This is a genomic window from Rhizobium sp. 01T437, assembly GCF_056398505.1.
Genome location: NZ_JBFTPM010000003.1, coordinates 170211 through 282181, shown reverse-complemented (window position 1 = coordinate 282181; position 111971 = coordinate 170211). Strand labels below are relative to the sequence as shown.

Annotated in this window: 112 protein-coding genes (2 of these 112 cut by a window edge); 55 read left to right on the top strand and 57 right to left on the bottom strand. The window is 60.1% G+C overall.

The window, feature by feature from the left end; genetic code table 11:
* From AC1DM5_RS07605 to pepT, 7 genes are all read left to right on the top strand, one after another.
* Positions 1-399, top strand: partial view of a PLP-dependent transferase gene (locus tag AC1DM5_RS07605; RefSeq protein ID WP_477818638.1) — the 3' end only. The gene continues 768 nt to the left of window position 1, outside the view; only the last 399 of its 1167 coding nucleotides appear in the window; its start codon lies beyond the left edge, outside the window; the stop codon is at positions 397-399.
* 36 nt (positions 400-435) lie between these two features.
* Positions 436-1695, top strand: a complete 1260-nt coding sequence (locus tag AC1DM5_RS07600) for an ABC transporter substrate-binding protein (protein ID WP_477818637.1) — start codon at positions 436-438, stop codon at positions 1693-1695.
* 93 nt (positions 1696-1788) lie between these two features.
* Positions 1789-2724, top strand: coding sequence for a carbohydrate ABC transporter permease (locus AC1DM5_RS07595; protein ID WP_477818636.1), 936 nt, complete (start codon positions 1789-1791; stop codon positions 2722-2724).
* Positions 2725-2727: 3 nt separating this feature from the next.
* A complete protein-coding gene (locus tag AC1DM5_RS07590) occupies positions 2728-3558 on the top strand; it encodes a carbohydrate ABC transporter permease (RefSeq protein WP_477818635.1) in 831 nt (276 codons plus the stop codon).
* 4 nt (positions 3559-3562) lie between these two features.
* A complete protein-coding gene (locus tag AC1DM5_RS07585; protein WP_477818634.1) occupies positions 3563-4621 on the top strand; it encodes an ABC transporter ATP-binding protein in 1059 nt (352 codons plus the stop codon).
* Between the two features lie 71 nt (positions 4622-4692).
* Positions 4693-5442: a metallophosphoesterase gene (locus tag AC1DM5_RS07580; protein WP_477974812.1), complete on the top strand. Its 750-nt coding sequence runs from the start codon at positions 4693-4695 to the stop codon at positions 5440-5442.
* Positions 5443-5525: 83 nt separating this feature from the next.
* The gene (gene pepT, locus AC1DM5_RS07575; RefSeq protein ID WP_477818632.1) at positions 5526-6758 is read left to right on the top strand and encodes a peptidase T; all 1233 of its coding nucleotides are present in this window, start codon (positions 5526-5528) and stop codon (positions 6756-6758) included.
* Between the two features lie 20 nt (positions 6759-6778).
* Here pepT and AC1DM5_RS07570 read toward each other — a convergent pair whose 3' ends face one another.
* From AC1DM5_RS07570 to AC1DM5_RS07550, 5 genes are all read right to left on the bottom strand, one after another.
* Positions 6779-7588, bottom strand: coding sequence for a cell wall hydrolase (locus AC1DM5_RS07570; protein ID WP_477818631.1), 810 nt, complete (start codon positions 7586-7588; stop codon positions 6779-6781).
* A 160-nt stretch (positions 7589-7748) separates the two neighbouring features.
* Positions 7749-8789 carry a sulfate/molybdate ABC transporter ATP-binding protein gene (locus AC1DM5_RS07565; RefSeq protein ID WP_477974810.1) on the bottom strand — a complete coding sequence of 347 codons (1041 nt, stop codon included), beginning with the start codon at positions 8787-8789 and terminating at the stop codon, positions 7749-7751.
* Positions 8790-8799: 10 nt separating this feature from the next.
* Complete coding sequence (gene cysW, locus AC1DM5_RS07560) at positions 8800-9687, bottom strand: sulfate ABC transporter permease subunit CysW (protein WP_477818629.1); 888 nt, start codon at positions 9685-9687, stop codon at positions 8800-8802.
* Positions 9677-10534 (bottom strand): sulfate ABC transporter permease subunit CysT, encoded by an 858-nt coding sequence (gene cysT, locus AC1DM5_RS07555; RefSeq protein ID WP_477818628.1) that lies wholly within the window; start codon positions 10532-10534, stop codon positions 9677-9679. The genes cysW and cysT overlap by 11 nt, the downstream gene beginning before the upstream one ends.
* 8 nt (positions 10535-10542) lie before the next feature.
* On the bottom strand, positions 10543-11568 hold the full coding sequence (locus tag AC1DM5_RS07550) for a sulfate ABC transporter substrate-binding protein (protein ID WP_477974808.1): 1026 nt from the start codon (positions 11566-11568) through the stop codon (positions 10543-10545).
* A 355-nt stretch (positions 11569-11923) separates the two neighbouring features.
* On the opposite strand from AC1DM5_RS07550, the gene AC1DM5_RS07545 reads away from it, so the two are divergent.
* The gene (locus tag AC1DM5_RS07545; protein ID WP_477818626.1) at positions 11924-12955 is read left to right on the top strand and encodes a porin; all 1032 of its coding nucleotides are present in this window, start codon (positions 11924-11926) and stop codon (positions 12953-12955) included.
* Positions 12956-13037: 82 nt separating this feature from the next.
* On the opposite strand, the gene AC1DM5_RS07540 is transcribed toward AC1DM5_RS07545, so the two are convergent.
* The 10 genes from AC1DM5_RS07540 to AC1DM5_RS07495 form a co-directional block, all read right to left on the bottom strand.
* Positions 13038-13493 carry a PTS sugar transporter subunit IIA gene (locus AC1DM5_RS07540; RefSeq protein WP_477818625.1) on the bottom strand — a complete coding sequence of 152 codons (456 nt, stop codon included), beginning with the start codon at positions 13491-13493 and terminating at the stop codon, positions 13038-13040.
* Positions 13494-13522: 29 nt separating this feature from the next.
* On the bottom strand, positions 13523-14215 hold the full coding sequence (locus tag AC1DM5_RS07535) for a response regulator transcription factor (protein ID WP_007820889.1): 693 nt from the start codon (positions 14213-14215) through the stop codon (positions 13523-13525).
* Positions 14212-16923 carry a DUF4118 domain-containing protein gene (locus AC1DM5_RS07530; protein ID WP_477974806.1) on the bottom strand — a complete coding sequence of 904 codons (2712 nt, stop codon included), beginning with the start codon at positions 16921-16923 and terminating at the stop codon, positions 14212-14214. Before AC1DM5_RS07530 ends, AC1DM5_RS07535 begins: the two co-directional genes overlap by 4 nt.
* 64 nt (positions 16924-16987) lie before the next feature.
* Positions 16988-17557 carry a potassium-transporting ATPase subunit KdpC gene (gene kdpC, locus AC1DM5_RS07525; RefSeq protein WP_477818623.1) on the bottom strand — a complete coding sequence of 190 codons (570 nt, stop codon included), beginning with the start codon at positions 17555-17557 and terminating at the stop codon, positions 16988-16990.
* A 12-nt stretch (positions 17558-17569) separates the two neighbouring features.
* Positions 17570-19630 carry a potassium-transporting ATPase subunit KdpB gene (kdpB, locus tag AC1DM5_RS07520; RefSeq protein WP_439017754.1) on the bottom strand — a complete coding sequence of 687 codons (2061 nt, stop codon included), beginning with the start codon at positions 19628-19630 and terminating at the stop codon, positions 17570-17572.
* Between the two features lie 45 nt (positions 19631-19675).
* On the bottom strand, positions 19676-19831 hold the full coding sequence (locus tag AC1DM5_RS07515; RefSeq protein WP_007825862.1) for a hypothetical protein: 156 nt from the start codon (positions 19829-19831) through the stop codon (positions 19676-19678).
* Positions 19832-19841: 10 nt separating this feature from the next.
* A complete protein-coding gene (kdpA, locus tag AC1DM5_RS07510) occupies positions 19842-21545 on the bottom strand; it encodes a potassium-transporting ATPase subunit KdpA (RefSeq protein WP_477818622.1) in 1704 nt (567 codons plus the stop codon).
* A 52-nt stretch (positions 21546-21597) separates the two neighbouring features.
* On the bottom strand, positions 21598-21687 hold the full coding sequence (locus AC1DM5_RS07505) for a K(+)-transporting ATPase subunit F (protein WP_016556800.1): 90 nt from the start codon (positions 21685-21687) through the stop codon (positions 21598-21600).
* A 384-nt stretch (positions 21688-22071) separates the two neighbouring features.
* Positions 22072-22434 carry a copper resistance CopC family protein gene (locus AC1DM5_RS07500; protein WP_113321486.1) on the bottom strand — a complete coding sequence of 121 codons (363 nt, stop codon included), beginning with the start codon at positions 22432-22434 and terminating at the stop codon, positions 22072-22074.
* Positions 22435-22509: 75 nt separating this feature from the next.
* Positions 22510-22710 (bottom strand): hypothetical protein, encoded by a 201-nt coding sequence (locus AC1DM5_RS07495; protein WP_477818621.1) that lies wholly within the window; start codon positions 22708-22710, stop codon positions 22510-22512.
* Positions 22711-22950: 240 nt separating this feature from the next.
* On the opposite strand from AC1DM5_RS07495, the gene AC1DM5_RS07490 reads away from it, so the two are divergent.
* Positions 22951-23994 (top strand): NAD(P)-dependent alcohol dehydrogenase, encoded by a 1044-nt coding sequence (locus AC1DM5_RS07490; RefSeq protein ID WP_477818620.1) that lies wholly within the window; start codon positions 22951-22953, stop codon positions 23992-23994.
* A gap of 6 nt (positions 23995-24000) precedes the next feature.
* Here AC1DM5_RS07490 and AC1DM5_RS07485 read toward each other — a convergent pair whose 3' ends face one another.
* The 4 genes from AC1DM5_RS07485 to AC1DM5_RS07470 all read right to left on the bottom strand — a co-directional run bounded on the left by AC1DM5_RS07485 (position 24001) and on the right by AC1DM5_RS07470 (position 27707).
* Entirely contained in the window at positions 24001-24570 is a 570-nt protein-coding gene (locus AC1DM5_RS07485) for a DedA family protein (RefSeq protein ID WP_477818619.1), read from the bottom strand.
* 33 nt (positions 24571-24603) lie between these two features.
* Positions 24604-25965 (bottom strand): FAD-containing oxidoreductase, encoded by a 1362-nt coding sequence (locus AC1DM5_RS07480; protein WP_477818618.1) that lies wholly within the window; start codon positions 25963-25965, stop codon positions 24604-24606.
* A complete protein-coding gene (locus AC1DM5_RS07475) occupies positions 25965-26423 on the bottom strand; it encodes a DUF4126 family protein (RefSeq protein ID WP_477818617.1) in 459 nt (152 codons plus the stop codon). Before AC1DM5_RS07475 ends, AC1DM5_RS07480 begins: the two co-directional genes overlap by 1 nt.
* 96 nt (positions 26424-26519) lie before the next feature.
* Positions 26520-27707 (bottom strand): acyl-CoA dehydrogenase, encoded by a 1188-nt coding sequence (locus AC1DM5_RS07470; RefSeq protein WP_477818616.1) that lies wholly within the window; start codon positions 27705-27707, stop codon positions 26520-26522.
* Between the two features lie 183 nt (positions 27708-27890).
* Here AC1DM5_RS07470 and AC1DM5_RS07465 point away from each other — a divergent pair, with 183 nt between their 5' ends.
* On the top strand, positions 27891-28229 hold the full coding sequence (locus AC1DM5_RS07465; RefSeq protein ID WP_112546239.1) for a cupin domain-containing protein: 339 nt from the start codon (positions 27891-27893) through the stop codon (positions 28227-28229).
* Here AC1DM5_RS07465 and AC1DM5_RS07460 read toward each other — a convergent pair whose 3' ends face one another.
* On the bottom strand, positions 28230-29174 hold the full coding sequence (locus tag AC1DM5_RS07460; protein ID WP_477818615.1) for a LysR family transcriptional regulator: 945 nt from the start codon (positions 29172-29174) through the stop codon (positions 28230-28232).
* A gap of 252 nt (positions 29175-29426) precedes the next feature.
* Between AC1DM5_RS07460 and AC1DM5_RS07455 the strand changes: the two genes are divergently transcribed.
* The 7 genes from AC1DM5_RS07455 to mmsB all read left to right on the top strand — a co-directional run bounded on the left by AC1DM5_RS07455 (position 29427) and on the right by mmsB (position 36607).
* Positions 29427-30638 carry an ABC transporter substrate-binding protein gene (locus AC1DM5_RS07455; protein WP_477818614.1) on the top strand — a complete coding sequence of 404 codons (1212 nt, stop codon included), beginning with the start codon at positions 29427-29429 and terminating at the stop codon, positions 30636-30638.
* Positions 30639-30641: 3 nt separating this feature from the next.
* Positions 30642-31427 carry an ABC transporter ATP-binding protein gene (locus AC1DM5_RS07450; RefSeq protein WP_477818613.1) on the top strand — a complete coding sequence of 262 codons (786 nt, stop codon included), beginning with the start codon at positions 30642-30644 and terminating at the stop codon, positions 31425-31427.
* Positions 31427-32128 (top strand): ABC transporter ATP-binding protein, encoded by a 702-nt coding sequence (locus tag AC1DM5_RS07445; RefSeq protein WP_477818612.1) that lies wholly within the window; start codon positions 31427-31429, stop codon positions 32126-32128. Before AC1DM5_RS07450 ends, AC1DM5_RS07445 begins: the two co-directional genes overlap by 1 nt.
* Before the next feature lie 4 nt (positions 32129-32132).
* Positions 32133-33020 carry a branched-chain amino acid ABC transporter permease gene (locus AC1DM5_RS07440; protein WP_477818611.1) on the top strand — a complete coding sequence of 296 codons (888 nt, stop codon included), beginning with the start codon at positions 32133-32135 and terminating at the stop codon, positions 33018-33020.
* Between the two features lies 1 nt (position 33021).
* Complete coding sequence (locus AC1DM5_RS07435; protein WP_477818610.1) at positions 33022-34011, top strand: branched-chain amino acid ABC transporter permease; 990 nt, start codon at positions 33022-33024, stop codon at positions 34009-34011.
* A gap of 109 nt (positions 34012-34120) precedes the next feature.
* Positions 34121-35716, top strand: a complete 1596-nt coding sequence (locus AC1DM5_RS07430) for a GMC family oxidoreductase (protein WP_477818609.1) — start codon at positions 34121-34123, stop codon at positions 35714-35716.
* A gap of 9 nt (positions 35717-35725) precedes the next feature.
* Positions 35726-36607, top strand: coding sequence for a 3-hydroxyisobutyrate dehydrogenase (mmsB, locus tag AC1DM5_RS07425; RefSeq protein WP_477818608.1), 882 nt, complete (start codon positions 35726-35728; stop codon positions 36605-36607).
* 7 nt (positions 36608-36614) lie between these two features.
* Here mmsB and AC1DM5_RS07420 read toward each other — a convergent pair whose 3' ends face one another.
* The 14 genes from AC1DM5_RS07420 to AC1DM5_RS07355 all read right to left on the bottom strand — a co-directional run bounded on the left by AC1DM5_RS07420 (position 36615) and on the right by AC1DM5_RS07355 (position 52730).
* Positions 36615-37664, bottom strand: coding sequence for a DUF2218 domain-containing protein (locus tag AC1DM5_RS07420; RefSeq protein WP_477818607.1), 1050 nt, complete (start codon positions 37662-37664; stop codon positions 36615-36617).
* Positions 37661-39649: a Fe(3+)-hydroxamate ABC transporter permease FhuB gene (fhuB, locus tag AC1DM5_RS07415; RefSeq protein WP_477818890.1), complete on the bottom strand. Its 1989-nt coding sequence runs from the start codon at positions 39647-39649 to the stop codon at positions 37661-37663. The genes AC1DM5_RS07420 and fhuB overlap by 4 nt, the downstream gene beginning before the upstream one ends.
* Complete coding sequence (locus tag AC1DM5_RS07410) at positions 39642-40517, bottom strand: ABC transporter substrate-binding protein (protein ID WP_477818606.1); 876 nt, start codon at positions 40515-40517, stop codon at positions 39642-39644. Before AC1DM5_RS07410 ends, fhuB begins: the two co-directional genes overlap by 8 nt.
* A 3-nt stretch (positions 40518-40520) precedes the next feature.
* Positions 40521-41300, bottom strand: a complete 780-nt coding sequence (locus tag AC1DM5_RS07405) for an ABC transporter ATP-binding protein (RefSeq protein ID WP_477818605.1) — start codon at positions 41298-41300, stop codon at positions 40521-40523.
* 90 nt (positions 41301-41390) lie between these two features.
* Positions 41391-43565, bottom strand: a complete 2175-nt coding sequence (locus AC1DM5_RS07400) for a TonB-dependent siderophore receptor (RefSeq protein WP_477818604.1) — start codon at positions 43563-43565, stop codon at positions 41391-41393.
* A gap of 162 nt (positions 43566-43727) precedes the next feature.
* A complete protein-coding gene (locus AC1DM5_RS07395; protein WP_477818603.1) occupies positions 43728-44612 on the bottom strand; it encodes a helix-turn-helix domain-containing protein in 885 nt (294 codons plus the stop codon).
* 117 nt (positions 44613-44729) lie between these two features.
* Positions 44730-45485, bottom strand: a complete 756-nt coding sequence (locus AC1DM5_RS07390; RefSeq protein WP_477818602.1) for a fumarylacetoacetate hydrolase family protein — start codon at positions 45483-45485, stop codon at positions 44730-44732.
* A 78-nt stretch (positions 45486-45563) separates the two neighbouring features.
* Entirely contained in the window at positions 45564-46931 is a 1368-nt protein-coding gene (locus AC1DM5_RS07385; protein WP_477818601.1) for an FGGY-family carbohydrate kinase, read from the bottom strand.
* Positions 46928-47248 (bottom strand): L-rhamnose mutarotase, encoded by a 321-nt coding sequence (gene rhaM, locus AC1DM5_RS07380; protein ID WP_113321441.1) that lies wholly within the window; start codon positions 47246-47248, stop codon positions 46928-46930. Before rhaM ends, AC1DM5_RS07385 begins: the two co-directional genes overlap by 4 nt.
* Complete coding sequence (locus tag AC1DM5_RS07375) at positions 47245-48270, bottom strand: ABC transporter permease (protein WP_477818600.1); 1026 nt, start codon at positions 48268-48270, stop codon at positions 47245-47247. Before AC1DM5_RS07375 ends, rhaM begins: the two co-directional genes overlap by 4 nt.
* A complete protein-coding gene (locus tag AC1DM5_RS07370) occupies positions 48267-49256 on the bottom strand; it encodes an ABC transporter permease (RefSeq protein ID WP_477818599.1) in 990 nt (329 codons plus the stop codon). Before AC1DM5_RS07370 ends, AC1DM5_RS07375 begins: the two co-directional genes overlap by 4 nt.
* A gap of 10 nt (positions 49257-49266) precedes the next feature.
* Positions 49267-50802 carry a sugar ABC transporter ATP-binding protein gene (locus AC1DM5_RS07365; RefSeq protein ID WP_477818598.1) on the bottom strand — a complete coding sequence of 512 codons (1536 nt, stop codon included), beginning with the start codon at positions 50800-50802 and terminating at the stop codon, positions 49267-49269.
* A 72-nt stretch (positions 50803-50874) separates the two neighbouring features.
* On the bottom strand, positions 50875-51870 hold the full coding sequence (gene rhaS, locus AC1DM5_RS07360) for a rhamnose ABC transporter substrate-binding protein (RefSeq protein ID WP_007825786.1): 996 nt from the start codon (positions 51868-51870) through the stop codon (positions 50875-50877).
* 47 nt (positions 51871-51917) lie between these two features.
* Positions 51918-52730, bottom strand: a complete 813-nt coding sequence (locus tag AC1DM5_RS07355) for a DeoR/GlpR family DNA-binding transcription regulator (protein ID WP_477818597.1) — start codon at positions 52728-52730, stop codon at positions 51918-51920.
* A gap of 209 nt (positions 52731-52939) precedes the next feature.
* On the opposite strand from AC1DM5_RS07355, the gene AC1DM5_RS07350 reads away from it, so the two are divergent.
* Both AC1DM5_RS07350 and rhaI read left to right on the top strand, forming a co-directional pair.
* A complete protein-coding gene (locus AC1DM5_RS07350; protein ID WP_007825783.1) occupies positions 52940-55036 on the top strand; it encodes a bifunctional rhamnulose-1-phosphate aldolase/short-chain dehydrogenase in 2097 nt (698 codons plus the stop codon).
* Between the two features lie 50 nt (positions 55037-55086).
* On the top strand, positions 55087-56379 hold the full coding sequence (gene rhaI / locus AC1DM5_RS07345; RefSeq protein ID WP_007825781.1) for an L-rhamnose catabolism isomerase: 1293 nt from the start codon (positions 55087-55089) through the stop codon (positions 56377-56379).
* A gap of 18 nt (positions 56380-56397) precedes the next feature.
* Here rhaI and AC1DM5_RS07340 read toward each other — a convergent pair whose 3' ends face one another.
* From AC1DM5_RS07340 to AC1DM5_RS07325, 4 genes are all read right to left on the bottom strand, one after another.
* A complete protein-coding gene (locus AC1DM5_RS07340; protein ID WP_477818596.1) occupies positions 56398-56856 on the bottom strand; it encodes a carboxymuconolactone decarboxylase family protein in 459 nt (152 codons plus the stop codon).
* Between the two features lie 130 nt (positions 56857-56986).
* A complete protein-coding gene (locus AC1DM5_RS07335; RefSeq protein WP_477818595.1) occupies positions 56987-58255 on the bottom strand; it encodes a flavin monoamine oxidase family protein in 1269 nt (422 codons plus the stop codon).
* A gap of 46 nt (positions 58256-58301) precedes the next feature.
* A complete protein-coding gene (locus AC1DM5_RS07330; RefSeq protein WP_477818594.1) occupies positions 58302-58991 on the bottom strand; it encodes a RibD family protein in 690 nt (229 codons plus the stop codon).
* Positions 58992-59023: 32 nt separating this feature from the next.
* Positions 59024-59686 (bottom strand): HAD family hydrolase, encoded by a 663-nt coding sequence (locus AC1DM5_RS07325; protein WP_477818593.1) that lies wholly within the window; start codon positions 59684-59686, stop codon positions 59024-59026.
* A 165-nt stretch (positions 59687-59851) separates the two neighbouring features.
* Here AC1DM5_RS07325 and AC1DM5_RS07320 point away from each other — a divergent pair, with 165 nt between their 5' ends.
* From AC1DM5_RS07320 to AC1DM5_RS07290, 7 genes are all read left to right on the top strand, one after another.
* Entirely contained in the window at positions 59852-60721 is an 870-nt protein-coding gene (locus tag AC1DM5_RS07320; protein ID WP_477818592.1) for a sigma-70 family RNA polymerase sigma factor, read from the top strand.
* A gap of 266 nt (positions 60722-60987) precedes the next feature.
* The gene (locus AC1DM5_RS07315; protein WP_477818591.1) at positions 60988-61704 is read left to right on the top strand and encodes a c-type cytochrome; all 717 of its coding nucleotides are present in this window, start codon (positions 60988-60990) and stop codon (positions 61702-61704) included.
* An 8-nt stretch (positions 61705-61712) separates the two neighbouring features.
* Complete coding sequence (locus AC1DM5_RS07310) at positions 61713-62966, top strand: c-type cytochrome (protein WP_477818590.1); 1254 nt, start codon at positions 61713-61715, stop codon at positions 62964-62966.
* A 7-nt stretch (positions 62967-62973) separates the two neighbouring features.
* On the top strand, positions 62974-63141 hold the full coding sequence (locus tag AC1DM5_RS07305; RefSeq protein WP_477818589.1) for a hypothetical protein: 168 nt from the start codon (positions 62974-62976) through the stop codon (positions 63139-63141).
* On the top strand, positions 63141-63698 hold the full coding sequence (locus tag AC1DM5_RS07300) for a cupredoxin domain-containing protein (RefSeq protein ID WP_477818588.1): 558 nt from the start codon (positions 63141-63143) through the stop codon (positions 63696-63698). The genes AC1DM5_RS07305 and AC1DM5_RS07300 overlap by 1 nt, the downstream gene beginning before the upstream one ends.
* Positions 63688-65310 carry a b(o/a)3-type cytochrome-c oxidase subunit 1 gene (locus tag AC1DM5_RS07295; protein ID WP_477974803.1) on the top strand — a complete coding sequence of 541 codons (1623 nt, stop codon included), beginning with the start codon at positions 63688-63690 and terminating at the stop codon, positions 65308-65310. The genes AC1DM5_RS07300 and AC1DM5_RS07295 overlap by 11 nt, the downstream gene beginning before the upstream one ends.
* Positions 65310-66122, top strand: coding sequence for a c-type cytochrome (locus tag AC1DM5_RS07290; RefSeq protein ID WP_477818586.1), 813 nt, complete (start codon positions 65310-65312; stop codon positions 66120-66122). The genes AC1DM5_RS07295 and AC1DM5_RS07290 overlap by 1 nt, the downstream gene beginning before the upstream one ends.
* 39 nt (positions 66123-66161) lie before the next feature.
* Here AC1DM5_RS07290 and AC1DM5_RS07285 read toward each other — a convergent pair whose 3' ends face one another.
* Together AC1DM5_RS07285 and AC1DM5_RS07280 are read right to left on the bottom strand one after the other, a co-directional pair.
* Positions 66162-66995 (bottom strand): IclR family transcriptional regulator, encoded by an 834-nt coding sequence (locus AC1DM5_RS07285; RefSeq protein WP_477818585.1) that lies wholly within the window; start codon positions 66993-66995, stop codon positions 66162-66164.
* Between the two features lie 535 nt (positions 66996-67530).
* A complete protein-coding gene (locus tag AC1DM5_RS07280) occupies positions 67531-67746 on the bottom strand; it encodes a hypothetical protein (RefSeq protein ID WP_113301678.1) in 216 nt (71 codons plus the stop codon).
* 130 nt (positions 67747-67876) lie between these two features.
* On the opposite strand from AC1DM5_RS07280, the gene AC1DM5_RS07275 reads away from it, so the two are divergent.
* The gene (locus tag AC1DM5_RS07275) at positions 67877-68500 is read left to right on the top strand and encodes a TetR/AcrR family transcriptional regulator (protein ID WP_477818584.1); all 624 of its coding nucleotides are present in this window, start codon (positions 67877-67879) and stop codon (positions 68498-68500) included.
* Positions 68501-68573: 73 nt separating this feature from the next.
* Positions 68574-68759, top strand: a complete 186-nt coding sequence (locus AC1DM5_RS07270; RefSeq protein ID WP_477818583.1) for a hypothetical protein — start codon at positions 68574-68576, stop codon at positions 68757-68759.
* On the opposite strand, the gene AC1DM5_RS07265 is transcribed toward AC1DM5_RS07270, so the two are convergent.
* Both AC1DM5_RS07265 and AC1DM5_RS07260 read right to left on the bottom strand, forming a co-directional pair.
* A complete protein-coding gene (locus AC1DM5_RS07265; RefSeq protein WP_477818582.1) occupies positions 68756-69196 on the bottom strand; it encodes a DUF1810 domain-containing protein in 441 nt (146 codons plus the stop codon). The genes AC1DM5_RS07270 and AC1DM5_RS07265 overlap by 4 nt on opposite strands.
* 73 nt (positions 69197-69269) lie before the next feature.
* Complete coding sequence (locus AC1DM5_RS07260; protein ID WP_081493320.1) at positions 69270-69563, bottom strand: hypothetical protein; 294 nt, start codon at positions 69561-69563, stop codon at positions 69270-69272.
* A gap of 272 nt (positions 69564-69835) precedes the next feature.
* Between AC1DM5_RS07260 and AC1DM5_RS07255 the strand changes: the two genes are divergently transcribed.
* Together AC1DM5_RS07255 and AC1DM5_RS07250 are read left to right on the top strand one after the other, a co-directional pair.
* Positions 69836-71206 (top strand): amidase, encoded by a 1371-nt coding sequence (locus AC1DM5_RS07255; RefSeq protein ID WP_477818581.1) that lies wholly within the window; start codon positions 69836-69838, stop codon positions 71204-71206.
* A 70-nt stretch (positions 71207-71276) separates the two neighbouring features.
* Positions 71277-72137, top strand: coding sequence for a sugar phosphate isomerase/epimerase family protein (locus tag AC1DM5_RS07250; protein WP_477974801.1), 861 nt, complete (start codon positions 71277-71279; stop codon positions 72135-72137).
* Here the strand turns inward: AC1DM5_RS07250 and AC1DM5_RS07245 are convergent.
* Complete coding sequence (locus AC1DM5_RS07245) at positions 72134-73024, bottom strand: helix-turn-helix domain-containing protein (protein WP_477818579.1); 891 nt, start codon at positions 73022-73024, stop codon at positions 72134-72136. The two genes, AC1DM5_RS07250 and AC1DM5_RS07245, sit on opposite strands and share 4 nt — an antisense overlap.
* A 116-nt stretch (positions 73025-73140) precedes the next feature.
* Between AC1DM5_RS07245 and pobA the strand changes: the two genes are divergently transcribed.
* From pobA to AC1DM5_RS07220, 5 genes are all read left to right on the top strand, one after another.
* Complete coding sequence (pobA, locus tag AC1DM5_RS07240; protein WP_477818578.1) at positions 73141-74313, top strand: 4-hydroxybenzoate 3-monooxygenase; 1173 nt, start codon at positions 73141-73143, stop codon at positions 74311-74313.
* A 207-nt stretch (positions 74314-74520) separates the two neighbouring features.
* The gene (locus AC1DM5_RS07235) at positions 74521-74652 is read left to right on the top strand and encodes a hypothetical protein (RefSeq protein WP_477818577.1); all 132 of its coding nucleotides are present in this window, start codon (positions 74521-74523) and stop codon (positions 74650-74652) included.
* Between the two features lie 57 nt (positions 74653-74709).
* Entirely contained in the window at positions 74710-75837 is a 1128-nt protein-coding gene (locus AC1DM5_RS07230; RefSeq protein WP_477818576.1) for a tartrate dehydrogenase, read from the top strand.
* Between the two features lie 36 nt (positions 75838-75873).
* The gene (locus AC1DM5_RS07225) at positions 75874-77352 is read left to right on the top strand and encodes an NAD-dependent succinate-semialdehyde dehydrogenase (protein ID WP_477974799.1); all 1479 of its coding nucleotides are present in this window, start codon (positions 75874-75876) and stop codon (positions 77350-77352) included.
* A 10-nt stretch (positions 77353-77362) separates the two neighbouring features.
* Positions 77363-78157, top strand: coding sequence for an HpcH/HpaI aldolase family protein (locus AC1DM5_RS07220; protein ID WP_477818574.1), 795 nt, complete (start codon positions 77363-77365; stop codon positions 78155-78157).
* An 18-nt stretch (positions 78158-78175) separates the two neighbouring features.
* Here the strand turns inward: AC1DM5_RS07220 and AC1DM5_RS07215 are convergent, their stop codons facing one another.
* The 6 genes from AC1DM5_RS07215 to AC1DM5_RS07190 form a co-directional block, all read right to left on the bottom strand.
* Positions 78176-78901: an SDR family oxidoreductase gene (locus AC1DM5_RS07215; RefSeq protein WP_477818573.1), complete on the bottom strand. Its 726-nt coding sequence runs from the start codon at positions 78899-78901 to the stop codon at positions 78176-78178.
* 12 nt (positions 78902-78913) lie between these two features.
* Positions 78914-79975: an ABC transporter ATP-binding protein gene (locus tag AC1DM5_RS07210; protein ID WP_477818572.1), complete on the bottom strand. Its 1062-nt coding sequence runs from the start codon at positions 79973-79975 to the stop codon at positions 78914-78916.
* Between the two features lie 61 nt (positions 79976-80036).
* On the bottom strand, positions 80037-80243 hold the full coding sequence (locus AC1DM5_RS07205) for a DUF2160 family membrane protein (protein ID WP_113182811.1): 207 nt from the start codon (positions 80241-80243) through the stop codon (positions 80037-80039).
* Between the two features lie 4 nt (positions 80244-80247).
* Positions 80248-81084, bottom strand: coding sequence for a carbohydrate ABC transporter permease (locus tag AC1DM5_RS07200; protein ID WP_477818571.1), 837 nt, complete (start codon positions 81082-81084; stop codon positions 80248-80250).
* A gap of 4 nt (positions 81085-81088) precedes the next feature.
* Positions 81089-81964, bottom strand: a complete 876-nt coding sequence (locus tag AC1DM5_RS07195) for a carbohydrate ABC transporter permease (protein WP_477818570.1) — start codon at positions 81962-81964, stop codon at positions 81089-81091.
* Positions 81965-82060: 96 nt separating this feature from the next.
* Positions 82061-83494 carry an extracellular solute-binding protein gene (locus tag AC1DM5_RS07190; protein WP_477818569.1) on the bottom strand — a complete coding sequence of 478 codons (1434 nt, stop codon included), beginning with the start codon at positions 83492-83494 and terminating at the stop codon, positions 82061-82063.
* 295 nt (positions 83495-83789) lie between these two features.
* Between AC1DM5_RS07190 and AC1DM5_RS07185 the strand changes: the two genes are divergently transcribed.
* The 6 genes from AC1DM5_RS07185 (at position 83790) to AC1DM5_RS07160 (ending at position 89766) form a co-directional block, all read left to right on the top strand.
* Positions 83790-84674 carry a sugar phosphate isomerase/epimerase family protein gene (locus tag AC1DM5_RS07185; protein WP_113182807.1) on the top strand — a complete coding sequence of 295 codons (885 nt, stop codon included), beginning with the start codon at positions 83790-83792 and terminating at the stop codon, positions 84672-84674.
* Positions 84675-84738: 64 nt separating this feature from the next.
* On the top strand, positions 84739-85953 hold the full coding sequence (locus AC1DM5_RS07180) for an ROK family protein (protein WP_477818567.1): 1215 nt from the start codon (positions 84739-84741) through the stop codon (positions 85951-85953).
* Between the two features lie 26 nt (positions 85954-85979).
* Positions 85980-86957, top strand: coding sequence for a tagatose kinase (locus AC1DM5_RS07175; protein WP_477818566.1), 978 nt, complete (start codon positions 85980-85982; stop codon positions 86955-86957).
* Positions 86957-88231, top strand: coding sequence for a D-tagatose-bisphosphate aldolase, class II, non-catalytic subunit (locus AC1DM5_RS07170; protein WP_477818565.1), 1275 nt, complete (start codon positions 86957-86959; stop codon positions 88229-88231). Before AC1DM5_RS07175 ends, AC1DM5_RS07170 begins: the two co-directional genes overlap by 1 nt.
* Before the next feature lie 24 nt (positions 88232-88255).
* The gene (locus AC1DM5_RS07165) at positions 88256-88981 is read left to right on the top strand and encodes an SDR family oxidoreductase (protein WP_113182804.1); all 726 of its coding nucleotides are present in this window, start codon (positions 88256-88258) and stop codon (positions 88979-88981) included.
* Between the two features lie 11 nt (positions 88982-88992).
* Positions 88993-89766 carry an SDR family NAD(P)-dependent oxidoreductase gene (locus AC1DM5_RS07160; protein ID WP_477818564.1) on the top strand — a complete coding sequence of 258 codons (774 nt, stop codon included), beginning with the start codon at positions 88993-88995 and terminating at the stop codon, positions 89764-89766.
* 89 nt (positions 89767-89855) lie between these two features.
* Here AC1DM5_RS07160 and AC1DM5_RS07155 read toward each other — a convergent pair whose 3' ends face one another.
* Positions 89856-90341 carry a MarR family winged helix-turn-helix transcriptional regulator gene (locus AC1DM5_RS07155; RefSeq protein WP_477818563.1) on the bottom strand — a complete coding sequence of 162 codons (486 nt, stop codon included), beginning with the start codon at positions 90339-90341 and terminating at the stop codon, positions 89856-89858.
* Positions 90342-90390: 49 nt separating this feature from the next.
* Here AC1DM5_RS07155 and AC1DM5_RS07150 point away from each other — a divergent pair, with 49 nt between their 5' ends.
* The 6 genes from AC1DM5_RS07150 (at position 90391) to AC1DM5_RS07125 (ending at position 97936) form a co-directional block, all read left to right on the top strand.
* Positions 90391-91905, top strand: a complete 1515-nt coding sequence (locus tag AC1DM5_RS07150; protein ID WP_477974796.1) for an FAD-dependent oxidoreductase — start codon at positions 90391-90393, stop codon at positions 91903-91905.
* A gap of 190 nt (positions 91906-92095) precedes the next feature.
* Positions 92096-93649, top strand: coding sequence for an ABC transporter substrate-binding protein (locus tag AC1DM5_RS07145; RefSeq protein ID WP_477818561.1), 1554 nt, complete (start codon positions 92096-92098; stop codon positions 93647-93649).
* Between the two features lie 40 nt (positions 93650-93689).
* Positions 93690-95462, top strand: coding sequence for an ABC transporter ATP-binding protein (locus AC1DM5_RS07140; protein WP_477818560.1), 1773 nt, complete (start codon positions 93690-93692; stop codon positions 95460-95462).
* Positions 95459-96313 (top strand): ABC transporter permease, encoded by an 855-nt coding sequence (locus AC1DM5_RS07135; protein ID WP_477818559.1) that lies wholly within the window; start codon positions 95459-95461, stop codon positions 96311-96313. Before AC1DM5_RS07140 ends, AC1DM5_RS07135 begins: the two co-directional genes overlap by 4 nt.
* Positions 96314-96316: 3 nt before the next feature.
* A complete protein-coding gene (locus tag AC1DM5_RS07130) occupies positions 96317-97306 on the top strand; it encodes an ABC transporter permease (RefSeq protein WP_477818558.1) in 990 nt (329 codons plus the stop codon).
* Positions 97307-97453: 147 nt separating this feature from the next.
* Positions 97454-97936: a helix-turn-helix domain-containing protein gene (locus tag AC1DM5_RS07125; protein WP_477818557.1), complete on the top strand. Its 483-nt coding sequence runs from the start codon at positions 97454-97456 to the stop codon at positions 97934-97936.
* 63 nt (positions 97937-97999) lie between these two features.
* Here AC1DM5_RS07125 and AC1DM5_RS07120 read toward each other — a convergent pair whose 3' ends face one another.
* Both AC1DM5_RS07120 and AC1DM5_RS07115 read right to left on the bottom strand, forming a co-directional pair.
* Positions 98000-100279, bottom strand: coding sequence for a PAS domain-containing protein (locus tag AC1DM5_RS07120; RefSeq protein ID WP_477818556.1), 2280 nt, complete (start codon positions 100277-100279; stop codon positions 98000-98002).
* 60 nt (positions 100280-100339) lie between these two features.
* Positions 100340-100990 carry a response regulator transcription factor gene (locus AC1DM5_RS07115; protein ID WP_477818555.1) on the bottom strand — a complete coding sequence of 217 codons (651 nt, stop codon included), beginning with the start codon at positions 100988-100990 and terminating at the stop codon, positions 100340-100342.
* A gap of 887 nt (positions 100991-101877) precedes the next feature.
* On the opposite strand from AC1DM5_RS07115, the gene AC1DM5_RS07110 reads away from it, so the two are divergent.
* Positions 101878-102525: a response regulator transcription factor gene (locus tag AC1DM5_RS07110; protein WP_477818554.1), complete on the top strand. Its 648-nt coding sequence runs from the start codon at positions 101878-101880 to the stop codon at positions 102523-102525.
* Positions 102526-102576: 51 nt separating this feature from the next.
* Complete coding sequence (locus tag AC1DM5_RS07105; RefSeq protein WP_477818553.1) at positions 102577-102963, top strand: response regulator transcription factor; 387 nt, start codon at positions 102577-102579, stop codon at positions 102961-102963.
* Between the two features lie 6 nt (positions 102964-102969).
* Here AC1DM5_RS07105 and AC1DM5_RS07100 read toward each other — a convergent pair whose 3' ends face one another.
* Positions 102970-104505, bottom strand: a complete 1536-nt coding sequence (locus AC1DM5_RS07100) for a PAS domain-containing sensor histidine kinase (RefSeq protein ID WP_477818552.1) — start codon at positions 104503-104505, stop codon at positions 102970-102972.
* A gap of 90 nt (positions 104506-104595) precedes the next feature.
* Complete coding sequence (locus AC1DM5_RS07095; RefSeq protein ID WP_477818551.1) at positions 104596-104784, bottom strand: hypothetical protein; 189 nt, start codon at positions 104782-104784, stop codon at positions 104596-104598.
* Between the two features lie 36 nt (positions 104785-104820).
* On the opposite strand from AC1DM5_RS07095, the gene AC1DM5_RS07090 reads away from it, so the two are divergent.
* The 3 genes from AC1DM5_RS07090 to AC1DM5_RS07080 all read left to right on the top strand — a co-directional run bounded on the left by AC1DM5_RS07090 (position 104821) and on the right by AC1DM5_RS07080 (position 107601).
* A complete protein-coding gene (locus AC1DM5_RS07090; RefSeq protein ID WP_477818550.1) occupies positions 104821-105567 on the top strand; it encodes an SDR family NAD(P)-dependent oxidoreductase in 747 nt (248 codons plus the stop codon).
* Between the two features lie 455 nt (positions 105568-106022).
* Entirely contained in the window at positions 106023-106802 is a 780-nt protein-coding gene (locus tag AC1DM5_RS07085) for an alpha/beta fold hydrolase (protein WP_477818549.1), read from the top strand.
* A gap of 358 nt (positions 106803-107160) precedes the next feature.
* Positions 107161-107601, top strand: coding sequence for a hypothetical protein (locus tag AC1DM5_RS07080; RefSeq protein ID WP_477818548.1), 441 nt, complete (start codon positions 107161-107163; stop codon positions 107599-107601).
* Between the two features lie 84 nt (positions 107602-107685).
* On the opposite strand, the gene AC1DM5_RS07075 is transcribed toward AC1DM5_RS07080, so the two are convergent.
* Together AC1DM5_RS07075 and AC1DM5_RS07070 are read right to left on the bottom strand one after the other, a co-directional pair.
* Positions 107686-108441, bottom strand: a complete 756-nt coding sequence (locus AC1DM5_RS07075) for an SDR family oxidoreductase (protein WP_477818889.1) — start codon at positions 108439-108441, stop codon at positions 107686-107688.
* 131 nt (positions 108442-108572) lie between these two features.
* Positions 108573-108821: a hypothetical protein gene (locus AC1DM5_RS07070; RefSeq protein ID WP_477818547.1), complete on the bottom strand. Its 249-nt coding sequence runs from the start codon at positions 108819-108821 to the stop codon at positions 108573-108575.
* A 166-nt stretch (positions 108822-108987) separates the two neighbouring features.
* Between AC1DM5_RS07070 and AC1DM5_RS07065 the strand changes: the two genes are divergently transcribed.
* The 3 genes from AC1DM5_RS07065 to AC1DM5_RS07055 all read left to right on the top strand — a co-directional run bounded on the left by AC1DM5_RS07065 (position 108988) and on the right by AC1DM5_RS07055 (position 111196).
* Entirely contained in the window at positions 108988-109113 is a 126-nt protein-coding gene (locus tag AC1DM5_RS07065) for a hypothetical protein (protein ID WP_477818546.1), read from the top strand.
* 246 nt (positions 109114-109359) lie between these two features.
* Positions 109360-109998 (top strand): response regulator transcription factor, encoded by a 639-nt coding sequence (locus AC1DM5_RS07060; protein WP_477974794.1) that lies wholly within the window; start codon positions 109360-109362, stop codon positions 109996-109998.
* Positions 109999-110434: 436 nt separating this feature from the next.
* Complete coding sequence (locus AC1DM5_RS07055) at positions 110435-111196, top strand: SDR family oxidoreductase (protein ID WP_477818544.1); 762 nt, start codon at positions 110435-110437, stop codon at positions 111194-111196.
* Between the two features lie 155 nt (positions 111197-111351).
* On the opposite strand, the gene AC1DM5_RS07050 is transcribed toward AC1DM5_RS07055, so the two are convergent.
* On the bottom strand, positions 111352-111971 hold the 3' portion of the coding sequence (locus tag AC1DM5_RS07050; protein WP_477818888.1) for an alpha/beta fold hydrolase. It continues 217 nt past the right edge of the window; the window shows 620 of its 837 coding nt (coding positions 218-837); its start codon lies off the right edge, out of view; its stop codon occupies positions 111352-111354.

Genomic DNA, 111971 nt, shown 5'->3' with positions numbered 1-111971 from the left:
ACCCTGCCTTTACGCATGCGGGCGCACGAGGCGGCGGCCATGACGATCGCGCAGCGCCTGCAGGCGCTCGACGTGGTCGAGCAGGTCTGTCATCCGGGCCTCGCCAACCGCCTGCCCGCCGGCCTCAACGGCACGTCGGGTCTCTTCTCGTTCATATTCCGCGAAGGCATCGACATCAGGGCCTTCGCAGATCACCTCAAGCTTTTCAAACTGGGCGTAAGCTGGGGTGGGCATGAAAGCCTGATCGTACCGGGCGAAGTTGTGCTGCAGCAGAAGGCACAGCCGAATTCCGCACAAGCCTTCGGCATCAGCTCGCGATCTGTGCGCCTCCATATCGGCCTCGAAGGAACCGAGGCCCTGTGGAGGGACATCGAGGAGGCGATTGCCGTCGCCTCATAACTGAAACCTCACAACAACTACGGAGGGGAACCAAAAATGAAAAAGCTTATTCTCTCAACACTCTTCGCCACGATGATGGCGGGTACGGCTTTCGCGGACACCACGCTGAAGCTCGTGGAAGTCATCACCAGCCCCGAGCGCACCGAAACGCTGAAATCGATCGTCGGCAAGTTCGAAGCCGCCAATCCCGGCACCAAGGTCGACATCATCTCGCTGCCCTGGAACGAAGCCTTCCAGAAGTTCGCCACCATGGTTTCGGCGGGCGATGTGCCCGACGTGATGGAAATGCCCGACACCTGGCTGTCGCTCTATGCCAATAATGGCATGCTCGAAAGCCTCGAGCCCTATCTCGCGAAGTGGGAGCATACCAAGGAGCTGACGCCGCGCGCGCTGGAGCTCGGCCGCGATGTCAACAACACGGCCTATATGCTGCCCTACGGCTTCTATCTGCGCGCCATGTTCTACAACAAGAAGCTGCTCGCTGAAGCCGGCGTCAAGGAACCGCCGAAGACGATGGAGGATTTCACCAAGGCCTCCGAAGCCGTCTCCAAGCTGCCGGGCAAATACGGCTACTGCATGCGCGGTGGGCCGGGCGGCCTGAACGGCTGGATGATCTTCGCAGCCTCCATGGCTGGCGACAACAAGTACTTCAAGGAGGACGGCACCTCGACCATGAACAGCGAAGGCTGGGCAAAGGGTATCGAGTGGATGGTCGATCTCTACAAGAAGGGTTATGCCCCGAAGGACAGCGTCAACTGGGGCTTCAACGAAGTCGTCGCCGGCTTCTATTCCGGCACGTGCGCCTTCCTCGACCAGGATCCTGATGCATTGATCGCGATCGCCGAGCGCATGAAGAAGGAAGACTTTGGCGTCATTCCGCTGCCGAAGGGCCCGGCCGGCAAGTCCTATCCGACCATCGGCTACGGCGGCTGGTCGATGTTCACGACGAGCCAGAACAAGGATCTCTCCTGGAAGCTGATCGCGACCCTCGAAGGGCCTGAAGGCAATATCGAGTGGAATAAGAAGATCGGCGCTCTGCCCGCCTATACTGCCGCAGAGAAGGATCCGTTCTATGCCGGTGACCAGTTCAAGGGCTGGTTCGAGGAGCTCGCCGACAAGGACACCGTTCCGACTGTTATGCCGACCTACCTCGAGGAATTCGCCTTCTTCAAGGACTCCATGGCGATCAAGACCTCGCAGCAGGCGATGCTGGGTGACATCTCGGCCAAGGATCTCGCCGACCAGTGGGCCGATTACCTCACGAAGGCACAGCAGAAGTTCCTCACAAAGAAGTAAGGCCAAAATCGCAAACGGCGGCGGAGATCTTCCGCCGCCGCTCATGCAACGACAGACGGCGCGCCGAAGCGCCGCAAGGGGAAGTATCGGGTAATGACCATCACCGCCGACACGCTCGAGATGCGCCACGACCGCCGACCATGGCTGCGCCGCCTGGCCGATGCCTCGGGGCCCTATCTCTATAGCGCGCCCTCGCTGATCCTGATCATTGCGGTCATGCTGGTGCCGCTGGTTATCGGCGTTTCCTATGCCTTCCGCGATATCCAGCTGCTCAACCCCTTCTCCGGTGGCTTCATTGGGCTGGAGCATTTTCGCGAGCTTTCCCAGGACAAGGCCTTTTATGGCGCGCTCAGGAATACGCTCTGGTGGACCGGCGCTTCCGTCGTTCTGCAGTTCATCTTCGGCCTCATCCTCGCACTTCTACTCGACAAGCCATTCTGGGGCAGGGGCGTCATTCAGGCTCTCGTCTTCCTACCCTGGGCGGTGCCGTCATTCCTTGCCGGCCTCAATTGGGCCTGGCTTTTCAACCCCGTCATCGGACCGATCCCGCACTGGCTTTTTGCACTCGGGCTGATGAACGAGCCGAGCAATATCCTTTCCGATCCGCAATATGCGATGTGGGGGCCGATCATTGCCAATGTCTGGTGGGGGATTCCTTTCTTTGCGATCACACTGCTTGCTGCTCTGCAGGCGATCCCGCGCGATCTCTATGAGGCTGCCTCGATCGATGGCGCCGGCTGGTTCCAGCGCTTCCGGTCGATCACCCTCCCGTTCCTGGCGCCGACGATCGCCATTACCGTCATGCTGCGTACCGTCTGGATTTCGAATTTCGCCGATCTCATCGTCGTCATGACCGGCGGCGGCCCGGCGGACAGGACGCAGATCGTCGCCAGCTACATTTTCACCCAGGCCTTCAAGCGGCTCGATTTCGGCTATGCATCGGCGATCGCGCTGGTGCTGCTGATCCTGCTTCTCGCCTATTCCATGCTGATCATCCTGCTGCGGCAGAGCCTGCTGGCCAAGGATTGAGTCATGAGACGTTCCATTCTCCCCGTTGTCGCACACCGTCTGGCGATCCTCGCCTATGTTGTTTTCGCGCTTTTCCCGCTCTTCTGGCTCCTGAAGGTTTCGGTCACGCCGAATGACCTGCTCTATACCGAGGGTGTGCGCATGTGGCCGTCGCGGACCACGTGGGAACATTACAGCTTCGTGCTGGAGCACAGCGCCTTCCCGACCTTTTTCAAAAACAGCGTCATTGTCTCGGCTTCGACGGCTATCACGGTGACGATCTGTGCCTCGCTGTCGGGCTATGCGCTGTCACGCTTTAACTTCCGGGCGAAATACTGGATCGTGGCGCTGATGCTGCTGACCCAGATGTTCCCGCTCGTCATGCTGGTGGCACCGATCTTCAAGATTCTGTCGCCGCTGCATCTGACGAACAGCCTGACGGGTCTCGTTATCGTCTACACAGCCTTCAACGTGCCGTTTGCGACCTTCCTGATGCAGTCCTTCTTCGACGGTATTCCGAAGGATCTCGAAGAAGCGGCGATGATCGACGGCGCTACCCAGTTCGTGGCCTTTCGGCAGATCATCCTGCCGTTGACGCTGCCCGGCATTGCGGCGACCCTCGGCTTCGTCTTCACGGCTGCCTGGAGCGAACTGCTCTTTGCGCTGATGCTGATCAACGGCAATGATGCGGCGACCTTCCCGGTCGGACTTCTTACCTTCGTTTCGAAATTCTCCGTGGATTTCGGGCAGATGATGGCGGCGGGCATCATGGCGCTTATTCCGGCCGGCCTCTTCTTCCTGCTCATCCAGCGTTATCTCGTGCAGGGTCTGACGGCCGGCGCGGTCAAGGGTTAGTCATATGGCATCGATCGACATCAAGAATATCCAGAAATCCTACGGTCATTTTCCTGTCTTGCAGGGCGTCGACCTGGAGATCAAGGACGGCGAATTCGTCGTGCTGGTCGGCCCGTCCGGTTGCGGCAAGTCGACCTTGCTGCGCATGATCGCTGGCCTCGAAGAGGTAACCGCCGGCGAGATCCGCATTGCCGGCAATCGCGTCAACGAGCTGCATCCGAAAGACCGCGACATCGCCATGGTGTTCCAGTCCTATGCGCTCTATCCGCACATGAATGTCGCCGGCAACATGAGCTACAGCCTGAAGCTCCGGAAGACGGCGAAGGAAAAGATCGCCAGCGCCGTTGCGAGCGCCGCCTCCAAGCTCGGCCTAGATCCGCTGCTCGAACGCCGGCCGAAAGCGCTATCGGGCGGCCAGCGCCAGCGTGTCGCCATGGGCCGCGCCATCGTGCGCCAGCCGAAGGCTTTCCTGTTCGATGAGCCGCTGTCGAACCTCGATGCGCGCCTGCGCGAGCAGATGCGCGCCGAAATCAAGAAATTGCATGGCGACCTCAAGGCGACCTCAATCTATGTGACCCACGACCAGATCGAGGCGATGACGCTGGCGGACCGGATCGTCGCCATGCATGGCGGGGTCGTGCAGCAGGTCGGCAGCCCCTTGGAGCTTTACGATCGCCCTGCCAACCTCTTCGTCGCGGGCTTCATCGGCTCGCCCGGCATGAACTTCCTCGAGGCGAGCTATGAGGCAGGCGGCGTGAAGCTGAAGGATGGCACGATCGTGCCGCTCAACACGTCGCTGCCCTTGTCGAACGGTGAAAGGGTGACGCTTGGCATCCGGCCTGAACATGTCGTCATGACAAATGATGGGGCCGGGATTACCGCCAACGTCGAGCTCGTCGAGCCGACCGGCTTCGGAATCATCCTGCATCTTTCGCTGCATGGCCTGCCGTTCAAGATCTTCACGCTCGATCGTGAGGCGTTGACCGCGGGGCCGAAGGTCAATGTCGCCTTTCCGGCCAAGCATCTGCATGTGTTCAACGGCGAGGGCAATCGCGTCGATTGAACGGAAGGAAGGCGATAGAATGCAACTGTCGCTTTCGGCATACTGCCTTCCTCAGGGATCGAGGGGGCAATATGCTTGTTGCGCAGATATCCGATATCCATGCCAGTCCAGATAGTCCGTCGCTGCTCGCATTCGAAGGAGCAATCGATTGGTTAAAGGCTTTCCGGCCGGATGCGCTTGTGCTGACCGGCGACCTAGTGGACGACGGATGGCAACTGGGCTATCGCCAGATTGCGGAAAGCCTGCATGCGCTGGATTTCCCCACCTATCTCCTGCCGGGTAACGGTGATGATCAATCGGTGATGCGAGCCGAGCTCGCCGAAGTTGGCAACTGGGCAGGCGCGGTGGGGTCGATGCATTTCCAGGCGGCTCTCGATGACGTGACCCTTATTGGCGTCGATGTAACGGTAGCCGGCCAAAGCCATGGCGATATCCGGCCGCATCTGTCGTGGCTGAAGAGCACGCTCGCCGATGTTGCGCCGCCTTTTCTCCTCTTCATGCACCAGCCGCCGTTCGGCATCGGTATAGAAGTGCTCGATCAGGTCCGGTGCAGAAATGACGATGCGCTTCTTGAGCTTTTGAACGCGGGCAGATCTCCGCCGCTTGGAATTCTCTGCGGCCATGTTCACCGGCCAGTTTCCAGCAGCGTGGGCTTGATTACCCTCCAGACATGCGGTTCGCTTTGCCCGCCCAATCCGCTTCTTCTCGGGGATCGGGCTGATCTTGCCGTTCTCGACGTTTCCTCCTTTCTGGTTCACGAGGTCAGGAACGACCGGCTGCTATCGCACGTGGTATCGATGCAGACGCTTGCCGGCGCTTAGTCCGTCGGGAGCGGAAAAGAGCTTTCATCACATGGTCTTCGATGGCTATATGATCAGATGATGATCATGCTGGAATGGATATTATGACAGACACTGTTCTCGACCGTTTTCTCCGCTATGTCGTCATCGACACCCAATCCGATCCTGCTTCATCCACGCAGCCGACCACCGAAAAACAGAAGGATCTCGGCCGGGTTCTGGTTGAGGAACTCTTGGAGATCGGCCTTTCGGATGCGCATCTCGATGAGCACGGCTATGTTTATGCGACCATTCCGGCCAATACCGACAAGCGCGTGCCGGTCATCTGCTTCTGCTCGCATATGGACACTGCGCCTGACTTCACCGGCAAGAACGTCAGGCCGCAGATGGTGAAGGCCTATGCAGGCGGGGATATCCAGCTTCCCGGTGATTCTAGCCGGGTGATCCGTGTTTCAGAACATCCTGAGTTGAAGAACCAGATCGGCAACGATATCGTTACGACTGATGGAACGACCTTACTCGGCGCCGACGACAAGGCGGGCCTGGCGGAAATCATCGCTGCCGCGCAGGTCCTCGTCGATAATCCCAGGATCAAGCATGGGACGATCAAGATCCTATTCACGCCGGACGAAGAGGTCGGCCGTGGCGTCAACAAGGTCGATCTGAAGAAGCTCGGCGCGGAATTTGCCTATACGATGGATGGCGAAACCACTGGCCATATTGAGGATGAGACCTTCTCGGCAGATAGCGTCGATATCGTTATCGCCGGCGTGGCAATCCATCCGGGTTTTGCCAAGGACCGGATGGAAAATGCCATCAAGATCGCCGGCGCGATTATCGACCGGCTGCCGAAGGAGATCGCCCCGGAAACGACCGAGGGGAAGCAGGGCTTTATCCATCCGACAGGGGTGGCGGGCTCGATGGAAAAGGCTGCGATCAGCCTCATCATTCGCGATTTTACCGACGAGGGTCTGACCGAAAAGGAGACCATGCTCGAAGCGATCGTCAAGGATGTGATGAAGGCCTATCCGGGCTCGACCTATCGTTTCGACGTGAAGGAACAGTACCGCAACATGAAGGTGGTGCTCGACCGTCATCCTGAGATCGTCGAGAACGCCGTCGAGGCGGTGCGCCGGGCGGATATGACGCCAGTGCGCGGCAGTATCCGCGGCGGTACCGACGGCTCGCGTCTTTCCTTCATGGGCCTGCCGTGCCCCAACATTTTCGCTGGCGGTCATGCCTTCCACTCGCCGCTCGAATGGGTCAGCCGCCAGGATATGGAAAAGGCCGTCAGGACGATCGTGGAGCTTGCCAAGGTCTGGGAAGAGCGCGCCTAGCGCTCTTCATTCTTCCGCAATCAGCTGCCGTTTGCCGAAATGCCTGGTCGCAACATCACGCTGTCATAGGCAGGGCGCGGTGTCGGGATGGCGATCGGCGTGCCGGGTTCAGGCTCGATCGCAGTCACCGTTGCGGGCATCGGCAACGGGTTGGTACTTGCCGTCGCCGCCGGGTCTGGGGACGGGATCGGTATCGGAACATCTGACGGGATCAGCACCTCGAACTGTGGCGGCAGCATGCTCTCGCCGGGTACATAATTCATCGCGACTTCGTAGGACGGCAGTGGCGGCGGCGTTTCGAGCGTGCCATCTTCGTCGCGCTTTTCGTAGAAGGCGTTGCCGCCAGCGACCGTCACATAGTGCATGTTATTGTAGGGAAATTTCAATCCTGCCGTGTGGAAGAACATCGCGTCCTTCACGGCCGGATGGCGTTCGCCGCTCAGGATCGCGTCAGCCGCTGTTGCAAGTTCGGGTTCTGCCTGCGACTTGACCTCGCGCGTCATGACGCCAGGCGCAAACTGCTTCTTCTGGGCTACGATGCCACAGATGGAGTCGGCATAGGCGCCGGAGGTCAGCCTGTTCATGACCACGCTGCCGACGGCCAGATAGCCATCCTCATCCGAATGCTGCGATTCGAAGTACATCGCCCGCTTCAGGCAGTCGCGATCTTTTGTGGTGTAATTGAAAGTGACTTTTGCCGGTTGAACCTGTTTCGATTTGGCTTTAACCGGCGCTGCCGCCGGTTTCGGTGTCGTCGTGCAGCTCGCGGCTGCCAGTCCTACGAATAAAATCCCGACCAGGGATTTTCCAAAGGAAATCTCCGCCCTCAACGCCAGGTGCCTCCTATCGGAATTAGTCCAGCCCTTTTCGATCTAAGCGAAAACGTTTTTACCCGGCATGTGACAAAAATACAAACAACCGGAGATCACAAAAATAACAAAGGGTTCCCGCCGAAATACGATTCTGGCGGGAACTGATGTTGCAGTTATGTTAATTCCGGAAAAGCTTCCAGCGTGTCGGCTTGAAGGCGACGCGCGACCGGTCGAGCCTGTCGGCCTCGCCCGGCGGAAGCTCGATCTCGATATGCGGGCGGTCCTTGCCGATGTCGAGTTCGATATGGCGGGTGCCGGCGACGCGCCGGCTGGCGACCGGTTGGCCGGCGATGCAGTTCTCGGCAGATTCGCAGAGCCGGACATCGTGCGGGCGGAAATAGAGCTGCGCAGCGCCATCGGCCTCACCCTCGGCGTTTAGACCTAGCGAGCGGCCTTCGAAGCGGATATCGCCGCCGGCAACTTCCACCTGCAGGCAATTGGACTGGCCGACGAAGCCGAAGACGAAGGGCGAGTTGGGGCTGTCATAGACCTGGTCCGGCGTGCCGACCTGCTCGATCGCACCCTGGCTCATGACGACGACTCGGTCGGCAAGCTCCATCGCCTCGTCCTGGTCGTGGGTGACGAAGACGGTGGTATGGCCGGTGCGGTCATGGATTTCGCGCAGCCATTTGCGTAGGTCCTTGCGCACTTGCGCATCGAGAGCGCCGAAAGGCTCGTCGAGCAGCAGGACGTTCGGCTCGACCGCCATGGCGCGGGCGAGGGCCACGCGCTGACGCTGGCCGCCGGAAAGCTGCGCTGGATAGCGCTTTTCAAGACCCGAAAGCTGTACGAGATCGAGCAGTTCCAGCGCCCGCTTGCGGATCTCCGCTTTCGGCGGACGGCGTGACGCATTGCGCACCTTCAGGCCGAAGGAGACGTTGTCGAGCACTGTCATATGGCGGAAAAGCGCATAGTGCTGGAACACGAAGCCGATATTGCGCTGCTGGACTGTTTTCCTCGACGCATCCTCTTCGCCGAAGAAGATCTGGCCTTCGGTCGGGCTTTCAAGGCCGGCGATAAGGCGCAGAAGCGTGGTCTTGCCGGAGCCGGAGGGGCCGAGCAATGCGATCAATTCACCCGAGCGGATATCGAGCGAGACATCGTGCAGCGCCGGAAAGCGATCGAATTCCTYGCGTATGTTTTGGACGCGTACTTCCATTCTAATTCCTTCAGTGCCGCCGGCTGGCGGCGATTTCGGCGCTATAGCGCAACTCCAGCAGCGTCTTCAAAACAAGTGTGACGAGGGCAAGCAAGGCCAGAAGCGAAGCGACCGCAAAGGCCCCGGTGAAATTATACTCGTTGTAGAGGATTTCCACCTGCAACGGCATAGTGTTGGTCTGCCCGCGAATATGGCCAGATACGACCGACACGGCGCCGAACTCACCCATGGCGCGGGCATTGCACAGCAGCACGCCGTAGAGCAGGCCCCATTTGATGTTCGGCAGCGTGACGTGCCAGAAGGCCTGCCAGCCGCTCGCGCCAAGCGAAAGGGCCGCCTCCTCATCCTGCGTTCCCTGTTCCTGCATGAGCGGAATGAGCTCGCGCGCAACGAAGGGGAAAGTGACGAACATGGTGGCGAGGATCAGCCCTGGCGCTGCAAACAGGATCTTGATGTCGTTGGTGCTCAGCCACTGGCCTAGCCAAGTGTTGGCGCCGAAGAGCAGCACGAAGACGAGGCCCGAGATAACAGGCGAAACCGAGAAGGGCAGATCGATCAGTGTGGTCAGGAACGCCTTGCCCTTGAATTCGAACTTGGCGATGGCCCAAGCGGCGGCTAAGCCGAAGGTAAGGTTCAAAGGCACGCTGATGCCGGCGACGATCAGTGTCAGGCGGATGGCCGAGAAGGTTTCAGCATCCTGAAGGGCTGTGAAAAATGAACCGACACCCTTGCGGAAAGCCTCGACGAAGACTGCCGCCAGCGGCAGAAGCAGGATTAACAGCAGGAAGAGCAGCGAGACCACGACCAGTACGATGCGGGCGACCTTGCTTTCTGTGACCGCTGAATGGAGCTTGTGCTGTTCAGCCGATGCGGTGTTTGGGATAGCTTCAGACGCCATAACCGTACCTCCGTCTGCTCCAGCTCTGGATGAGATTGATGACGAGCAGCATCATGAAGGAGATGACCAGCATGATCGCCGCAATGCCGGTCGCTGCTGCATAGTTGTATTCCTCGAGCTTGATGACGATCAGCAGCGGGGCGATTTCCGATTTGAACGGCAGGTTGCCGGCAATGAAGATGACCGAGCCGTATTCGCCGACGGCACGGGCGAAGGCAAGGGCGAAACCCGTCAGTACTGCGGGTGCGAGACCCGGCAGCAGCACGCGCGCGATTGTCTGGAAGCGATTGGCGCCGAGCGTGGCGGCAGCCTCCTCGACTTCCTTGTCGATCTCTTCCATGACCGGCTGGACCGTTCGTACGATGAAGGGCAGGCCGACGAAGATGAGGGCGATGACGATACCGGCCGGCGTGAAGGCGATCTTGATGCCGAGCGGCGTTAGGAACTGCCCGACCCAGCCGTTCGGAGCGTAGAGGGTTGTCAGTGCGATGCCGGCGACGGCCGTCGGCAGGGCGAAGGGCAGGTCCACCATGGCGTCGATAATGCGTTTGCCGGGAAACCGGTAACGTACCAGGACCCAGGCAAGGATGACGCCAAAGACGACATTGAGACAGGCGGCGATGAAGGCGCAGCCGAAGCTGATGCGCAGCGCGCTCAGCGTTCGCTGGTCGAATGCAATGCCGAAGAACTTCTCCCAGCCGAGTGTGCTCGACCGCCAGGCAAGGCCGGACAGGGGGATAAGGACGATGAGGGTGAGCCAGATCAAGGTAAGGCCGAGCGCCAGTCCGAAACCCGGAATGACGCTCGGCCGCTTGAACCGCCACCGTGTGGGGTTATGTGCGCTCATAAGACCTATTATTGGGCAGGCTTGTAGATCTGGTCAAATACGCCGCCGTCGCCGAAGAATTTCGGCTGTGCATCCTTCCAGCCGCCGAAGTCGTCGATCGTGGCGAGCGTCAGCTTCGGGAAGCGGGCAATATCAGCCGGATCGGCTGCTTCCGGCTTGATCGGGCGGTAATAATGCTTTGCCGCGATCTTCTGGCCTTCATCCGAATAAAGGTAGTTCAGATAGGCTTCCGCGACCTTGCGTGTGCCCTTCTTGTCGACGTTGCCATCGACGATTGCGACAGGCGGATCGGCGCGGATCGAGAAGGCGGGGGTCACGATCTCGAACTGGTCGGGGCCGAGTTCCTCGAGCGAGAGATAGGCTTCGTTTTCCCAGGCGAGCAGGACATCGCCGAGGCCGCGCTGGACGAAGGTGGTCGTAGCACCACGAGCGCCGGTATCGAGAACCGGAACGTGCTGCAGCAGTTTCGTCACGTATTCCTGCGCCTTGCCGTCGTCGCCGCCATTGGCCTGTTTGGCCCATGCCCAGGCAGCCAGGAAATTCCAGCGGGCACCGCCGGAGGTCTTCGGGTTAGGCGTGATGACCTGGACGCCTTCCTTGACCAGGTCGCCCCAATCCTTGATACCCTTCGGGTTGCCCTTGCGGACGAGGAAGACGATCGTCGAGGTATAGGGCGTCGAATTATTGGGGAACTTGGTCTTCCAGTCGGCCGGGATCTTGCCGGTCTTCTTGGCGATGGCGTCGATATCGCCTTCGAGCGCGAGGGTCACGACGTCGGCATCAAGGCCGTCGATGACCGAGCGCGCTTGGGCGCCGGAACCACCATGAGAGGCCTGGATCGTTACGGCTTCGCCGGTGTCGGCCTTCCATTTCGCGGCAAAGGCAACGTTGAAATCCTTATACAATTCGCGTGTCGGATCATAGGACACGTTCAGAAGCGTCTGGTCGGCGAAGGCCGGCGCGACGCTTCCGATCGCAAAGCTGCCTACCATGACCGCGGCCGCGATGAGCCGGGTGAGCCTTAAAGTCTGCATGGGAACCCTCCGTGGTTATGCGCTAAACTCTATCAACTAGGTCGTATAATGAAACGAAGATTGTTCCGGTTCCGGGGACCAACCTTAGAAAGCCATCCCATTTTCAGCGGGTGATTGCGAATGGGACGTGCTGTCAGTTGGCCGCGGCCAATTAAGGCACCACGCCACAGTCGTGATTTTTCTGCCACAGTTCGATCCCGAAAGTGACATTGGTGTGTCGATTTTTGGTCATCTTTTGCAGCACTGACGTTTTCGAGTGCCTACATGGACTTCCGGTCGTTGGGATTCGGCGACCGATGGTGGGGGTGTCCTTGAAGCACTGCTCGCCTCTTTCAAACCGTAAAAGGTCTTTCTGATGTCTATTAAAACTATCCTTCTTGGCTCTGTTGCCGCCCTTGCAGCGGTTTCCGGAGCACATGCAGCCGACGCTATCGTCGCAGCCGAGCCCGAGCCCGTAGAATATGTTCGCGTTTGCGACGCCTACGGGACTGGCTACTTCTACATCCCGGGCACCGAAACTTGCCTTCAGATCAGCGGTTACATCCGTTTCCAGGTTAACGCCGGCCAAAACGCTGGCGGCAATCGAGACACCAACGACTCCGACTGGGATGCCGTTACCCGTGGTCAGGTCACCTTCCAGACCAAGAACGACACCGAGTACGGCACGCTCACCGGCGTTATCACGCTGCGTACCAACGCTGACAACGCCACCAACCAGACGACCACGCTCGACGAAGGCTACATTGATATCGCCGGCTTCCGCGTTGGTAAGCAGTACAGCTGGTGGGATGACGATCTGAGCGGCGAGACGGACACGCTCTCGAGCAATGAGACGACCCACAACTCGATCCGTTATCAGTACGAGACCGACAACTTCGCAGCCGGTATCTCGGTCGACGAACTTGAAGAAGCCTATGCCGAGAAGCCGGGCGAAGGCCCGAACAACTTCGGCGTTGCAGCCCAGGTTTCCTTCAAGAGCGGCGCATTCAGCGGCTACCTGCTCGGGGGCTACGATTCCGACAACGAAGAAGGCGCCATCCGCGCAATCCTGTATGCCGACATCGGCCCCGGCACCCTCGGCCTCGCTGGCATCTGGGCTAGCGGCGCTAACTACTACTACGAAGAGTCCGAATGGACGATCGCTGCAGAGTACAAGGTCAAGCTCACCGACAAGTGGGCCGTTACGCCGGCCTTCCAGTACTTCGACAAGATCGATCTCGATGCTGACGGCAAGGGCTTCAGCGGCGGCAGCGCCTACACGACCGGCGTGACCGTCGACTACCAGATCGCTCAAAATCTGCGCAGCAAGCTCAGCCTTCAGTACCACGATGAAGAAGACGGCGACGACGAAACCTTCGGTTTCCTGCGTTTCCAGCGCGACTTCTAATAAAAAGGGGCCGAAGCGGCCCCTTGTTCTCGATTTGCCTTCCCCCCGCTACTGCGGGGAGAAGGTCGAAAGCGGATTTTCCCTACACGCGCGAATCCGCGATGAAATCCGAGTAGAATTCATCGACGCTTCTGGCCTTGCGCATGGCCGCCAAGACGCCTTCCGATTGAAGCCTGCGGGCGATAGCGGCAAGCACGTTCAGATATTCCCCGCGATTGTTTTCCCCGAAGAGCAGTACGAAGGCGATGTCCGTCGGGATATCATCGATCGCATCGAAATCCAGCGGCTGCGCGAAACGGATCAAGAGACCGCGCGGGCTCGTCATGCCGTTGATGGCTGCATGGGGAACGGCAATGCCGTTGCCGATGCCGGTGGAGCCGAGCTTTTCCCGGGATTCGAGCGCTTTCAGCACGGTCTGGCCGTCAATGCCGAAGGCGTTGCCGGCCTTTTCGGAGATCGACTGCAGCGCGCGCCATTTGGTCGTCACCGACAGGCCGATGAAGGTATGCTCCGGYCGGATGATATTGGAGAGGTTCATTTCATTCTCGATGCTGTACGAGGCGGGTATCAGTCAGGCTCGCGGAGCCGATAGCCGACGCCGGTCTCGGTGGTAATATAGTGCGGCTGGTCGGGAATCTGCTCGACCTTTTGCCGCAGCTGGCGCACATAGACGCGAAGATACTGCACGTCCGCCGCCGGCCCCCATACCTGCTTCAGAAGAAATTGATGTGTCAGCACCTTGCCGGCATGCTGAGCGAGTACGCGCAGGATGTCGTATTCCTTCGGCGACAGCTTGATCTCCCTGCCGTCGACCTTGACGATGCGCTTGACGAGATCGATCGACAGCCCGCCCGTCTGAAAGATCGCCTTTTCACCCTGCTGCTGCAGCCGGTGGCGGAGCGCCACGCGGATACGGGCACCGAGTTCGTTGACGCCGAAGGGCTTCGTTACATAGTCGTCGGCACCGCTTTCCAATGCCTTGACGATGCCGGCCTCGTCGGTACGGCTCGACAGGATGACGACTGGCATGGTGAGCCCGTCCTCGCGCCATTCCTGCAAAAGGTCATGGCCCGGCATGTCGGGAAGGCCGAGATCGAGCACGATGAGATCGGGCTGGTCGTCCTTGACGGACTGGCGGGCCGCGCCGGCATTCGGCGCTTCATGCACTTCATAGCCTTGCGCGGTGAGGCCGACACGTAAAAGCTTGCGGATCGGAGGCTCGTCGTCGACGACGAGGATCTTGACGGCTGAACCGGTCATTTGAGTTCATCCAGTTTGGGAATGTCATTCGGTTTGGGAAGGCGGACGGTGAAGACAGCGCCGGACCGGTCCGTCCGGTTGCCGGCGGTGATCGTCCCGCCCATCGCCTCGATGAAGCCCCGGCATATGGAGAGGCCGAGGCCGGTGCCGGCGCGCACCTGATCGCCTTTGCGCACACGGTAGAAGGTGTCGAAGACACGGGTGAGGTCTGCAGGAGGAATGCCCGGGCCCTCGTCGGAGACCTGTACGACGACATTGTCGGCGTCCGCCCAACCCTCGATGCGGATGACGGAACCCTCGGGCGCGTATTTGGCGGCATTGTCGAGCAGATTGAAGAGGACCTGTTCGAAGAGAACAGGATCGACGCGAACCATGGGCAGGTCGGCAGCGATCGTCATCTCCGTCCTGTGATGGTCGAGGATTTTGGCAGCCCTTCGCAGGGCGGTGCCGGCGATGTCGCCGGCATAGTGCAGCGCATAGTTCGGTTCCATGGCACCGGATTCGATCTTCGTCATGTCGAGCAGGTTGGCGATGAAGCGGTTGAGGCGCTCGGATTCGTCGACCACGGTCGAGAGAAGGTCGGTGCGGTCCTCCGCCGGCATGGAATCGAAATAGTCGCGCAGCGTGCCGGACGCGCCGAGGATCGCCGCAAGCGGCGTCTTCAGATCGTGCGAGATCGAGGTCAGCAAGGCAGACCGCAGGCGATCGGCTTCCGCTGCAAGCTTGGCGCGATCGACATCGGCGACGAGCTGGACGCGCTCGATGGCGAGTGCGGCCTGGTCCGCAAGAGCGTCCAGAAGACGCTGCTGCTCGGGCGTCAGCAGCGGGCCGTCGCGGCGGTCGCTGTCTAGACCGATGACGCCGACGGCGGTGCGGCCGGTGCGCAGCGGTACATAGAGGCGCTTGGCACCGGGCAGGGTATCGGCGCCGCGACCGGCGGCATGATTGTGCTCCCAGGCCCAGCGGGCGGCGGCAATATCGGCGTCGTCGAGCGTAYCGTCGGGAGGATAGCCGGCTTTGACCGCGATGGAACTACCCTCCGGCAGAAGCAGAACGACGCGCACCTTGAGCATCGAGGCGATCTGGAAGGCGGTTGCCCAGAGGACGTCATCGAGCGTGCCGGTGCCTGCGAGCTTCTTGGAAAAGAGATAGAGGTCTTCCGTCGTTCGCGCCCTCTGCCGGGCGGCGACCGCCTGCCGCTGCACCGTTGCCGTGAGGTTGGAGGCGATGACGGCAACGCCGAGGAAGAAGAAGAGCGCCAGCACGCTTTCAGGATCGCTGATCGTCAGCGTATAGCGCGGCGGCAGAAAGAAGAAGTTGAAGGAGAGGGCGCTGACGATACAGGTATAGAGCGCCGGCCTCAGGCCATGGATGACCGCTGATGTCAGCACCGCCATCAGAAAGACGAGCGCCAGATTGCGCACGTCGAGAACCTGGTCGAGCACCACACCGACGGCCAGCGCAATGGCGACATAGGCTGTCGAGAGGATATAGGCCCTGAAATTCAGTGTCGGCGCGCTCGGAGCCGCCTTGACGCCGCGCAGCGAAGCCGTGTCTTTCTCGTTACCGGAAATGACATGAACGCTGATATCGCCCGCCCGCCGGATCAGCTCGTCGGTTGTCGAACGGTTCCACCACCCCTCGCGCCAGGTCGGCTTCTTCGGGGCGCCGATGACGATGTGGGTGACGTTGTTGGCAGTGGCGTGGCGCACCAGCTCTTCCGTCACTTCGCGACCGGGGATGGTGATTGCTTCACCGCCGAGCTGTTCAGCAAGCCGCAAAGTCGCTGCGATCGTGTCTCGCTGCGTTTCCGACAGATTGATGGAGCGGTTGGTCTCGATATAGACGGCGGCCCAGGGGCCACGCAGGCGGGAGGCCATGCGTGAGGCATAGCGGACGAGCGAGGCAGAGCGGGGATGCTCGTCGATCGATACCAGCACGCGTTCGCCGGCGGCCCACGGGCCGGAAATCGCATGCGCCTGCATATGGGTCAGCAACTGGTCGTCGACGCGCTGGGCGGTCTTGCGCAGGGCGAGTTCGCGCAGCGCCGTCAGATTGCCGGGCGTGAAGTAATTGGTCAGCGCGCGCTCGGCGGTCTTTGCCACATAGACTTTGCCATCGTGAAGACGCTTGATGAGGTCGTCGGGTGTCAGGTCGATGATCTCGATGTCATCAGCCATGTCGATCACAGAGTCCGGCACTGTTTCGCGCACCCGGATGCGGGTGATCTGCGAAACGACGTCGTTCAGGCTCTCCACATGCTGGATGTTTAGCGTCGAATAGACATCGATGCCGCGGTCGAGCAGTTCCTTGACATCGAGATAGCGCTTCGGATGGCGGCTGCCCTCGGCATTGGTATGGGCGAGCTCGTCGACGAGAACGAGATCGGGCTTGCGGGCGAGAATGGCATCGAGATCCATCTCTTCGAGCGACTGGCCGCGATAGGCGATCTCCACACGCGGAACGATCTCGAAACCGGCAAGCAGCGCCTCGGTCTCTTTGCGGCCATGGGTTTCGACGACGCCGATCACCACGTCGAGGCCATCGGCCATCTTGGCGTGGCCGGAGACCAGCATTTCATAGGTCTTGCCGACGCCAGGTGCAGCGCCCAGGAAGATCTTCAGGCGCCCGCGCGACTCCGCCCGGGCTTTTTCGAGAAGCGCATCGGGAGAGGGCCTGCCGGCCTGGTCGCGGTTGTCGTCTGGCATGCGGTTTGGTCTTTCTTCACGAGCAAGCCCCGGCCCGCTTGTCGCGCTCCGGGGCTCTCAACCTTTACTGAGTCATAGAAGCATCAAGGCTCTGGTTCAACGCCAGAACATTGACGGTAGGCTCGCCAAGCAGGCCGAGTTCGCGGCCCGTGACGGCTGCATCGACCAGCGCCTTGACCTTGGCTTCATCAACACCGCGGGCCTTGGCGACACGCGGCACCTGGAAATAGGCGGCATCCGGCGAGATGTGCGGATCGAGGCCGCTGCCCGAAGCGGTGACGAGGTCGGCGGGAACCTCGGCATTCGGGTTGGTCGCCTTGGCAGCCTCATAGTCGCCTTTCACGCGGTCGATCAGCTTCCGGCTGGTTGGGCCGAGGTTGGAGCCAGAGGATGCAGCGGCATTATAACCGTCGCCCGCGGCGGACGGGCGGCCGTGGAAATACTTGTCGCTGGTAAAGGCCTGGCCGATCAGCGTGGAGCCGATGACCTTTCCGTCTTTTTCAATAAGGCTGCCATTTGCCTGGAAGGGGAAGATGGCCTGAGCGGCACCCGTCATGGCAAGCGGGTAGAGAAGGCCGGTGATGGCAGTGGTGGCAACGATCATGACGATTGCCGGACGAAGTTCTTTCAACATTGTTGTAACTCCTTAGGCGAGGCCGACGGCCGTGATGACGATGTCGATCGCCTTGATGCCGATGAAGGGGACGATGATGCCGCCGAGACCGTAGATCAGCAGGTTGCGGGAGAGCAGCGCGCCGGCGCCGATCGGGCGGTAGCGCACACCCTTCAGTGACAGCGGGATCAGCGCGATGATGATCAGCGCGTTGAAGATGATCGCCGACAGGATGGCGCTCTGCGGCGTGGCGAGGCCCATGACGTTGAGCACGCCAAGCTGCGGGTAGAAGGTCAGGAACATCGCCGGGATGATGGCGAAGTACTTGGCGATGTCGTTGGCGATCGAGAAGGTCGTCAGCGCGCCGCGCGTCATCAGCAGCTGCTTGCCGATTTCGACGATCTCGATGAGCTTCGTCGGGTCGCTGTCGAGGTCGACCATGTTGCCGGCCTCGCGGGCTGCGACCGTGCCGGTGTTCATGGCCACACCGACGTCGGCCTGTGCCAGGGCTGGGGCATCGTTCGTGCCGTCGCCGCACATGGCGACCAGCTTGCCCTTGGCCTGTTCCTCGCGGATGAGCTGCAGCTTGTTCTCAGGCGTTGCCTGGGCGAGGAAATCGTCCACGCCGGCTTCGGCGGCGATGGCGGCTGCCGTCATCGGGTTGTCGCCGGTGATCATGACGGTCCGGATACCCATGCGGCGAAGCTCGTTGAAGCGTTCGCGGATGCCGCCCTTGACGATATCCTTGAGCTGGATGACGCCGAGCAGCTTACCGTCACGAGCAACGGCAAGCGGCGTGCCGCCGGCCTTGGCGATCTCGTCTGATATTGACTGCAGTTCACGCACGATTTCGGCGCCGTTCTTCGAGGAGGCATCGCCATTGACGTAGGTCAGCACTGCATCGACAGCGCCCTTGCGGATCGCGGAGCCTTCGAGATCGACGCCGCTCATGCGTGTCTGGGCGGTGAAGGGCACGAAGGTGGCTTTCAGGCCTGCCATGTCGCGGCCTCGGATCGCATATTTCTCCTTGGCGAGCACGACGATCGAGCGTCCCTCGGGCGTCTCATCGGCAAGCGAGGCAAGCTGGGCCGCATCGGCGAGATCCTGTTCGGAGATGCCGCGGACCGGGCGGAAGCTGGTGGCCTGGCGGTTGCCGAGCGTGATCGTGCCAGTCTTGTCGAGCAGCAGCGTATCGACGTCACCGGCGGCTTCGACGGCGCGGCCGGACATGGCGAGCACGTTGAAGCGGACGAGGCGGTCCATGCCGGCGATRCCGATKGCCGACAGCAGGGCGCCGATGGTGGTCGGGATCAGCGTGACGAAGAGTGCGACGAGCACGATGATCGGGATCGAGCCGCCGGCGTAAGCTGCAAAACTCGGGATCGTCGCCGTGGCGAGCACGAAGATCAGCGTCATGCCGGCGAGCAGGATGTTGAGCGCGATTTCGTTCGGGGTCTTCTGGCGTTCGGCGCCTTCGACGAGCGAGATCATGCGGTCGAGGAAGGTCGAGCCGGCAGCAGCGGTGATGCGTACGCGGATCCAGTCGGAAAGAACCTGCGTGCCACCTGTCACGGCCGAGCGGTCGCCGCCGGATTCACGGATTACAGGGGCGGACTCACCGGTAATGGCTGCCTCGTTGACGGAGGCGACACCTTCGACGACTTCGCCGTCCGAGGGGATGATGTCGCCAGCTTCGACGAGAACGAGATCGCCGACCTTCAGGCTCGTGCCAGGCACCATGCGGTAGCCGCTGCCGTTGTTGGCGGTGAGCAGTTTGGCCTGGGTTTCTGTGCGGGCCTTGCGCAGCGAGTCGGCCTGCGCCTTGCCGCGGCCTTCAGCGACGGCTTCAGCGAAGTTGGCAAAGAGCACGGTGAACCAGAGCCAGAGGTTGATCTGGAAGGAGAAGGCGAGATTGCCGTTGCCTGAAACGAGGTCGCGCAGGAAAAGGACTGTGGTCAGTGCCGAGACCGTGGCCACGACGAACATGACCGGGTTCTTGGCGAGGGTGCGCGGGTTGAGCTTGGTGAAAGCAGCGCCCACGGCCGGAATGAGGATGCGAGAATCCAGGATGCTCGCGGATTTTGCCTGGCTCATAAGAGACTCCAGCTTTGAAACGAGGATGGCGAACCGGATTGCCGGTCAGCCCTGTAAAATTCTGATTGCGCAGACGACGACGAGCAGGCCTGCCATCATCACCAGGATGATGTCGGAGGCGCGCGGCGTGCGCTGGGCTCCACGCCCCGGCAGACCGGGACGTGGATGGAAGGCTTTTCGCAGCCTGTGACGGATGATCATGGCACCCACCTCAGAAGGTCTGGCCGGCAATGGTGACCAGGTGCTCGACGACGGGGCCGAGGGCCAGTGCCGGGAAGAAGGTGAGACCACCGACGATCAGGATCGTGCCGATGAGCAGGCCGACGAAGAGCGGGCCATCCGTCGGGAATGTACCTGCCGAGGCCGGAACCGTCTTCTTCGTGACCAGAGAGCCGGCAATCGCAAGAGCCGGAATGATGACGAGGAAGCGGCCCATCAGCATGCCGATGCCGAGCGTGATGTTGTACCAGGGCGTATTGCCCGTCAGGCCGCCGAAAGCCGAGCCGTTGTTGGCTGCAGCCGACGTATAGGCATAGAGGATTTCGGAGAACCCGTGCGGGCCGGCCGTGCCGATCGAGGCGACTGCCGAGGGCAGCACGCTAGCGATCGCGGTGAAGACCAGCATGGCGAGCGGCAGGCAGAGGATGGCGAGAACGGCCATCTTCATTTCCTTCGCCTCGATCTTCTTGCCGAGATATTCCGGCGTGCGGCCGACCATGAGGCCTGCCACGAAGACGGCGACGATGATGAACATCAGGATGCCGTAGAAGCCAGCGCCGACGCCGCCGACGATGACTTCGCCGAGCTGCATATTGATGAGCGGGATCAGGCCGCCAAGCGCCGTGAATGAGCCGTGCATGGCATTGACCGCGCCGCAGGAAGCAGCGGTGGTGATGACCGCAAACAGCGAGGACATGGCAACGCCGAAGCGGACTTCCTTACCTTCCATATTGCCGCCGCCAAGACCGAAGGCATGCATCAGCGGGTTGCCAGCAGCTTCAGCCCAGTAGGTGATGCCGACACCGACGATGAAGAGCAGGCCCATGGAGGCGAGGATCGCCCAGCCCTGACGCTGGTTGCCGACCATGCGGCCGAAGACGTTGGTAAAGGCTGCGCCGATCGCAAAGATCGACACCATCTGGATCATGTTCGAGATATTGTCGGGGTTCTCGAAAGGATGGGCCGAGTTGGCATTGAAGAAACCGCCGCCATTGGTGCCGAGCATCTTGATCGCAAGCTGCGAGGCGACGGGGCCGACGGCGATCGTCTGCTTGGCGCCTTCGAGCGTCGTGGCATCGACATAGGGGCCGAGCGTCTGCGGCACGCCGAGCCAGACATAGGCGAGCGTCAGCACGATGCAGATCGGCAGCAGAATGTAGAGCGTGGCGCGGATCATATCGACCCAGAAATTGCCGATCGCCTTGCCCGATGCGCGCGAGAAGGCGCGGATGAACGCAACGGCAATCGCCATGCCCGTCGCAGCCGACACGAAGTTCTGGACGGTGAAGCCCATCATCTGTGTCAGGTAGGACATGGTGCTTTCGCCACCGTAATTCTGCCAATTGGTATTGGAGACGAAGCTGACGGCGGTGTTGAAGGAGAGTTCCGGACCGACGGCGGCCATGCCGGCCGGGTTATAGGGCAACGCGCCTTGCAGGCGCATCAGCGCATAAAGCACGATGACGCCCATCAGATTGAACATCAGCATGGCGAAGGCATAGGAGGTCCAGTGCTGGTCTTCGCGTTCGCTGGTGCCGGCAACGGCGTAAAGTCCTCGTTCGATCGGAACGAGGACCGGTGAAAGGAATGTGCGCTCGCCGCTGAAGACACGCGTCATGTAACCGCCAAGCGGTTTGACGAGCACAAGGACGATCCCGCAATAAAGCAGAATCTGAAGCCATCCGTTGAGGGTCATGGGAGGAAACTTTCAGTACCCGGCCGCTTCTGGATGAGAAGCGCCGGCTCTTTCAGAAACGTTCTGGGCGGATGAGAGCGTAGGTGAGGTAGACGGTGAGAAACACGGTCACGGCACCGCTCAAGATATAATCGAGGGTCATCTGTTCTCTCCTGTCAAAGCCTGTCGCAGGCGCGTGTATAGGCAAAGCAAAGTCCGAAGAATACGATTGCAGTGCCGAGTAGAATTATATCCATCATCGATCTTGACTCCGATTTGTTATTCTTGGAGTCAGACAAGATAAAGGGCGCCAGCTCAGTGGAAGCGACACCTTTTATGCTTTCTGGCGTGGAGATGATCTTTGCGATCTCTCGGATATTAATATGCGGCCGAAGTGCATAAAGGTTCGAGATTGCATCGGGGCTATCAATATAAAAATCTTATAAATGCCTTTATGCGGTCAAAACGCACTTCGGCGGACCGATAGACAAAAAACGCCGTGCCCCGACGGTACGGCGCTATCTCGAACAGCTCGATATCGGAAGGTTCAGGGATCAACCCGGAACTGGTAGTGGCCCTCAGCGCTGTGGCCGTCCATCGAGAGGACGCGCCAGTTGAGCGTATAGACGCCAGGCGCCATGGACGGATCGAGCGGGACCTTGAAGACGGAGCCTTCCGGTCCCGAAAGAAACGGCTTGCCGGTCGGCAATGTCAGGCCCTGGGCATCGAGAAGGGTGGCGGTCGAGCGGGCGAGATCGACAGGGCCGGTGAAGGTGAGCTCGAGATTGGCCGGCACCAGCTTTTCTTCCTGCTGCGGCGGCGGAAGCGATGCTTCTTCGATCGCCGCAGACGCCTCGTTTGCGGCAAAGAGAAGAGATGCGAACAGGCAGAATGACACAATCGATTTCATGACGGTCTTCCTTACATTGCCGATCCGCATGGTGTCGGGAGCGTCATGCACCCGCCGCGCCATGCCGGCGCATGCTTAATAACGCTGCGGAGGGCGATTTCGATCCCGCGCCCGTGCAATAACCCGCACCGGCTGCAGCAGTGGCTGCGGCTGGCGGCCTTGCTGGAGTACAGCGACAGCCTCGTCCACCAGGTTGTGCCAGAATTCGCGGAGCTGTCGCGTGATCTGCGAGTTGGAAGACAGGTTTCTGCCGACATTATCGTTGTCGTGCGTCATCGCTTTACTCCTTTCCACTTTGTCGTAGTCCTTGGTGGTAAATGTAGTCCTCGCCGGGCCTTTCCGGAATCATACGGACGTCTAGTGCGAGCTTATCTTTCGGGTGATAAGCATGTGAGCATTTCGTCACATAATGAGCAAAAGCCTGGTGGAGATGATTGAATTGCTAGGCCTTGCGGTCTTATAGTCGCCGCAACGGCGCCCCATGAATCGCGGGAGCCATAGGGAAGGAAACCGATCATGACCAAAGTCCGTGCGCTGGTACTGGAGCGCCAGCATGAGCTTGCGCTTCGCGATATCGATCTGCCTCTGGAGACAGGGCCTGGGCAGGTGAAGATCAAGATCCATACCGTGGGTGTCTGCGGCTCCGACGTGCATTATTACACGCATGGCAAGATCGGCCCCTTCATCGTCAACGAGCCAATGGTGCTCGGCCATGAGGCGGCAGGCACTGTGGTCGAGGTCGGCTCCGGTGTGACGCATCTGAAGGTCGGCGATCGCGTCTGCATGGAACCCGGCATTCCCGATCCCAATTCCAAGGCAAGCCGGCTCGGCATGTACAATGTCGATCCGGCCGTTGCCTTCTGGGCGACGCCGCCGATCCACGGCGTGCTGACGCCTGAGGTCGTGCATCCGGCCAATTATACGTTCAAGCTGCCCGACAATGTCAGCTTCGCTGAAGGCGCGATGGTCGAGCCTTTCGCGGTCGGCATGCAGGCAGCCACCAAGGCGAAGATTGCACCCGGCGACACGGCCGTCATCCTCGGTGCCGGCCCGATCGGCACCATGGTTGCGATTGCTGCTCTTGCCGGCGGCTGCGCCCGCGCGATCGTCGCCGACCTCGCCCAGCCGAAGCTCGATATTGCTGCACAGTACCAGGGCGTTATCCCGGTCAATATCCGCGAAAAAAACCTCGCCGAGGAAGTCAGCCGGCTGACCGATGGCTGGGGTGCGGATGTGGTCTTCGAATGCTCGGGCTCGCCGAAAGCCTGGGAGACGATCATGGCCCTACCGCGCCCCGGCGGCGTCATCGTCGCCGTCGGCCTGCCGGTCAACCCGGTCGGCTTTGACGTCTCGACGGCCTCCACCAAGGAAATCCGCATCGAGACGGTGTTCCGCTACGCCCATCAGTATGAGCGCTCGATCGCCCTTCTCGGATCGGGTCGTGTCGACCTTAAGCCGCTGATATCAGAGGCCTTCGCCTTCGAGGATTCGATCAAGGCCTTTGACCGCGCGGTCGAGGCACGTCCGACGGATGTCAAGCTTCAGATCGTCATGGACTAAGGCCCTTTACGGGTACTTGATGCCAAATTTCGTCCTGCGAAGCACCAGCGCCGCGCCCGCGATGAGGGCCGCGGCGCCGAGTGCGATCAGCAGATGATGATGCAGCGGCAGGTGACCGAATATCTGGTGAATCCCGTGCCCAAAGGCATAGCCGAGTGCCGTGAAAAGCTGGCCCCAGATGAGCGCCGCCAGAAGGTTGAGCACGAGGAACCTCTGCGTCGATATATGCGTCGTGCCGATGACGATCGGGCTGATCGTCCGCAATCCGACCAGAAAGCGGAACGCAAAAATGAAGCCGGTCGGATATTTTTCGAGAAGTTGCGTGACCCGTGCGAGCGCCGGCGTCTCCATCACGCGGCGAACGAAACTCCATTGGGCGGCATAGCGGCCGGCAAAGAACCACATCTGATCTCCGGCGAATGATCCCGCCGAGGCGGCCATTGAGGCGGCCCAATAGGTCAGAAGGTCGCGATGCGCGATGACGCCGCCGAGAAAGGCGGCAGTTTCACCCTCAAAGGCGGTGCCGAGAAAGATCGCCGGGAGGCCGTAATTTTCGATCAGCAGTTCGATATTCAATGACCGGTCTCCGGCTGGTTGCGATCTTCGGGATCAGATCGCCTTCAAATCATCCAGCAGCGTCGGGATCAATTCCGAAACGGTCGGGTGTATCGGCACGGACCATCGTAGCGCCGGATAGGTCGTTCCGGCATTCATGGCATCGATGAAGCCGTGGATCGCCTCGTCGCCCTCGATGCCGAGAATGGCTGCACCCAGGATCTCCTTGGTCTCCGCATCTGCGACCACCTTCATGAAGCCCTTGGTTTCGCCGCGCTCATTGGCGCGGCCGACCCTGCTCATCGGGCGGGTCGAGACCATGATCTTGCGGCCTGAGGCGCGCGCCTGCTTTTCCGTCATGCCGACGCGGCCAAGCGGCGGATCGATATAGAGGGCATAGGCCAGAATGCGGCTCGACACTTTGCGCTCGCCACCGTCGAGCAGATTGGCTGCGGCAATCTCGAAGTCATTGTAGGACGTATGGGTGAAGGCGCCGTGGCCGTTGCAGTCCCCGAGCGCCCATATGCCTTCGATATTGGTGGCCAACCGGTCGTCGACGGTAATGAAGCCGCGCTTGTCGGTGGCCACACCCGCGGCATCGAGGCCGAGGTCGTCGGTATTCGGCGTCCGGCCGGTGGCGACAAGCACATGGCTTGCCTCGATCGTTTCGGAGTCGGCTGTGACGGTCGCACCATCGGCGCCCTTGGCGAAGCGGATGTCCTTGACGTCGGTATGGATCTTTATGCCCTCGGATCTCAGGATATCGGCGATCGCATCGGAAATATCCTCGTCCTCGCGGGAGGCGAGTTTCGGGCCGCGCTCGATCACCGTCACCTCCGTACCGAAACGCCGGTACATCTGTGCGAATTCCAGGCCGATATAACTGCCGCCGATAATGGCGAGATGCTTCGGCAGGCTGTCGAGATGGATGATGCCGGTGCTGGTCAGATAATCGATATCGGCAAGGCCCGGCATATCGGGGATCGTTGGGCGGGCGCCGACATTGAGGAAAATCTTCGGTGCCGTCAGCGTGTCGCCGTTGACGACGACTTCTTTCGAGCCCGTGAAGCGGGCATGGCCGTAGATGACGGTCATGGTTTTCATGCCACCGAACCAGCCGCTCAAACCGTTGCGGGCATCCATGATGATCGTTTCTGCGCGATCGCGCACGGTCTTCATGTCGATTGCGATTTCGCCCGGAATCCGCACACCGTAGTCGGCGCCACGCCGCGCCACATGGGCGGCACGGGCGCTTGCCACCAGTGTTTTCGTCGGCATGCAGCCCGCATTAACGCAGGTGCCGCCGAGGAACTTGCGTTCGATCAGCGCCACCTTCATGCCCGTTTCCGCCATGCGGGCGGCGAGGAATGGGCCGGCCTGGCCGGCGCCGATGAAGATTGCGTCGAAGCTCTTCATCAGACTGCCCACGCGATGATAATGGCGCCGATGACGGCAACGGCATCCTCGATCAGGGCTGCCGGACGATCCTGGCCGAAGGAGGCTGCGAGCTTGCCGCGGGCGGCTGCACCGCCGAGCGTGCCGATGACCGCGCCGATGATGCCGGCGATCAGGCCGCCGGAGAGCAGACTGCTTGCGGCGCCGATGACGGCACCGCACAGCGCGCCGACGATGATGCGGGTGGCGAACTGGATCGGCACCTTGCGCGAGGGGGTGGAGGGTAATTGGTCGGTGATGAGCTCAATGACGGCAAGCGCCGTGAAGATCCACGGCGTCCACCGGTAGCCCATGAAGGCAAGCGGCGTCTGAGAGATATCGAACCAGCCGAGTGCCGCGCCCCAGGCGATAGCGGCAGGTGCGGTCATGGCGCGAAGACCGGCAATGACGCCGATCAGAAGTGCGAGCAGCAGAAACATATGCAAATCCCCCTTGCGCCGCCGGCCTCTCTGCCGCGGCAAGGGGAGGTTTGCACATTGTTGTCAAGGTTGCAATTCGCCTCGCGCGCGAGTGAATTAGTTGGAGAAGGCGGCAATGCCTGTGATCGCACGACCGAGAATAAGCGCATGAATGTCATGCGTTCCCTCGTAGGTGTTGACCACTTCGAGATTGACGAGGTGGCGAGCGACGCCGAACTCGTCGGAAATACCATTACCGCCCAGCATGTCGCGGGCTGCACGGGCAATCTCCAGTGCCTTGCCGCAGGAATTGCGCTTGAGGATCGACGTCAGTTCGACGGGCGGATGGCCCTCTTCCTTCATGCGGCCGAGACGCAAACATCCTTGAAGCCCGAGCGAGATTTCGGTTGCCATATCGGCAAGCTTCTTCTGGATGAGCTGGTTGGCGGCGAGCGGCCGGCCGAACTGTTGGCGGTCCAGCGTATATTGCCGGGCCGTCGCGTAACAGGCTTCAGCTGCACCCAGCGCGCCCCAGGCGATGCCGAAGCGAGCGGAGTTGAGGCAGGTGAAAGGTCCTTTGAGGCCGCTGACGTCGGGTAGCAGATTCTCTTCCGGCACGAAGACATTGTCCATGACGACTTCGCCTGTGATCGAGGCACGAAGCCCAACCTTGCCCTGGATCTTCGGGGCTGAGAGACCCTTCCAGCCCTTTTCCAGGATGAAGCCGCGGATGAGGCCATCCTCGGTCTTTGCCCAGACGACGAAGATATCGGCAATCGGCGCGTTCGAGATCCAGGTCTTGGAACCCGTCAGGCTATAACCGCCGTCAACCTTCTTTGCCCGCGTCGCCATGGAGCCTGGATCGGAGCCGTGATTGGGCTCGGTCAGGCCAAAACATCCGATCCATTCGCCGGTCGCAAGTTTAGGCAGATATTTCTTCTTCTGTTCTTCGGAGCCGAAGGCGTCGATCGGCACCATGACCAGCGAGGACTGAACGCTCATCATTGAACGGTAACCGCTGTCGACCCGTTCCACTTCGCGGGCGATCAGGCCGTAAGCGACGTAGCCGAGGCCAGCGCCGCCATATTCGGGATCGATCGTGGGGCCGAGAAGGCCGAGTTCGCCCATCTCCCGGAATATTTCCGGATCGGTCTTCTCGTTGCGGAAGGCTTCGAGGACACGGGGGCCGAGCTTTTCCTGTGCATAGGCATGGGCGGTCTCCTGCACCATGCGCTCCTCGTCGGTCAGCTGCTCCACGAGCCGGAAGGGATCGGCCCAGTCGAAAACCTCGCGCGTATGCTGCATGTCCAGTCTCCTCACCACTGTTCAGGGCCATTCTAGAGGCATGCCTGATTTAAGGTCGCATAGACCCGCCCGTTTGCGGCGTCAACAAGGCGTTCATCGCGCCAAAGACACAGAACCCATCTTTTCAAATGGCGGCCGGTGCGCCAGTTTGCGCGCGACAGATTCTAGAAGGAGGAGGCAGACATGTCATCGAGCGATCTCTTCGTATCGGCCGAAGGCGCCGAATGGGTAAACCCTGAGCCGGGCGTGACCCGCCGGATCATGACCTATCTGCCTGAGATGATGATGGTGGAAGTGGCTTTCGAGGCAGGCGCCGTGGGTGCTGCCCATTTCCACCCTCACATACAGGCGAGCTATGTCGCCGAAGGCAGCTTCGAAGTGACGATCGACGGCCGCACTGAAGTCTTGAAGCAGGGTGGCAGCTTCATCGTGCCGCCCAATCTGGTTCACGGCGTCAAGGCGCTGGAAAAGGGTCGCTTGATCGATACCTTCACCCCGCATCGCGCCGAATTCCTGAAATAGTCACATCTCTGCCTTCGCCTTTCGTGCTGTGCCGATATAGGGCGGGATGAAACAGGCGTCTTCGCTGCGTGCCGTTTCCCTCAGGAAGTCGATGACGGCGCGCACGCGCGGCGCTTGCCTCAAGTCGCGGTGGCATGTGATCCAGTAGTGTCGCTTGAGATCGATCTCGTCGGGCAGCACGCGCACCAGTTCGGGATAACGGCAGGCGAAGAAATAGGGCAGGATGCCGAGGCCAAGGCCGTTTCTGGTGGCCGTCAACTGCGCGAAGATGCTGGAACTCTGGAATTGCGGCTTGATGCGCGGATGCACGTCGCCAAGATAATCGAGCCCCGGTGCGAAGATCATTTCCTCGATATAGCTGATGAAGGGGTGGTTCAGTAGGTCGTCACGCGTGTTGATGGGTGCAGCGCGGGCGAGATAGTCGCGCGAGGCGTAGACCTGCAGATGATAGTCCGTCAGCTTTTCGGCAAAGTAGGGGCCGCCTTTGGGCTCGTCGAGGACGACGGAAATGTCCGCCTCCTTGCGGGAGAGCGACATGATCTGCTGGATGGTGACGAGTTCCAGCGCCAGATGCGGATGGCGGGCGGCAAATTGCGGCAGGACGGTCGCAAAGAAGAAATTGGCGAAGCCCTCCGGAGCGCTGAGGCGCACGAGGCCGCGCTGGCTAAGCGACCCATCGGCGAGATCGGCCCGCAGCCGTTCAGTTTCCTGTTCCATCTTCTCGGCCGTTTCGACAAAGCGCGTGCCCATGGCGGTCAACACGTAGCCGCGCGGATTTCGCTCGAAAAGCTTGACCTTCAGTGCAAATTCCAGCCGGTCGATGCGCCGCGAGACGGTCGCATGGCTGGAGCGCAACTGCCGCGCGGCTGTCGAAAGCTGGCCGGTGCGGGCAACGGCTAGAAAAAACTGCAGATCGTCCCAAGTAAATTGCGAAGCATGGCTCATCGGCGTCGCCCATCCATCTACGTCTTTGGTCTAATGCCGCCCGCAAAGGAGAGCGCTGCAACTGTCGCTACAGCGGCATTGTGATCGGTGCTGTTCAAAAACGAACAGATACTGTTTGGAATTAGATGTAAACCGCCAGTTGCCTCATGGAGGAAATTCCGTGATCGTAAGGGCGGAGCGGCCGCTTTGAGGAGGGCGGGTCGCCAAATTTGAACAGATTCGCAATCTGGCCAATCTCTGGGAGGAGAGACTATGCGAAAGAATTTCATTGCGTCCGTTGCATTTCTACTGGCAAGCAGCACCGCCGTGTTCGCCCAAAGTGCTGCCATTTCCGATGGCAAGGTCAAGATCGGCATCCTGAACGACCAGTCCGGCGTTTATGCCGACTTCGGCGGTAAGTCCTCGGTCGAGGCTGCCAAGATGGCTGTCGAGGATTTCGGCGGCAAGGTGCTCGACATGCCGGTCGAGATCGTCGATGCCGACCACCAGAACAAGCCTGATATCGCTTCCAACATTGCCCGCCAGTGGTATGACACCGAGCAGGTCGACGCCATCATGGAGCTGACGACCTCGTCTGTGGCGCTCGCCGTGCAGGCCGTCGCCAAGGAAAAGAAGAGGATCGATATCGTCACGGGTGCTGCGACGACGGATCTAACAGGCAAGGCCTGCTCGCCTTATGGCTTCCACTGGGCTTATGACACCCACGCTCTGGCCGTCGGCACCGGCGGCGCGCTGGTCAAGCAGGGTGGCGACAGCTGGTTCTTCCTGACGGCAGACTATGCTTTCGGCTATTCGCTGGAGCAGCAGACCAGCGATTACGTGAAGGCAAGCGGCGGCACGGTCGTCGGTTCCGTACGCCATCCCCTGTCGACGCAGGACTTCTCGTCCTTCCTGCTGCAGGCGCAATCATCAGGCGCGAAGGTCATCGGCCTTGCCAATGCCGGCCTCGATACGTCGAACGCCATCAAGCAGGCGGCGGAATTCGGCATTACCCAGGGCGGCCAGCATCTGGCAGCGCTGCTCTTCACGCTTGCCGAAGTCCACGGCCTCGGCCTCGAAGCAGCGCAAGGCCTGACGCTGACCGAAGGCTATTACTGGAACCGTGACGACGAAAGCCGCGCATTCGCCAAGAAGTTCTTCGCACGCACCGGCAAGATGCCGAACATGATCCACACCGGCACCTATTCGGCTGTTCTGCAATATCTGAAGGCGATCCAGAAGGCGGGCACGGATGAGACGGAAGCCGTCGCCAAGCAGCTGCATGAGATGCCCGTCGATGATGTCTTTGGCCGTGGCGGCACGGTCGGCCCGAACGGCCGCATGATCCACGACATGTATCTGCTGCAGGTCAAGAAGCCCGCGGAAAGCAAGGAGCCGTGGGACTATTTCAACGTTCTCGCCACCATTCCGGGCAAGGAAGCCTATATCGACCCCGCCAAGAGCGGCTGCGATCTGGTGAAGTGAGCGATGGCGGTTTCCGCGATTGAAACTCAGGCCAAGCCGCGGGTGGTGCTTTCCGCCCGCGGCCTGCGCCGTGATTTCGGCGGCTTCACGGCCGTCAAGAATGTCGATCTCGATGTGCATGACGCAAGCGTGCATGCACTGATCGGGCCGAACGGTGCAGGCAAGACGACGGTGTTCAACCTGCTCACCAAGTTCCTGCAGCCGACATCAGGCACGATCACGCTGATGGGCACAGACATCACCAGGACGCCACCGGATCGGGTGGCGCGCTTGGGCCTCGTCCGCTCATTCCAGATCTCTGCCGTCTTCCCGCATCTTTCCGTGCTCGACAATGTGCGGGTCGCCCTGCAGCGGCCGAACAATCTGTCCACTCAGTTCTGGCGTCCGCTTTCAGCACTCGACAGCCTGAACGACCGGGCCGAGCAATTGCTTGCCAGTGTCGGGCTTTCCAAGGAGCGCGATCATATCGCCGCCGATCTTTCCTATGGCCGCAAGCGCGTGCTTGAAATCGCCACCACGCTGGCACTCGATCCGAAGGTGCTGCTGCTCGACGAGCCGATGGCCGGCATGGGGCAGGAGGATGTCGGCGTCGTCTCCGCCATCATCCGCGATGTCGCCCGCGATAGGGCAGTGCTTATGGTCGAGCACAATCTCTCCGTCGTTGCCAATATCTGCCAGCATGTGACCGTGCTGCAGCGTGGCGAGATCCTCGCCGAGGGCGACTATGCGACCGTCAGCCAGGACGAGCGCGTGCGGCAGGCCTATATGGGTACGGAGGAGCACCACTGATGGCGCCGCTTCTCGAAATTCAGGGTCTGAATGCCTGGTATGGCGAAAGCCATATCCTGCACGGGATCGACATGACGGTCGGTGAGGGCGAGATGATCACCATTCTCGGCCGCAATGGCGTTGGCAAGACGACGACCTTGCGTACCATCACCGGTATCGTACGCTCCCGAAAGGGCAGGATAAGCTTTGCCGGCACGGATATGATGCGGGTGCCGCTGCATAAGACCGCACACAAGGGTATCGGTTTCGTGCCGGAGGAGCGCGGCATCTTCGCGACGCTGACGGTTTCGGAAAATCTGATGCTGCCGCCTGTTGTGGCGCCCGGCGGCATGAGCCTCGATGAAATCTACGAGCTTTTTCCGAACCTTTATGAGCGGCGCACGAGTTCCGGCACCAAGCTTTCGGGCGGTGAGCAGCAGATGCTGGCGATCGCCCGCATCCTGCGCACCGGCGTGCGCCTGCTGTTGCTCGACGAGCCGACCGAGGGGTTGGCGCCTGTTATCGTCCAGCGTATCGGCGAGGTTTTGAAGACGCTGAAGGAACGCGGCATGACCATCGTGCTCGTCGAACAGAATTTCCGCTTCGCAAGCCGTATTGCCGATCGCTTCTATCTGATGGATCATGGACAGATGGTCTCGGAATTCCCGGTCGGCGAACTGCCGCAGCGCATGGACACGCTGCACAAGGTTCTGGGAGTGTGACGCGATGACGATGATCTTCGGCATTCCCTTGCAGGCGCTGCTCGGCCAGCTGCTGATCGGCCTGATCAACGGGTCCTTCTATGCGCTGCTGAGCCTTGGTCTTGCGATCATTTTCGGTCTTCTGCGCGTCATCAACTTCGCGCATGGTGCCCAGTACATGCTCGGTGCTTTTGTCGCCTATCTGCTGCTGAATTATCTCGGTATCGGCTACTGGCCGTCGCTGATCCTGGCGCCCGTCATCGTCGGGCTTGCCGGCGCTGTCATCGAGCGTCTCTTTCTGCGCCGGCTCTACGATCTCGATCCGCTCTACGGCCTGCTATTCACCTTCGGTCTGGCGCTCGCCGTCGAAGGCACGTTCCGTTATCTCTACGGCTCTTCGGGCCAGCCCTATGCAACGCCACCGGCGCTGGCCGGCGGCATGAACCTCGGCTTCATGTTCCTGCCGATCTACCGCGGCTGGGTGGTGGTCGTTTCGCTCGTCGTCTGCATTGGCACCTGGCTCTTGATCGAAAAGACCAAGCTCGGCGCCTATCTGCGCTCAGCGACGGAAAATGCCACTCTGGTGCAGGTCTTTGGCGTCAACGTGCCGGTTCTCTTGACCTTCACTTATGCACTCGGCGCCGGTCTTGCCGCCTTTGCCGGTGTGCTCGCCGCACCCATCTACCAGGTTTCGCCGCTGATGGGATCGAACATGATCATCGTTGTCTTTGCCGTGGTCGTCGTCGGCGGCATGGGCTCGATCATGGGCGCCATCATCACCGGCTATGTGCTTGGCATCGCGGAAGGCCTGACCAAGGTCTTCTATCCGGAAGCCTCCAATATCGTCATCTTCGTCATTATGGCGATCGTGCTTCTCATCAGGCCCGCGGGCCTCTTCGGCCGGGATGCGTGACATGGCTGACATCACCGAAACCATCCGAACGGAAAAGAGCCGCACCGCAATTTCGGTGCAGACAGGCTTCCTGATCATAGGGCTGCTGCTTCTGTTGCTGGCGCCCTTCTTCTTCTACCCGATCTTCCTGATGAAGCTGCTCTGCTTCGCGCTCTTTGCCTGCGCCTTCAACCTGCTGCTTGGCTATACCGGCCTGCTTTCCTTCGGCCATGCGACTTTTTTCGGCGGGGCTGCTTATTTCACCGCCTATACGGTCAAATCCTGGGGATTCCCGCCGGAACTCGGCATTCTCGTCGGCGTTGTCGGGGCGGCGTTGCTCGGCCTCGTCATGGGCTTCTTCGCGATCCGCCGGCAGGGCATCTATTTTGCGATGATCACGCTGGCACTATCGCAAATGTTCTTCTTCTTCTGTTTGCAGGCGAAGTTCACCGAGGGCGAGGACGGAATCCAGTCCGTGCCTCGTGGCCACCTCTTCGGCTTCATCGATCTCAACAGCTCCACCAACATGTATTATTTCGTGCTGGCGGTGTTCCTGATCGGGCTGCTGATCATCTGGCGCTTCATCAATTCGCCCTTCGGCATGATCCTGAAATCGATCCGCGAGAATGAGCAGCGGGCAATCTCGCTTGGCTATTCCGTGGCGCGCTACAAGCTCGGCGCCTTCGTGATGTCGGCGGCCCTTGCCGGGCTTGCCGGCTCGGTGAAGGCGCTGGTCTTCCAGTTTGCGACGCTGACGGATGTCGCCTGGCAGATGTCGGGCGAGGTGATCCTGATGACGCTGCTCGGTGGCATCGGCACGCTGATCGGCCCGGTCTTCGGTGCCGGCCTCGTCGTGACGCTGCAGAATTATCTCGCGACTTCGGAGTTTCCGGTGACCATCATTACGGGCGTGGTCTTCATGATCTGCGTGCTGATCTTCCGCCGCGGCATTATCGGTGAATTCTATGCTTCTCGGCTCGGGCGTAAACTGGGCTTTGTCTATCGCCGCTGAACGGGCGGACCTCTTTCCTGCAACGGGAAAGGATGTGCGGCGGCGCCGCGAAATCCCGCCTCCTCAGGCCCGGGGAGGCGGGACGCAGCCATTTCGGAGTGCATGATCCATGGATCGCTATGACTATATCATCATCGGCGCAGGCAGCGCCGGCTGCGTGCTCGCAAACCGGCTGTCAGCCGACCGCGACACACGGGTCTTGCTGCTGGAGGCGGGTGGCAACGACAATTACCACTGGATCCACATTCCCGTCGGCTATCTCTATTGCATCAACAATCCGCGCACCGATTGGTGTTTTACCACCGCACCGGAGGACGGGCTGAACGGACGGGCGCTGAACTACCCGCGCGGCAAGGTGCTCGGCGGCTGCTCCTCGATCAACGGCATGATCTATATGCGCGGCCAGGCCCGCGACTACGATCTCTGGCGGCAGATGGGCTGCGCCGGCTGGGGCTGGGACGACGTGCTGCCTTATTTCCGCAAATCGGAGGATCATTATCAGGGCGAGGACGAGATGCATGGCGCCGGCGGCGAATGGCGCGTGGAAAAGGCGCGGGTGCGCTGGGCCGTGCTCGATGCTTTCCAGCAGGCCGCCAGGGAAGCCGGTATCCCTGAAACAGCGGATTTCAACCGCGGCAGCAACGAAGGCTCCGGCTATTTCGACGTCAACCAGCGCTCCGGTGTCCGCTGGAATACGACGAAGGCCTTTCTGCGCCCGGCGATGAAACGCGGCAACCTGACTGTGATGACCAAGGCGCAGGTGCGGCAGCTGCTGGTCGAGGAAGGCGCCGTTGTCGGCGTCGAGTTCCAGCATGGCGGTACGGCCAAGCGGGCTTATGCCGCGAAGGAAACCGTGCTGTCGGCGGGCTCCATTGGCTCGCCGCATATTCTGGAACTTTCCGGCATCGGCCGTGGAGAGGTTCTGCATCAAGCCGGCATTGATGTGCTGACCGAGGTCAAGGGCGTCGGCGAAAACCTGCAGGATCATCTGCAGCTTCGGCTGGCCTATAAGGTTACTGGGGTGCCGACGCTCAACGAAAAGGCGTCGAAGCTGATCGGCAAGGCGGCGATCGGGCTCGAATATCTCATGCATCGGTCCGGTCCGATGGCTATGGCGCCGAGCCAGCTCGGCATCTTCACCCGTTCCGGCCCGGACAAAGAAACGCCGGATCTTCAGTACCACGTGCAGCCGGTGTCGCTCGATAAGTTCGGCGATCCCGTCCACGCCTTCCCGGCGATTACGGCGAGCGTCTGCAACCTCAGGCCGGAAAGCCGGGGATCTGTGCATGTTTCCAGCCCGGATTTTGCCGCGCAACCGACCATTGCGCCAAGATACCTCTCGACGCAGCGCGATCGAGATATAGCTGTTCGTTCGATAAAGCTGACGCGCAGGATCGTCGCACAGCCCTCCTTCGCCCGCTTCCAGCCGGAAGAATTCAAGCCGGGGCCGAGCTATCAGAGCGAGGCGGAACTGGAAAAGGCGGCAGGCGATATCGGCACGACGATTTTCCACCCGGTCGGCACCTGCCGCATGGGTATCGACAGGGAAAGTGTCGTTGATCCGCGGCTGAGAGTGCGGGCGCTCGGCAAGCTCAGGATCGCGGATGCCTCGGTGATGCCGGCCATCACGTCCGGCAACACCAATTCGCCGACGATCATGATCGCCGAAAAGGCGGCCACCATGATCATCGAGGACAACAGATAGGAGATAAGCATGGCACGGATCGGATTTATCGGACTTGGCAATATGGGCGGGCCGATGGCCGCCAATCTCGTCAAGGCCGGCCACGAGGTTCTCGGCTTCGATCTGGCTGCCCCGGTGCTGAAGGCGGCCGAGGAAAGCGGCGTGAAGCCCGCCAGCCACGCCAGCCAGGCGGTGAAGGAGGCTGAGATCGTCATCACCATGCTGCCGCAGGGCAAGCACGTGCTGACGGCTTGGACCGATATCCTGCAATCGGCCAATCAGGGGGCGCTGGTCATAGACTGCTCGACCATCGACGTCGAAAGCAGCCGCAAGGCGCATGAGATGGCCAAGGCCGCAAGTTGCCTGTCGCTAGACGCGCCTGTCTCCGGCGGTACGGGCGGAGCGAGCGCCGGCACGCTGACCTTCATGGCCGGCGGCTCGGAAGAGGCCTTTGCCAAGGCAAAACCGATCCTCGAGGCCATGGGCAAGAAGATCGTCCATTGCGGCGAGGCCGGAGCAGGGCAGGCTGCGAAGATCTGCAACAACATGATCCTCGGTATCTCCATGGTCGGCGTCTGCGAGGCTTTTGTACTCGCCGAAAAGCTCGGCCTCTCGCATCAGGCGCTCTTCGATGTCGCCTCCACCTCGTCCGGCCAGTGCTGGTCGATCAATACCTATTGCCCAGTGCCGGGACCGGTGCCGACTTCGCCTGCCAACAATGATTACAAGCCGGGTTTTGCCGCAGCACTGATGCTGAAGGATCTCAGGCTTTCGCAGGAGGCCGCACTCGCGAGCGGTGCCTCCACGCCTCTTGGTGCGGAGGCCGCACAGCTCTACGCACTCTTCGAGAAGCTCGGCAATGGCGGCAGGGATTTCTCCGCCATCATCGAAATGTTCCGCGAAAAGACGTGAGGCGGATCTACCGCTCCCAGTAAGCGCCGATGCTCATCTTGTGGCGGTCATGGCAGCGCTCGGTCTTGAGGAAATCGCGGATGCGCTTGGCCTCGGACCGTTCGCAGCCGGCCCAGACGAAGGTGTCGGCATCGGCGTCGGCCAGCGCGTTTTTGACGGCGCTCTCGACCAGACCCATCGTGCCGGCGGGCGCGCCGTTGCGATGCATCCAGGTAAGGTCGACTTTACCGGCCGACGGCAGCGGAAGCTCTTCCGAACGACCATCGACTTCGAGGAAAATCCGTAACTGCGTTCCAGTGGGAACTTCCGCGGCAATGCGCGAGATGGCGGGCAAGGCCGTCTCGTCGCCGGCGAGGATCATTGACGTGGCTTCCGGCACGCCTCCGCCACCGGGGCCGAGCGCACCGGCAATGTCACCGGGCTTGGCATTCACCGCCCATTCGGCGCCGGGCATGTTTTCCCCTTCATGTAGCACGAAATCGATATCGATTTCGCCGCGCTCCAGATCGATGCTGCGAAACGTGTAGATGCGCACGGTCAGCTCATCCTCGTCCTTTGCCCATTCGATGCGGCCGTCCGAGCGCAGTTTCGGCCAGACGGGCGTGCGACCCTTCGGCGGAATGAGCAGACGGAAGTGCAACCCGCCGTGAGCGAAATGCCTGGCATCGTCGCAGGCCACTGTCACGCGGCGCATATGCGGGCTGATGTTGCGGGCGCTGACCACGCGGATCTCGCGCAGGTCCGGCAGGCGATCCGCCTTCGGCGCGTCCGACCAGGTAAGCTCCAGGGTTTCTTCGCCCGCAAACTGGAAAAGGTGGTCGGCGATCACCGAGCGGACATTCTGCAGCGCTCGCGCACTCTTGCAGGAAAGCTCGATCGCAAGCTCCGGGCCGTCGTGGCGGATGTCCGCCTTGCCGATCGTCATCTCCAGCGTCACCAGATCGCCGTCGCGTTTGACGGTGCTGTGTTCGACGAAATGCGAGCAAAGCTCGTCGAGCATTCGGCCGGGATCGACGGCGATTGCGACGCCGGATGCGGTGAAACGTTCAGCCATCATTGTTTGATGTCCTTTCGCGAAAGCAGCCAGATGAGGTAGGGGCCACCGATCAAGGCCGCGAAAAGGCCGACCGGTACCTGATAGGGGTAGATGACGGTGCGCGAGAGCCAGTCCGCCGTCATCAGCACGCCGGCGCCGAAGAGCGCGCTTGCGGCAAGCTGATGTGTGGGCCGATGGAAGCCGGCAAGCCGCGCAAGATGCGGCGCGATAAGCCCGGTGAGGCTGAGTGGCCCGACGAGGAAGGAGGCGATTGCTGTCATCAATGCGGCGAGGATCGCCAGCGCCAGCCGGCTTGCACCGACGCGAAGGCCGAGCGCGCGGCTGGAATTGCCGCCGAGCGGCAGCATCGCCAGCCAGCGGCCGAGAAAGGGTAATGGCACCACCAGCACAATGAGCGAGATCAGCGCCGTCCAGGCTTCGAAGGCTCCGGCTCGATTGGTCGAGCCGGAGAGCCAAGTGAGCAGGATATAGCCGCGCATGTCCCCCTGCGCGAGTACCATGGTGACGATCGCCATAGCGAAGGCACCGATGCCGACGCCGGCAAGTAGCATGCGCTCCGGCGAGAACTGCGCGCGGGCCGAAATGGCGATCGTCGCCCCGAAGGCTGCGAGAGCGCCGAGCGCCATGGCAAGCAGCATGATGACGGGCGAGGGGAAGCCGAAGAGGAAAAGCGCGATGGTCAGCCCCGCACCGGCGCCACTGCTGATCCCGAGCACTTCCGGGCTTGCAATCGGATTGCCGGTCACCCGCTGCATGATGAACCCGGCTGCCGCGAGCATGCCGCCGGCGCCGGCCGCAACGATGGTGCGCGGCAGGCGGAAGGGCAGCAGATCGGTGAAGAGCATACCGGTGGCGAAATGCCAGCCGTCATCGGCTGGACCGAGGGTGAGGAAGACGACAAAGAGCAAAATGATCGCAGCAGAGAGCCCAGCGAGAGTGACCAGAGGCTTGGACAGCCTCTTGAGGGCCGCAGCCGACTGCGCGGCGCCGGCCGAGACGGAATGGACGCGCGGCAACAGGAAAAGCAGCAGCGGTCCACCAAGCAGGGCCGTTGCGGCGCCGGTTGGCGCGAGATCGGTGAAGCCGGGGCCGAGGAGCTGGGTCAGGCAATCGGTAAGGAACAACAGACCGGCACCCGTCAGCGGTGCTGCGATCATCAGTCTCCCGGTGCTGCGCGCGCCGAAAAGCCGGGCAATTGCAGGGGCGGCGAGGCCGAGGAAGCCGATGATGCCTACTTCGGCGGTGACTGAGGCTGCGAGCCAGACGGCGAGAGCGAGGATGGAAAAGCGCGCGAAATGCAGGGCGAGGCCGAGGCTCCTGGCGCTGTTATCATCGAGCGTTAGAATGCGAAGTGGTCGTACGAGTAGCATGGTGGCAGCGAAACCGAGGATGAGGCGCGGCCCGAGTGAAAGCACGCCAGTCCAGTCCTGCTGGCTGAGCGATCCGGCGCCCCAGATATAAATCGACATGGCATATTCGCCGCGCGCCAGGATGAGCGTAACGCTCAAGGCGGCGGCGATCATACTGACGATCATGCCTGAAAGCGCGACAGTGACCGGATCGAGCCCGCGTCGCCAGCTGAGCGCCAACACGATTGCGACGGCGCTAAGCCCGCCGCCGAAGGCGACAATCTCACGCGAAAACCCGATCAGCAGCGGCGAGAAGCTGAGGGCGGCCGTCATCGCCAGTTCCGCGCCAGAGGTAATGCCGAGTGTGGAGGCATCGGCGATCGGATTGCGCAGCACGCGCTGCAGCAGCGTACCGGAAAGGCCGAGTGCTGCACCGGCGATCAGCGCCAGCACGGCGCGGGGCAGGATACTGTTCCAGAGCAGCACGCCATCGAGCATGGTGGCTTGAGCGGTGTCGCCGGGTACCTGCGGGCGCGTTGCGATCAGAAGCGTGAAGGCAGCGATGCAAAGAGCCGGTAGCACGATTGCGGCAAACGGAATGCTGTGACCGCGGGCAGGTCGGGCGAGACTAACCATTCCATGCATGGCCAAGCGCCTCCTGCAAAAGATCGGCAAAGCGCATGGCTGCCGGCAAAGCGCCGTAGGGATTGATGGAGCCGAGCATCAGCACGCGCTTCTCGCGCACCGCCGGCAGCGCATTCCAAAAGGCACTGGTCGAAAGGGTCTCGATCGCATCGGCCGGGTGCGGTGGGATCATCACGATCCAGGCATCCGGCATGGAGGCCAGCGTCTCGATGCCGACGGGGGCGGTAGCCGAATAGCTGGTATCGCCCTGCCAGGCATTGGCGAGGCCTACGCGCTTCAGCACCTCGCCGAACATGCTATCCGAGCCGAAGACACGGAAATGCCTGGCGTCACCGAGATTGATCGGGATCAGGGGCCGGCCGTCGCCTGCCGCAAAATCCGTCTTGTAACGGTCGAGCTTGGCAGAAAGCTCCTCAGTGAATTGCCTTGCGGTGGCAAGCTGCAGACTTTCGCCGATCGCGATTGTTGCCTGTTCGGCAAGTGCGTAAGGGCTTTCGCCCGGCTTGTAGATCGCGTGACTTTCAACAGGCGCGATCGGCTGCATTTGGGCATCCGCCCAGGCATAGAAATTCGAATTGAAGATCAGCTCCGGGCGGGCAAACCGCAGCACTTCGAAATTCGGCGTGCCACGCAAGCCGAGATCGGCGACACCATCGGGAATAGCAGGTGTCACCGCCACCTCGTGGAACTGCCGCAACTCCGTTCCTGCAACGACATTGGCGCCGATCGTCAGCAAGGTTTCGAGCAGAGCCCAATCAAGGGTCGCGACGCGCAGGCTGTCACCCGCCCGCAGGAGCGCGGGGGCCGACAGCGTAGCCGCCGCACCGGCCAGAAACTGCCTGCGGGAGAACAATGCCATGGGCTACAACAGATAGCTGACCGGCTCGTTGCGAACCGGATGCGGGAAGACGCCCATGCCGACACCGAAGATCGACTGCAGTTTGTCGGCCTGCATGATCTCGGCCGGCGTGCCTTCGGCGGTGATCTTGCCGTGGTTGAGCGCAATGATTGTGTCGCAATAGCGCGCAGCAAGATTGATGTCGTGCAGCACGATGATGACTGTGAGCCCACGTTCGTGGCTGAGTTCCTGCACCAGCGAAAGCACGCTTGCCTGATGGGCGAGGTCTAGCGCTGACGTGGGTTCGTCGAGCAGCAGGCAGCGGGCGTTCTGGGCAAGCATCATCGCGATCCAGGCGCGCTGGCGCTCGCCGCCGGACATGCTGGCGACGAGGCGGTCGGCAAAATCCTCGAGCTCGGTGCGGACGATCGCTTCCTCGACCATCTCGCGATCGACAGCACTGAAGCGGCCGAGCGTGCCGTGCCAGGGAAAACGGCCGAGCGCCACGAGTTCACGCACGGTCATGCCGTCGGTTGCCGGGGTGAATTGCGGCATATAAGCGACATGGCGGGCAAAGGCGCGGTTACCCCAGTCGGCGGCCGCCTTGCCGTCGAAGGAGATCGAACCGTTCTTCGGGTCAATCTGCCGGGCGATGGTCTTGAGGAGTGTGCTTTTGCCGGAACCGTTGGGGCCGACGAGGCCGTAGATGCGGCCGGCCTCGAGCGTCAGATCGATGCCGTTGAGGATAGTTCTGGCGCCGATGGCATAGTCTATTCCGGAAAGGCTCAGGAAGGACGTGGACACGAGGAAACTCCGGCTTTGCTGCAAACGTTCGGGAGGGCTGAGCCCTCCCTTTATCGCAGCTTCCTGAAAAACTAAACTCTATTTGTCAACTTACCATTTCTTGCTGAGCTTGAAAGTGACCGTGCGCGCATCGCCGTAACCGCAGACAGTCAGGCCGCCGCAGCTTTCGACATATTCCTTGTCGAAGAGATTGGCGACGTTGAGAGAGGCGCCCCAGTTTTCCTTCTCATAGCGGATCGCAGCGTCGACGAGAGTGGCAGCCGGCACTTTTTCGGTATTGGCTTCATCAGCCCAGGACTTTCCCTGATGGCGCACGCCTGCACCGAAGCTCAGGCCTTCCATGGCGCCTGTCGTGACCGTGTAGTCGACCCAGAGCGAGGCCGTCACCTTCGGCACGATATAGGGCGACTTCCCGACAAGAGCGGGATTGGCGTCGTTTTCGGTCACTTCCATGTCCGTATAGGCAAGCGAAGCGAGGACCTTCCAGTTGTTGGTGAGGTTGACCTTGCCTTCCAGTTCGGCACCGCGCGAAACGACTTCGCCAAGCTGGCTCTGGGCGAAGGTCGCCGGGTTGGTCACCGTATTGTTGCGCTTGGTGATGTGGAAGACCGAGGCCGTGAGCGTACCGTCGATGAAGGTCGGATCGTATTTGATGCCGCCTTCGAATTGCTGCCCTTCCTCCGGCTTCAGCGCACCGGATACGCCTGTGCCGATCAATGGATTGAAGAAGGTCGCAGCGCTGACATAGGGCGTCAGGCCGTTGTCGAATTCGTAGGCTAGGCCGACACGTCCGCTGACGGCACTGTCGTCGGAATTGTAGGTCGTTCCGACGATCGCATCGGAATCGGTGTCGACATAGTCGTAGCGGCCGTTGAGCGTCAGCAGCCAGCCGTCGCCGAAGTGGATCTGGTCCTGCCCATAAATACCGAGCTGCCTTTGCGTGACGACTTGGTCGATCTGTGTGCTGTTGGCGGGCTGCGGCAGGCCGTAGATCGGATCGGTGGCGCTGATCGGTGTTGCAGAGATCGGCCATGTCGGCCATTTCTGCAGATTATCGAGGTTGTAATATTTGTAATCGAGGCCGATGAGCATGCTGTGCGTGGCGCCACCAAATTCGGCTTCGCCTTCCAGCCGGTTGTCTATGCCGAAGGAATCGACGCCGGAACGGCCTTCGAAACCGATGCGGCCAAGCAGATAGTCTGGGCCAGTCGGCACGCCGCCAACCCAGCCGTTGAGGTATGGACCGATCTCATGCTTGTCGAGGCGGCCGTAACGCAGGTTCTGGGAGAACTTGATGCCGTTGTCGAACTCGTGCTCGAACTCGTAGCCGATCATCTTCTGGACATAGCTGCCGTCGTCGATGTCGGGTTCGCCATAGAAGGCATCGCGCGGGATCTTGCCGAAAGGTGCGTCCTTGACCGTGCCGACATAGGGGAAGAACCCGTTGCCGGTATGGACCTGATCGAGGCCGCCGAGATAGCCCCAGACCGTGAAGCGTGTCGCATCATCAGGCGCGATTTCCAGCTGCGGCATGATGAAACCACGGAAATCATGGGAGAAATCCGAATAATTATCACCGCCTGCAACCTTGCCCGTGATGCGGTAGGTCATGGTATCGCTGGAGCCGACCTTGTCGGAGATATCAAATCCCGTAAAGGCGTTGCCATTACTGTTGATGCCGATATCGGTGTAATAGAGTGGCTCATCGAGCGGGCGCTTGCGCACGAGATTGATGATGCCGCCCGGATTGGCGCCGCCATAGAGAACCGAGGCCGGGCCTTTCAGAACATCGACACGCTCCAGCATGAAGGGATCGATCTGGAAGCCGCCGAAGCCGTAGCTGAAGAGGGTGAGGTTGTCGAAGAAGACGCCGGTCTGCGTGGCGTTGAAGCCGCGGATGTAGAACCAGTCCGTATCGGGGTCGTTGCCATAGGGCTGGGCGATGACGCCAGGCGTATAGAGAAGTGCTTCATCGACCTTGTTGGTGATGCCGCGATCATCCATTTCCTGCTTGCCGATGACGGAGACCGACTGCGGGATTTCGTTGATCGGCGTATCGCTCTTGGAGCCGGCAGACGAATTCTTCGCGACATAACCTTTGACCGGAGCAGTGGCGCTATCGACGCCGCCCTGGATGACGATCGGCGCCAGTTGTGTCGGGCTGGCGTCCTGAGCAAGAGCGGAGGATGCCGCCATGATGCCGGTGACAGCCGTTCCTGCCAGTAGATATGCCCTGAAGGTGAGCCCCTTGGTCTGCGCTCGCATAGATTACCCCACTCGTGCCGCGGCTTTTCCTGCCGCGGTTTGGCCTTGAATAAGTCGAGTGTTTAACTCAAATTTAATCGGGCGGATTGTCGCGATCGGGTGGAAATTGAACGTTCTTGGGCAATTTTCCGCGCTGCACGTAAAAGCCCAGGCGTGTTGCAATTACGCAATCTGCGCCTTTTTCCAGTTCGCCGGCGTGGTTCCCAAATTCTTGCGGAAGACGCGGGTGAAATGGGCCTGATCGGCAAAGCCGGTTTCCACGGCTATGGTTGTCAAGGGGTATTCGCTGCGCACCAGCAGGTGTTTTGCACGGTCGAGGCGGACATTGGTCTGATATTGATGTGGCGCAACGCCAGTCGATGCCTTGAAGGCATGGCTGAAATGCGATTGTGACAGGCCGGTGACGGATGCCAATTCTTCCAGCCGGATATTGCGCAGGCAATTTTCCTCGATGAAATCGGTGGCGCGGCGCAATTGCCAGCCTGCAAGCTTGCTGCGTTTGCGCGGCTGCACCTTGGTGAGCTTCATCACATCGATGATGAGGGAGAGCGACAGGCCGTCGCCATAGAGATCATGTAGCGGCTGCGGATTGACGCATTCGGCGGCAATCAACTGGGCGAGCGACAACAGGCGCTCGTCGGAAAACAGCAGCTGGGCATTGGCGAGGCGCTGGGGATCGAGATCGTCGCCAAGCCTTCGGCTGATGGTCTCGACATCGAAATGGATGTCGAGATGGCGCAGGGAATGCACATCCACCAGATCGGCCCAGACCTCCATATCAGCCGGCACATAGGAGATCGGCCGCTTTTCGGTGTCCTGCACCGTGCCGTGGGCGCGCGGCGAGAGCTTTACCCGCGAATTGCCCGGCCCGCGCTTTTCAAGGAGGATGAAAAGCCGCGGGTCGCGCGATACGTAATATCCACCGGAATGGGGAGCGCAGTCCACATCCCAGACATCGGCCACGATGCCATTCCAAACCCGGCGATTGACGCCCTTGGTGACGGAAAAGCCGTGAATTCTGTTTTGCATGCGCGGTTGAAACGTCATTTCCACTTCCGCCTCCGGCCTGACGGCCGAAATAAACCTTCGTAATAAACTCAAGTTTAATACAGGAGGCGAAGTGGGATGACAATCACCCAGTTTATGTGGGCAGAAATGCCGGTATCAGGCGACGGAGAAGGTCAATCTTGCGCTGTCGCCGAAGCGGATGTCGATCTCGCCGGGTTCGGTGAGTTCGACGGCGCCACTGAGCGTGCCAGTCGTGATGAGCGCGCCGGATTTCAGGGAATCTTCCGGGCGCAGCGGGTCGTTGGTATAGTCGACCAGCCAGGTCACGACGTCGCCCTTCGGATGCTTGGCAAGACCATCATAGATCGTCTTGCTGCCCTGGGTGACCTTCAGCGGCGTGCTTGCGGCCGTATCGATGAAGCTCTTTGCAATGGAGGGGCCGAGCACATAGCCGCTATTGCCGAGACGATCCGCGAGGAAGAGGAGGAAGGAGACAGCACCGCTTTCCTTGACCGCGCTGACCAGCAGTTCGGCGCCGAGATAGGCGGTGGAAATCGCCTCCAGCACTTCAGCGCGGCTGTAGGGCGCGCCGTTGCGGTAGGGAAGATCCTTGCCAAGGCGTACGGCAATTTCGGTTTCGAATTTCAGACCCGGATACCAGGCAATAGTCGCGCCAGACACCGCTTCGGCATAGGGATGGAGAGGTGCGGTGACCGGCTGGCCCTCGGGCGAGGCTGTGACCTTCCAGGCGTTGCTGCTGACCCCTTCTTCAGCCTTCAGGGCATTTTGGGTTTCCATCGCCTGGTTCAGATCAGCCGGCAGCGAAAAGGCGCTCGTCGGCTCCTGCTTTGCGGCCTGGCGCAGGCCGTGGAGTTTGGCGGCCAGTGCGCGCGGGTCGAATGATTCAGTCATGCTGTTTCCTCCATCAAATCGAGAGGTGCCACACTAGCGGCGCAGCCGACATGAACAAGGCCAGTCTTGGAAACACTGTTATTCCATCGCGGCGTACCAGCGCTCCCGATAGGCTGAGAGGCCCGGAATTGCCTGGGGTGAGAAGTGTTTTTCCACGCCGGATACCGGCTTGATGCCGGTAAGCAGAGCCGCCCCTTGGCTGGTGCCGGTCGATCCAGGCAGCGCCATCGTATCGCGGCCGGTGATTGCAGCGATCAGCGACAGATAGGTCTCGTTCAATGCGAAAGGGCCTTCGACGATGATTGGACCCTTGGCGCCAATCAGCCCCAGGCAGGCCTCCGTCATTAATGCGAGATAGAGGCAGACGGCGGCACAGCGCTCCTGCCGGCTCGCTCCGTCCGCGTTGATCCAACGGCTGACCTTGCCCGGAAAGGGACCGGAGCCCGGTGCCACATTCGGCAGCAGCATGATGCCTTTCGCCGCGACATCGGCGATGGCGGCTTTTGCCTCGGCATCGCCGACCTGACCGATCTCGGCCGAGAGAACTTCGAATTCTCGACCGCCCATGAAGCGGGAGGAGGGTACGGCGCGGCCATAGGCATCGACATTGGCGAGCGCATCGCGCTTGGCGTCGAGATGGTCCAGATCACCGCCGACACCGAAATTGATGACCCAGGTGCCGGTCGAGACCACGGCAAAAGGCGCCTCGCGGCCGACGAGATGCGGCAGGAGCGACGCATTTGAATCATGAATGCCGCAATAGACGGGCACGGAAAGACCTATTTCAGCGGCGATATCGGGCAGAACGGGGCCAAGTGCGTCGAAGGCCGAATGGATCGGCGCCATCCGGTCGCGAATGGCAAGCCTATCGACCAGCGAGGAGTATGCGCCTGTCTTCGGGTTCCAGAGGTCCGTATGACAGCCGAGCGAGGTTGCCTCGTTCGCAGCGACACCAGTCAGCCGCGCCGACCAATATTGTGCATAGGTGAGGATGGTGGCGACCTTGGCGAATTCTTCGGCAAAAGCCGTCTTCTGGTAGTGAAGCTGCGCGCCGATATTCAGGCCCGTCGAGAGACGGGGCGAGAAGGTCTCGGTAAAAGATGGCCGCAGCGCATCATAGGCGTTACGGATCTCCGGCGGATATTCATGCTCATAGTCGATGACGGGCATCGCCAGCTTGCCATCCGCGCCGAGCAAGGCAGCGGCCGCGCCGTGCGTGGTGATCGAGATCGCGTCGAAACTCGGCTCGCTGGCAAAGGCTTTCAGTGAAGCAAGCGCGAAGCTCCAGAGCGCTTCGATATCATAATGCGGATAGAGGCCGTCGCGGATGATCGTATTCGGCTGTTTGCGGACGGCGATTTCGGCGCCCGTCGCGCTGTCGAGAACGACGACCTTGGCGTTTGTCTTGCCGATATCGAGAACGGCGATGCGGCGATAAGAGCTCATGGCATATGGAAGACGGTCACGAGGTCGCTCTGGACGGGCGAATTGTCCGGATTGGATGCCATGATATCGGCCATATGCGCCCACCATTTCTTCATGACGGGATGGTCCGGCAGGCTTGCCATGGTGTGATCCTTCGGCCGGGTCAGCACGCCGAAAAGCGTATTGGTCTCGCGGTCGAGATGGATGGAATAATCGCTGGCGCCGGACTGGTGCAGCAGGTCGACCAGTTCCGGCCAGATCTCGTCATGCCGCTTCCTGTATTCGGCCTCCATGCCGGGATTGAGCTTCATCTTGAAGGCGTGTTTTTCCAGGGTCATTTGGCGCTCATGGCTTTGATGCGGCGGGCGATGATCGGGATCGCGATCGTGATGATCAGGAGCAGGCCGATGAAGATCGACATGACGATGCCGGGCACGTTCAACAGGCCAAGACCGAAAGTCACGAGACCCATGACGAAGGCGGCGATGACGACGCCGCCGATCGTACCGGAGCCGCCGAGAATCGAGATGCCGCCGAGCACGACCATGGTGACGACTTCGAGTTCCCACCCTTGCGCGATCGACGGGCGGGTCGAGCCGAGGCGCGAGGTCAGGCAGACCGCAGCGACACCGCTCATCACGCCGGTCAGCAGGAAGAGGATGAATTTCACGCGCTCGACCGGAATGCCGGAGAAGCGAGCCGCGAAATCATTGTTGCCGATCGTATAGACCTGCCGGCCGAAATTCGTGGCATGCAGCAGGATCGCGAAAAGGATCGCCAGCACGATGAACAGCACGAATTCGAAAGAAAAGACCCAGACGACGTAACCCTGGCCGAAATAGGCGAAATCCGCCGGGTATTTGCCATAGGCCTGATCGCCTAGCACGATGTAGGAAATGCCGCGGAACAGGCTCATCGTGCCGATGGTGACGACGATCGACGGCAGCTTCAGCACCGAGACCAGCACACCGTTGAAGATGCCGCAGAGAAGGCCAGTGCCGATGCCGATCAGCACGAGGCCCGGCGTGCCGACGCCAACCTGCGCCGCTGCACCCATGGCCGTGGAGGCAAGCGCGATGATGGCGGCAACCGACAGGTCGATTTCGCCTGCGATGACGAGCAGCGCCATGGCAAAGGCAATCATTGCCTTTTCGGTGAAGTTGAAAGTTGCGTCCGAGAGGTTCCAGGCATCGAGGAAATAGGGTGAGGCCACGGAATTGAAGATGAAGATCAAGACGGCGACGCCGAAGAGCAGCACTTCCCAGCTCGACATGACACGTTTGAAGGGCGTGCCGAGGCGGTCGGGGATGACGCGCTTTTCATGCTTTTGCGTTTCGAGGGGGGCGGAAACCATGCTCATGCTGCGACCTCCGCTGCTGCGCGATCACGCAGGATGATGCGGCCGCGATTACGCTCGCGCCTTGCATTGAAGACGACGGCGAGGATGATGACGGTTCCCGAGATCGCCATCTGGGTGAAGGGCGAAATGCCGATGACGGGCAGGGCGTTCTTGATGACGCCGAGGAACAGCGCACCGAGCACCGTACCGGCGACCGAGCCGACACCGCCGGCAATGGAAATGCCGCCGATCACGCAGGCCGCGACGCTGTCGAGTTCGAAACCGTTGGCGATATCGACATAGGCGACCGCATAGCGCGAGACCCAGAGATAGCTGGAAAGGCCGGCGAGCGCGCCCGAGAGTACGAAGGCGAGGAATTTCGTCTTGCCCGTGTCGATACCGGCGTAGACGGCAGCCGTCGGATTGCCGCCTGTCGCGTAGGCCGAGCGGCCAAATTGGCTATAGCGCAGCAGCATATACATGAGCGCCACGATGATGATCGCAACCCAGCTCAAGACCGGTAGGCCGAGGATCGGCGTGCGGGGAACGGAGAGGAAGATCGGCGTCATCTGATGCGCATTCACCCAGGCGCCACCCGAGAGCACGAAGGCCATGCCGCGATAGATGGTGAGCGTACCGAGGGTAACGACGATCGGCGGGATTTCGAGACGCCAGACGAGGAAACCGTTGATCGAACCGAGCGCTGCACCGATCACGATCGCTGCAAGAATGAGCACGATGAGCGGCAGGCCCGGAAAGGCGGCATTCATCATCGCGATCGCCATGCCGGTAAAGGCGAGGTTGGCTGCAACGGAAAGATCGATCGATTTCGTCAGGATGACGGTCATCTGGGCAAGCGCCAGGATGATGAGGATTGCCGTATCGTTGAAGATGCCGGCGAGGTTATCCGGTGTCGCGAAATCGGCTGCGCGCGTCGAGAAGACGGCGATCATCACCACGATGATGGCAAAGAGCAGGGTTTCGCGTTTTCTGATTAGTCTCATCATGCCCGTCACCTCATGCATTTCCGGTCGCCGCGCGCACCAGCGCTTCCGGCGAAAGCTGATCGCGTTCGAAGAGCCCGGCCAACAGCCCTTCTTTCATGACGAGCACGTGGTCCGACATGCCGATGATCTCAGGCAGTTCGGAGGAGATCATGATGATGGAAAGGCCTTCGGCCGCAAGCTCGCTGATGAAGCCGTGGACGGCAGCCTTCGAACCGATATCGATGCCCTTGGTCGGCTCGTCGAGAATGATGACCTTGGGCATGGTGGCCAGCCACTTGCCGATGACGACCTTCTGTTGGTTGCCGCCTGAGAGCGTACCAACAGGCACGGAAAGGGCTGCAGCACGCAGATCCAGGCGTTCGGCATATTTGCGGGCGAGCGCGAATTCTTCGGCCGCCTGCAGGAAGCCCTTGCGCGAGGTGCGCGTCAGCGACGGCAGCGTCATGTTCTGATAGATCGGCATCGGCAGCGCCAGGCCGTGACGGCCGCGCTCTTCTGGTACGTAGACGATGCCGGCGCGAATGGCGTCATGCGGGGAATTGATGGAAATCTCCCGGCCTTCGAGCGTCAATTTGCCGGAGAGCGGTTTGGTGATGCCGAAAAGCGATTGCGCCAGTTCCGAGCGGCCGGCGCCGATCAGTCCGTAGATGCCAAGGATCTCGCCCTTGCGCAGCGTCAGTGAAATATCGCGGAATTCGGTGCGGTGGCTGTATTTTTCGACTTCGAGCACTGCGCCGCCGATTGCGACATCGATCTTCGGGAACGCGTTTTCGACATCGCGGCCGACCATCATGCGAACGATTTCGTCCTGCGGCGTTTCCTTCAGCTTCCCGTGGCCGACGGCGCGGCCGTCGCGGAAGACGACGTAATTGTCGGCGATCTCGTAGAGCTCATCGAATTTGTGACTGATGAAGAGGATGGCCTTGCCGCTTGCCTTGAGACCCTCGACGATACGGAAAAGATCGTCGATCTCCTTGCGTGAAAGCGCAGCCGTCGGTTCGTCCATGATGACGATGCGGGCCTCGATCGACAAAGCGCGGGCGATCGCCACCAGGTGGCGCTGCGCAATCGAGAGGTCTTTCAGGCGGATCGTCGGATCAATATTGCTTTCGAGCGAGGTCAGCAGCGTTCTTGCGCGGCTGTTCATCTCGCTCCAGTCGATGGTGCGCCAGCGCGTGCGCGGCGCATGACCGAGGAAGATATTTTCGGCGACCGAAAGCTCGTCGAAAAGCACGGTTTCCTGGTGAATGGCGGTCACACCCGCATCGATAGCTGCCTGTGCTGTCGCAAAATGCACCGGCTTGCCGTCAACGATGATTTCGCCCTCATTCGGACGATAGATTCCGGTCAGGATCTTGACGAGTGTCGACTTGCCGGCGCCGTTTTCGCCGATCAGTGCCGTCACCTTGCCGGGATAGAGCGCGATGCTGACATTGTCGAGCGCCTTCACGCCCGGAAAGATTTGCGAGATGCCGCGCATTTCCAGAATGGCGGTTGCGTCATCGGGTTTTGGGTCCGAGACGGGGTGTTGAAGGGCAGGGGTCATCAGCAAGCTTACCACCATCGAAAGAGAAGCCCGGCGGCAGAGCCGCCGGGTGTCCGTTCATGATCTCTGAAATCAGAAGACCTTGGAGAACTGGTCGATGTTCGAGGCATTGTAAACAAAGGGGTCTGCCATAGCAGCTTCGCCATTGTCGCCAATCTTGATCTTGCCCATGCGGCCGGCTTCGATTTCGCTGCCCGGCTTGCCGTCGGCATCACCCTTTGCCAGGTGATAGGCGATCTGCGTTGCGGAGTAGCCAAGGTCGATCGGGTTCCAGATGGCGAATTCCTTGGTCGCGCCGGACTTGATCGCGCCAGCCATTTCAGACGGCAGGCCGAGGCCAGTCACGTAGACCTTGCCGACCAGACCCTTGTCTTCGACAACCTTGGAGGCTGCGAGAACGCCGACCGTCGTCGGAGCGACGATGACCTTGACGTTCGGGTTGGACTTCAGCAGGCCTTCGGCTTCACGATAGGACTTGTCCGAGAGGTCGTCGCCGTAGACGGTGGTGACGAGGTTGAGGCCCGGGAAGTCCTTGAGCTGCTTCTTCATCTGGTCGATCCAGATGTTCTGGTTCGTCGAGGTCGTCGTTGCCGACAGGATGGCGAAGTCACCCTTGCCGCCATCAAGATGATCCTTGGCGAGCGTCAGGCACATCTTGCCGATCAGTTCGTTCGACGACGGGTTGAGCTGCAGGATGCGGCCTTCAGGGGCAACGCCGGAGTCCCAGGAAATAACCTTGATACCGCGCTGGGTAGCCTTCTTCAGCGCAGGAACGACGGCATCCGGGTCATTTGCCGAGATCGCGATGGCGTCAACGCCCTGAGCAATCAGCGAGTTGATCACTTCGATCTGGCCTTCGGCCGTCGTGCTCGTCGGACCGGTGTAGATGACTTCCACGCCGCCGAGTTCCTTGGCCGCTTCCTGGGCGCCCTTGTTGGCGGCGTCGAAGAAGCCGTTACCGAGCGACTTTACGACCAGGCCTATCTTGATGTCCTTGGCGCTTGCGGCGCCAGCCATCATGGCGACGGCAAAAGCCACACCGATTGCAAGTGTCTTTGCAAGTTTCATGTCATGTCCTCCCACTAAGATTTAGACTTCCACACCTCGCCGACGCCTCATGCGACCGACGAGGAATCCTCCTTCACTGCCTGGGCCACCGGGCTCGCCACCACGAGCCGGATTCCGGCATTCTCGATCATGCGAGCCGCTTCCTCCGAGATGCCGTCATCGGTGATGACCACAGATACGCGGTCGAGCGGGCAAAGAATGAGGCTCGACCGGCGATTGAATTTGCTTGAATCGACCATGACGATGAGTTCATCGGCCTGGTGCATAAGTTTCTGCTCGCTCTGAATGATGAGGGCATCCGCTTCCATGATGCCGAGCGGGCCGACGCCCTGGGCGCCGATGAACATGCGCCGCGCATAGAAATTGCGGATCGCGTCATTGTCGAAGGGCGACAGGATCAGGCTCTGTTCGCGATAAATCGCGCCGCCCGGCACCGTCACCGTGTTCTTGGAGTGCTTCACCAGATGTTCGGCAATAGCGAAGGAATTGGTCATGACCTGCATGCGATGGCCGGCCATGTAATGCACCATCTGGAAGGTGGTCGTGCCGCCGTTGATGATAATCGCATCGCCCGCTTCACAGAGATCGACGGCCGCGCGTGCGATTGAGCGCTTTTTATCGATATTGACCGATTCTGATACTCGGAAGGGACGGCCCGCAAGATTTCCGAGCTGCGGGGGGTGCACGGCTTCCGCGCCGCCACGAACGCGCCGGATCTTGCCCTGCACGTGAAGAGCCGCAATGTCGCGCCTGATCGTCGCTTCAGAAGCGTCCGTCAGCTCGGAAATGTCCTGAATCGTAACGACGGACTTTTCCTGAACGGCGCTTAAGATAATGCGATGGCGTTCGCGTTCGTGCATTGGGCTCCTCCTCTTGTCATATTTATTTCGTATCCGTTAAAGCCTGTCAATCAGAAACGATCATAAATTTTCATACTGCGATGCAACATAATCGAATTTGATCGTTTTCGATTGACAAGCGCCATTTTGATGCGCGATACCGTGAGCGAAAGGGCGTCCTGATCGCGGCGCCCCACAGGCCTATACACAAGCCTATATGGGAGGATGACATGGCGGCAAAGGTTCGACTTCTCGAGAACCGGTGGGATGATGCTTATGCGGCGGGCCTCGATGAACCCGGCAAGCTTCTCTATCGCTCGAATCTCCTCGGCGCCGACAAGCGCATCACCAATTATGGTGGCGGCAATACCTCGGCCAAGGTCATGGAGACCGACCCGCTTGATGGTAGCAAGGTCAAGGTGCTCTGGGTCAAGGGCTCGGGCGGCGACGTCGGGACGATCAAGCTCGACGGGTTCGCGACCCTCTATCAGGATAAGCTGGAATCGCTGAAGGGCATCTACAAGGGTGTCGAGGACGAGGACCGCATGGTCGGCTTCCTGCCGCATTGCACCTTCAACCTGAATGCCCGCGCCGCCTCGATCGATACGCCGCTGCACGGCTTCGTGCCCTATACGCATGTCGACCACATGCATCCGGACGCCATCATCGCGATCGCCGCCTCCAAGAACTCCAGGGAATTGACCAAGCAGGTCTTCGGTGACGCGATCGGCTGGCTGCCCTGGCGCCGTCCGGGCTTCCAGCTCGGCCTCGATCTCGAAGCCTTCGTCAAGGCGAACCCTGACGCAAAGGGCGTCGTGCTCGAAAGCCACGGCCTCTTCACCTGGGACAACGATGCCAAGGCCTGCTACGAGCTGACGCTCGATATCATCAACAAGGCGATCGAATGGTTTGCCGGCCAGACTGAAGGCAAGACGATCTTCGGTGGCGCTGTCGTTGAAAGCCTGCCGGCGGCCGAACGCCGTGCCATCGCCGCCCGGCTGATGCCCGAAATTCGCGGCCGTATCGGCAAGCAGGAGCGCAAGCTCGGCCATTTCGACGATCAGGATGCGGTTCTGGAATTCGTCAATTCGAAAAATCTGCGCCCGCTCGGTGCGCTCGGCACCAGCTGCCCTGACCACTTCCTGCGCACCAAGATCCGCCCGCTGATCGTCGATCTCGATCCGGCAAAGCCCGATGTCGATGCGATCATCGCCGGCCTCGACAAGGCGCTTGAAGACTACCGCGCCGACTACGCCCGCTATTATAACGCCTGCAAGCATGACAACTCGCCTGCCATGCGTGACGCCAATCCGGTCATCTTCCTGGTGCCGGGCGTCGGCATGCTCTCCTTCGCCCGTGACAAGGCGACGGCGCGTATTGCCAGCGAATTCTACGTCAACGCCATCAACGTGATGCGCGGTTCCTCGACGGTCTCGGAATATCAGGGCCTGCCTGAGCAGGAAGCCTTCGACATCGAATATTGGCTGCTCGAAGAAGCCAAGCTGCAGCGCATGCCGAAGCCGAAGAGCCTGGCAGGCAAAGTTGCCTTCGTTACCGGTGGCGCCGGCGGCATCGGCCGCGCAACGGCCGCCCGTCTCGTCGGCGAGGGTGCCTGTGTGGTGCTTGCCGATATCGACCAGGAAGCACTTGAAAAAACCGAAGCCGAATTCGTGAAGAAGTACGGCGCCGATGCAGTGCGTACTTTGAAGCTCGACGTTACCAAGGAAGACGGCGTCATCGCCTCCTTCGCCGAATCCTGCATCGAATTCGGCGGCATCGATATCCTCGTTTCGAATGCCGGCATCGCTTCTTCGGCGCCGATCGAAACGACCGAATTGTCGACGTGGAACCGCAACATCGACATTCTGGCGACCGGCTATTTCCTCGTTTCGCGTGAGGCCTTCCGTCTGTTCCGCCGTCAGGCGCTGGGTGGCAATGTCGTCTTCATTGCATCGAAGAATGGTCTTGCCGCTTCGCCGAATGCGGCAGCCTATTGCACGGCAAAAGCTGCCGAAATCCATCTTGCCCGTTGCCTGGCGCTCGAAGGCGCAGAGGCGGGCATCCGCGTCAACACGGTCAATCCGGATGCCGTCCTTCGCGGCTCGAAGATCTGGAGCGGCGAGTGGCGTGAACAGCGCGCGGCCTCTTCGAAGATCGAAGTGGATGATCTGGAAGAACATTACCGCAAGCGTTCCATGTTGAAGCTCAACGTGTTCCCGGAAGACATCGCCGAAGCCGTCTACTTCCTGGCGTCGGATCTGTCGGCCAAGTCGACCGGCAATATCATCAATGTCGATGCCGGCAACGTTCAAAGCTTCACGCGCTGATAGCGAGCGGCGGGCACTGCCCGCCGCCGCAAAATCTCTGGGAGGAAGACATGGCTGAATTCAGGATTGCGCCGGATCTGGTCGCAACGGAAAATGACAAGCGCGCTGCTGCGCTGAAGGCTGACTACGAAGCGCTCGGCGCCACACTCGCCCGCCGCGGTGTCGAGATCGAGGCGATTACACGTAAGGTGTCCGAATTCACCGTCGCGGTCCCCTCCTGGGGTGTCGGCACCGGCGGTACGCGCTTTGCCCGCTTCCCGGGCACCGGCGAGCCGCGCGGTATCTTCGACAAGCTCGATGATTGCGCCGTGATCAACCAGCTGACGCAGGCAACGCCGACCGTTTCCCTGCATATTCCCTGGGACAAGACCGATGTGAAGGAGCTGAAGGCGAGGGGTAATGCGCTCGGCCTTAGCTTTGACGCAATGAACTCCAACACCTTCTCTGACGCGCCCGGCCAGAAGCTGACCTATAAATACGGTTCGCTCAGCCACACGGACGCGGCGACCCGTCAGCAGGCGATCGAGCATAATCTGGAATGCATCGAGATCGGCAAGGCGATCGGCTCCAAGGCGCTGACCGTCTGGATCGGTGACGGCTCCAACTTCCCCGGCCAGAGCAATTTCACCAAGGCCTTCGAGCGTTACCTTGCCTCGATGGCGGATATCTACAAGGCGCTGCCTGACGATTGGCGGCTCTTTTCCGAGCACAAGATGTACGAGCCGGCCTTCTATTCGACGGTCGTACAGGACTGGGGCAGCAACTATATGATCGCCCAGACGCTCGGTCCCAAGGCCTACTGCCTTGTCGACCTCGGCCACCATGCGCCGAACACTAATATCGAGATGATCGTCGCCCGGCTGATCCAGTTCGGCAAGCTCGGCGGCTTCCATTTCAACGATTCGAAGTATGGCGACGATGACCTTGACGCCGGTTCGATCGAGCCCTACCGCCTGTTCCTCGTCTTCAACGAGCTCGTGGATGCCGAAGCCCGTGGCGTCAACGATTTCCATCCGGCCCATATGATCGACCAGTCGCACAATGTGACAGATCCGATCGAAAGCCTGATCAACAGCGCCAACGAAATCCGTCGCGCCTACGCGCAGGCGCTGATCGTCGACCGCAAGGCGCTCGATGGCTACCAGCATGACAATGACGCGTTGATGGCGTCCGAAACGCTGAAGCGCGCCTATCGCGCCGATGTCGAGCCGATCCTGGCCGAAGCCCGTCGCCGCGCCGGCGGTGCGATCGACCCGATCGCCGCCTACCGCGCCAGCGGCTACCGCAAAAAAGTAGCCGCCGAGCGCCCCGCCTCCGTCTCCGGCGGCGGGGGTATCATCTGAATGAATGGAAGCCGTTGATCACGGCTTCCATTGGCCTGCAACTTGCCGGGTGGCGACGTTCAGCCGGTTCCAGACATTGATATTGGCAATTGCGATGACGAGGGCCGCAAGGCTCTTGCCGTCGTAGTGACGGGTGCATTCCTCCCAGACCTCATCCGGCACCGGATCGGCGCGGTCGCTGAGGCGGGTAACGTCCTCCGTCAGCGCCAGTGCTGCGCGTTCGGCATCGCTGTAGTAAGGGGCTTCGCGCCAGCCGGCGACGGCAAAGAGCCGCTCGTCGGTCTCACCGTGTTTGCGGGCAATGCGCCAATGGCCGTCGATGCAAACGCTGCAGCCGTTGATCTGGCTGGCGCGCAGATAGATGATCTCCAGGAATCCTGGCGCAAGCCCGGCCGTGGCCGGCAGTTTGCCAAGAGCATTCAGTGCCTGCATGGCTTCCGGGATGACGAGGGCTGGGTTTCCCATTCTCTCTTGCATGTTCAATCTCCTGATGACGTGTTCCGTTTGACGCAGCGCCGGCTGGTTGCCGGTTTTCGTTCGTCATAGGCTTGACGGATCAGGATCGGGGAGTGTGACCGAACGGCAAGAAAAATGCTTGCGGCCGGATCTAGCGGCGGTCGGCGCCCGAGGCTTTGACGCGAACCACTCGTGATACCATCGCCTCGTCGGCCGCGCGTTGCCCGCTCTGATAGGCGCCATGAGCCGTCGAAAAATCGGTCGTATGCGTTGCTTCACCAGCGAAGAAAACCCTGCCGTCAAAGGATTGGGCGAGTTGCAGGCGTGCGTTTGCGTGGCCGGGCAGGGCATGGCTGTAGCCGCCGCCGATGGAAAGCGTGCCCGCCCAGTTCGAAGCCGCAAGCGGCTTGAGATATTTCCGCGTGTCCGAGCCGAAGAGACCGGCAAGCTGGTTGATCGCTTGGTCGAAGGCGGCTTCGCGGCCCATCGTGAAAGCAGCCCGGGCGCCGGCTCCCCCGAGGAAACATTCGAGCACCGGCTGGCCGAAGGGTCGGATATAATAGGCGCCGGTCATACTGTCATGCGGATCGCCGAGCACATGGGTCTCGTCCTCGAAAGGACCGCCGTCAAGGACCTCGAAATAGAATTTTTCATTGTTGCCGAGCGGCAGAAGCGACGCTGCCTGCCGCCATGGATCGAGCGCGGACGGAAGCTTGATCGCACCACCCGCCAGAACATTCGAAGAGACGGTGAAGATGACAGCGCTCGTCCTAATCGTTCCGGCAGAGGTCTGCAGGACGATCTTGCGTTCGCCCAGGTCAAGGCCTTCCAGAGGCGTGCCGAGCCGCAACTCCACATGGCCTGGAAGCGCTGACGTAATCAGATGCCCGTAACCGTCAGCGACACGCCAGTTATTCTCGGTGGAGGCATCGTCATAGGCGACGTAATCCGTCACCGAAATGTGCTCGAGCTCGTCTCCCGAGATATAGCCGCTCAGCGCCTGCAAATAGGGCGTCCAGGGAGAGTTCGGGTTGAGCGCATCGGATGCCCGGTCGGACGCGGGAGGATTTTTGCGGATGTCTTCGTTCCAGAGCGCAAAGGCGTTTCGTGCTGCGACGCGATCCTTGCTGGAGAAGCCGAGCTCCTTGAATTGCTCGCCCCAGGCCGTGACGCGGCGGTCGACGACAAAACCCAGCTCAGCGGCGATCCTGGTCCAGGGATTGCGATCTGCCGAATGCAGCCATCCGCAGCCGAGATCGACCGGCCCGGCGCTCGTAGCACAGGTCCAGGCCCTTCCGCCGGCGCGCGGCAGTTGCTCGATGATCACGGTGGAATAACCGTGGCCGCCGAGGCGGCGTGCAGCTCCGATCCCGGCAGCTCCTGCGCCGACGATAACGATATCCGGATCAGAGGTGGTCATGGACGTGGATATAGCGCCTCGTATCTGCGGCTGTCCATCATCCCTGTCAGGCGTGGACCTTATATCGCAGGGCGACAGCGCCGTTGTCTTTCGTCTCGGCGGAGATCAGCGATAACTGCGTCTTGCCCGCCAGTCCGCCTTCGAAGGTGACAACAGGCTGGCCGCCGCTGGCGTCCAGGGCCGGCGCGACCAGCAGATAGAACTCATCGATCAGCCCGGCCGCAAAGAAGGCGCCGTTGATCGCAGCACCGCCTTCGAGCAGCAGTTTGCGGATGCCGAGTTCCTTGTTCAACGCGTCGAGCGCTGCGGGCAGATCGATCTCAACTGACGGCGAGACGATGTAGGAGATGCCATCGGCGGCGAGTTCCGCCAGATGCGCGTCCGGCACATTATTGCCGAGGATGACGACGATATGATCGCCATCGATGTCGGACTGCGTGAAATGCAGCTTGCCCGATGTGTCGAGGGCGATCGCATAGTTGTTTCCCTTGCGATCGGCAAAATGGTTTGGCCGTTCGACAGAGCTGGCAGATTGCGGTGGATGCGGCTCTCCCTTGGCCATTTCGGCCATGGTCACGCGCCCGACGATCCAGGCGTCGCCCTGCAGATCTTCATGTGCCTTCTGATAGAGAGCCGTCCATTCCCTGCGGCCGCCATCGGGGCTTTCCGTCCACTTGCTCGGATGAAGACCGCCGTCGAGCGACGACATCATCAGGCAGACGATTTCCGGTTTCATGGCAATTCCTTTCCGGCGGGTGCGGCCGGCAATCAGAACTTGATCGAAAGGTGGCCGCTGTCAGCAATGACAACGGTCGCGTCGGCATAATGTTCGATTTCGGGATAGCCCTGCAGCGAGTGCTTGTGGCCGGCCGCGGTGATGACCATGACGTCGGCTCCAGCTGCCAATCCCGCCTTCACGCCGGCTTCGACATCTTCAAAGACCAGGCATTCATGTGTCGCAAAGCCGAGCTTTTCGGCGCCGAGGATATAGCATTGCGGGTCGGGCTTGCCGATGGTCACGTCTTCCGCCGTCACGATAGCCTGCGGCATCGGCAGCCCGGCTGCCTCGAGCCGCCGCTCCGCAAGGCGACGCGGCGAAGAGGTGACGATGGTCCACCGGTTTGGAGGAAGCGACGCCAGGAAATCGGCGGCACCCGGCAGTGCGACGACGCCTTCGACATCTTGGATTTCCTCTTCGGTGATCTGTGCAGCTTCTGCTTCTGCATCGACGCCAGGAAGGTTCAGCCGCCGGATCGTGTCGATACCGCGCGATCCGTGCATGATCGGCAGGAATTTTTCCACATCCAGCCCGTGCCGCTCGGCCCAGCGTCCCCAGACGCGCTCTGCTGACGCTGTCGAGCTCAGGATCGTGCCATCCATGTCGAACAGGAAGGCGGCATATTGTTTTGAATTGTCAGATCGGAAGGACATTGGGAAACACCATAGGGAGGGACTTGCGCGCCATCAGCCAACGAAAAATGCGGCAGGTCAAGTCGCCAGTAAAATTTCGGGGGGCTTGATGCGATGCCGCTCCTGTCACATCGTCTCGCTTCCGTTCGTCATGGTCTTTGACGCAACAGGATGAGGAATAGACCGATGGACGAGAAAAAATGGCTGGCCGATGAATTCGAGGCGAACCGTGGGCATCTGCGGGCCATCGCCTTCCGCATGCTCGGCTCCCGCGTGGAGGCAGAGGATGCGGTACAGGAGGCGTGGCTGCGTCTGACAAGGTCGGACAGAGGCAGCGTCGATAATCTCAGCGGCTGGCTGACGACGGTCGTGGCACGCATCTGCCTGGACATGCTGCGTTCGCGCAAGACGCGCCGCGAAGAGCCGCTTGACCTGCCGGCGCATGGAGCGATTGTCGATATCGCCAGCAATCCGGAACGGGAAGCGGCCTTCGCCGATTCCGTCGGCATCGCGCTGCTCGTCGTCCTGCAAACCCTTACGCCGGCGGAACGCGTCGCTTTCGTGCTGCATGACATGTTCGATCTACCCTTCGAAGAGATCGCCGCGGTCATCGGGCGAAGTGCAGCCGCCGCCCGGCAGCTTGCCAGCCGTGCCCGGCGTAGGGTGCAGGGGCAACCGGAAACGCCTGATATCGATCTCGCGCGCAAGCGGAGCATAGCCGAAGCCTTCCTCATCGCCTCCCGCAACGGCGATCTGGAAGGGTTGATCGCGGTCCTTGCGCCGGATGCCGTCTTCCTGCCGGATGCAGCCGCGACCCGTCTCGGCAATGTTGTTCCGCTTCGTGGCGCCAACGCCGTTGCCGAAAGCTTCAAGGGAAGGGCGACGTCGGCAAAGGTCGCGCTTGTCGACGGCGAAATCGGTCTCGTTGTCTTCATCGAGGGGCAATTGCGCGTAGTGCTGGCGCTGAGTTTCGACGGCGACAGGATCTCGACGGTCGACGCGATCGCCGATCCGGATCATCTGCACGACATCGGCTATTCGATCCTCGAAGGCTGAGCAATCACAATCAGAAACAGGCGGCCTCCGCGGGTCGCCTGGCCCCGAAATTAGATCAAAAGGGGCAATTCCGTACTTATCAAAAATCGCTAATATCAAGCGGTTCGCGCGGTTTCTTGACTTCTGTCAAGGCGAGGGCTGTCGAATACGGTTACTTATTCGGCGCGGGCCGGATAGAATCTCAGCCCTGTCGATATCGTGCCTTTCCGGGTTTCCGCCCATCGAGATTTTTCACTGTCCTGTGATTGTGCTTCGGAGGAAACGTAGTGCTCATACGAGAGGCCTTCCTGGCATGCTGTCTTTTCTTCCTGAGCGCAGGCGTGACGTCTGCCCAGGACGCCAAGGCCTACCCAGCCGATATGGGAGAGCGTGTTCAAGCCTGCACTCCATGCCACGGTGTGGAAGGGAAGGGCACGAACGATCCCTATTTCCCACGGCTTGCAGGCAAGCCGGCCGGATATCTCTACAACCAGTTGGAAGCCTTCAAATCGGGCAGGCGCAAATATCCGCCGATGAACTATCTGCTCGCTTATTTGACGGATGACTATCTACGGCAGTTTGCAGAATATTTCGCCGATCAGCGACCGGCTCTGCCGGAACAGTCTCCACCTGACGTCAGTCAGGCAGTGCTCGATCACGGGCATGTGCTTGTCACGCAGGGCGACCTCAACCGGTTGATCCCGGCTTGCGTCAGCTGTCACGGCGGCGCGCTGACGGGGCAGTCGCCCGGAATCCCCGGACTTCTCGGACTGCGGGCGAGCTACATCAGTGCGCAGCTTGGCGGATGGCGCTATGGCACGCGCACGGCGATCGCGCCTGACTGCATGCAGCTTGTGGCCGGCCACCTCACGGAAGACGACGTGCGTGCCGTCGCAGCCTATCTCGCCAATCAGCGGCAGCCTGCCGACCCTGCTCCGTCTCCTGCCGGATCGTATTCTCTGCCTTTTGCCTGTGGCAGCCAGCCGGAGGGCAACAAGCCATGAGCGCGCATATGAAAATTTTGTCGGCCCTTGCCCTGTCGTCGATGGTGGCGCTTGTGGCGGCCCTTTCGCCTGTTGCGGCGCAAGCTCCACAGCCGGACAACTCCGCCGACGTAATCAAAAAGGGAGAATATCTCGCGCGCGCCGGAGACTGCGTGGCCTGCCACACGGCTTCCGAAGGAAAGCTCTTCTCAGGCGGGCGCGCCATGCCGACGCCGTTCGGTACGCTTTATACATCGAACATTACGCCGGATGAGACCGGTATCGGCAAATTGTCCGCCGACGATTTCTATAACACGATGCATCACGGTCGTTACCCGGATGGGGGCCTGCTCTATCCCGCCATGCCGTTTGCGTCCTACACCAAGGTCACCCGCGAGGACAGCGATGCGATCTTCGCTTACCTGAAGACGATCGCGCCGGTGCATCAGCCGAACCGTCCGCACGAGCTCGACTTTCCCTACAATAACCGATCGCTAATTCTCGGATGGAGGACGCTCTTCTTCACCGAAGGCGAGTTCAAGCCGGATCCCAAGCAATCCGACGAATGGAATCGGGGCGCCTATCTGGTCGAGGGCCTCGGACATTGTGGCATGTGCCATACGCCAATCAATGCACTCGGCGGAAGCCGTGAATCGGAAGCCTTCCAGGGCGGGCTGATACCGATGCAGGACTGGTATGCACCGTCGCTGACCTCCAACAAGGAGGCGGGGCTGGGCGACTGGTCGATCGAGGAGATTTCCGACCTTCTGCAGAAGGGCATTTCGACGCGCGGTGCGGTCTACGGCCCGATGGCGGAGGTGGTCTTCAACAGCCTTCAGTACATGACGGATGAGGACATCCGGGCGATGGCCGTCTACCTGAAAAGCATTGCGCAGGACGAACCGACGCCGCCTCGCTCATCCGTCAGAACCGAAGAGGCAAGTCTTCTCATCAGTCTCGGCAAGTCGGTCTATGACAAGCAGTGCGCGAGCTGTCATGGCGCGCAGGGGGAAGGCCGGCCGCCGCATTATCCCCTCCTCGCCGGAAACCAGTCGATCCAGATGGAGTCGGCCGTGAACGGCATACGCATGGTGCTCAACGGCGGTTATCCGCCCGCGACCGAAAAGAACCCCATGCCGCACGGCATGCCGCCCTTTGCCGTGACACTTTCGGATGACGAGGTGGCCGCCGTGGTGTCCTACATCCGGACTGCATGGGGCAATCGCGGCACCCCGGTCACCGCGGCCGAGGCGAACAAACTTCGTTCTGCTCCACTTCAGTGAGGACGCCATGATCAATTCGGAAGATCCTGCAGATGCGCCTGACGACGCCCTCGTCCAGCAGATTGTCGCAGAGGGGCCACGCGGTGCGATCGTCGTCGCGGGGGTAGCGACCGCGGTCGTCATTCTCATGTGGATTCTTTTCTATCTGCTCGTGTTCGTGCCCAGGAGCGGCTGATGACCGATATGCATAACCAGGCAGCGGCAGTGTCTGAACGCGTCGAGCGACGCTGGGCGGCAGTTGCAGTCCTCATTATCGTCTTTCTGGCGGGGATGGCGGCTTTCGCAGGCATTCACAATGCCACGATGCCGCAGACGAGTGTCGAGACGATTGATCCCACGACCATTCACCTGGCGGGGGAGTTCATCGAGGCCAATCTCGGGAGCGCGATCGAAGCCGACGGCTCGGTGACGGTGCGGGCGATCGGCCAGCAATATTCCTTCTCGCCGCCCTGCATCGTCGTGCCAGCCGCGACGCCGATCACCTTTCGGGCTACCAGTGCTGACGTCGTGCACGGCTTCCTCATTCAGGGCACCAATATCAATACGATGCTCGTGCCGGGCTACATATCGGTCCAGAAGGCGAGCTTTGCAGCGCCCGGCGACCACCTGATGCCCTGCCAGGAGTTCTGCAGCGTCGGCCATGAAGGCATGTGGGCGAGGGTCAAGGTCGTGGACAAGCAACAGTTCCTCTCGGAAATGGCGGACAAGAGGAGGCTTTCCTGTGCTCCATAATCGCAGATTGATCCTTGCGCATTTCTGGCTCGCCTTTGCGGTTTTCGGACTGGCTCTGTTGCTCGGCGCCTGGCAGATGTATGTCCGCAGCCCGTTGTCTCCCTGGGTCAACAATCCGGAATGGTATTACCGTTCGCTGACGGCGCATGGCACTGTTATGGGCTATGTGTTCCCGACCCTTGTGGCGATGGCCTTCGGTTATGCGATCAGCGAGTCCTCCCTGAAGCAGAATCTGGTCGGTGTGCGCTGGGCGTGGGCCRGGTTCTGGCTGATCGCCGTCGGCTCCGTCGTCGCGATGGTCCCGGTGGCCTTGGGCATGGCCTCCGTCCTCTACACTTTCTACCCACCGCTGATCGGCAGTCCGTTCTACTACATCGGCGTCGTGATGGTCGTCGTCGGTTCCTGGATCTGGGTGGCCTTGATGTCCGTCAACCTGGGCATCTGGAAAAAGGCCAATCCGGGCGTTCCGGTCCCGCTGCCGATGTTTGCCAACGTCGCAGGCTCCTATCTTTGGGGCTGGACTGCGGTCGGTGCGGCGCTCGAGCTTCTGCTGCAGATCATCCCCGTGGCGCTGGGCTTCAAGTCGACGATCGATGCAGGCCTTGCCCGCGTGTTCTTCTCGTGGACATTGCACGCCATCGTCTACTTCTGGCTGATGCCGACCTATATCGCCTATTACACGATCGTGCCGCGGTCGATCGGCGGGCGGATCTATAGCGATACTATGGCACGGATTTCCTTTATTCTGTTCCTGGTCGTCGCAATGCCGATCGGCATACATCACGCCTTTGCCGATCCGCAGGTCGGCGCCGGCTTCAAGTTCATCCACTCCGCCTTCACCGCGCTCGTGGCACTTCCGACCCTGCTCACCGTCTTTACCATCTGTGCTTCGGTGGAGATTGCCGCCCGCGCACGCGGCGGCCGGGGCATGTTCGGCTGGCTGAAGGTCCTGCCGTGGCGAAATCCGATGATGCTGGCGGTGACATTCTCCTTCATCATGCTCGGCTTCGGCGGTGCGGGCGGCCTCATCAATATGAGTTATCAGCTCGATGCGTCGATCCACAACACGCAGTGGATAACCGGGCACTTCCATCTCATCTTCGGCGGCGCCATCGTCATCATGTATTTTGCGATCGCCTACGATCTTTGGCCCCATTTGACCGGTCGCCCGATCGTCAGCCTCGGGCTCGTCAGGCTGCAGCTCTGGCTCTGGTTCATCGGAATGATCGTGACGACATTCCCCTGGCATTATGTCGGTATCCTCGGCATGCCGCGCCGAATGTCATTCTTCGACTATACGGATCCGGCGCTCGCGAACGAGGCTCTATCGGTCGTGTTCTCCGTCTTCGGCGGCTTCATTCTCGTCGCGGCGGGAATTCTCTTCATTGCCATCCTGGTCCGCACCCAGTTTGCGGAACCGAGGCAGCCTGAGGAATATCGCTTCGCAATCGCCGTCCATCCGCCGACCAGGGTGCCTGCGGCGCTCAACAGCTATAGTCTCTGGATCGCCCTGATGATCGGGCTGACCATCACGAATTACGGATATCCAATCCTTCAGCTCGCCGTGCGCGACGATACATCTGTGCCTGCAGTCTATGTGGGAGAACGATGATGCCTCGTGAAAAGATGATCAGCTTCCTCAATCGCTGGACAGTCACGAGCGTTACCGTCACCGCGGGCATCTTCGTCGTAGCGGCAGGTTTGGGCTTCGTGCTGCTGCCGCGCCTGGAGGCAGGAGAGCAGGTGGCGAGCATCTGGGATTCCATCTGCCGGGCCGCCGGATTGCCGCGGCCGGGAACGCCTTCAGAAACAATCAAACCCGATTACAAGACATCTCTGGTCAAGGTCGCGACGGCGGTGCCGAGAAAGCGAGACGAGGAGGCGATCGGGCGGGGCGCGACGCTGGCCCAGCAATGTGCGATTTGTCATGGCCCGACGGGCATCAGCCGTGCCGACTCTCCCAATCTCGCGGGGCAGTATGCGAGCGTCATCTACAAGCAGCTTCGAGACTTCAAGGACGGTGTGCGTGTCAACGCCGTCATGAGCCCGTTTGCCGTAAAGCTGACCGAGCAGGACATGCAGGATCTGGCTGCCTACTATTCCTACCTGCCGCGACTTCCTGGTTTCCATCCGCCAGGCAGCAATCCGGTGCCGAGGATCGTCGCCAGCGGCGCGCCAACACGCGGCATCGCGCCTTGCGGTTCGTGTCACGGCAGTATCGAGAACAAGCTTGGCAGCCCGTGGCTCGAAGGCCAGTCGGAATTGTACTTGAAGACTCAGCTTCTGGCCTTCGTATCCGGGTCGCGGCAGAACGACATCAGCAGCCAAATGCGCAATGTCGCCCGTGCGATGACGCCGGAAGAGATCGATGAGGCAGCGAAATACTATGCGAACAAGGAGCTGCCCTTCCTCGCGAGCCAATGAGGGTCCGGACGGCGTTTGCCGTGAGACGGAGGCTGGCGCTCAATGGCTACGCCAGCCCATTAGCTTCTCGATGTGCTCAGCCGAGTTGCGCACCTGTGCTGTATAGTGGCCTTCGTCCGAAAAGGCCTTTTGCTCCGGCAGAACGATGGAAATGGTGGCGACACACTGGCCCTCACGATCGCAGATCGGCGAGGCGATGCAGGCGACCGCATAATCGGATTCGCCAGCCTGGATCGACAGGCGCGATTCAAAGGCCTTTCCGGCGGATTCCGATAGCGTGGCGGGATCGATTTCCGCACGTCCCGTCGGCGAGGAGCGGGCGCATCGCTTGAAGAGCTCGACACGCTCGTCTTCTTGCAGGTGTCCGACCAGCAAGCGGCCAGACGCTGTCCAGTTGAGCGGCACACGGGTGCCGACGCGGGAGGCGACCTGGAAATGGCTGGGGCCATCGGCCATGGCGAGAACCAGCATGAAATCGCCGTCACGGCCGCAGACCTGAACGGTCTCGCCAGCCTGTCGGCAGAGGTCGTGCATTTCATGCGTCGCGACGCTCATGAAATCGAGCGATCGCGCATAGGCAAGGCCATAGTGATAGAGCCGCGAGCCGAGCCAGATCGAACCGTCGGATTGGCGCGTCAGCATGTTCTTTTCAACCAGATCGTCAACAATGACATAGACGGTGGAAAGCGGTGCCTTCACGGCCTTGGCGATGGCATAGACGCCAGCCGGCGATCCCGTCTCGTAAAGATGGTCGATCACCTGCAGCGCGCGGTCGATACCGCTGACGCGTGCGCGGCGCGCGCCCTTGGCGCCGGTCTCTTCGGCCGGACCTTCATCTTCGGAGTAGATTGCGGGTGATGTCTTTCCGTTCAATTCAACATACCTCTGATATCATGCGAACCTGTTACATTACTATGGCATAGCCGTTTAGGAAGCAAATCGCAAAATCTTTGGATATAAAACCTTTGGTAGCTGCCGCAGTTAATTCGTGACGGCGGCAAGTGTTGTCACCGGACATGCTGCGATTGCAGGCGACAAATCTATTTGCGGGCGCGCCTCATCGTGCATCGTCGATGCTGGAATCGGAACAACAAGCTGCAGCCCGAGTTTTTATCCTATCGGCGATACCGGCTGATCGGATGTGGGCCAAGTCTCCTGCCAGACATTGCGGTCAGCGGTGGCAAGCCCCTTTTGCGGCTTGCCGAAGCCACCGCCGGTGCGGGTCGTCGTGAAKACGGCGTCGCCGGCGGCGAGCGTCTCTTGGTCGCAAGAATATATATTCGGGAAATTAATGTGGATGTGCGCACTCGTCGCATCGCAAGGGCTGCCGCCTGTTGACGGCGGCAGCCCGTCTGGGAACAGGGCTTATCCCCAGTGCCGATCGGGCCTTGTAGGGCCAGCGGTCAGATCAGCCGAAGCAGGGCATCGCCGGCAGATTGGCGCGGCTGGCAAAGGACCCGATCATATCGCTCGCCGTGGAGGGACGCGGCTCGCGTTTACGGGCAGCCACCTCAAGGAGTTGCTTGAAATCTTCAAGCTTCACGCCATCGGCGCGGAGCACCATGGCGATCAGCGGGTCGTGAAGGGCTTCGGAAATGGTCAAATCTTCTCTGGTCTTTCTCATGGTACGGTCCTCCTTTCGTGGGCGGTCGCCCGTGTTCCACTCCTGCTGCCAAGCGCTCCTGGCATTGACTTCTGCAGAGAGTGGTGTTACCGGTAAGTAACAATGCATTTGTTACCGATCGGTCACATCGATGTCAAGGACTTCGTCCGCGAAAAAATCAGAATCATTGAACGAAATCTCCGCAGCTGCTTCAGACGATCGAATCCCCCCGCGGGAGCGTATTGTCACGACCGCTTCGGAGCTTTTCCGTGAGCGCGGCATTCGCGGCATCGGCGTCGATGCCATTGCGGATGCGGCTGCTACCAACAAGATGACCCTCTATCGGCATTTCGGCTCCAAGGACGAGCTAGTCTGCGAGACGCTACGCCGCGCCTCCGAAAAAGCCGAGAAGATCTGGCGCGATCTCGAAGCCGCCCATCCCGGCGACGCGCGCGGCCAGTTGCTTGCCTGGGTCGAGGACCGGGCTCACTGTCTGAACGGCGAGCCCGCAGGTTGCGATCTCGCCAATGCCGCCATCGAATTGAAGGGCGAAGGCCATCCGGCGCACGAGTTGATCGAGCGCCACAAGGCGATGCAGCGCAATCGTCTTGCGGCACTTTGCGTGGCTGCCGGCGCGCGCGAGCCGGAACTTCTTGCCGATACGCTGACGCTGCTGCTCGAAGGGGCGCGCGTTACTCGCCAGGCCATGACGGACGGTGGCTGTTCCTGCCATTTCGAAAAAGCGTGCAACGTGGCGATTTCCGCCTTCGGCTGATATTGACGCGGCCAGGGAACCTTGGGGTTGCGTGGCCGTTTTCTGCTGATCTGGGAGCAATCTGGAGGCAGAGATGAATTACGCTTATCTCCGGCGCCTGTATGCCAGACGTGCCGAGCTTGAAGCCAAGCTTGAATTGCACGACGCACGTTATTGCTTTGGCGAAGAGGAAGTAGACGACGGTACGCAAAGCGATCTGAAACAGCGTATCCAAGAAATCTCTGAGGAGATTGCTGCGCTGGAGTATTCTCCCGGCTAGTCGTTGCCGGCGCTCAGGATGGAAATTGTCCGTTCGTCGAATTTCCCGTCGTAAAAAAGATCGATCGCCTTGTGAAAGGGCGAGCCGTGATCGCTGACCGCGGCAAACAGCGTCATGGACGAACGCAGCTTCAGATCATCCGGGGAACCCATGATATCGTGAGCGCTGCGGTCATTGACGGAGAGGATTGCCTCGACACAGCGCAAAAGGCGGCTGCCTAGGATCGGGTCTGCGAGATAGGCTGAGGCTTCCTCCGCGGAGCGAATGGCATATTTCTCCGCCATGGAAGACGTTCCGAGACCGGCGATTTGGGGGAAGATGAACCACATCCAGTGAGAGCGCTTGCGACCGGCTTCCAGCTCCGCAAGAGCCTGTTTGTATATGCCGTTCTGCGCTTCGATGAAGCGGTGGAGGTCGTAATCTACGTCACCGGTCATGGTTCTTTCCCTTTTCTATGCTTTTATGCACGTCAGACGAAAGAATTCCATGCCCGGCGAAAATCGCTGGCTCTTAGCAGACCTTGTCTGCGTAGGGGCTCGTTTCGCGGCAATGGCCGTAGCGCTGGTGGTGTGGCACCAGACTATCACCCGGAGGTGCCTGCTCTTCAATAGCCGAGGTCGTCATCGGATCGGTCGCTGATGTCTGTGCCGACGGTGCTGTGAAGCCTACAAAGCTTAGCAGTACGAGGGCGCCTACGACCACGATCCGCTCCAGGACCGACAGCTTCTGTGCGCTGACGTGGTCGGCGTAGTCGCGTTCAGCTTCGCCGTAGCTCACGTCCTCCTTCACATGCTGGTGCACCATATCCTGGTGACCGGAGGTCCAAGTTTCAGATTGTGTCATTTCAAGTCTCCTGCAATGCACCGGGATGCGGCTTGGGAAGGCAAGCTAATGGCGTGCCTATCCGCCTCACGCGTGCAGCACCGCATGTGTGTCTTAACTGCGGTAAATTGAAGAGGGCTAAAGCAAACTCAGTGTTCACAAAATCGTACCAATCATCGTGAAAAGCCGTGCAAGGGCTGGTCCTGCGAAATGATAGGCGGTAAATCCTGTGTGATATCCACAGGACTCTCCTCATGGCCCTTACTTTCGGTGCGATGTCTATCGCTCAGCTTTCCCTCCTCATCCAGAGCGGCAAGGCCGATCCGGTTGATGTCGCAGAGGCGATCTTCGACGGCATCGAGCAATATGCCGACAAGGCAGTCTTCACCCTATTGTTGCGCGAGCGGGCGATGCGGGAGGCTCATGCTTCCTGGAAGCGCATCCGCGACGGCCGTTCGCTCGGTGCGCTCGACGGCATTCCGATCGCCTGGAAAGATCTTTTCGACATCGAGGGCGTGGCAACTACGGCCGGTTCGGTGGTTCTGGCGGGCGATGCGCCTGCTAAACAGGACGCTGCGATCGTGACAACGCTCAAGAGTGCCGGCATGCTGGCTATCGGCCGTACAAATATGAGCGAATTTGCTTTCTCCGGTCTCGGCATCAATCCGCATTATGGTACGCCGGAAAACCCTCACAGCAAGGACGAGCCGCGTATTCCCGGTGGGTCGTCGTCCGGCGCCGGCGTGGCCGTTGCCGCAGGCCTTATACCGGTCGCGATGGGCACGGATACCGGCGGTTCGGTGCGTATTCCCGCCGCCCTGAACGGCATCGTCGGCTACAAGGCGACGCGCGGGCGCTATGCCATGGAAGGTGTCTATCCACTGGCTGCGAGCCTCGACTCGCTTGGCCCCCTCTGCCGTTCCGTGCAAGACGCCGTCTGGGTCGATGCTGCCATGCGCGGGTTGACGGCGCCGACAGTCACCCGGCAGTCGCTGAAGGGCGTGGAAATCGTCGTCCCCCGCAATATCGTGTTCGATGGCCTGGGTTCGGGCGTCGCCGAAGCCTTCGAGGGCGGAGTGGAGCGGTTGCGTAGCGCTGGCGCGCATATCAGTCCGATCAACATTCCGGCCTTTGAGGAAATCCTAGCACTGATGGCAAAACATGGTGCTCTCGTCACTGCCGAAGCCTTCGCTCTCCACCGGGAACGGCTTGCAGGGCCGGAGGCTGCGCGGATGGATCATCGTGTCGTCCTTCGCACGCGGCTCGGCGAGAAGACCAGCATGGCCGATTATATTGCTATTCTTGCCGGGCGTTCGCGGCTGATCGCCGAAGTCGATCGGCTTGTCGGCAACCGCTTCCTCGCCTTTCCTTCGGTGGCCCATGTGGCGCCGCCGATCGCGGCGCTTGAGCGCGATGACGAGCTTTTCTTCGCCGCGAACGTAAAGACGCTGCGCAATACAGCGCTCGGCAATTTCCTGGACTGGTGCGGTGTTTCCATTCCCTGCGGCAAGGGCGAGGCGGATATGCCGGTCGGCTTCCTGCTGTCGGCGCCGGCAAACCGTGACGAAGCATTGCTTGCCGTTTCGCTGACGGCAGAAGCAGTCATTCGCGGCGACAGGAACTAGGCGATTGCGGGCTTGATGCGGCGCGTCATTCTTGCCAAAGTCCTCGCGAGGAAACGGGAGGAGATGAAAGATGCAGGCTTTGCAGAACGGCCGGTTTGCGGTTTCCACATGGTCGCTTCACCGGATGCTGGGTGCAACCTATCCCTATAGTCCCGATTCGCAGAAAAGCGCGGCACGCCAGGAGCCCTATGGGGCAGGCACCGTGAGCATGCTCGAAGTGCCGGGCATGCTCGCCGAACGCGGACTTGGCCGGCTGGAGGTCTGCTCGTTCCATCTGCCGAGCCTGGACGCCTCCTATCTCGCCGAATTTCGCGATGCGCTGGAGGCCTCCAACATCCTTTTCCAGACGCTGCTCGTCGAGGATGGCGATCCCAGCAATGCCGAGACGGCGGACCGTGACATAGGCTGGATCGCCGGTTGGATCGATATCGCAAAGAAGCTCGGTGCCGAGCGCATCCGCGTCATCGCCGGCAAGCAGGCGCCGAATGAGGAGAACCTTACGCGTTCCGCGCGGCATCTGAAATGGCTCGCCGGGCAGGCGGAGGGAAGCGGCGTGCGTGTCGTCACCGAAAACTGGTTCGCCCTTCTGCCCTCACCGAAGGAAATGAACTGGCTGCTTGATGAACTCGACGGCAAGATCGGCCTCAACGGCGACCTCGGAAACTGGGCGGCACCGGCGAAATATGAAGGGCTGGCGAATATCATGCGTAGGGCCGAAATCTGCCATGCCAAGGCCGATTACAATGCCTCCGGGCTTGATGCCGCAGATTACCGTCATTGCCTGGAAATGTGCGAAAAGGCCGGTTACGCCGGACCCTACACACTGATCTACGACTCGCCGTTCTTTGCGGATGAGTGGGATGGCATCCTGCTGCAGAAACGCTTCATCGAGGACTTCCTTGAGGACGCCCCGGCGCGCCGCACAGCCTAGCCTCGTTCCAGCCTGTTCTTCTCCCGCTTGCGCCAATCCTTGGGCGTCTCGCCCGCGTGCTTGAGGAAGAAGCGGGAGAAATAGGCCGGGTCGGCAAAGCCAAGCCGATGGCTGACCTCCTGAACGCTCGCGAGCGTGAAGATGAGCTCGCGCTTGGCCGCGTCGACGAGTTTGCCGGCGATCAGGTCGTGAGCCGTCTTTCCGGTCATCGAGCGGACGATGCGATTGAGATGGGTCGGCGAAATGCCGATTTCCCTGGCATAGAATGAAGCGGGTCTGTGCGAACGGAAATGCTGCTCGATGAGCCCAGTCAGTTGCTCCATCCGCCGTTCGTTTTTATCGCTGGGGAACTGGCTGATATCCTCCTGATAGGAAATTCTCGCCGTCAACTGCAGCGCCAATGCGGCATAGGAGGCGAGAAGCTCGCTGCGGCCGCTGCGGTTGTTCCGATATTCATCGCCGAGCCGCCTCAGGCTCTGCATGAGATAGGCTGCGTCGGGATCTTGCGGATCGAGTGCGGTGAGACGCGGGGCTGCAAGCCACTCACCGAGACGGCTGCGGTCGCCGGGAAGGTGGCTAAGATTGGCGCTCAGCATGGTGATGACGAGGCCGTCGATATCCCGCGAAAAACGGAAGCCGTGCTCGAACCCGGGAGGAATCGTGACGACCGCTGGCGGCTGGATGGCGTGGCTCCGCTCGCCGAAAATGGCATCGCCTGCGCCGGCATCGATGTACAATATCTGAAAGAAGCTCGCGTGCCGATGCAGTTTGATCTCCCAATGGTGCAGGCTGCTGCGCGAGGGAATTGTTTCGCAGTGCAGCCAGAAATCGGGTTCTTTGCCCGATGTCTCGCCGTAGAGCTCATAGGTCGGCACATGTCTCGTCATGGGCTTCCTTCCGTTCCCATGTTCGTTTTGTGCAATTTTTCGGTGGGAAAGTCCATTGCCGCTCGAAGGGCTAAAGGTCAGAATTTGGCAGAAAGCAAATTGCAGGGAGGAAGCAATTGCGTACCCAAATCGCCATTATCGGCTCAGGCCCGTCGGGCCTGCTGCTCGGCCAACTTCTTACGGGAGCCGGCATCGGCAACGTCATTCTCGATCGGGTGGGCAAGGACTACATTCTCGGCCGCGTTCGCGCTGGCGTCCTGGAAGAGGGTACCGTTCATCTTTTGGATGAGGCACGGTCGGCGGCCCGGCTGCATGCTGAAGGCTTGCCGCATAACGGCTTTTCACTGGCTTTCGATGGGCGCGATCACCGTATCGATCTCTACGGCCTGACCGGCGGCAAGCGCGTCACGGTTTACGGCCAGACCGAGATGACGCGTGATCTGATGGAACAGCGCGAGGCAAGCGGTGCCTTGACCATCTATGATGCCGCCGATGTGACGCCCCATGATTTTGATGGCCGCACTCCCTTCGTGAGCTACGAGAAGGATGGCGTTACCCACCGTATCGACTGCGATTTCATTGCCGGCTGCGACGGCTTCCATGGAGCAAGCCGCAAGACGGTTCCGGAAAAGGCGATCAGAACCTTCGAGAAGATCTATCCCTTCGGCTGGCTCGGCCTCCTGGCCAATGTCGCTCCGGTCAATCATGAGCTCATCTATGCCAATCATCCGCGCGGCTTTGCGCTCTGTTCCATGCGCTCTGCGACCCGTAGCCGCTATTACATCCAGTGTTCACTCGATGAGAAGGTCGAAGCCTGGAGCGATGACCGCTTCTGGGACGAGTTGCGCCGCCGCTTGCCGACCCATCATGCCGAGGCGCTGAAGACCGCGCCATCCTTCGAAAAGTCGATCGCGCCGCTGCGTTCCTTCGTGGCCGAGCCGATGCGCTTCGGCCGCCTGTTCCTGGTCGGCGATGCCGCCCATATCGTGCCGCCGACCGGCGCCAAAGGGCTGAACCTTGCTGCGAGCGACGTGCACTACCTGTTCGAGGGCTTGAGGGAATTCTACGGTGATCGCTCGAGCGCCGGCATCGACGCCTATTCGCAAAAGGCGCTTGCCCGCGTCTGGAAGGCCGTGCGCTTTTCCTGGTGGATGACGACGATGATGCATCGTTTTCCGGATACCGGCGATTTCGACCAGAAGATCCAGGAAGCGGAACTCGACTATCTGACCCATTCGCGCGCCGCCTCGACGGCGCTTGCGGAAAACTACGTCGGATTGCCGTTCTGACGGATGCCAGCTGACTTCGCAGGGAGGCGCTCACCCGATGTCAGCGGAACGGATGCGTCCACTGTGTGCTCGCATGGGGCTCCAGTTGAAGCGCTATCCCGCGTCTCGATTTGATCCGCGCTGCCTCTTGTTGCATATTTTCGCCGTGTCTTGCCGCGCCCGACATGCGCGTAGAAAATATCGCAACAATATCGTCGAGAATCTTGGTTGCCTGTGCAAGAACTCAACAGCCATGAAAGCAGGATCGCCGACGGGGTGAAGCTGCAATGCATTCCCGAGGAGATCAAGGTCGAGGACGTGGCCAATGCCTGTTGCTCGCCCCCGACGACAGCCGCATGATTACCAAGCAGATGCTGCTGATCAATGGCGGCCTCATCTGACTATTAAGGAGGTCCCATGAACGCCAATACCAATACGTCGCTCCGTCGCTACCGCATCGCCTCCGTTCCCGGCGACGGCATCGGGCCCGAAGTCATTGCCGCCGGCCTCGAAGTGCTCGAAGTGCTAGCCGCCCGCAGCGGCGCTTTCGCACTCGACATTGACCATTATGACTGGGGCAGCGAGCGCTACCGCAAGACCGGTGCCTTCATGCCGGAGAATGCCCTGTCTCTGCTGAAGCAAGCCGACGCCATCTATTTCGGCGCCGTCGGCGCGCCTGACGTGCCCGATCACGTGACACTCTGGGGCCTGCGCCTGCCGATCTGCCAGCGTCTCGACCAGTACGCCAATATCCGCCCGACCCGCATCTTCCCCGGTGTGAAAAGCCCGCTCAGGGGGGTCGAGGAAGGCGATCTCGACTGGCTGATCGTGCGCGAGAACTCCGAAGGCGAATATTCCGGCCATGGCGGCCGCGCCCATATCGGCCTGCCAGAGGAGGTGGCGACCGAAACTTCGATCTTCACGCGCCGCGGCGTCGAGCGCATCATGCGCTTTGCCTTCCGCGAGGCGCAGAAGCGCCCTCGTAAGCTGCTGACGGTCGTGACCAAGTCCAACGCCCAGCGCCACGGCCTCGTGCTGTGGGACGAGATTGCCGCCGAGGTCGCCAAGGACTTCCCCGATGTAACTTGGGACAAGGAACTGGTCGATGCCATGACCTTCCGCATGGTCGCAAAACCAAAGAGCATCGACACGGTCGTTGCGACCAACCTGCATGCTGATATCCTCTCTGACCTCGCGGCTGCGCTCGCCGGCTCGCTCGGCATCGCGCCGACGGGCAATGTCGATCCCGAACGCCGTTTCCCCTCGATGTTCGAGCCGATCCATGGTTCGGCTTTCGATATTACCGGCAAGGGCATCGCCAACCCCGTCGCAAGCTTCTGGACGGCATCGTTGATGCTGGAACATCTCGGCGAGGCGGTTGCGGCAAAGATACTGATTTCAGCGGTGGAACAGGTCTGCGCTGCCGGCATTCTCACTCCAGATCTTGGCGGCAAGGCAACCACGGCCGATGTGACGCTCGCCGTTTGCGAAGCATTGCGGGGATCGAACTTCGCCCCCGATGACGAGAATATTCTGGCCGTCTGATCCCCAGCAACCGCGTTTCATGGAAGGTATCCAGTCATGAGCAACAAACTTTCGGGCTACAAGCTCCGCCGTCCGGAGCTTTTTCGCGAAGCGAATTATATTGGCGGCCAATGGGTGCAGGCCGATAGTGGCCGCACCTACGACGTCACCAATCCTGCGACCGGCGAGGTAATCGGAACCGTGCCTGCCATGAGTGCTGTCGAGACGAACCGCGCGATCGATGCCGCCTACAGGGCGCAGAAGGCATGGGCGGCACTGACTGCCGAGCAGCGCGCCAATCATCTCTGGAAGCTGGCAGAGCTGATGCACGAGAACCTCGAGGATCTCGCGGCGATCATGACGATCGAGCAGGGCAAGCCACTCTCTGAAAGCCGTGGCGAGGTCGTCTATTCCGCAAGCTTCATCGAGTGGTTCGCCGAAGAGGCGAGGCGCGTCTATGGTGACACGATCCCTTCGCCGGTTCCGGGCCGACGCCTGATCGTGCAGAAGCAGCCGATCGGCGTCTTTGCGGCAATCACGCCGTGGAACTTCCCCTCAGCGATGATCACCCGCAAGGCCGGTCCCGGCTGGGCGGCAGGCTGCACCGGCGTCATCCGTCCGGCAAGCCAGACGCCCTATTCGGCGGTGGCGCTCGCCGTGATGGCTGAAGAGGCGGGCTTTCCGCCCGGCGTCTGCAACGTCATCACCGGCCCTTCGTCGGAAACCGGTCCTGCGATCACCGCCAGTCCGAAGGTGCGCAAGCTCACCTTCACCGGCAGCACGGCGGTCGGCGCCAAGCTGCTCGCCGAATGCGCGCCGACCGTCAAGAAGACCAGCATGGAGCTTGGAGGCAATGCGCCTTTCATCGTCTTCGACGACGCCGATCTCGACGAGGCGGTCAAGGGCGCCATGGGCTCGAAGTTCCGCAATACCGGGCAGACATGCGTCTGCGCCAACCGCATTCTCGTACAGGATAATGTGCATGACGCCTTTGCCGAAAAGCTCGCAGCCGCCGTTGCCAAACTGAGGCTCGGCAACGGCATGGAGGAGGGAGTCACGCTGGGCCCATTGATCGACGAAGCTGCGCTCAAGAAGGTCGAGACGCATGTCGAGGATGCCGTCAGGCATGGCGCGAAGATCGTCTCCGGTGGCAGGCGCGATCAGCGTGGCGGCAACTTCTACCTGCCCACCATTCTCTCGGATGTCTCTCGCGAGGCGGAGATCTTCTCGGATGAAACTTTCGGTCCGGTTGCCCCGCTTTTCCGCTTCAAGACGGAGGAAGAGGCGATCGAAATGGCCAATGACACGCCCTTCGGTCTCGCCGCCTATTTCTACGCCCGCGACGTCGGCCGCATCTTCCGGGTTGCCGAGGCTCTCGAATTCGGCATTGTCGGTATCAACGAGGGACTCATCTCGACGGCGGTCGCTCCTTTTGGCGGCATGAAGCAGTCCGGCATCGGCCGGGAAGGTTCGAAATACGGCATCGAAGAGTTCCTCGAGGTCAAATACATGGCCATTGGTGGCCTGGCGAACTGAGGAGAATGCCATGAGTGCAGATGACATCAACGGCTTTGCAGCCCGGATCAGAACCCCCGAAAGCCAGATGATTTCTGCCTGGGTGGGTATTCCCGATCCGCTGCTGGTCAATCATCTGGCTCAGGAAGCCTTCGATGCCGTCGTGCTCGACATGCAGCATGGCATGTGGGATCTGCCGTCGGCAGCTGCCGCCGTCAGCCATGTGCGTGTTGCCGGCAAGCCGGCGCTCGCCCGCATTCCCGTCGGTGATTTCGCCTCTGCCTCGCGCCTGCTCGATGCCGGTGCGTCGGGCATCATCGCGCCGATGATCAATTCGGCCGAGGATGCGAAGGCCTTCGTGAAGACCACAAAATATCCGCCGGTCGGCGAGCGCAGCTGGGGGCCGTCTTTGGCACTCAACCACACCGGCCTTTCAGCTGACGACTATCTCAGGACCGCCAATGATTTGACGGTCGCAATCGCCATGATCGAGACGCGCGCGGCGCTCGAAGCGATCGACGATATCCTTGGCGTGCCCGGCATCGATGGCATCTTCATCGGCCCGTCGGATCTCTCCATCGCCCTGTCGAACGGGGATCAGGTGGCGCCGAATGCCGCCGAGATCGATAGCGCTATGCAGCATGCCGTCGCGCGTTGCAGCGCGCACGGAAAATTCGCCTGCGCCTTTGCCGGTGACGGCGAGCGCGCCGGCGAGCTTCTGAAATTCGGCTTCGCTTTCGTCATTGCCGGAGCGGAAACCGCGCAATTACGATCCGGTGCCCGCAAACAGATCAACGCCGCCAGGAAGATTGCTTCTGGGGGCTGATCCATAGGCATTAGGGTCTCACGCGATCATGTAGCCGCCATCGATAGGCATGGAAATGCCGTTGACCATCGCGGCTTCGTCCGAGAGCAGGAAGAGGATCACCTCTGCTATGTCCTCGGGCTCTGCGAACCGGCCGACCGGGATGCGCTTTTGCATTCCGGCGGCCTTCTCCGGATCGCTCCAGGCCTTGATCGCCATCGGCGTCAGCGTCACCGTCGGATGCACGCCATTTACCCGGATGCCCTGCGGCGCCAGTTCCTTGGCCATGACGCGGGTCAGGCCGTCCAGGCCGCCCTTCGATGCACAATAGGCTGCATGATCCGGGATGCCGACAAAAGCGGCAACGGAGGATACATTGACGATGGCGCCGTGGCGGCCGTCTTCGATCAGGGACCGTGCATATTCCTGCGCAACGATCATCGGGGCGCGCGTGTTGACCGCAATCAGGTGGTCAAAGGCTTCGACCGTGGTTTCGAGAAAGGGCTGCAGCTCGGTCGTTCCGGCGCAGTTGATAAGGAAATCTGCCGGAAGTGCGGCGCGCGCGGCCTCTCGCGTCGCCTTTGCATTGGCAAGGTCGACCTGAATGGCTTCGCAACCAAGATCCTCGCGTAGCGAAACAACATCGGCAGCACTTCTGGTGAGTGCCGTAACCTTGGCACCACGCTTCACCAGTATCTCTGCGACAACGCGGCCGATGCCCTTGCCGGCACCGGTGACGATCACTTTTTTGCCTCCGAAATTCATTTGTTCCTCACCTTACAGTCGCTGACCCGTTGCCTGATCAAAGATGTGAACACGGCGCGGATCAATATGAAAATGCAGCGTCCGGCCGGGTTCGACCTCGATGCGCTCACGGATCAGGGCATCGATCGGCACTCCGCCGACACGGCCGAAGATCAATGTTTCTGAGCCGGTCGGCTCGTATACCGACACTTCCACCGGAATACCGTCATCGCTGATGGTTATGTGTTCCGGGCGAATGCCGTAGGTTACGGCCTTGCCCTCCTCTGCGTTCACGCGGTCTACGGGGAGGGGAACGCCCTGATCGGTGATGACAACCTGCTTTCCGTCGCGAGTTGTGATCTTGCCCTGTAGAAAGTTCATCGACGGGCTGCCGATGAAACCTGCAACGAAGAGGTTTGCCGGAAAGTCATAGAGATCGAGCGGCTTGCCGACCTGTTCCACCCTTCCGTCGCGCATGACGACGATCTTGTTGGCCATTGTCATGGCCTCGATCTGGTCGTGCGTGACATAGACGGTGGTGGTCTTCAGCCGCTGGTGCAGTTCCTTGATTTCGACGCGCATGGTGACGCGAAGCTTGGCATCGAGGTTCGACAGCGGCTCGTCGAACAGGAAGACCTGCGGGTCGCGGACGATGGCTCGGCCCATGGCAACGCGCTGCCGCTGTCCGCCTGACAATTGCTTCGGATAGCGGTCGAGATAACGCGTCAGGTCGAGGATTGCGGCTGCCTTGCCGACCTTTTCATCGATCTCCGATTTCGGGCGTTTCGCCATCTTCAGCGGAAAGCCCATGTTCTCGGCGACCGTCTTATGGGGATAGAGCGCGTAGCTCTGAAAGACCATGGCGATGTCGCGCTCCTTCGGCGGGGCGTTGGTGACCACGCGGCCGCCGATGCGGATATCGCCGCTGCTGACGGTCTCGAGACCAGCGATCATGCGCAGCAGCGTTGACTTGCCGCATCCCGAAGGGCCGACCAGCACGACGAACTCGCCATCCTCGATATCGACGCTGACGCCGTGCATGACCTGAAGAGCGCCATATCTCTTGGTGACGTCGCTGACCTGTACGTTTGCCAATGTCTTTTCTCCCTAATCGAGCACGGCTTGCGTCTTGATAGTGTTGATGGAATTCACCGGCTCACCCCTTCCAGACGATATAGGCGCCAAGCACGGCAGAGATTGCCACGGCGAACCATACCGAAAGCCCGAACGGTTCGATGAAGCGCATCCAGAACAGGGAGAGCGCGACCCAGATCACGACGGAGATGAATAGCCGATCGAACCAGTTCGTCTCGATCGGCAGGAAGCCGGGCTGTTTTTCGTTGTTTCGAGAATCCGAAGCCATCTCGCTATCCTTTCACTGCGCCGAAGGTCAGGCCTGCAACGATGTGACGCTGCACCACCGAGAAGACGATGAGCGCCGGGATCAATGTCAGCATCGAGATCGCCGCCATGATGCCCCAGGCGGTCCCCGTCGTCGTCACGTATTCCGACAGACCGGTGGTGAGTGTGCGGGCGTTGAAGTTGGTGAGTGTCGCGGCAAGCAGATATTCGTTCCACGCGAAGACCCAGGTGAGGATGAGCGTCACCGCGAGTCCCGGTCGCGCTAAAGGAAAGACGATGTCGTAGAGGACCATCCAGGGGCTTGCGCCATCCATATAGGCAGCCTCATCCAGCTCCTTCGGTATGCTCTCCACCGTCGGACGCAGGGTCCAGATGGCGAAGGGAAGGTTGAAGGAGCAGTAGACCAGGATCATGCCGAGCCTGGTATCAGCCAGCGAAAAGTCGCCGATCCTGTAGACTTGCGTCAGCAGCAGGAAGAGCGGCAGCAGGAAGACCGCCGGGGGCGCCATGCGGTTGGTGATCGTCCAGAAAAAAATGCTTTCCTTGCCTGCGAGATCGAAGCGCGTCAGCGCGTAGCAGGCAAGAAAGCCGAGGGTCGTCACCAGGATCGCGTTCCCCGACGAGATGACCAGTGAGTTGATCATATATCGCCGCAAGGTCTCGTTCGTAAGAACGTCCTGATAGTTCTTCCAGAAGAAGCTCCGAAGGACGACATCCGGCGTCGAGAACAGGTCGAAGGGCTGCTTTACCGATATGACGAAGAGCCAGTAGATCGGGAAGAGGGTTGCGAAGCTTATCAGCGTCCACAAGATGACTGAAAGCCAGGGATTCTGTCTCTTCATCGCATCAGCCTCTCTTCGCGCGGGGAGCAATCAGGCCAACGTAGAGTAGCCAGCAGACAACGATGGTGAGATACAGCACGACGACCGAGATCGCCGAGCCATAGCCGTAGTTCGTCTTGGGGAAGACTTCCTTGAAGATGTGGACGCCGAGGTAGCGCGTCGCCGACCCCGGACCGCCGCCGGTCAGCATCAGGACTTCGTCGACCGTGCGCAGCGCGTCCATGAGCCTGATGAACACCGTGGCCAGCAGGGCAGGGCGAATCAACGGGAGCGTGATGTGCCAGAAGATCTGGCTCTTGCCGGCGCCATCGATCTGCGCCTGCTCGAAGGGGTCAGGCGGAAGCGAGACCAATGCGGCGATCAGAGAGAGGGTGACCAGCGGCGTCCAGTGCCAGACGTCCATGATAACAGTGATGAGGAAGGCCGCGGTGGCGCTCTGGCCGATGTTCAGGTCGTATCCGAACCAGCTTCGCAGGAGATAGGGGATGATGCCGATCGACGGCGTCGTCATCAGCTTCCACACCGACCCAACGATGATGGGTGCCATGATCAGCGGAAGAGTATGAATGGTGCGGAAGAAGGCTTTTCCCGGAAAGTCCTTCATCAGCGCCTGCGCAAGCACGTATCCGAGGACGAGTTCGGACACGACTGCGAAGAAGACGAACGCAATGGTGATGCCCAGCGAGGCCAGGAACTGTTTGTCGAAAACGAGGGTTCGATAATTCGATGCCCAGTTGAAGACCATCAGCGGATTTGCGGCGAAAGGGTTCCACTGGTGAAACGAAACCCAGACGACGTAGATGAACGGAAAGATGCCGAAGAGCCCGAGGATCAGGATCGTCGGTGACAGCAACAGCCATCCGAGCTTTTGTGAATGCATTGCCTCATCCTCTTTGGCACCCCTTGGGCGGCCTATCGAGCCGGGAAAGAGACGGGTCGCCAAGCGAAGGCGACCCGCCAAGGTGGGGAGGATGATTTATTTGCGATAGCCGAGCGACGTGAGCTCTTCTTCCGTCTTGGCGGCCATCTGGTCGAGACCTTCGTCAGGCGCGATCTTGCCGGTCAGGATGTCGAAGAAGATCGGCGTGGTCGCTTCACGCACCTGAGCGTGGAACGGGTACGGGGGGGCGCCGGCGAACAGCTTGCCCTCGTCCTTCAGCATCGTGTAGAAGCCGCCAAGCTTGACATCCATCGCCTTGACCTTCGGATCGTCGAAGGTTGCCTTGTTGGTGATGCGCGGCGCGGCGATCGCCCAGTCGGGCTGCACGTCGTTCTGACCCATGAATTCGAGGAACAGCAGAGCTGCTTCCTTATTCTTGGATGTAATCGGCAGGCCGAAGGCGCCGCCGTCATAATAGCCGATGTAGCCCTTTCCAGACTTCGCGTCCTCCAGGACACCCGGCTCGAGCGGCGGCAGGGCAAAGCCTACTTTGTCGACCACCTTCGACTGTGCAGGATCGCTCGCGATCCATGCGGCGTTCTCGCCGTAGATCAATCCTTGAGCGACACGGCCGGCAGCGAAGGTCGTAGCAGTCTCCGTCCAGGTCGATTGGGTCGATTCCGGCGGGGCGATATCGCGCAGATGCAGCCAGTATTTCAGCGCGGCCTTCGCCTTGTCGCTGTTCATTGCGCCGCCATGCTCGACCGTCGCTGCGTAGTTGTTGCTGGCGTCAATGCCCCAGTTATAGACGCCGAAAGTCGGCGCGATGGATTCGAAATATTCGTACCAGGACGCGGCGTGACCTGTATGGGCCTGAGCGGTGGTGCCCCAAAGCTCAATGCCGTTATCCTTGCCATATTTGGTGAAGAATTCGGCGATCTGCGTGTAGTCCTCATGCGTGGTCGCCGGCTTCAGGTCCTTGCCAGTTTCCTTCTTGAAGGCTTCCTTGATCTTCGGATCGTCGAAAAGGTCCTTGCGATAGAGGTAGGTCTTCAGGAAGGCTTCCATCGGAACGCCAAAGAGATCGCCCTTCTTGTCCTTGAAATAGTCTGCGAAGCTGGTGAAGTTTGCGTCGTCGTAGGTCGGCGCCTTCAGATCCGCTTGATCCTTCAGCGTCTGGGTGATGTTGACGAGGAAATTCCGGGACAGATACGAGTAGATGATGTCCTGCTCGATGTAGACCATGTCATAGATGCCGGTCTTGGCCTCCATGTCCTTGATGGCCTTGTCGTACATCTGATCCCAGGACGTCGTCTCGATCTCGACTTTAATGCCGGTCTTCTTCTCGAATTCCGGGGCGAGCACGTTCTTGATGTAGTTCGATGGCGGCGTGCTTTCGGTCACGCCGTGCAAGGTCACGCCTTTGAACTTGGCGCCGGCGTCGGACCAGAAGTCTGCCCATGCCGGCGAAGCGGCGGTGGCGAGGCTGAGCGTCAGCGCAAGCGCGCTGGCCTTCAGAGCGTAATTCATTTCAATCCTCCCAGATAGCAGCGAGATCATTTCGCCGGGCCATTGTGTAGACGAAAAATGCTGTTCACGCAATATTTGTTGTCTAAACCTGCAAATATGTCAGCTATGTGTTTGATTTTGGTGAGAACTAATTCTGACAAAAGTAACAGATGCGTGGTCTCTTCAATAAAATGCTGCAATGCAACGAATTTTCTCGCAACGGCAAAATTATAATATGCGAATTTATTTGTTGCTTTACCATACTAAATGGCATAGCTGTGGCGCAACGAAAGGCTTTCAGCGGAGGAAAAAAGCCATGCGCCGATTGGGTATCCATTCATTTGTATGGACAGGCGGCCAAACGCAGGAGGGCCTCGAAATGGCTCTCAACAAAACGGCTGAGCACGGATATCGCACAATCGAATTCGCTTATCTGCGCCCCGAGAAGTTCAATCTCGACCGTCTGGCGAAGCTCGCGCAATCGCTCGATGTCGAGATCGGCGTGACGATGGGCCTGCCGATCGACAAGGATATTTCGAGCGAGGATGCCGCTGCGGTATCCGCCGGCAAGCGGACGCTGGCCGATGCCGTGCGTGCGGTCCGTGACATCGGTGGAAACAAGCTCGGCGGTATCCTCTATTCCGCCCACACCAAGTACAACCGCCAGCCGACGAAGAAGGGCTGGGACAACAGCGTCGCCACTATCGCTGCCACTGCTGATGTCGCGAAGGATGCGAGGGTCGATCTCGTCCTGGAGATCGTGAACCGCTTCGAAACGAACCTTCTGAACACGGCGGCCCAGGGATTGAAGTTCATCTCCGAAACGGGATCGGACCATGTCCGACTGCATCTCGACACCTTTCACATGAATATCGAGGAAGCAAATCCGGCTGCCGCGATCCGGCTCGCTGGCGACAAGATCGGCTATTTCCACATCGGCGAGAGCAACCGCGGCTATCTTGGCGACGGCGTCATCAACTTCGATCTCATCTTCGATGCCTTGCTCGATATCGACTACAAGCGCGACGTCGTGTTCGAAAGCTTTTCGACCACTGTTGTCGATGAAGGCCTGTCACTCGCCTGCGCAATCTGGCGCGACACTTGGACCGATAACGACCCGTTGGCGGCCCATGCCAAACGCTATATCGAACTGAAATACGAAGAAGCCAAACGGCGCCGCGTCACGAACGCACGCCCCTGATAATCCTTCTGCCGATCTGCTTCGTAAGTGTAGGCTGGAGCAGTCGATTTGAAGAGAAATGAACATGAACGACACCGTCTCCATCGGAAGCTCGCCGCGCAGGATCAGGCAGAACAACATCGTCGCAGCCCTGCAGACGATCTACAGCCATCATCGCCTGAGCAGGGCCGACCTGGCGCGGAAGCTCGGGATGAACCGTTCGTCATCAGGGGAGATCGTTGCCGAACTGACGGAAAGCGGCTTTGTCCAGGAGTCGGAAGAGAGCAGCAAACAGCGCTCGGAGCAATCCCGTGCCGGCCGTCCGGGGATCATGCTCGAACTGGTTCCGGACGCCGCATTCTTCGTCGGGATCGAACTTGGCGTCGAGCATATATCTGCTGTTGTTGTGGACTTTTCCGCCGATGTCCGGGCCTGCCGCAGGCTGGCCTTCCACGCGCAGTCCTCGACAGTGGAGGAGGCCGTGGCATGCGGCGTCGAGCTCATCATCGGTGCCATGGCGAAAGACATGATCCAGCGCTGCAAGGGGCTTGGCATATCTGCGCCGGCGCATATCCGGCCGGAAGGAATTGTCACGCTTGCGCCGATCATTGGCTGGCGGGAGGTGCCGTTGAAAGAGATCGGCCGCAGTGCCTTTCCGGCCGAGGTGCCGATCGCGGTGGAAAACGACGCCAATGCTTTCGCGATCGGTGACAGCTATCGTCATGGCGTTTCCGGCGTAACGCTCTTCCTGCTCATGGAAACCGGCGTCGGCGGCGGGATCATGATTGATGGAAAGCTGTTTCGCGGCGGTCATGGCCTTGCCGGCGAAATTGGCCATACCCTCGTGCCGGGAAGCGGCGGACAGAAATTCGAGCAACTGATCGGCCGCGAGGTACTGATCCGGCAGTACCGGGATGCGACCGGCCGCACCGACGCCGATCTGCAGGATTTCCTCACCGATGTTCGCGATCGTGTTCCTGATGCTGTGAATATAGCGGAGATCTGGTCGCGGCATCTTGCCTACGCGCTGCTGCAGGCCTGTCGTTTGCTCGATCCCGATAGGATTGTGCTCGGCGGTTCGGTCGCGTCGCTCTATCCGATGGTCGCGGCCCGTGTGGCTGTCCACATGTCGGAAGGCCAGAACATTCCTTTTCCGACCCCCGAGATCGTCGTCGATGGCGACGCGGAGTTCGGTTCCGCCTTCGGGGCGGCATGCATGCTGCACCAACGCTTCCTCTCTCTCGAAAACGAGGAATTCGGTGGCGAAGACGGTGCACTACAACGATCAACAGCGATTTAGCGACACCTATCGAAAGCAGGATTGCAATGGTTTCAGTGCTGGCTCCGGACCATCTCGGTCCCACGGTTTGTGTCGGCGAGATTCTCGTGGAGATCGTTGCGACGACGGTCGGAGACGGCTTCCGTGAGGCTCAGCCGCTCGTCGGTCCGTTTGCCAGCGGGGCGCCGGCGATCTTCATCTCGCAATGCGGCCGGCTCGGCGGAGCAGCGGCGATGGTGGGGGCAGTCGGCAGCGATGATTTCGGTCGCGTCAATATTGATCGCCTCAAGCGTGATGGCGTTGATGTGTCGACCATTTCCATCGACCCTGACTATCCGACCGGAAGCGCCTTTGTCCGCTACCGCAAGGACGGCTCTCGCGACTTCGTCTACAATATCGCAAAGTCCGCGGCCGCCCGCTTCGGCTGGTCTCAAGGCGTCAGCGATCTCATCAACCGCAGCGGACATCTCCATGTGATGGGTTCGGCTCTCTCCGTTCCGAGCGCGCGTGAAGTAATCGACAAAGCGGTCGACATCGTGAAGGCGCGAGGCGGAACGCTCTCGGTCGATCCGAACGTCCGCAAGGAATTGCAGGTCGACGAGGATACCGAGCGCCGATTTGCCAGGCTTGTCGCCGCCGCCGATCTTCTATTGCCGTCAGGGGAAGAGCTTGAGCGGGCGGCTGGCATCTCGGGCGAAGCCGAGGCGATCCACCGTCTTTTCGAAATAGGCGTGAAGGAGATCGTCCTGAAGCGCGGCGCGGAGGGCGCGACCTATTTCGGCAGGGACGGAGACCGGATCGACGCTCCGGCCTTCCTCGTCGAGGAGGTCGATCCTACCGGCGCCGGCGACTGCTTCGGCGGGGCCTACCTCACTTGCCGGCGGCTCGGAATGTCTCCAGGCGAAGCTCTTACCTATGGTTCTGCCGCAGGCGCCCACAATGTGACGATCCGCGGTCCGATGGAAGGTGCCGGCACGCGCCAGGAGCTCGACGCGTTCATCGCCGCAACGGAAAGGCGCTCCTGATGCCGATAAAGCTGAACGAACTGGCTGCACTCAGGGCTCAGGGCCGCCCCGCGGGGATCACCTCGGTCTGCTCGGCCCATCCGATCGTATTGCGGGCGGCGCTACGTCATGGGCGTGATCATTCGAGCACTGTTCTGATCGAAGCCACCTGCAACCAGGTCAACCATCTGGGTGGCTATACCGGGATGACCCCTGCGGACTTTGCTGCTCTCGTGTTGCGCATCGCCAAAGAGGAGGGCTGCCCGGAAAACCTCATCGTGCTTGGCGGCGACCATCTCGGACCGAATCCCTGGCGGGACCGTGCGGCCGAAGAAGCCATGGCGGAGGCTGAGAGGATGGTTGCGGCCTATGTCGATGCCGGGTTCCGCAAGATCCATCTGGATGCATCGATGGGCTGCATGGGTGAGCCCGCCGCATTGGACGACGAGACGACCGCCCATCGCGCTGCCCGCCTTGCCGCTGTCGCAGAGACCTCGGCAAGGCGGGCAGGGGGCGCCATGCCGGTTTATGTGATCGGCACGGAGGTTCCTCCTCCCGGTGGCGCGGATCACGCGCTGACCGCGATCGAGCCGACTGCGGCTTCGGCCGCCAGGCGGACGATCGATGTCCATCGCCGTATCTTTGCCGAGGCCGGCCTTACGGAGGCGTTTGCTCGTGCCATCGGCTTGGTGGTGCAGCCGGGCGTCGAGTTCGGCAACCACAACGTCATCAGGTACGACCGCAGCAAGATCGATGCGTTGAAGCAGGTGCTCGAGGATGAGCCGCAGTTCGTGTTCGAAGCGCATTCCACCGATTATCAGGGCACCGGTCCGCTGACCGCGCTCGTTGAAGACGGTTTTCCGATCCTCAAGGTCGGACCGGAATTAACTTTCGTCCTGCGCGGGGCCCTCTATGGGCTGGACCTGATCGCATCCGACCTCGTGCCTGATTATGGCGAGCGTCCCCTGTACGCTGCGATGGAGGCTTTGATGCTGGCGCATCGGGAGCATTGGAGCCGTCACTATCCCGGCACGGAGGGCGAGCAGCGCTGGCTTCGGCATTATTCGCTGTCCGACCGCATCCGGTACTATTGGACGGCTGAACAGGCTCAATCCGCCGTCGCGCGTCTTTGCGACGCGCTTGCCGGAAAGTCCGTACCGTTCCCCCTGTTCTGGCAGCACATGCCGACCGCCGAGCGGTTTTCTGACACGCCGCTCGATCCTGAGGAGGTTTTGGTCTGGCGGGTGACGAAAAGCCTTGCGGAATATCATGCAGCATGCGGCGGAGCGAGATGAGGCCGCCTAACCGAGGAGGAAAGAATGAACGAGTTGAAAGGGAAGATCGCTGCGATCACGGGCGCGGCGTCGGGTATCGGAATGGCGTCGACGGAGGCGATGATCGCGGCAGGCGCCACGGTCGTTCTCGTTGACCGCGACGAGAAGGCGTTAAAAGCAGCCTGCGAGCGTCTCGGGGAGCAGGCGATACCTCTCGCTCTGGACCTGCTGGATCCGGAGGCATGCGCCAAGCTTCTTGACCGCGTGCTGTCGAAGGTAGGGCAGCTCGACATTTTGCATGCCAATGCCGGCACCTATATCGGCGGCGACCTAGCGGATGCCAATCTCGACGCCATCGACCGGATGCTCAACCTCAACGTCAATGTGGTGATCAAGAACGTGAGGACCGTCATTCCGCACATGATCGAACGCGGCACAGGCGACATCGTCGTCACGAGCTCGGTCGCTGGCCATTCGCCCGTTCCATGGGAGCCGGTCTATTCGCCGTCGAAATGGGCGATGACCTGCTTTGTCCAGACGATGCGCCGCCAGCTTCTGAAAAGCGGCATTCGTGTCGGCTCGGTTTCGCCGGGTCCGGTCATCAGTGCGCTGCTTGCCGACTGGCCCGAGGAGAACCTGCGCAAGGCGAAGGAGGCCGGCGCCCTGATCGAACCCAAGGAGGTGGCCGACGCGATAATGTTCATGCTGACGCGTCCGCGCAACGTGACGATCCGCGACATCGTCGTTCTTCCAAGCGCATTCGACATCTGAGGGGCCGAACCATGAGTTATCAGGAAAAATTCCGTCTCGATGGCGAGCGCGCGGTGGTTACCGGCGGCGGGCGCGCCATTGGACTTTGCTGCGCCCACGCGCTTGCCGAGGCTGGTGCCGCCGTCGTCGTGATAGAGCGTAGTGAGTCCGACGCAGAGCAGGCTCTGGCTCTCAAAGACAAGGGATATGACGTCGAGCTACGTCAGGGTGACGTGACTGACTCTGCCAGCATGGAGGCGATCGCCAATGAACTCGCCGACGGCGGACGACCGGCGACGATCCTGGTGAACAATGCCGGGATCGGTCAGAACGGGATTGCAGCAGAAGATGTCACGGACGCCGATTGGCTGCGGATGATGGATGTCAACGTCAATGGCGTCTTTTGGTGCTCTCGCTCCTTCGGCCGCCATATGGTGGCGATGAAACGCGGGGCGATTGTCAATCTCGGCTCGATGTCCGGCATCATTTGCAATCGGCCGCAGCCGCAGACGGCTTACAACGTTTCCAAGGCTGCCGTTCACCACCTCACCCGTTCCATGGCCGCCGAATGGGCTCAGCACGGTGTCAGGATCAATGCTGTCGCGCCAACCTATATCGAGACGCCGATGGTGGCTGCCGTCGAAGCCAATCGCGAGCGGATCCCGATCTGGCTTGCCGATACGCCGATGGGGCGGATGGGTACGCCGGAAGAGGTCGCAAGCGCAGTTCTCTTCCTCGCATCCGGTGCGGCAAGCCTGATGACCGGGGCAATCGTCAACGTCGATGCAGGATTCACCTGCTGGTAGGCCGGCTTCGGTTGAGAGTTTCGAGGCGCCTGCGATCCCGCTGGCGCCTCATTTCCGTCCGTTGGCCTGCCCATCTGTACCGTGGCTCGTCAGCTTTTTGCCGGATGATCCATCACGGCATCGGCAAACTTCCGCATCAGGCGGACCAGATTGTCCAGATCATCGGGATCCCATGTCTTGAATATCTCGAGCCCTATCCTCTCACGCGCTGCATCGACGCGATCTGTCATCGATTTGCCCTTCGCGGTGACGACCGCTTCGCTGACGCGTCGGTCCGTCGCGCTCGGCTGACGTTGAATGAGGCCGAGGCTCTCCAGCTTGGCGACCTGACGGCTGACCGTCGTGTAGTCCCGGCCGGCGCGGTCAGCCAGATCGACCACGCCAATTGGCCCCAATCTTTCAATGCCCACCAGCAAGGGGAAGAGGGCGCGGTCGAGCGAAATCCCTGCCTCCTTGACCATTGCCTCATCCCGTTGCGGCCGGTTCATCACGCTGACGATCTCAAGCAGCGATCCATGAAGTTCATGGATGCGTTTTGAGATATGTGTATTTTGCACATTTTTTGTTGACGACATTCCTGCTCTCCTGTTATGTGCATAATACACATAAATAGGAGCGGCAGCAATGACAGAAGATGACGCAATCGATGTATTGATTTGTGGTGCCGGCGCGGCTGGCCTGACCCTGGCAATCGATCTCGCCCGGCGAGGTGTATCTTTCCGACTGATCGAGAAGATGGATGATCCGTTCCAAGGTTCGCGCGGCAAAGGGATACAACCTCGAACCCTGGAAGTGTTCGAGGACCTCGGCATTGTCGACAAGATTGCTGCGTCCGGCGGTTACTATCCGCATCAGCGCGAATATCACGACGACGGCAGCGTGAAAGATGTCGCGCTCGTCGAGGCTTGTGAGCCGATTCCATCGGAACCCTACGGAATGCCTCTGCTTGTGCCTCAATTCCTGACGGAGAGGGCGATGCGGGAGCGCCTTGCCGAACTCGGCCATGCTCCGGAGTTCGGCTGCGCGTTGGTCGCCTTCGAACAGGATGGGCAGGGTGTAACAGCAAGGTTTTTCAATGGTGGTGAAGAACAGACTATCCACGCACGCTATCTCGTCGGCACCGACGGCGGCCGAAGCTTTGTGCGCCAAGCGCTCGCCGTCGGCTTTCCCGGAAAGACGCTCGGCGTTCGCGCCATTGTTGCCGACGTGACACTGACAGGCCTCAGCCGCGATGTCTGGCATCGCTTCAACGAGGGGTCGATGGAGACGCAGATATCCTTTTGTCCCTTGACGGAAAAAGGGTCTTTCCAGCTGCAGGGACCAGTGCCTCTCGAAGGCGACATCGACCTGTCGGCCGAAGGGCTTACGGCGCTGACTGCCGAACGCACCGGCCGCACTGATGTCCTCATCCAGTCCGTCGCCTGGGCATCGGCATTCAACATGAATGCCCGGCTCGCCGACAGCTATCGTGTCGGCCGCGTCTTTCTCGCCGGAGACGCCGCCCATACCCATCCGCCGACGGGCGGCCAGGGTCTGAACACCAGCGTTCAGGACGCCTACAATCTCGGCTGGAAGCTGGCAGCCGTCCTATCAGGCGCCCCGGAAACGCTTCTCGATAGCTATGAGGAAGAGCGCCGCCCGATCGCGGCGAACATGCTGGGGCTTGCCACCAGATTGCTCGAAGACATGAAGCGCGGCGAAATTCGGCGTGGCCGTGAGGTCCGGCAACTGGACATCGGCTATCTCGGTTCGAGCCTGTCGCTCGAAAAACCCCTGCGTCAGGCTCGCATCCTTGCCGGCAACCGCGCTCCCGACGCGCTGTTGAAGGGCGCCGCAGGACAGCCCGTGCGGCTGTTTGACCTCCTTAAAGGCCCTCATTGGACGCTGCTGGAATTTGAAGTGCAGACGGTAGCCGTCAATCCACGCAAAGGACTGCATATCCACAGCATCGGGCAAGGCGGCGACCTTATCGACAACGAGAACCGGTTCCGCGACACTTACGAAGTTGCGTCAGGTGACCGGATTCTTGTCCGTCCGGATGGTTATGTCGGCGCGATCGTCTCGCAGGGCGACGTGGCGGCATTGGAAGCCTATCTTCATGATGTCGGGTTTAAAACGAGGATGACCGCCGAGCGATGAAAACGCCTCCGCGGCATCGCCTCGCCAGCGAAAGCAGAAATATTTATGGCGCGGAATCTTCAAAGCTTTTCAGTAACACGCCGCTATGATTGTGATGATGATGGGCGTTCGATGACGGTTGCGCGCTGGACAATAGCTGCCTTGCGCTTCCGCCATCCGCGGCCGGTATGACGCAATCACGGATCACTCAATGCCGATAATCTTGTTCGCTTCGATATTCTCACGTTTCAACCGGGTTATCAGTCTTCGCCTGCTTGCATTTTTGCTTGGATCGCTGATCTGCGTCGCGGCCGGTCATGCAGAAAATATCCTGCGGATTCCCTATTCGTCTGATATCGGCACCCTGGATCCGGATAATGGTTTCGAAGTCGCCGGATTGACTGCGCTGGACAACATCTATGAGGGCCTTGTCAAATACGAGGCAGGCTCGACCAGGATTGTCGGATCACTGGCAAAGAGCTGGGAGATCTCCGGCGATGGCTTGACCTACACCTTCCACCTCGTTGAGGGCGTCAAGTTCCACGACGGCACGGCCTTGAATGCCGATGCCGTCGTCACCTCGTTCAAGCGCCGCCGCGACGGCGGTTTTGTGCAGAATTACACGCTCGCCAACATGGCGGATATCGCAGCGTCAGACAGTTCCACTGTCGTCATCACGCTCCGGCACGCGCAGCCCTCTTTCCTGGATGGCCTTGCAAGCCCGTGGGGGCCGAAAATCATCAGCCCGGCCGCAATATCTGATCATGCCAAGGGCGATCTTGCGACGGGATGGCTGACTGACCATACAGCTGGGACCGGGCCGTTCAAATTGGCCGAGTTCAAGCGTGGCGAACGCTATGTACTCGCACGCAACGAAGACTATTGGGGCGCCAAACCCTATTTCAGCAAGGTGGAACTGCCCGTTATCCCCGACATCGGCCAGCAAATTCTCAAATTGAAGGCTGGCGAAATCGATGGCGTACCGACCAATTACCCCTTCGCACAGCTCGGCAGCCTGCCGGCCGATCTGGAAATAACATCCGCCCCCAGCATGACGCAGTTCGAGGCTTTCGTTAAGCCGGGATCGCCGCTTGAAGATGCCGAGGTGCGAAAGGCGGTTCTGACCGCAATCAATCCGAATTTGTGGGCAAGCGATGCCTTCGGGCAATATGCCCATGTCTCGAAATCGCTCTTTCCGAACATTATGCTGGAGCCGGCGCAACCGGTGCAGTTTCCGACCGATTTCGATGCTGCGAAGTCCGCTATCGCCAAGCATGGCCCTGTCACGCTCAACATCGGGCTTTATAGCGCCAATCCGAGCTATGGGCGTATCGCCGACCTGATGATCGCGCAGCTATCGATGATCGGAGTTAAGGCGACTTCCCATATCATGCCGCCGGGGGCAGCCTATGCCATGAAGGGCGATCCGACGGCTCCGGATATGCTGTTGATCATCGCCTCTCCGGATGCGGCTCATCCTGATAATCAGGCAAAGGCATTCTTCACGAAGGAAGCGCCGCTGAACCTTTATGGTATTGTCCTTCCCGAAGCGGATGCAGTTGTTGCGGAGGCCGCTTCCGTGACGGATGTGTCCAAGCGAAATGCGCTTTATGAAAAGGCCGGGCAGATGTATTTCGATGCCGGCCATTTCATCCCGCTCGTGGATGTCGATGATGTGGTGGTCCATCTCATGGGACTGAAAGATCTGGGCCTTCGTTCGGTCTTTCCGCGAGGCAGCATCGACTTTTCAAGCGCGAGGCGTTGATGGCGGAACGCAATCGAATCTGCGGGGAGTTGCGAACGTTGTGACCGAGGCTGTGCTGTCCGTCACCAACGTCAGCGTCGTCCTGCGGCGAAATAGTAGCGATCATCTGGTGCTCGATGGCATCAGTTTTGAGGCAATGCCGGGTGAGATCATTGCGATCGTCGGAGAAAGCGGCTCCGGCAAATCCACGCTCGGAGCGGCGATCCAGGGTTTGCTGCCGGTCTCCAGCGAGCCTAAGGTCCACGGCTCCATTCGTGTTGCCGGCATCGAGATCGTGGGAGCAAAGCCGCGGGTTCTGCGTATGGTGCGTCATTCGCTCGTGCGGGCAATTCCCCAGGATCCGATGAGTGCCCTCAATCCGACGATGACAATCCGACATCAGCTCAAGGAGTCGGCCGGTGGAGACGGCAGCTTCATCAGGGATTGGTTGGGTCGGGTCGGACTGGTGGATGCGGATGCCATACTCGACGAATTTCCGGATCGCCTGTCAGGTGGACAGCGTCAGCGTGTTCTGATCGCAATGGCGTTGATGGCCCAGCCAGAGGTGCTGATTGCCGATGAATCGATCACCTCGCTCGACGTCGCTTTACGAGGCCAGGTCCTCGAACTGCTGCGCGAGATTGCACACGGGCAGCGGACCGCAGTTCTTTTTATAACCCATAATCTTACGGTTGCGGCATCGCTCGCGGACCGCGTGCTTGTGCTTTACAACGGACGCATTCTGGAATTGGGCAGAACTGGCAATGTTTTGGCAAATCCAGGCCATCCCTATCTGGCTGGTCTGCTCGCCACCCGGTTGGATTTCGACACGGATCGCCTGCACTCCCTGCCCACCCTGCCGGTCGAGCGCATGCGTTTGGCCGATCCAGAAAACGCTTGCTGCTATGCCTCCCGTTGCCTCATCGTTCGGGACGAGTGTTTGAACGGGCGGCCCGAACTCGTGCCTTTTTCGGCCAATGATCATGTTGCCGCGTGCTTCTTCCCCGGCTCGGTCCAATCCAGCACGGCTCACTATCACCCCACGCAAGCCTGGCCAACCACGACAACCGTGAAGCCTGTGGAAGTGCTGCGATTGTCCGATGTCAGCAAGAGCTTCACGTCCACCGGCCACTTTGGTCGTCGCTGGTCGAGGCAGGTGCTGGAATCGGTCGACCTTTCGGTTGCGTTCGGCGAATGTGTTGCCCTGCTTGGGGAAAGCGGTGCCGGTAAATCGACAATCGTCAGGCTTGCGGCCGGCCTGCTCGCACCTGACGGGGGAGAGATTTCCCGTGCGGATGAGGCGCCACAGGTCGTTTTTCAGGATGCAGTTGCCTCCCTGACGCCTTGGCTCTCGATCGGCGAGCAGATCGGCGATCGGCTGCGGCATCTCGGCCTCGGGAAGGTTGAGCGTCGTCACAGGGTAGGCGAGGCACTTGAGATGGTTGGCCTGGATGAGAGCCTGATGTCTTCGCTGCCCGCCAGCCTCTCTGTTGGTCAATGCCAGCGCGCAGTGATTGCCCGCGCGATCATCGTGCCGCCGAAATTGTTGCTTTGCGACGAGCCGATCAGCGCGCTTGATGTGTCTCTTGCTGCTACGACCCTGAACCTTCTCGGTGATATCAGGCGACGTCTTGGCATGGCGGTGCTGTTCGTCACCCATGACCTGGCAGCCGCAAGAATAGTCGCAGACCGCATTGCTGTATTGGATAAGGGGCGGGTGGTGCAGCAGGGAGATCCCGACACGATAACTGCCGGCTTTAATCCCGTATCGGTGTGCACCATTCTGGCGGCGACGCCGGGTACGCATCCAGAAACAGGCGGATGGGACGCATGAACGTTCCAGAGTTCCTTCCCGAGGAGCGCTTCGTGCGCTGGTCCGTCGTTATCGGCCGAACCGGCTGGATCGATCGTATCGGGCTATTCGGGGTCGTCGCCACAACAATCGTTGCCTTGTTCGCTACATGGCTAACGCCGTTCGATCCGCAGCTCCGCGTCGCGGCAGCCTATCTGCCACCTTCCCTTGAACACTGGTTCGGGACGGACGAGATCGGGCGCGATCTCTTTTCGCGTATCATCCTCGGTATCCAATATACATGGTTGCCCGCACTTGCCCTTGTCATCATCAGCCTCGTTGTCGGCACATGCATTGGTATGATACCCGGACTTATCAACCGCAGGCTCGACATGCTCGCGCAATGGGTGGCCGAATTCTTCCTGGTCCTGCCTTCGACGCTTGTGGCGCTGGCGGTGATCGCGACGTTGGGCGGGGGCCTTGCCAATACGATGATTGCGATGGGCATCGCGTGGTGGCCCTGGTATGCGCGCATATCCCGTGATGAACTTCGCCGGCTGAACGCCCGTCCGCATGTTGCGGCTGCCAGGGTTGCCGGCATCAGCGGCCCGCGCCTGCTGCTGCGTTACCTTCTTCCCGGTGCCATTCCGGCCCTGCTGGTGGCGGCGACATTGGATGTGGCAACCGCCATCATGACGATGTCGCTTATGTCTTTCATCGGGCTCGGCCAACCGGCCCCCGCGCCCGAACTTGGAGCGATGACATCAAGGGCGCTTGATAGCCTGTCCGTCTATTGGTGGCTTCCAATGTTGCCGGCGGCTATGATTTTTCTCATTTGCCTCTTTGCCAATCTTGCGGGAGACGGCCTTCGCATGGCGTTGCGAGGAGCCTAGGAGATGCTGGCCTTCCTCATACGACGTGTAGCAGGTCTTGTCTTCGTTCTCCTGGCTATGAGCTTCGCAGTATTCTGCCTGCAAAGCGTTATTCCCGCCGATCCCGCGCGCGCCATCGCAGGACCGCTCACGCCGCTTTCGGAGGTGAACGCGCTTCACCAGCAGCTTGGTCTCGATGATCCCATTATCGTCCAGTACGGCCGATTTCTGTCGCGAGTTGTGAAGGGCGATCTCGGAACGTCGGCAAGAACCCGTCAGCCGGTGGCCGCCGATATAAGCCACTATCTGCCGGCATCGTTCGAACTGTCGCTGGCAGCTCTCTTCATCGGTCTTGCGCTGGCAGGTGTTATCGCCGTGGTGCCCCGTATCGCAGGCGGTTCCGGCGGGTTGAGGCTCGTCCTCATTGCGGCTGGCTCGGTTCCGATTTTTATGTCGTCCTTGCTTCTGGTTTATTTCTTCTGGTTCAGCCTCGGATGGCTGCCCGGTTCGGGGAGGATGAGCGAGGATAATGTCGGCGGCCCGACCGGCTTTAATCTGATCGATGCGCTTGTTGGGGGCAGGGTCGATCTCAGTCTCGATGCGATCAGCCATCTGCTTTTGCCGGCCCTCGCTTTGGCGCTGCCGATTGCCGTCGCGGTGGGTCGAAGTCTCGATAGCGCGCTGCGCGAGGTAATGCAGCAGGCCTACATCGGAACCGCGCGAGGAAAGGGCCTTCGGGAGACTGCGGTCGTCCTGCGTCATGGCCTTCGCAATGCCGCGTCGCCGGCTTTGGGAATGGTCGGTCTGCAGATCCGGCTTCTGTTTGGCAATCTGTTGATCGTCGAGCTTGTGTTCGGATGGCCTGGCCTCGGTCTCTATATGGTTCAGTCGCTGACCAGCGCTGACCTTCCGGCTGTTCTTGGCGTCACCATCGTTCTCGGAACCTTTTACATCCTCGTGAATATCGTCGTCGAAATCCTGCAGTCGTTGGCCGATGCGCGTATCGCGCTATAGTCGGCGCAAGGGCATCAGAAGCGCTGGGGCTTTTCTTCGGAACCTATCCTTCCGGCATAGTCTGCTAAACCTCTTCCATATAGATTTCATTGACATTCGGAGTTCATCTGATCAGTGGCGATCCCGGCTGGTGCATAAGGCGGTCCGATGAACCACGACATAAGGTTGAAGGAAGAAATTTCGGCGGTATCATCGTACCGCCAGTTGGCCCATGCCCAAGATTGTATCCAGTTCGGTGAGGTGGGCAATGCGAGTGGAGGCCGCCGCAGGACCGGGCTTAGCAACTGGCAGGTCAAGCGCGTCGTGGAATATGTCGATGAGAGGCTGGAGGGGCCGGTTCGCGTCGACGACTTGGCGGCCGCGGTAAGACTTAGTCCCGGCCATTTCCGCCGTGCTTTTTCGATCAGCTTCGGCATGTCGCCCTATACGTTTGTCATGCAGCAGCGCATCGAGCGCGCCAGAACATTGTTGAGCGCCTGCGAGCATGAAATGGGGGACATCGCCTTTGCCTGCGGTTTGTCGGATCATGCCCATTTTAGCCGCTTGTTCCGGCGTTTCGTCGGAACGACACCCAGTCAATGGCGCCATAAATTCATGATGCAGAGCGCTTCTCACGACGGCGTCCGATAGTCCGCACGGTCCTGCCGAAATCAGGCATCCACAAGAACAATCACGTTGCCGGATCGCCGTCGGTTATGCTGACAAGGCTTCGAGCTCCCTGACCGCCGGCCGGGTATGGTGCTCGCGCTGTGTCGGCTTGGCCTGAACCTCTCGTACCGGCAAGCTGAACGTAATGGATGCGCCATCGCGAGTGCCGTTTTCCGCCCACAGGCGTCCTCCATGGGACTCGACGATAGACCGGCAGATCGCAAGGCCCATGCCCATTCCGTCATGCTTTGTCGTATAAAAAGCCTCGAAAATCCTCTCCGGATCGCTGATTCCGACACCCCGGTCGCTGACTTCCACCTCGACCGTATCGTCGTCCCGTAGCCTGGAGGTGATCTTCAGTATGCGAGCCCCAGGCTCAATATCGTGCATGGCTTCAATACCGTTGCGGATGAGATTGAGCATGACCTGCTCAAGCTGCACCTGGTCTGCACTGGTCGTGGGCAGGAGCGGGTCGAGTTCGATGTCGAGCTTTACCTTGTTGGAGGACAATTTGTCAGCAATCAGCTCGCAGGCATCGCCGATGAGACTGTTCAGATTAACTGCAGTGCGCGGATAGGCTGTCTTGCCGAACAGCGCCCTGATGCGGCTGACCACTTCGGCGGCCGCATCGGCATCGCGCACGATCCAGTCGGCGGAACGTAGGGCGCGTTCTAGGTTCGGCGGTTCCGCACTAAGCCATCGGCGGAACGCGTTCGCATTGGCGACCACCGCCTGCAGAGGTTGATTGAGCTCATGCGCAATCGAGACGGAAAGTTCGGACATGCTGGCGGCGCGCAGTGCCCTTGCCAGTCTCTCGTCGGACTGGCGCAGCGCCTCCTGCGCACGAACCTCATCATCGATGTCGAGATTGACGCCATACCAGCGGATGATCTTGCCGTTTTCGTCGCGCAAGGGTTCAACGCGCGAATCCATCCAGCGGTATTGACCATCCCTATGGCGAAGCCGGCCTTTGTGGTTGAGAGGCTGACCCGTCGCAATGGCATTCCTGAATGCCTCTGTGACCGCGGCGCGGTCTTCGGGGTGGACCAGCTCCTCCCGGGCGGCGACGTGTTTCGGAGTCTTCGAGTGAATAGCGCCTTCATCGAGGCCAGCCCATTCGGAGAAGCGTTTGTTGAAGTAGCAGGGGAGCCCCTCGGGGGTCATGAGCCAGATCAGCGACGGCACCGTATCGACGATCAGGCGCAGTTCCGCTTCACGCTCACGCGCTGCTTCGTGCGCTTCCATCTCGTCATGGATGTCGAGGCAGACGCCGTACCACTGAATGATCTGACCGTCAGCGTCGCGCAGTGGCTCGGCTTTGCCGTCGATCCAGCGATAGACGCCATCGAAGCGCCGCTGCCGATATTTCAGCGCGAAGCGCTCGCCGGTTTCAAAGGCCTGCGACAGGCTCCTCTGGAATAGCGCTCGGTCTTCGGGGTGAATGGCCTCGATGATCGCCGTCGCGAACCTCTTTGTGTCCGCGGGATCGTTGCTCGCAAGCGAAATCCCGGTCCAGCGCATAAGCGGCTTGTTGATATAAGAGGTCTCGCCGGCGGAGTTTGCGCACCAGATGAGGGCCGGCACCGTATCGATCATCTGCTGCAATTGCTGCTGGCTCTCCCTGAGGGCAGCTTCCGCCTTTCGTTGATCATCGATGTCGACCGAGGTCGCGAACCAGGCGGTGATGCGGCCTTGTTCGTCACGCGACGCGATGGCGGAATCGCGCAGCCATCGGTAGGTTCCATCGGCGCGCCGGACCCGCTGTTCTTCGAAGATCGGCTCTCCGGTCCTGAGACTGTGCTCCCATCTTGCCATGCATCCTTCGACCTCGTCGGGATGGACGAACAGGCTCCACCATGAATGGTTGTCGAGCTTGGCGATCTTGCTCATTTCCTCGGCACTCACGCCGACAAAGTCGAGCGCTTTCGGGTTCAGGAAGCGCAGTCGGCCGTCGGGATAGGCCGACCAGCCGAAGCCGGGAATGTCTTCGATATTGGGCTGGATATTCTTGTAAACGCGGTCGAAGAGGCTCTGCGGTTTGAAGACGTTGATGAAAAACCAGAGCGCGGTGGCGCAGCAGGCGAACATGACGACCCGGGTGGGTTCGTCGTTGCCGAAATTGGCGGGAGAGAGAACGACAGCCGCTGTCAGCAAACAGCCGATGAGCAGGACGGCCAGACCTGTGCGCCAGCTTGTATAGAGCCAGATAGCGACCATAGCGACGAGAATGCCGGAGGGATCCGCGAAAAGCCCCGCCAGCAGGATGCCGCTGCCGCCAATAGCCATGGCCGTGACGATCCGTTCTTTTGACGATGTCAACTGCATGGAAGTCCTCTTTGCTTTTGCTGTCGTTACTTTTCCGTGATCTAGCGCTGGTGCGTAATTTCAGCCATCGCTCATTCGAACATGCGAAGGCAGCGCCTGCCAGACATTGAAAAGCTGCGCCACCGAACTGACCTGCATTTTCTTCATCATATTGCTGCGGTGAAGCTTCACCGTAAATTCGCTGATCCCGAGGGAGAAGGCTATCTGTTTGTTGACCTCGCCGGAGACGACCAGTTTCAGAACCTGGCGCTCGCGTACGGTGAGGGTTTCAAACAGGGAAACATATCGATCGGCCGCAGACAGTGCGTTCCTGCGGCTGACATCGGTGGCAATGGCTTTGGACACGGCATCGAGAAAGGTCTGGTCCCGCACAGGTTTGGTCAGGAAATCCTGCGCCCCGGCCTTCATCGCCTGGACGCTCATTGCGATATCCCCGTGCGCCGTTAGAAACAGGACGGGTGTCGTGACGCCATTTCGGGTTAGATGATGCTGCAGGTCCAGACCGCTGATGCCGGGCATGCGGACATCCAGCACGACGCAACTCGGGCGGTCGGGCAGCTTTGCTTCAAGAAATTCCCGGCCCGATAAAAATGTCATTGCGTCGATGCCGACCGAATTCAGTAAGTTCTCCAGAGCCGCGCAAACGGTCGCATCGTCATCAACCAAAATCGCGATCGGACTTTTCGACACCTTGGAGGTGGTCACCCCCATGCATGATCCTCCACTGCCAGCAGACATACCGCTTCCCTGAACTGCATGAGGATACAGTTACAGGCGAGGAAATTGAAGGAGGGGGTGACTAAACCAAATATATATGTCGGAGTGCATTTTTATACTTCTGGTTTCTTGTGGCTTCGCTTTCTACCCTTGAGGGAGCGATACCTTGCTGAAATGCGCCTCAGTTCAGCTAGCGGGATGCAACCCTGAATGCCGTCGGCCGATGCTGGAGTGATACGGCGAGCGTTTCACCATTCACGACAAAATATGCGACCTTCGGTTCGGCTTGCGATGAGGAGGATGTCGCGAGCGGCACGAAGATTTTCGCGGACGCCTTGGGCGCCGATGTCGCTCCATAGCCGAGATACACCAGTATCCCGATGATCAGGCCGCCGATGACCAAAAGCGGAAACCTCGGCATCTCGAGGGGCCTGTATTGAGAGCTTGGGTCATGCCTCATGATCATTGCCTTTGATCGATCTTCGACATGATCAGCTTACAGGCGGTTTGCGGGCCGGGGAGTTATACGAAGGTGCGCGCAGGGGGCAACGAAGGTGTGTCTTGCGATAGTTCTGCACGGGTGTATCGAGCTTGGGTCGCCTGACGCAGCTGGCGGAACTACCTGTTTGCAATTACGAGAGAATTTGACAGACCTGTGGATCGATCTTTCCGCCCAACCTAGACCCTTGGCGTATTTTTGTGATGGGCCCCGCGTGGTAGTATGGCAGGCAGGTTACCGCGTCGCCAAATGCAAGTCCGACGTGGGCCTTTGGCGGACGGGAATCCCTTCATGAATGCTGCGGAACGAGGCAGTGTCAAATTGGCCGCGATGCGGCAGTAGGGGAGATATGCAAAGCCGTCGTTTGGAGGCGCAGAAAGCCATGACGATCGATCAAGTCAGCACGAGGGACGAACCGGTTGTCTGTATCGTTGACGACGAAGGCCCCGTCAGGGCCTCGCTGGTGGACCTTTTCGAGTCGGTAGCGATGAAGGCCATCGCATTCGAGAGTGCTTCGGATTTTCTGGAGCGCTGCGATATCGGGCAGGCAGGCTGCATTCTTTTGGACGTGCGGATGCCCGGCATCAGTGGCCTGGACTTCCAGGACCAACTCGCTGCAGCTGGCAACACCATGCCCATTATCTTCATGTCGGGTCACGGAAGTATCCCCCTGACCGTAAAGGCGATGAAGGCGGGAGCAACGGACTTCCTGATCAAGCCATTTGCCGGCAGCGCCGTGATCGCCGCAGTTGGCGAAGCGATCAGGCGGGATGCAGAGAACCGGAAAGAGGCCGCTATCCGCGCCCAGGTGCAAAACTGTGAAGCCAGGCTTACTCCGCGCGAGCGGGAAGTCTTGCATTATGTCGCAGCCGGATTGATGAACAAGCAGATTGCACATGAGATGCAGATCAGCGAAATCATGGTGAAACTGCATCGGGGACGAATGATGAAAAAGATGCAGGCAGGCTCCCTTGCGGAGCTTGTCCGCAAATTTGACATGTTGAAACCGGATCTCAAACTGTATCAGTAACCTGCGCGGCGCCTAGCTCATTGCCCGAAAAAGAAGAATTGTACTGACGCAATGGCAAGTTCCCCCAATCAGACTGTCGCTGTCATTGATGACCATCGCTATCTCAGGGAATCCCTCAAGGACCTGCTCGAGGCGGCCGGTTATGAATGCGAGCTCTACGAGTCGGCCGAGAGATTCCTGAACGAAAAAGGTTATTCGCTCGTTGATTGCATTCTTGCCGACGTCAGAATGCCGGGAATGTCTGGCGTCGAGATGCTCCAGGCATTGAGCAGGATGCCATCCCACCCGCCTGTCATCATCATGACTGCGCACGGGGACAAGGACGTCGAGGCCGCCGTCTTTCAGGCGGGCGCGATCGCCTTTCTAAAGAAACCCGTCAATGCCGACTTGCTCATGTCGTGGCTGGAGCGCGCGATCAGCGACTATCGCGCAGGCTAGTCGTCATCATGCGTGAGCGGCCTGTTCCACTTCAACCGGCAGGGTAAAGACGAACTTCGCTCCGTGTGGGTCGGCTTGCTCAACGCTTAACCGCCCGCCGTGAGATTCGACGATGGAGCGGCTGATTGCCAGCCCCATTCCCATCCCTTGGCCTTTTGTCGTGAAGAAGGGCTCGAATATTCTATCGGGGAATTCGACGCCCGGGCCGCGATCGCTGATCTCTATCCGCACGGCATCAGTCGCACGGCGGGCGCGAATGTGCAGAACGCGGTCATCACCAGCAGAATCCATGGCCTCCAGGCCATTGCGGATAAGATTGATCAGGACCTGTTGGACCTGAACCCGATCGAAGGCGATCGGCGGAAGGTCGCGCTCGAGCTCGATATCCATGCGCACACGCCGCCGCATCGCTTCCTCGGCCATGAGGTCGCGGGCTTCTCTGACCACGCTGTCGAGTGCGGCGTAATCTCTCGACGTTTCGGAGCGTTTGAACAAAGCGCGGATGCGGCCGACGACTTCGACGGCCGAATGTGCGCTTGCCGATATGCGCTCAACTGCTTTCTGCGCCCGTTCGATATTGGGCGGTTCGGCCGAAAGCCAGCGCTGGCTGACATCCGAGCTTGATATAACGGCCGCGAGCGGCTGACTGATCTCGTGGGCGATCGAGGCGGAAAGCTCGGCAAGGCTCGCCGCCTGGCTTGCCCGCGCGAGGTTCTGCTGGGCGAGGCTCAGGGCCTCCTGAACGCGAACCTGATCCTCGACATCGATGGACAGGCCGTACCATTCCACGACCGCACCGTTTCTATCGCGAAGGGGCTCGAACCGGCCTTCCGTCCAGTGGAACATACCGTCCGGTCCGCGCCGTCTGTATCGCATCATGAAAGGTTCGCCCGCCCGGATGCAATGCGCAGCCCTGCGCTGCACCTCAGGGCTATCCTCGGGATGGACAAGTTCCTGCGCTGCCCGTGCAAATTCCTCGAAATTCGCTTTGGAAAGGCCCAGTTCCTGCATATAGCGCCTGCTGACGTAGGAGAGCTCGCCCGCCGGTGTCCAGCTGCAGATGTGGACCGGCAAGGCATCGATGAGCCGCTGAAGGTGCCGTTCGCTGCGTTGCAACGCCTCTTCGGCGTGGACCTGATCGTCGATATCGTGGCAGAGGCCATACCACTGGCTGATGCGTCCATGCCGGTCGTGTATCGAATCTGCGCGGCTCGACATCCAGCGATAGATGCCGTCGTAGCGGCGCAGCCGATATCGTGTGGAAAAGCTTTCGCCTGTGGCGAAGCAATGGTGGAGCGCGTCCCTGAAGCCCGAGGCGTCATCCGGATGGATCGCCATCTCGATCATTGCATCCAGCCGGCTCATGCCCGGTAATTGTAAATCGGCAATATCCCGACCGAGGTAATCGATCATCTGTTCGTTGAAGAAGATCGGCTCGCCGTCTGCCGTCAGCCGCCAGATGTGAGACGGCACCCTATCGACGAGTTCGGCGAGCGCCCGTTCCCGTTTGCGCAATGCCTTGACGCTCCGGCTGACGATCATCCCCTGCTCCTGGCGACACATTCGCGTCTCAACAGGCTGAAATGCCTGCAGCGGGATTTATCCTACGATACGGCGGAAAACGAAAGCAATTCATACGGGAAGACGCGTCTTGGCTGCCAGTCGCTGCCGATCTGCCTGGATGTCGTCGCGCCGGATGACGAACTGGATGCGTTCATCCCCAAAGCGGGTTTCGCAATAGACGATCGGCCGCGCCCGCTCATTTGTCTGTTCCAGGCAAAGTTCCTTGTCCTCGGACCCGGCTAATAGAGGCCGATGCAACTCGCTATCTCCTGCGCGTCAACAAGGAGAATTCAGATGCCAAGTCTAAAGGATAAAGTGGCCATCATCACGGGTGGCAATAGCGGGATAGGAAAAGCGACGGCGCGGCTTTTCGCCGAGGAGGGGGCGAAGGTCGTCATCACCGGACGCCGCCAGGATGTCGTCGACGAAGCGGTTCGGGAGATCGGCAATGGGGCAATCGGAATTTGCGGCGACGTCGCCAGCATCGATTACCATCGCCGGCTCGCGGCTGAGGTAACGGAGCGCTTTGGCGCCATTGATGTCTATATGGCCAATGCCGGCATCATCAATCTCGCAGCGTCAGAGACGGTCAGTGAGGCCGAATACGACCAGCATTTTGCGGTGAATACGCGCGGTGTCTTCTTCGGTGTTCAGACCATAGCTCCGCATATGCGCGATGGCGGAAACATCATCGTCACGAGTTCTCTGGCCGGGACGAAGGTTTTGCCGAACCATACTGTTTATGCCGGTACCAAGGCTGCGCTCGCGGCATTTGCCCGCAATTGGGCGATCGAATTCAAATCGCGCCGGATCCGCGTCAATATTCTCAGCCCCGGTCCTGTCGAGACCGAGATCCTGGGAAAACTCGGCGTCAGCGAAAGCAACCGCCCGCAGTTCGAGCAGCAGATGGCGGATCTGATACCGGCGGGACGTCTCGGGCGCCCCGAAGAACTGGCTCAGGCCGCGCTCTTCCTTGCATCGGCGGGCACTTTCGTGAACGGAATCGAACTCCACGTCGACGGTGGCATGTGCGTGGCCTGACGCAAGGGGCGTGGGATTTTTGCGCGGCCGGCTCGTATGCCAGCCGCAGCAATCCCTTGTCAGTCGCTCTCGGAGCCATGCCAACCGTGGCGGGGAACAGTGCGCGCGAAGAAGCAAAATCAAACATGCGGTTGGATTTATCGAACGGTGACGTTTGCCTGACGGCGTCAGGGTAAAGCTTCACAATGCGGGACGATCGGCAAGGCAGCCCCTGAGGTGGCCGATGGGCGGTGTTTGTGTCGTACTCATCGGAAAACCGTAGAACGGAGGTTTAGATTGCCGCAGAGCGCTCGCCGATACAACGATATGGCTGCTCACGTTGTCGATCGCGGCACCTGGCCTGACGTGCGAAGCGTCCTTCATCCAGTTGCTCGTCACCAGTTGAACAAAAAGTGACTCGACATATAAATCGCGTCATATTAAATTGTGCGCAATGTAACAAAGGAGACCAACCGATGCATAGAATCTTGAAATCCGTATTCGCACTCGGCGCACTGGCAGTTCTTGCCGCCCCTGTAGCCGCTGAATCCGCAAAGCCGACGGTAGTACTCGTGCACGGCGCCTTTGCCGATGCATCGAGCTGGAATGATGTCATCGCTCGTCTGGAAAAGGATGGTTATCCGGTTGTCGCCGTTGCCAATCCACTGCGCAGCGTAAAGTCGGATGGTGATTATGTTGGCCGTATCGTCGCCGGCATAAAGACGCCGGTCGTTCTCGTGGGCCATTCCTATGGCGGCTCGGTCATCAGCGAGGCTGCCGCGGAGACGAAGAATGTCGAAGCGCTGGTCTATGTTGCTGCCTTTGCCCCGGACAAGGGCGAGTCCGCCGCCGACCTCTCCGGCAAGTTCCCCGGCAGCACCCTAGCGCCGACGCTTGCAGAGCCGGTGGCATTGGAAAATGGCGGAAAGGATCTGTACATCCAGCAGGACAAGTTTCATGAGCAATTTGCTGCTGATGTGCCGGCAAAGACCGCAAAGCTGATGGCAGCAACCCAGCGTCCGATCACCGAAGCGGCCTTGACCGAAGGAGCGCCCGGTGCGGCGTGGCAGACCATTCCTTCCTGGTTCATCTACGGTGATGCAGACAAGAACATCCCTGCCAAAGCTCTTGGCTGGATGGCAGAGCGCGCTCACTCCAAGGAGACCGTCGTGGTCAAGGGTGCCTCCCACGTCGTAATGGTTTCTCATCCCGACAAGGTTGCGAAGATCATCGAAGACGCGGCTTCCGCCAAGTAGCTCTAAAACTTCATCTTGTTGTTGAATGGGCTCCGTCCTCGTTGGAGGAGCCCAAAAGCTGTTATCGGTGCGGCCGAAGTGGTAAACAATTTGAAATTGTTTAGTTTGATGCCGCTGCAGCGTTTCTGTGCAGATACATAGAAAGTGTCGGCCGTATTGCGAATGTACCGGCGGTCGTTCTCGGCACGCCGATTGATAGCGCGCTTCGGTCCTGCCTCGAGGACGCCGGCTGCCGACTTCCAGCCGTTTTCCTCTGCGTTCCAGCGGCCTATCACATTCGGCTCCCTAACCTTGGTTTGGGAAGTAAGCCATAGCCTTGGATGTTAATTTTGAGGCCCGCTTATCCAAGGAGGTTGCGATGCAGGTCACGAAATTCATTGTCTACGTCATGGTCGGTTTCAACATATTGCTTGCCGGCTGGCTGGCCCTTTACATGCTCTACGATCCCGAAAGCTGGTATTATTTTGTCCCGGGCGTCACCGATACGGGGATGTACAACCAGCATTTCATTCGCGATATCGGCATCATCCAGGGCTTCATCGCACTTGCATTTGCCTTTGGTGCCTGGAAGCCGAGCCGGCGGGTCGAGCTGTGGGCCGGCGCGACGCTCTGGCTGATCGCGCATGCCACCTTCCATCTTTGGGAGGTCGCTGTCGGCATTTGCTCTTCGTCGGTGATCCTGCGGGACTTCCCGGCGGTGAGCCTGCCCGCGATCTTCGGGATACTCGCGACGCTCTGGGCAATTCAACAGGCCATTGCCTCCCCGAGCCGGCAGGGAGTTGCAGGAATTCGCGTGTGAGACGGATGCTTCAGCCAAAGGAGAAAGGAGGCGCTTCTGCGCCTCCTTTTTGTTCCAGCCGCAAGGTATGCAGAAGCATTGCCGCTAGGCGGCCATCATCGATCGGGAAAGCCATTCGTGGAATGTCACGGTTCCGACAAGTGCATCAGCTCCGGGAAGGAGCGTAGTTTTCGCCAGCTTCACACCGAAGAATGGTGCTTCCGGATCGATCGCAATCGAGCGCGGATCTTCGCTCGCCGTCAGAACCTCTCGCGCCAACTGGTCCAGCAGGACGGATTCAGGGCCAGCGATTTCAACGATGTCATTGCGGGGTGCATCGACGATAATCCTGGATATCAAAGTTGACGCTTCATCCGCTGCAATCGGTCTCACCAGGGAGGGCGACAGCCGGAAGCCATTGCCGTCGGCTGCCAAATCGATGATGCCGTTAAAAAATTCGAAGAATTGGGCGGACCTGATAATGGTATAGGGCAGCCCTGAGGCCCGTATGAGATTTTCCTGCACCATCTTTGCGCGGAAGTAGTCGTTTTCCACCAGCCTGTCCGTCGCGACGACGGACAGGGCAAGGTAGTGCCCGACGCCGGCATCCTTCGCTGCTGCCAGCAGGTTCTTTCCCGCCTGCTTGAAGAAGCCAAGCGCGTTTGAATCGCCGAATGAGCCGGAATTGGTGACATCGATCACCACGTCCGCATTGGCAAGCGCCGCCGGCAGTCCTTCGCCGGTATAGGCATCGACGCCGGTGCTGGTCGACACTCCAGTGACGGTTTGACCCGCCCGTTCCAGTTCGCGAACGATCTTGGATCCCATCATACCGCTCGCACCAACAACCGTAATTTTCATCTCGCGCCTCCGGGGAGATTGTCTGCCATGCCGAAAGGATAGCTGTTTCCGGGGACGGATCGATAAAACGAAGTTTTGGGTTGACCCGAAGCAGGGCAGAGTGCGTTCGCTCACGCCTCCTCTCCCAGGGATTAATGCCCGTGGGAGTTCTCGAGCTCGACGACCCGGATTTCGTTGGCGCGTGCAATCGCAGCGTCAAGCTGCTCGCGCTCTCTCTTCAGGAAGCGAAGCCAGTCCTCAATGGCCTCAAATCGCGTCGGAAAACCGCCGGACACCGCCTCGCCCTTGGCAAATTTCTCCAGGGTAAAATCCCAGTTCGCTTCACGAACGATCGCATATTCTGCGCCATCGTTCTGCTCGACAGGTCTCATGTCCGCCACGGGCTTCTTCCTCGATATTTGCTCGGGTGAAAAGGCTGGACTTTCAGCGGGATAGGGTCAACGCAAACCAAGGTTTGGCAAACCAATGTTAGGGATGTCAGGCGCTGCATCGGCCAGTATCTGAGCATCCGTGAGCCGTGTTAACCGGGCACGATGGAGATGATGAATGCAGGGCTTTTTCCGGTTTCTTCCTGCGGCCAACGAAATGGCAGTCGAGCGTCCAACCCATCCGGCTTACGTCGTCGAGCAGGCAGGGCCGGCAGCCTTTGCTGCCGGTCTTGTTCGGTTTTGACGACCATGGAGACCTCGGAATGGATGGTCGGGCGATGGTAAACCAAGGTGTACCGTCCGCCGGCGCGTATCCTATGGTACCGAATGGCGTCTCATTGAGCAGGCAGGCACCATCCAGGCTGACGCTGCGGTCTTTCTTGATCTAGCTGCTGGCATGGTTTGGTGACCGAGTGCCGACAAAGGGTAGAACAGAGGGATACAGGCGCGTTCAAGGCCGGGATCTCTCAGATACCAAAGAGGTAATTCGATGCAACACGTCCATGTAAAGACGGACAAGAGCGCCGAGCCGGTCGTTTACGTCATCGATGATGATGCGGAGATGCGCAGCGCGTTAGTGGATCTCTTCACGGTCACGAATAAGCGCGCATCAGCCTTTCCAAACGGCTCCGAGTTTCTCAAATGGGCTGATGTAAACGCGCCCGGCTGCATCGTCGTCGACATGCGAATGCCAGGGGGGTCGGGCCTCGACCTTCAAAGCCAGCTCCTGGCACTAGGCAGCAAGCTGCCGCTCATTTTCCTCACAGCCCACGCGGATGTTCCAACGAGCGTCAGAGCAATGAAGGCAGGCGCGACCGATTTCATCACAAAACCCTTCATCAACCAGGTTCTCCTGGACGCTGTCGATCACGCCATCAGGATAGACGACGAACGCCGCAAGTCGAATGAAGAATTGAAACGCGTCCAAGCGCTTGCCGATAGCCTGACACCGAGGGAGCAGGAAGTCATGCATGCGGTGGCGAGCGGTTTGATGAACAAGCAGGTCGCCTATCAGCTCGGTATCAGCGAAATGACGGTCAAGCTTCACCGTATGAGCCTCATGCGCAAGATGCAGTGCCGCTCCCTGGCGGATCTGGTGCGCAAGGTCGAGCAGCTTCAGCGGGGCTGAGGCCTCTATTGTTCCGCACTAGAAGCAATCGGTCATTCGAGTGAAGGCTCGATCCTTTGCGGGAGCCCAGAAAGGCCGCATAGCCGGTGCCCGTTTGGCCAGGCATTTCCTGCTGAATTTCCGGTCAATCGCATGGGTTTCAGGCAGATCCCCAACGTATGTTTGGGTATTCGTCAGGCCACAATCGCTTAGGTTTAGATCCTGGTCGCTGATCCAAGGCAGCCATCTATCCCACAAGAATCCAGGACCGGGGCGATGACGCAACCTATTCATTCTACGGAGAAATCGCCTGAGCTTCTCAAGGTGCTCATGGGTTTTGTGGTTGCTGACACAGCGCCCGGTACGGACAAAGTGGGTCTGAACTAACAGCCGCCCCGCCTCGCTTGCGCGGCGGAGCGTTCTTTCAACTCTTTGGTACAGCAAAAAGGAGCAGATTATGAAAATCGTCGTTATCGGCGGAACCGGATTGATCGGTTCGAAGCTCGTCAAGCGCCTCCAGGCCAAGGGCCACGAGACTATTGCCGCCTCTCCGGCATCCGGCGTCAATACGATTACCGGCGAGGGGCTTGCGGATGTTCTGAAGGGAGCGCAGGTCGTGGTCGACCTCTCCAACTCTCCGTCTTTCGAAGACAAGGCAGTGATGGAATTCTTCCAGACTGCGGGTCACAACATCGCGTCCGCTGAAGCGGCTGCCGGTGTGAAGCACCACGTCGCTCTGTCCGTTGTCGGCACTGAACGCCTGCCGGAGAGCGGATACATGCGCGCTAAGCTTGCCCAGGAGAAGATCATCAAGGAATCGGGGATTCCTTATTCCCTGGTTCACTCGACGCAGTTTTTCGAATTCATGTTCGGTATCGCTCAATCCGGCGTGCAGGGCGACAAGGTCCACCTTTCGCCGGCCATGATGCAGCCGATTTTCTCGGACGATGTTGCCGACGCGCTCGTCGATGTCGTTCTCGGCAATCCGCTGAACGCCACTGTCGAAATTGCCGGTCCGGAACCGATCAAGATTGCCGATGCCGTCACCCGTTATATGCGGCAGATCGGCGACAAGCGTGAGGTCATCGCCGATGATCAGACCCGCTATTTCGGCGCTTTGCTGAAGCAGGACTCCCTTATGCCCGGTAGCCAGGTGCGGATCGGCAAGACGAGGTACTCCGAGTGGGTCAAGACGGCTACGCCGCCTCCGGGGCACTGATCGGGCATCAAAATCGCATAAAAATAGTCAAAGCCCCGAAAGGGGCTTTGATCGTTTTGGTGAGTGCATTGCCGGCCAACAGTTTTCGGACGAGCAGAATTGAAGCGCATCGCCATCCCGTCTGATTTGGGGCGCCTCGACGGCGCCCCAAATCACTAGGCCTTGAGGAAGCTCAGCAGATCCGCATTGACGACATCGGCATGCGTCGTCGCCATGCCGTGCGGCAAACCCTTGTAGATCTTCAGCATGGCATTCTTCAGCAGTTTCGCGGAAAGCGGCGCGGAATCGGCAATCGGGACAATCTGGTCATCGTCGCCGTGCATAACGAGGGTCGGGACTTCGATCGACTTGAGGTCTTCGGTAAAGTCCGTTTCCGAAAATGCCTTGATACCGTCGTAATGGGCCTTGGCACCGCCGGCCATGCCCTGACGCCACCAATTCTGGACAATTGCCTGCGAGACCTGGGCGCCCGGGCGATTGAAGCTATAGAACGGACCGCTGGCCAGATCGATGTAGAACTGCGACCTGTTTGCCGCGAGCGCTGTGCGCAGGCCGTCGAAGACTTCGATCGGCAGGCCGCCCGGATTGGCCGGCGTCTTGACCATGATCGGTGGGACGGCGCCGATGAGGACGAGCTTGGCGACCCGACCCTTGCCGTGACGCGCGACATAATGGGTTGCCTCGCCGCCTCCGGTCGAATGGCCGACATGGATCGCATTGCGGAGGTCGAGGTGCTGGACGACGGCTGCGGCGTCGGCGGCATAATGGTCCATGT

What these genes read in the sequence shown, in the direction of transcription:
- AC1DM5_RS07600 (WP_477818637.1), top strand. Translation starts at nt 436, where the DNA reads ATGAAAAAGCTTATTCTCTCAACACTCTTCGCCACGATGATGGCGGGT.
- AC1DM5_RS07595 (WP_477818636.1), top strand. Translation starts at nt 1,789, where the DNA reads ATGACCATCACCGCCGACACGCTCGAGATGCGCCACGACCGCCGACCA.
- AC1DM5_RS07590 (WP_477818635.1), top strand. Translation starts at nt 2,728, where the DNA reads ATGAGACGTTCCATTCTCCCCGTTGTCGCACACCGTCTGGCGATCCTC.
- AC1DM5_RS07585 (WP_477818634.1), top strand. Translation starts at nt 3,563, where the DNA reads ATGGCATCGATCGACATCAAGAATATCCAGAAATCCTACGGTCATTTT.
- AC1DM5_RS07580 (WP_477974812.1), top strand. Translation starts at nt 4,693, where the DNA reads ATGCTTGTTGCGCAGATATCCGATATCCATGCCAGTCCAGATAGTCCG.
- pepT (WP_477818632.1), top strand. Translation starts at nt 5,526, where the DNA reads ATGACAGACACTGTTCTCGACCGTTTTCTCCGCTATGTCGTCATCGAC.
- cysW (WP_477818629.1), bottom strand. Translation starts at nt 9,687, where the DNA reads ATGGCGTCTGAAGCTATCCCAAACACCGCATCGGCTGAACAGCACAAG.
- cysT (WP_477818628.1), bottom strand. Translation starts at nt 10,534, where the DNA reads ATGAGCGCACATAACCCCACACGGTGGCGGTTCAAGCGGCCGAGCGTC.
- AC1DM5_RS07550 (WP_477974808.1), bottom strand. Translation starts at nt 11,568, where the DNA reads ATGCAGACTTTAAGGCTCACCCGGCTCATCGCGGCCGCGGTCATGGTA.
- AC1DM5_RS07545 (WP_477818626.1), top strand. Translation starts at nt 11,924, where the DNA reads ATGTCTATTAAAACTATCCTTCTTGGCTCTGTTGCCGCCCTTGCAGCG.
- AC1DM5_RS07535 (WP_007820889.1), bottom strand. Translation starts at nt 14,215, where the DNA reads ATGACCGGTTCAGCCGTCAAGATCCTCGTCGTCGACGACGAGCCTCCG.
- kdpC (WP_477818623.1), bottom strand. Translation starts at nt 17,557, where the DNA reads ATGTTGAAAGAACTTCGTCCGGCAATCGTCATGATCGTTGCCACCACT.
- AC1DM5_RS07515 (WP_007825862.1), bottom strand. Translation starts at nt 19,831, where the DNA reads ATGATCATCCGTCACAGGCTGCGAAAAGCCTTCCATCCACGTCCCGGT.
- kdpA (WP_477818622.1), bottom strand. Translation starts at nt 21,545, where the DNA reads ATGACCCTCAACGGATGGCTTCAGATTCTGCTTTATTGCGGGATCGTC.
- AC1DM5_RS07505 (WP_016556800.1), bottom strand. Translation starts at nt 21,687, where the DNA reads ATGACCCTCGATTATATCTTGAGCGGTGCCGTGACCGTGTTTCTCACC.
- AC1DM5_RS07500 (WP_113321486.1), bottom strand. Translation starts at nt 22,434, where the DNA reads ATGAAATCGATTGTGTCATTCTGCCTGTTCGCATCTCTTCTCTTTGCC.
- AC1DM5_RS07495 (WP_477818621.1), bottom strand. Translation starts at nt 22,710, where the DNA reads ATGACGCACGACAACGATAATGTCGGCAGAAACCTGTCTTCCAACTCG.
- AC1DM5_RS07490 (WP_477818620.1), top strand. Translation starts at nt 22,951, where the DNA reads ATGACCAAAGTCCGTGCGCTGGTACTGGAGCGCCAGCATGAGCTTGCG.
- AC1DM5_RS07480 (WP_477818618.1), bottom strand. Translation starts at nt 25,965, where the DNA reads ATGAAGAGCTTCGACGCAATCTTCATCGGCGCCGGCCAGGCCGGCCCA.
- AC1DM5_RS07475 (WP_477818617.1), bottom strand. Translation starts at nt 26,423, where the DNA reads ATGTTTCTGCTGCTCGCACTTCTGATCGGCGTCATTGCCGGTCTTCGC.
- AC1DM5_RS07470 (WP_477818616.1), bottom strand. Translation starts at nt 27,707, where the DNA reads ATGCAGCATACGCGCGAGGTTTTCGACTGGGCCGATCCCTTCCGGCTC.
- AC1DM5_RS07465 (WP_112546239.1), top strand. Translation starts at nt 27,891, where the DNA reads ATGTCATCGAGCGATCTCTTCGTATCGGCCGAAGGCGCCGAATGGGTA.
- AC1DM5_RS07460 (WP_477818615.1), bottom strand. Translation starts at nt 29,174, where the DNA reads ATGAGCCATGCTTCGCAATTTACTTGGGACGATCTGCAGTTTTTTCTA.
- AC1DM5_RS07455 (WP_477818614.1), top strand. Translation starts at nt 29,427, where the DNA reads ATGCGAAAGAATTTCATTGCGTCCGTTGCATTTCTACTGGCAAGCAGC.
- AC1DM5_RS07450 (WP_477818613.1), top strand. Translation starts at nt 30,642, where the DNA reads ATGGCGGTTTCCGCGATTGAAACTCAGGCCAAGCCGCGGGTGGTGCTT.
- AC1DM5_RS07445 (WP_477818612.1), top strand. Translation starts at nt 31,427, where the DNA reads ATGGCGCCGCTTCTCGAAATTCAGGGTCTGAATGCCTGGTATGGCGAA.
- AC1DM5_RS07440 (WP_477818611.1), top strand. Translation starts at nt 32,133, where the DNA reads ATGACGATGATCTTCGGCATTCCCTTGCAGGCGCTGCTCGGCCAGCTG.
- AC1DM5_RS07435 (WP_477818610.1), top strand. Translation starts at nt 33,022, where the DNA reads ATGGCTGACATCACCGAAACCATCCGAACGGAAAAGAGCCGCACCGCA.
- AC1DM5_RS07430 (WP_477818609.1), top strand. Translation starts at nt 34,121, where the DNA reads ATGGATCGCTATGACTATATCATCATCGGCGCAGGCAGCGCCGGCTGC.
- mmsB (WP_477818608.1), top strand. Translation starts at nt 35,726, where the DNA reads ATGGCACGGATCGGATTTATCGGACTTGGCAATATGGGCGGGCCGATG.
- AC1DM5_RS07420 (WP_477818607.1), bottom strand. Translation starts at nt 37,664, where the DNA reads ATGATGGCTGAACGTTTCACCGCATCCGGCGTCGCAATCGCCGTCGAT.
- fhuB (WP_477818890.1), bottom strand. Translation starts at nt 39,649, where the DNA reads ATGGTTAGTCTCGCCCGACCTGCCCGCGGTCACAGCATTCCGTTTGCC.
- AC1DM5_RS07410 (WP_477818606.1), bottom strand. Translation starts at nt 40,517, where the DNA reads ATGGCATTGTTCTCCCGCAGGCAGTTTCTGGCCGGTGCGGCGGCTACG.
- AC1DM5_RS07400 (WP_477818604.1), bottom strand. Translation starts at nt 43,565, where the DNA reads ATGCGAGCGCAGACCAAGGGGCTCACCTTCAGGGCATATCTACTGGCA.
- AC1DM5_RS07395 (WP_477818603.1), bottom strand. Translation starts at nt 44,612, where the DNA reads ATGACGTTTCAACCGCGCATGCAAAACAGAATTCACGGCTTTTCCGTC.
- AC1DM5_RS07390 (WP_477818602.1), bottom strand. Translation starts at nt 45,485, where the DNA reads ATGACTGAATCATTCGACCCGCGCGCACTGGCCGCCAAACTCCACGGC.
- AC1DM5_RS07385 (WP_477818601.1), bottom strand. Translation starts at nt 46,931, where the DNA reads ATGAGCTCTTATCGCCGCATCGCCGTTCTCGATATCGGCAAGACAAAC.
- rhaM (WP_113321441.1), bottom strand. Translation starts at nt 47,248, where the DNA reads ATGACCCTGGAAAAACACGCCTTCAAGATGAAGCTCAATCCCGGCATG.
- AC1DM5_RS07375 (WP_477818600.1), bottom strand. Translation starts at nt 48,270, where the DNA reads ATGAGCATGGTTTCCGCCCCCCTCGAAACGCAAAAGCATGAAAAGCGC.
- AC1DM5_RS07370 (WP_477818599.1), bottom strand. Translation starts at nt 49,256, where the DNA reads ATGATGAGACTAATCAGAAAACGCGAAACCCTGCTCTTTGCCATCATC.
- AC1DM5_RS07365 (WP_477818598.1), bottom strand. Translation starts at nt 50,802, where the DNA reads ATGACCCCTGCCCTTCAACACCCCGTCTCGGACCCAAAACCCGATGAC.
- rhaS (WP_007825786.1), bottom strand. Translation starts at nt 51,870, where the DNA reads ATGAAACTTGCAAAGACACTTGCAATCGGTGTGGCTTTTGCCGTCGCC.
- AC1DM5_RS07355 (WP_477818597.1), bottom strand. Translation starts at nt 52,730, where the DNA reads ATGCACGAACGCGAACGCCATCGCATTATCTTAAGCGCCGTTCAGGAA.
- AC1DM5_RS07350 (WP_007825783.1), top strand. Translation starts at nt 52,940, where the DNA reads ATGGCGGCAAAGGTTCGACTTCTCGAGAACCGGTGGGATGATGCTTAT.
- rhaI (WP_007825781.1), top strand. Translation starts at nt 55,087, where the DNA reads ATGGCTGAATTCAGGATTGCGCCGGATCTGGTCGCAACGGAAAATGAC.
- AC1DM5_RS07340 (WP_477818596.1), bottom strand. Translation starts at nt 56,856, where the DNA reads ATGCAAGAGAGAATGGGAAACCCAGCCCTCGTCATCCCGGAAGCCATG.
- AC1DM5_RS07335 (WP_477818595.1), bottom strand. Translation starts at nt 58,255, where the DNA reads ATGACCACCTCTGATCCGGATATCGTTATCGTCGGCGCAGGAGCTGCC.
- AC1DM5_RS07330 (WP_477818594.1), bottom strand. Translation starts at nt 58,991, where the DNA reads ATGAAACCGGAAATCGTCTGCCTGATGATGTCGTCGCTCGACGGCGGT.
- AC1DM5_RS07325 (WP_477818593.1), bottom strand. Translation starts at nt 59,686, where the DNA reads ATGTCCTTCCGATCTGACAATTCAAAACAATATGCCGCCTTCCTGTTC.
- AC1DM5_RS07320 (WP_477818592.1), top strand. Translation starts at nt 59,852, where the DNA reads ATGGACGAGAAAAAATGGCTGGCCGATGAATTCGAGGCGAACCGTGGG.
- AC1DM5_RS07310 (WP_477818590.1), top strand. Translation starts at nt 61,713, where the DNA reads ATGAAAATTTTGTCGGCCCTTGCCCTGTCGTCGATGGTGGCGCTTGTG.
- AC1DM5_RS07305 (WP_477818589.1), top strand. Translation starts at nt 62,974, where the DNA reads ATGATCAATTCGGAAGATCCTGCAGATGCGCCTGACGACGCCCTCGTC.
- AC1DM5_RS07300 (WP_477818588.1), top strand. Translation starts at nt 63,141, where the DNA reads ATGACCGATATGCATAACCAGGCAGCGGCAGTGTCTGAACGCGTCGAG.
- AC1DM5_RS07290 (WP_477818586.1), top strand. Translation starts at nt 65,310, where the DNA reads ATGCCTCGTGAAAAGATGATCAGCTTCCTCAATCGCTGGACAGTCACG.
- AC1DM5_RS07280 (WP_113301678.1), bottom strand. Translation starts at nt 67,746, where the DNA reads ATGAGAAAGACCAGAGAAGATTTGACCATTTCCGAAGCCCTTCACGAC.
- AC1DM5_RS07275 (WP_477818584.1), top strand. Translation starts at nt 67,877, where the DNA reads ATGTCAAGGACTTCGTCCGCGAAAAAATCAGAATCATTGAACGAAATC.
- AC1DM5_RS07270 (WP_477818583.1), top strand. Translation starts at nt 68,574, where the DNA reads ATGAATTACGCTTATCTCCGGCGCCTGTATGCCAGACGTGCCGAGCTT.
- AC1DM5_RS07265 (WP_477818582.1), bottom strand. Translation starts at nt 69,196, where the DNA reads ATGACCGGTGACGTAGATTACGACCTCCACCGCTTCATCGAAGCGCAG.
- AC1DM5_RS07260 (WP_081493320.1), bottom strand. Translation starts at nt 69,563, where the DNA reads ATGGTGCACCAGCATGTGAAGGAGGACGTGAGCTACGGCGAAGCTGAA.
- AC1DM5_RS07255 (WP_477818581.1), top strand. Translation starts at nt 69,836, where the DNA reads ATGGCCCTTACTTTCGGTGCGATGTCTATCGCTCAGCTTTCCCTCCTC.
- AC1DM5_RS07250 (WP_477974801.1), top strand. Translation starts at nt 71,277, where the DNA reads ATGCAGGCTTTGCAGAACGGCCGGTTTGCGGTTTCCACATGGTCGCTT.
- AC1DM5_RS07245 (WP_477818579.1), bottom strand. Translation starts at nt 73,024, where the DNA reads ATGACGAGACATGTGCCGACCTATGAGCTCTACGGCGAGACATCGGGC.
- AC1DM5_RS07230 (WP_477818576.1), top strand. Translation starts at nt 74,710, where the DNA reads ATGAACGCCAATACCAATACGTCGCTCCGTCGCTACCGCATCGCCTCC.
- AC1DM5_RS07225 (WP_477974799.1), top strand. Translation starts at nt 75,874, where the DNA reads ATGAGCAACAAACTTTCGGGCTACAAGCTCCGCCGTCCGGAGCTTTTT.
- AC1DM5_RS07220 (WP_477818574.1), top strand. Translation starts at nt 77,363, where the DNA reads ATGAGTGCAGATGACATCAACGGCTTTGCAGCCCGGATCAGAACCCCC.
- AC1DM5_RS07215 (WP_477818573.1), bottom strand. Translation starts at nt 78,901, where the DNA reads ATGAATTTCGGAGGCAAAAAAGTGATCGTCACCGGTGCCGGCAAGGGC.
- AC1DM5_RS07205 (WP_113182811.1), bottom strand. Translation starts at nt 80,243, where the DNA reads ATGGCTTCGGATTCTCGAAACAACGAAAAACAGCCCGGCTTCCTGCCG.
- AC1DM5_RS07200 (WP_477818571.1), bottom strand. Translation starts at nt 81,084, where the DNA reads ATGAAGAGACAGAATCCCTGGCTTTCAGTCATCTTGTGGACGCTGATA.
- AC1DM5_RS07195 (WP_477818570.1), bottom strand. Translation starts at nt 81,964, where the DNA reads ATGCATTCACAAAAGCTCGGATGGCTGTTGCTGTCACCGACGATCCTG.
- AC1DM5_RS07190 (WP_477818569.1), bottom strand. Translation starts at nt 83,494, where the DNA reads ATGAATTACGCTCTGAAGGCCAGCGCGCTTGCGCTGACGCTCAGCCTC.
- AC1DM5_RS07185 (WP_113182807.1), top strand. Translation starts at nt 83,790, where the DNA reads ATGCGCCGATTGGGTATCCATTCATTTGTATGGACAGGCGGCCAAACG.
- AC1DM5_RS07180 (WP_477818567.1), top strand. Translation starts at nt 84,739, where the DNA reads ATGAACGACACCGTCTCCATCGGAAGCTCGCCGCGCAGGATCAGGCAG.
- AC1DM5_RS07175 (WP_477818566.1), top strand. Translation starts at nt 85,980, where the DNA reads ATGGTTTCAGTGCTGGCTCCGGACCATCTCGGTCCCACGGTTTGTGTC.
- AC1DM5_RS07170 (WP_477818565.1), top strand. Translation starts at nt 86,957, where the DNA reads ATGCCGATAAAGCTGAACGAACTGGCTGCACTCAGGGCTCAGGGCCGC.
- AC1DM5_RS07165 (WP_113182804.1), top strand. Translation starts at nt 88,256, where the DNA reads ATGAACGAGTTGAAAGGGAAGATCGCTGCGATCACGGGCGCGGCGTCG.
- AC1DM5_RS07160 (WP_477818564.1), top strand. Translation starts at nt 88,993, where the DNA reads ATGAGTTATCAGGAAAAATTCCGTCTCGATGGCGAGCGCGCGGTGGTT.
- AC1DM5_RS07155 (WP_477818563.1), bottom strand. Translation starts at nt 90,341, where the DNA reads ATGTCGTCAACAAAAAATGTGCAAAATACACATATCTCAAAACGCATC.
- AC1DM5_RS07150 (WP_477974796.1), top strand. Translation starts at nt 90,391, where the DNA reads ATGACAGAAGATGACGCAATCGATGTATTGATTTGTGGTGCCGGCGCG.
- AC1DM5_RS07145 (WP_477818561.1), top strand. Translation starts at nt 92,096, where the DNA reads ATGCCGATAATCTTGTTCGCTTCGATATTCTCACGTTTCAACCGGGTT.
- AC1DM5_RS07135 (WP_477818559.1), top strand. Translation starts at nt 95,459, where the DNA reads ATGAACGTTCCAGAGTTCCTTCCCGAGGAGCGCTTCGTGCGCTGGTCC.
- AC1DM5_RS07130 (WP_477818558.1), top strand. Translation starts at nt 96,317, where the DNA reads ATGCTGGCCTTCCTCATACGACGTGTAGCAGGTCTTGTCTTCGTTCTC.
- AC1DM5_RS07125 (WP_477818557.1), top strand. Translation starts at nt 97,454, where the DNA reads ATGAACCACGACATAAGGTTGAAGGAAGAAATTTCGGCGGTATCATCG.
- AC1DM5_RS07120 (WP_477818556.1), bottom strand. Translation starts at nt 100,279, where the DNA reads ATGCAGTTGACATCGTCAAAAGAACGGATCGTCACGGCCATGGCTATT.
- AC1DM5_RS07115 (WP_477818555.1), bottom strand. Translation starts at nt 100,990, where the DNA reads ATGGGGGTGACCACCTCCAAGGTGTCGAAAAGTCCGATCGCGATTTTG.
- AC1DM5_RS07110 (WP_477818554.1), top strand. Translation starts at nt 101,878, where the DNA reads ATGACGATCGATCAAGTCAGCACGAGGGACGAACCGGTTGTCTGTATC.
- AC1DM5_RS07105 (WP_477818553.1), top strand. Translation starts at nt 102,577, where the DNA reads ATGGCAAGTTCCCCCAATCAGACTGTCGCTGTCATTGATGACCATCGC.
- AC1DM5_RS07100 (WP_477818552.1), bottom strand. Translation starts at nt 104,505, where the DNA reads ATGATCGTCAGCCGGAGCGTCAAGGCATTGCGCAAACGGGAACGGGCG.
- AC1DM5_RS07090 (WP_477818550.1), top strand. Translation starts at nt 104,821, where the DNA reads ATGCCAAGTCTAAAGGATAAAGTGGCCATCATCACGGGTGGCAATAGC.
- AC1DM5_RS07085 (WP_477818549.1), top strand. Translation starts at nt 106,023, where the DNA reads ATGCATAGAATCTTGAAATCCGTATTCGCACTCGGCGCACTGGCAGTT.
- AC1DM5_RS07080 (WP_477818548.1), top strand. Translation starts at nt 107,161, where the DNA reads ATGCAGGTCACGAAATTCATTGTCTACGTCATGGTCGGTTTCAACATA.
- AC1DM5_RS07075 (WP_477818889.1), bottom strand. Translation starts at nt 108,441, where the DNA reads ATGAAAATTACGGTTGTTGGTGCGAGCGGTATGATGGGATCCAAGATC.
- AC1DM5_RS07065 (WP_477818546.1), top strand. Translation starts at nt 108,988, where the DNA reads ATGCAGGGCTTTTTCCGGTTTCTTCCTGCGGCCAACGAAATGGCAGTC.
- AC1DM5_RS07060 (WP_477974794.1), top strand. Translation starts at nt 109,360, where the DNA reads ATGCAACACGTCCATGTAAAGACGGACAAGAGCGCCGAGCCGGTCGTT.
- AC1DM5_RS07055 (WP_477818544.1), top strand. Translation starts at nt 110,435, where the DNA reads ATGAAAATCGTCGTTATCGGCGGAACCGGATTGATCGGTTCGAAGCTC.